The following is a 115,343-nucleotide window of genomic DNA, read 5'->3' on the forward strand; positions in this document are numbered from 1 at the left end:
GAGAATGATAAGTAGAAAAGTTTACATGAATGATAATGACATTTTACAGAGCATTTTGTTTAAAAAGTGCTGCTTGCGGAAATAGATGCAGAGGATAAAGAAAGAAAGGAGACAAAAAATGCAGCAACTGATACAAACATTGCAACGAATTGATAAGAAAGGATACAAAGCATACAATGATATAAAAGGGACGTACACCTTTTCGGATTTTCATCTGCATCTGGATCATATTCAGGCTGATCCGTATGCAAGTCCATCTCGAGCACGAGTGGTGTTGAAACGAAAAGCACTTGGTTTAGGAGCAGAGTGTGATCAAACTGATGCGAGAAGGATAGCGACCATTGATTTTTTTGCCAATCGGCTGCAGCACGAACTGCACAAACGAAATGGAAGGATTGGCATCGTTATAGATGGACCAGGGCAAGAAGTTCTTGATCGGACAGCTGTTGTTTTGCATCAAAATGATATAGATATTCGTTTATCGATACATTTGCCAGCACGAGGCAGGACAATCCTTGGAAAACAAGCCATCGACCGTCTGACACGTGACCTTCCTGACGTCGTCATAAAGGCTGTAAAAGAATTTAATAAAAGTGCCTTAATGAAACAGTTAGAGTTGGCCGACCAGCAAGAAGCCATTCGCCATTTCTTAAAAGAGAACAACTATGTGACTTTTATTGCCAATGGCTCAGTGCTGCCAAGAAAAAGTGGTATTAGTAATAAACCGCTGGAAGGAGATCAAGTTGTTCCTTTTCAATCACCGTCTTCGTTAGAAGTAGAAATTGACATTCCCCATCGCTCTACTGTTAAAGGGATGGCATTAAAACAGGGAGTCAATATTATTGTCGGTGGCGGATACCATGGAAAAAGCACGTTGCTGGAGGCGATTGAGCGAGGCATTTATAATCATCGGGAAAAGGACGGCCGTGAGTTTGTCATTACGAATGATTCAGCAGTCAAAGTACGTGCTGAAGATGGAAGAAGCGTAGAAAGTGTTAATATTTCTCCATTCATTTCCAATTTGCCTGTTCAAAAAGATACGCGCACCTTTTCAACAGAAAATGCAAGCGGCAGTACATCACAAGCTGCAAACATTATCGAAAGTTTGGAAGCAGGTGCTTCGTGTTTGTTAATTGATGAAGACACTAGTGCGACTAATTTTATGATTCGCGATGCCCGCATGCAGGCACTCGTTGCAAAAGAGAAAGAGCCCATTACACCCTTTATTGATAAAGTAAAAACATTGTATGATGAACACCGTGTTTCAACGGTTCTCGTTGTTGGCGGGGCTGGTGATTATTTTGACGTTGCTGATACAGTCGTTATGATGGAAGAATATCGCCCGCATGATGTCACCCAAAAAGCAAAAGAGATTGCTAAAAGATATGGCTCGGAGCGTAACAAAGAAGCGGGGACGACGTTTGGTGAAGTGACACCGCGGACAGTGGTGACAGACAGCTTCCAGGCAAGAAAAGGGAAAAAAGAGAAAGTGAGCGGGAAAGGTCGAACAACGATTATGTACGGCAAAGATATCATCGACCTTTCCGGTGTTGAACAGCTGATTGATCACAGTCAAACCAATGCCATTGCAAACATGATTCGTTATGCTTGTAAAAACATTGGTCAAACCGCTTCTCTTTCTGCTATTCTTGATTTTTTAGAGCGGGAAGTAAGTGAAAAAGGACTTGATGTTTTATCTCCATTTGCAGGAAAGCACCCTGGCGATATGGCAAAGCCGCGGCGTACAGAAATCGCAGCAGCTATTAACCGCCACCGGAAACTAAAGATAAAATAATGACACAGCGCACTGCTTGCAAGCGGTGCGCTATTGTTTTCTTTGTCTATAAAAGGTATAATTTAAAATTGGATCTTCCCTATGCAACGGAAATAAAACGCAATATTTATATAAACAGCAGTGTTTATGAAAAGGTGCTGGGTGTTTTAGTGAGGAATTGATGTGAAAGGAGAGCAGGTTTATGAATGAAGAACAACGCAAGCAGCAGCAAGGTGAAGCGCCTTCTGAAGAAGTACAAGCTAAAAAAACGAATGCATCAACGAAAAAAGATTACAGTAAATATTTTGATTTCTCTCATGCAAAAATGGAACATTCAAAAGACGGTAAGCAATATATGAAAATTGGCGGCCGCAGTATTTTAATTAACGAGCAGCCAGATTATAAAAAAGGCAAGCGCCGTGGAAAAGAAGACGTGGAAGTTCACTATAACTTTTCTATCCCAGACGAAATGAAAGGCATTGGTGCAGGCAAAAAGTATTTAATCCGTACGTATGGCTGTCAGATGAACTATCATGATACAGAAAACATGTCCGGTATTTTAGAAGAAATGGGTTTTTCTGAAACCGATCAAACGGAAGAAGCGGATGTTATTTTCTTAAATACATGTGCAATTCGTGAAAATGCAGAGAATAAAGTATTTGGCGAAATCGGCAACCTTAAAACATTAAAGCGGGAAAAGCCGGAGTTGATTCTGGGTGTCTGCGGCTGTATGTCCCAGGAAGAAACTGTCGTCAATCGCATTATGCAAAAACACCAGCACATTGATTTGATTTTTGGTACCCACAATATTCATCGCGTTCCGCACCTTTTAAAGGACGCCATACAAGGAAAAGAAATGGTTATTGAAGTATGGTCTAAAGAAGGCGATGTTGTAGAAAATATGCCGCGAAAACGCGTGGGAAAAACCCAGGCTTGGGTAAACATTATGTATGGATGCGATAAATTCTGTACGTACTGCATTGTACCGTATACTCGCGGAAAAGAAAGAAGCCGTTTGCCAGAAGATATTATTGCAGAAGTTCGTGACTTAGCTCGTCAAGGGTATAAAGAAATTACTCTCTTAGGACAAAATGTCAATGCTTATGGAAAAGATTTGGACCGGGACTATGGATTAGGTCACTTAATGGACGAGCTGCACAACATTGATATTCCGCGTATTCGTTTTACGACTAGCCATCCGCGTGACTTTGATGATCACTTAATCAATGTTTTAGCACAAGGCGGCAATCTGGTAGAACACATTCACTTGCCGGTTCAATCAGGAAACAACGATGTGTTAAAATTAATGGCAAGAAAGTATACAAGAGAACATTACGTGGAGCTTGCTAGAAAGATTAAAGAAGCAATGCCGCATGCTTCATTTACGACAGATTTGATTGTCGGCTTTCCAAATGAAACGGAAGAGCAGTTCCAAGACACGCTTTCATTAGTGAAAGAAATGGACTACGACAGCGCGTTTACGTATATTTATTCTCCAAGAGATAATACGCCGGCAGCAAAAATGAAAGACAATGTGCCGATGGAAGTGAAAAAAGACCGTTTGGCACGCTTAAATAAAGTTGTCAATGAAATCTCTGCGCGCCGTAATAAAGAGCTAGAAGGAAAGATTGTAGAAGTACTTGTAGAAGGCGAAAGCAAGAAAAATCCAGATATTTTATCCGGGCGTACGCGTACGAATAAGCTTGTTAACTTCCGTGGTCCCAAATCAAGCATCGGTGAAATTGTATACACAAAGATTACAGAAGCAAAAACGTGGACGCTTGACGGTGAAATGGTTGAAATGGCAGAGGTGAATAAATAAATGAGCGAAGCAGCTTACACCAAACAAGATGTACTCAACAAGGCAAAAGAATTAGGCAGACTCATATCAAAAACCGAAGAAGTCGACTTTTTTAAGAAAGCTGAGACAAAGATTAATCAAAACTTGAAAGTACAAGAGCTTATTGGCAAAATCAAGAATAAACAAAAGCAGGCAGTAAACTTGCAGCATTATCAAAAGCACGAAGCATTAAAGCAAGTTGAAAAAGAAATTGAGGAATTAAACCAAGAAATTGATGAGATTCCACTCGTACAAGAATTTAAACAAAGCCAAACAGAGGTCAATCACTTGCTTCAGCTTGTGTCCACGACGATATCTAATACCGTAACTGATGAAATAATTGAGTCGACCGGCGGCGACAAACTGCAAGGCACTACGAATAAAAGTCCATTTATTGATATTAATTAAATAATACTTCCCCTTGCCGTTCCCTTTACACGCGGCAAGGGCTTTTTGGCTTCAAAAACACGTCACTGTTTAACAGTATCATGTAATCAGGCAGCGGATAGCGGGTACTGGTATTTCTCAAATTGTACATATCGTTTTTTTATAAGTTCTCGACTGTTTATTGCGTGAGAGAATGTGTAGGTTATTTTTGATACTTTTAAAATTTCACGTACCGTATTTTTATAGACATAAATAAAAGGCTTTCTAAATACATATAAAGTACAAGGCTAATATTTGTTGTGATTAGCCGGTTCTCAGCCAAAAGACATACCTTGCAAGGCGGCTGAATAAAATTGACAACATAGACGTTTATCATGCATATAGTTTAAACATGGATGAAGCGGAAGACATTTCAGGGTGTCTTTCACGTTTGAAAAGGAGGGTGCACATGTCGTCGGAAAAAGATAACGCGCGTTATCGAGAGATTGTTACTAAAGCCGTGTGCGGAAAAGGGAAAAAACATTGTAAAGATACTCATGTCGTTAAACCGCCCCAAAAACCTACAAGTATTTTAGGGTGCTGGATTATTAATCATGAGTATGAAGCAGATCGAAAGGGAGATTCTGTAGAGATTGTTGGAAGCTATGATATTAATGTGTGGTATTCCTATGATGAAAACACGAAAACCGATGTTACTTCTGAAAACGTCACGTATTCTGAAGTAGTTCCCCTGGCAATGAAACAAAAAGAACTTCTTAGTGATGAGGTAGATGTGATTGCGAGAACATTAAAGCAGCCAAATACAATTGAAGCATCCATTGGCGACAAAGGAAAAGATGTGAAGGTGGAGGTGGAAAAAGAATTCTCGGCAGAGATTGTAGGTGAAACAAAAGTCTGCATTCAAATTCATCCGGATGCAGAAGATGATGATTATAGAAATATCAGCTTTGATGAACAAGTATCGGATGAAGAGTTAAAGAAAATCGACACAGATTTTTTAGATGATAAAAAACATTAATTACAAAAGGAACGGCTGTCTAGAGGATTAAAAAGCCCTTTAGGCAGCTTTTTTCTGTGTTATTACTTACGGGAAGATGACATAGGTGAGAAAGAAAAATCCCTTAAAAGACAGCTCGCTGCCTTCTAACAACGACAGCGGTCCGCTTTGTGATATAATAAAAAATAAATACGTTTTGATTCGATTAGTTGGAGGAATAAGCGTGGCACAAGAAACACCTATGATAAAGCAATATAACAAAATAAAAGCGGAGTACGAAGATGCTTTTTTGTTTTTCCGACTTGGTGATTTTTATGAATTGTTTTTTGATGATGCCATCAAAGCTGCACAAGAGTTGGAAATTACGTTAACAAAACGAGGGAGCAAAAATGAAAAAGATATTCCGATGTGTGGAGTTCCTTATCATTCATCGGAACAATACATATCGACGTTGATTGAAAAGGGATATAAAATTGCGATTTGCGAACAAGTGGAAGATCCAAAAACGGCCAAAGGGGTAGTCAAACGGGAAGTCATTCAATTAATTACTCCTGGAACGGTGATGGAAGGAAAAGCAATTCAAGCAAAAGAAAATAATTTTATTGCTGCACTATATCCTTTTGAAGATCAAACTGCAGCTTTTGTAAAAGCTGATTTGACAACAGGAGAGACAGCTGCAGCGCTGCTAACAGCTTCTCCAAGTAACTGGGAAAGAGAGATAACACGTGCTGATTTAAAAGAACTCATCGTTCCACCTGGATTTAATGAAGAAGCAATTCAATCATCCGTGTTATTTTCGACGGAAGCGGCAGATGAGCTTTCATCCGAATTCGAGCATCTGTGTGATGAATTAAATTCCGATAAGCTAAAAAAAGCAGCAGCGTTATTAACCAATTACTTTAAACGGACACAAAAACGTTCCTTATCGCATTTGCAGCGGATTACACTATACCACCCTCAAGAGTATATGCAGCTTGATTTACATTCACGCCGCAATTTGGAGTTAACCGAGTCGTTACGGGAAAAAAAGAAAAAGGGTTCGCTACTTTGGTTAATGGATCATACCGTAACGGCCATGGGAGGAAGACTTGCTAAAAAGTGGGTAGAAGAACCGTTATTAAATGTAAAACAAATAACCAAACGTCAGTCGCTTGTTGAGACATTTTTAGAACATTACTTCGAACGGGAAGAGTTACGCGAGCGGCTGCGGCATGTGTATGATTTAGAAAGGCTTGCCGGTAAAACATCGTATGGGAATGTAAATGCACGTGAACTGGCGCAATTAAAGCGTTCGTTAAATGAATTACCTGCTCTTTTTTCCCTGCTGCAACGTGTACATAATGATTACGCCAATGAACTAATAAACCAAGCCAGTGACTTTCAAGATTTGCGTGACTTGCTTGAAGCCAGTTTAACAGATGACCCCCCGATTTCTATTACAGAAGGAGGTATCATAAAAGAAGGGTATAATGAAGAGTTGGACCGTTATAAAGAAGCAAGCAGAGACGGAAAAAGCTGGATATCTAACTTGGAGCAGCAAGAACGTGCTGAAACAGGTATTAAATCGTTAAAAGTTGGCTTTAATAAAGTGTTTGGCTACTACATTGAAGTTACAAAGCCCAATATTCCATACTTGCCGGAAGGGCGCTATGAAAGAAAGCAAACACTAACCAACGCAGAACGGTTTATCACTCCGGAATTAAAAGAAAAAGAATCTCTTATCTTAGGAGCAGAGCAAAACAGTACAGAACTGGAGTATGAGCTGTTTATTGATGTTCGGGAGAAAGTGAAGCAATACATTCAAGCCATTCAGCAAACGGCTCAAATAATTAGTGTGATAGATGTCCTGCAAGGTTTTGCTTATATCAGTGAACAAAATCAATATGTCCGTCCGGAATTTTCAAATGACCGGACCCTTTCGATTGAGGAAGGCCGTCACCCAGTCGTTGAGCACATGCTTGAACAAGGGGAGTATGTGGCAAACAATATTAATATGCATAAACACCGGGAAATGCTACTTATTACAGGGCCGAATATGGCTGGGAAAAGCACATATATGCGTCAGGCAGCGTTAATAGCCGTTATGGCACAGACCGGCTGTTTCGTTCCGGCGCAAGCAGCTACTCTTCCGGTGTTTGATCAAATCTTCACACGTATTGGTGCGGCGGATGATTTAGCTTCTGGTCAAAGTACATTCATGGTTGAAATGCTTGAGACAAAGCATGCACTTTCCCATGCGACGCCCGAAAGTCTTATACTGCTTGATGAAATTGGAAGAGGAACCTCGACATACGACGGTATGGCTTTGGCACAAGCAATTGTTGAGTACATTCATCATCACGTTGGAGCAAAAACGTTGTTTTCGACCCATTATCATGAATTGACTGCTCTTAGCGAAACGATGTCATATTTACAAAATGTACATGTGCGTGCAGTGGAAGAAGACGGAGAAATTGTATTTTTGCATAAAGTGGAAGAAGGAAAAGCTGATCGCAGTTACGGTATTTATGTAGCTAAGCTGGCTGATTTGCCAAACGAAGTATTAGCACGAGCACAAACTCTTCTGCAGCAGTATGAAAGTGCCAGCGTCGGCTCATCAACGATTAATGATACAACGTACGTGCAGGAAGACGGTGCTGTTCATACAGAGACTGCAGCGGCAAAGGAAAAAGATGAACCGGCCCATACATCTGAAAGTCCGCAGCAGTTGAGTTTGTTTGAAGCAAATGAAGAGGAAGAGTCCCTTTCTGTGTCCAAAAATGAAGAGGATATTATTAGAGCGTTAAAAGATATCGATGTCTTACATCTGTCGCCAATGGAAGCGATAGAGACGTTATATCATTATCAACGCCGGCTCCGATCATAAGAAAGGAGGTTGCGTATGATGCAAGTAAAAAAATTATCTGATGACCTTTCCAACAAAATTGCTGCCGGAGAAGTGGTAGAAAGGCCGGCATCAGTTGTCAAAGAACTGGTTGAAAATGCCATTGATGCAGGCGGCACACGGATTGACATACAATTGACAGAGGGCGGACTGTCTGAAATTAAAGTAATAGACAATGGCAACGGTATGACAAAAGATGATGCAGAAATCGCGTTTTTACGTCATGCAACGAGTAAAATTCAAACAGAACGTGACTTATTTACAATCGCTACGCTAGGATTTCGAGGAGAGGCGCTGCCAAGTATTGCTGCCGTTTCTAATTTAGATTTGGAAACAGGAACTGGTGAAGGTGCGGGGACATTAATTCGTTATCAAGGCGGAAAACGAATCGCATTCTCGTCAGCAAAGGCAAGGCGCGGTACAGAAGTGACAGTTAGAGAGTTATTTTTTAATATGCCAGCACGGTTGAAGTATATGAAAACTATTCATACCGAAATTGGAAACGTCAGCGATGTTGTTAACCGCCTGGCTCTTGCGCATCCCTCCATTTCGTTTCGTCTTGCTCATAACAAAAAGCAGTTATTGTTTACAAATGGCAATGGAGACGTTCGGACAGTTATCGCTGCTATATATGGCAGACGTACGGCGCAAGAGTTTGTCCCGGTTCAAGCCGAAACGCTAGATTACCATATAGAAGGATTTGTAGCGAAACCAGAAATTAATAGAGCTTCAAGACAATATATTTCTACATTCATTAATGGGCGGTACGTGCGCCATTTTCCGTTAACGAAAGCAATCGAACAAGCTTTTCACACACTGCTTCCAATAGGCCGGCATCCTTTAGCGGTACTTCACATTACGATGGACCCTATTTTAATTGATGTGAATGTTCATCCAGCAAAACTCGAAGTTCGGTTAAGTAAAGAAAATGAACTGACAAAAGCGGTGGAAGAAGCGATCAAGAATCGTTTAACTGATTTACAGCTAATTCCAGAAGTGGAAAAATCACGAGGGAAACGTCAAGATAATACACAGCTTTCCTTCGAATTTCAAGAAAGCAGTCATGACCAGGCTGCTCCTATATCCGATTACAAGCAGCCGGCTCAAATTAATCAATTGCCTTCGCACGTTGAAACAAAGGAAAACTCCGCTGTTTTTTCTTCGTTTCAGGAAAAAACAGCTCAAGTGACGGATGACAAAAAAGAGAAAAGTACGAGCAATCCCTTGCCTACAAGTGAATACCAAGACAATGATGGGACGACGTATCATTCTGTTCGTGAAATCCCTCGAACTGACAAGGACATACGGGGAAGTACCGCAGCGCAGGAAACGGAGTCTAAACGTGTTCCGGCTTTGGAAATCATCGGTCAAATGCATGGTACTTATATTTTGGCACAAAATGAAGACGGCTTATACATTGTTGATCAGCATGCTGCACAGGAAAGAATATTTTACGAACAATTTCGCGAAAAAATAGGTGAGACAAGCCCTCATTTACAGGATCTTATCGTTCCTATCACGCTAGAAGTTTCTCCCCAAGAAGACATGGTGATTTCTGCATACAGAAACGAATTAGAACATGTTGGTGTTTACCTAGAGCCATTTGGAGTTCGGACATACCGAGTCAGCACGCATCCAGAGTGGTTTCCAAAAGGGGAAGAAGAAAACACGATCCGAGAGCTTTTGCAACAGTTGTTTGAAACCAAAACGATTAATGTGCACAAGTTAAGAGAAGAAGCAGCGATTTTAATGTCTTGTAAAGCAGCCATTAAAGCAAATCGCTATTTGAGAAATGATGAAATGAATCAATTAATGAACCGTTTGCGCGCTTGTGAAGTACCATTCACTTGTCCGCATGGGCGCCCGATTATTATCCATTTTTCTGGGTACGATATGGAAAAAATGTTTAAACGTATTATGTAATGGCAGTGCTCCCAAAAAATGTTTACATGTTTGTCACAATTTCATGAAATATTAACATTAATGCCATGTTATAATTGCATGCAAAAGCAGGTTGAAGGGGAGTTTATCATGTCACCATTGGATCTTGTAGTAGTATTGGGAGTTTCTGCTTTTGTTATTATCGTCAGTCTTATCATGGCTATGTATATGCTTAAACAATCCCAATCTGACAATTAATAACGAAGAAAAAGGCGCTTTATAAAGCGCCTTTTTATTTTGTTTTTAGAAGTGCGCGAAACAGAAGCAAAAGAAAATATTATATGGGTTTTTTTTCAAATAGAGTGGTATAATGGAAAGTATGGAGACAGGTAAGAATGATTATTACAACAGGTAAAGCAGTATTAGAAAATGATGTAAAAGAAGCCAAACGTCTAGCAGAAAAATGGGGGACTGTTTTCCGAGAAAGAAAAAAGCGTTCTTTTAAGAGCTGGATGCAGCAAGAAAATGACTGTATTTATGTTGTGAGTGAAAAAGCAGGAGATAAACTTTATCATCCTAAAGCGGAAACTCCCTTTTCTTTTCATCCAAGCATGGCTTGGCTAAGAGTGCAGCGATTAGAACACGGGCAGGCAGATCCAATGGTTGATGCGATGAAACTGCAGCCGGGCATGCGCTTTCTTGATTGTACATTGGGGTTTGCATCAGATAGCATCGTAGCTAGTTTTGTTACCAATGAATATACGACAGGGTTAGAAAAGAGTACGTATGTGGCTGAAATTGTAAGAAAAGGTTTAAAGCATTGGCAGGAAAAGTCACATGCTTTTAATGAAGCGATGCGCCGAATCCAAGTGTGTGCCACAGATTTTTATGACTTTCTAACAATGCAGCCTGATAATGCGTTTGATGTCGTATATCTTGATCCTATGTTTGAACGTGCAGTAGAATCATCGGTTCATTTCACGCCGCTTCGCTATGCTGCTTACTATGACCAAATAGAGCGGCATCATGTAAGTGAAGCATTACGAGTAGCGAAAAGGCGGGTGGTCATCAAAAGTTCTTTTCCGCATCCATACATAGAAGAGCTTGGTTTTACGTTTCGCACCCGCAAGTCAACGGCTTCTTTTGCTTATGCTGTGTTGGAAAAGGAAGGAAACGGATATGAATAAAGAAAAATTACTCGTCGTTGTAGGTCCGACGGCTGTTGGAAAGTCGGAATGCGGCGTATTACTTGCCAAACATTTTCATGGTGAGGTTATTAGCGGAGATTCTATGCAAATTTATAGAGGGCTTGATGTTGGTACAGCCAAAGTGACAAAAGAAGAACAACAAGGCATTACGCATCATTTAATTGATAAAAAAGCCCCTTCCGAGACGTATTCAGCAGCACAGTTTAAAGAAGATGCAGCACAACTCATTACTTCGATTCATAAAAAAAATAAACTGCCAATTGTGGTCGGTGGAACAGGTTTTTATATACGCTCTCTGACAAGAGATCTTGCGTTTCATAAGTCACCGTCAGATCCAGCCTTTCGACAGGAGATGGAGAAGGCTGCAAGTGAAAAAGGAGCACATTTTCTTCATCGTCAATTAGAAGAAGTCGATCCGAAAAGTGCGCAAGTGATTCATCCAAACAATATAAAAAAAATCATTAGAGCATTGGAAATTTATCATGTAACCGGGCAGCAGCGCAAAGAGTTTTCTCAGCAAACGGACGCCCAGTCACCATATCAATTAGTAATGCTTGGTCTAACGATGGATCGTCAGCTATTATATGAACGCATTAATAAGCGTGTCGATGCTATGCTTCAAGATGGTATTCTTGAAGAAGCCAAATGGCTTTACGAACACTATCCAAAAGATTGTCAAGCGGCTCAGGCGATTGGCTATAAAGAGTTTTATCCATATTTCAACGGTGACTATTCATTGGAACAAGCGGTACAAGCCTTGAAGAAGAATACGCGCCGGTATGCAAAGCGTCAGTTAACATGGTTTCGGAACAAAGAAAACGTGGAATGGTTTGATGTAACGTGTGAAAGTGCTGTGGAAAAAATAGAGGAAATGATTTCTTGTGTTGAAGGAAATATGTTTTAAAAGTCGAATACACCTAGTAGAGTATGATGAGGGGGACTGAATTGAGATGAAGCAGCCTATTAATATTCAAGACCAATTTTTGAATAGTTTACGTAAAGAGAAAATACCAGTAACTGTGTTTTTGTTAAATGGTTTCCAATTGCGAGGACAAGTGAAAGCATTTGATAATTTTACGGTTGTTCTAGATAGTGATGGGAAACAACAGCTTATTTATAAGCATGCCATTTCTACCTTTGCACCACAACGTCATGTCTCCGTTCAAGTGGAAGCTGAAACAGAGAACGCTTCTGCTCATACGTAAACAGGAAAAAAGCTTCCAGGATTCTGGAAGCTTTTTTATATTGAGAGGAAAAAAACAGCATCTTCGTACAGACGAATGGTGGATATTGTTTACACGTGGAGGAAGTCAGTCTTTCAGGATGACAGCTGGGTTTTCTTTATTTGTTTTTCTCTACGTAATCAATGTATTTATTAAGCGTTAAAATGGTATTCAGCCCTAGCATTTCCTGCAGTTTCTCTGGTGTTGTTCCAGCTTGAAGGGTGCGCACGATAAATGTATTGCGAAAGTGACGGGCTGATATCGCACGGTCAATACCTGCACGCTTTCTTTCTTCTCGAACCATTTTTTGAATAGCGATTTCTGTTAAGTTTTTCGGTGCGTCTGTTTCATAACTCCAGCGATATGTTTGTCGCTGGAAATCAAACGCTACAAAGAGGGGATCTTCTGGATACACAGGACGAACAGCTTTTGGAATGACTTGTACGTAATGATAAAGCAAGTTCTTATCATCTTTTGTCAGGGTCACTACACGGGGGTTGCCTGTCTGCTCAGGTATAGAGAGTTCTCCTAAACCTTGATTGACATGTTTCATTCTAAGAAGAGAAATCTCTTGCAAGCGAAAGCCATAATGTAAAAATAAAGAAATTAATAACAGATTTCTAGGGGCTAAAAGCGGCCTGGATGCTGCTTGTTTGTGCGACATTCCACTGTCATAAAATAAGGAATCCTTTAGCTGTTTTTCCTCTGAGTGCGTAATAAGTTCTTCTTCAGTTAACGTATTCCAAACCGAATCGTCGACATGGAGTGCGGTCATCGGATTTACGTTTATATAGCCAGTGGACTGCAGATAATGAAAAAAACGCTTTAACACCGTTTGTACACGCTTTAATGTACGGAGCTGGTAATGCCGTTCTTCTTGTAAAAGATAGAAATATTCTTCAATCATCTGTGGAGTTATCGCACCATCCTGCTTTTCACCCAGCTCTTCTTTTACTTCAATAAAACGGTAAAAATCAGCTAAGTCATATCGGTATCGTTTGATGGTGCTTTCTTTTCGCTGCCTGGCGGTTAAATGATTTAAAAAAGCTTCGGCTTCAAAAGGAATATGCCATGATCTCTCTTCCATCCCACATCTTACCTTTACGCATTTTCTTTTTATTATAGCAAATGAATCAATCACCAATAAATGATTTTTGCGTATAGTATAGGTAAACGCCCGCTTTATACTTAGATAGAAGAGAGGGGATTTGTTCGTGATGATGCATACAAAAGGACGAGATAAAATTCAAATCACGATTAATTCAGCACATAAGGAGGTTTCACCGAAACAGATTACTCCTAAACATTCATCAAAACATTCGCTTTCATCCGAACAGCATTACCCGCTTCTAAAAGCGGAAAAAAGTTTGGATTCGATGATTGGTATGAAAAACGTAAAAGAATTTATGAGAGAGATGTATGCTCTCGTTTATGTCAATCAAAAGCGGGAAGAAAGAGCGCTGGCTTGTGCAAAACAAAATCTTCATATGCTTTTTATCGGGAACCCAGGTACAGGAAAAACAACTGTCGCCAGAATCATGGCTGAGATGCTAAAAGATATGAAAGTTATCGAGAAAGGTCATTTTATTGAAGCAGAGCGTGCTGACTTAGTTGGGGAATATATCGGGCAGACGGCTCAAAAAACAAGAAACCTCATAAAAAAAGCAGAAGGGGGGATTCTGTTTATTGATGAAGCATATTCACTCGCTCGTGGCGGGGAAAAAGATTTTGGCCGTGAAGCGGTTGATACGATTGTTAAAGCAATGGAAGATCAGCAGCACAAATTCATTCTCATTCTAGCTGGTTACCCTGAAGAAATGAAACGTTTTTTGAAACTTAATCCAGGGCTGCCTTCGCGTTTTCCAAATAAGTTGCAATTTCAAGATTTTTCCGGTGGGCAGTTGTTCGAATTATTTCAGCGTATGGCGAAAGAAAAAGAATACGTAACAACAAAAGCGCTCAACGAAAAGCTGCGGTCTCATTTTCATTCGCTTTCCTATTATGATAAAAACACACAGAATGGCAGGTATGTACGTAATTTATTGGAGAAAATGATTAGAAAGCATGCGCTTCGAATGTTAGACTACAACGATACGCTTGATAAACAATCACTCATGACATTAGAAGCGCAGGACTTTATAATAGAAGAGTACTGAAAAGGGGTGGGTGTATGAAAGAACAAGTGATTATGGTCGGCTGCCGTTTGAATGATCAATCTGTTTCATCATTTCATATGTCGATGGATGAATTAAAAGCACTCGTTCATACGGCAAACGGAGACATTGTTGACGAACTGGTGCAAGTGAGGGAAAGACCTGATCCAGCCACGTACATCGGGAAAGGGAAGTTGCAAGAATTGTCCGAGGCCGCAGCAGAAAAGCAAGCAGATTTAATCGTCTTTAATGATGAATTATCTGCGGGCCAAGTAAAAAATATCGATGAATATGTGAACGTGCGGGTGATTGACCGTACACAGCTCATCTTAGATATTTTTGCTGCGCGTGCTCATACCAAAGAAGGGAAAATTCAAGTAGAATTAGCGCAATTGATGTACTTATTGCCTCGTTTGTCCGGACAAGGTCAAGTGTTGTCCAGACTTGGCGGGGGAATCGGAACGAGAGGTCCTGGTGAGACAAAGTTGGAAACGGACCGGCGTCATATTCAAAGGCGGATGGATGATTTAAAAAAACAGCTAAAAGATATTCAAGCTCATCGAGAAAGCTACCGTAAAAACCGTCAAAAAAACAAGGTGGTTCAGTTTGCACTTGTTGGCTATACGAACGCCGGGAAATCAACGCTGCTGCATCAATTAACCAATGCTGATACGTTTCAAGAAGATTTATTATTTGCAACGTTGGATCCGCTCACAAGACAGGCAGAACTGCCCTCTGGTTACCCCATTTTGTTAACAGATACAGTAGGGTTTATTCGAGATTTGCCAACAACGTTAATTGCAGCATTTCGTTCAACGCTAGAAGAGGTGAAAGAAGCAGATGTGCTGCTGCATGTCGTCGATGCTTCTCATCCCGAGGCAGAAGAACAGATGGAAACAGTGGACAAGCTGTTAATGGATTTAAACGCACATATGATCCCTTCCATTACTATTTTTAATAAAATAGATCAGGCTGATACGTCTTCTGTTTATATAAAAAATGATGCACCTTCGATAACAATGTCCGCTTTTCGGGAAGAAGATGTCGAGGATTTGCTTCATTTAATGGAAAAAACACTGCAAGACCAAATGAAGTATTTTCAAGTAGAAATCCCAGCTGAAGATGGAAAGAGTATAGCTGATTTGAAACGTTTTGCAATGATAACCGAAGAAAAAGTCAAAGAAAATGACAGTCAATTTTTGTATAAGGGATTTGTCTTAAAAGAACATCCGATTCATCGTGTGTTAAAACAATATCGAGCAATGATGTAGAAAGTTGGAATAGAACATGACAAGTTATTGGCATCATAAACGAACAGATGATTTGATTGATCGTGCGGAAAAAAAGGCAGAGCCAATGTTTAAACAGGCAGAAAAAACAGCTGAATATAATCAAGCCTGCTTGTTGGACATCTTTCGGGAGGAAGGAGTGTCTTCTTTCCATTTTACCCCCTCTACTGGATATGGATATGACGATACAGGCAGAGAGACACTGGATCGTATATATGCGAATGTGTTTGGAACGGAAGGTGCCATGGTAAGGCCGCAATTTATTTCGGGAACGCACGCTATTTATGCTGCATTATTTGGTATTTTACGACCAGGAGATACACTCTTATATGCAGGAGATCCTTATGACACATTGCAAACAGCGATTGGACTTGGCGAAGATTCGGCAGGAACGATGAAAGAATATGATATACATTGTGAAGTAGCGCCATTGAATAAGGATGGGTTTCCTGACGTTCCCACCATTATCGACTATATCACCCCATCAACGAAGGTGCTTGCGCTGCAGCGCTCAAAAGGTTATGCGCTTCGTCCGTCTCTTTCAATAGAAAAAATGGAATCGATTATTAAAGCTGTTAAAGAACGGTATCCAAATATTATCGTTTTTGTGGACAATTGTTATGGCGAGTTTGTGGAGGCAAGGGAGCCTGGTCATATTGGAGCAGATATACTTGCAGGTTCGTTAATTAAAAATCCAGGAGGTGGTTTGTCGCGCACAGGAGGTTATATTGCGGGGAAACAATCATTGATAGAACAAGCTTCGGCACGATTTGCAGCACCAGGTATCGGATTGGAAGGCGGAGCAACATTAAACAGCCTTCTTGAAATGTATCAAGGACTTTTCATGGCTCCTCACATTGTGTCCCAAGCATTAAAAGGGGCTTTTTTTACGGCTTCTTTGCTGGAAGAGGCAGGTCTGACAACCTTTCCGTCTTCTTGTGATGAGCGCACAGACCTTATCCAGGCAGTCTGTTTTGAAGATAAAAAAAGAATGGTTCGCTTCTGCCAAGCAATTCAAGAAGCATCTCCGGTGGATGCAATGGTTAAACCGGAGCCTTCCAGCATGCCGGGATATGAAGATCCAGTCATCATGGCTGCGGGTGCGTTTGTTCAAGGCTCAAGCATTGAACTATCTGCAGATGGTCCGCTGCGGCCCCCATATACAGCCTACGTTCAAGGCGGTTTGACATATGCCCATGTGAAGCATGCTGTTTCTTACGCCTTGCAAACGTTATTTGAAGAACAACTATTGTAAATTCTTCCCTTTTGAGTACTTGAAGCTGATCAATGCTTTATAATCCTTATGTAAAAAAAGTTAACATGAACTTGACTGAAAACTTAACATCATGTAAGATGAAAATAACTTCTTAAGGAAAGGAGGCATTCTCGTGGCTGAGGGAGATCATATTCGGCGCAACATGCCTTTGTTTCCGATTAGTATCGTAAAGAAGCTGACTGAATTATCGGCCAGACAAATCCGATACTACGAAGAACATGGTTTAGTGCATCCTGCACGAACTGAAGGAAACCAGCGGCTATTTTCCTTTAATGATGTCGATAGGCTGCTAGAAATTAAGACGCTTATCGAACGAGGTGTCAATTTATCAGGAATTAAGGAAATTTTTGAACTTCAGAAAGAGAACGAAGAAAATCAACATAAGCCTGCGTTAAAAAATACAGAAACGATGACTGATAAAGAATTACGCCGTCATTTAAAACAAGAAGTCATGGTTGCAGGCAAGCAAGGCAGAACATCGATGATTCAAGGACAATTATCTCGTTTTTTCCACTAATCATTTGAATACCTTTTGTCTATAATAAGGCAGAAGTTTTCATACTAATCATTATTGAAACGAAGAGAGGAGACTCACCAATGGCCAGCAAGTACTCAAGAGAAGATATTACACGAATGGCTGAAGAAGAAAACGTAAAGTTTATTCGATTGCAATTTACAGACCTTCAAGGAATTATTAAAAACGTAGAGATTCCAGTAGATCAGCTTTCTAAAGCGCTTGATAACAAAATGATGTTTGATGGATCTTCCATCGAAGGATTTGTTCGCATCGAGGAATCTGACATGTACTTATATCCAGATTTAGACACATGGGTTGTTTTTCCTTGGACACCAGAAAAAGGAAAAGTTGCCCGACTTATCTGCGACATTTATGAACCAGGTGAAGTAGGCGGATCACCAAAACCATTTGCCGGGGACCCGCGCGGCATCTTGAAGCGCGTTTTAAAAGAAGCGGAGGAAATGGGCTTTACTGCATTTAACATTGGGCCAGAGCCGGAATTTTTCCTGTTTAAAAATGATGAAAAAGGCGAACCAACCATGGAGCTAAACGATAAAGGCGGATATTTTGACCTTGCTCCAACAGACCTGGGGGAAAATTGCCGTCGTGACATCGTGCTTGAGCTGGAAGACATGGGATTTGAAATTGAAGCATCTCACCACGAAGTAGCACCAGGCCAGCACGAAATTGACTTTGAGTATGCAGATGCTATTACGACATGTGATAACATTCAAACCTTTAAACTCGTTGTGAAAACAATTGCCAGAAAGCACGGATTGCACGCAACCTTTATGCCAAAACCGCTGTTTGGGGTAAATGGCTCCGGTATGCACTGCAACATGTCTTTATTTAAAGGCAAAGAAAACGTGTTCTATGACGAAGGTACTGAATCACAGCTAAGTGAGACAGCCATGCAATTTTTAGGCGGCATTTTGGAACACGCGGAAGCATTTACAGCGTTAACAAACCCAATTGTTAACTCTTATAAGCGTCTTGTTCCAGGATTTGAAGCGCCAGTTTATGTTGCTTGGTCGCTTAGAAACAGAAGTCCGCTCGTTCGTATTCCATCTTCTAGAGGATTGAGCACACGTGTAGAAGTAAGAAGCCCAGACCCAGCAGCTAATCCATATTTAGCAATGGCTGCACTGCTGGCATCTGGTCTTGACGGCATTAAGAAAAAGGTCAAAGCACCAGAGCCAACAGACCGCAACATTTACGTGATGAGCAAAGAAGAGCGCGAAGAAGAAGGCATAAAAGACCTTCCGGCAGACTTAAAACAAGCGTTAGACAGCCTGCTTCAAGATGAAGTGCTGGTTAATGCGATTGGTTCACACGCTATCGAGCACTTTGCAGAAGCAAAAGAAATTGAATGGGATATGTTCCGCTCTCAAGTTCACCCTTGGGAAAGAGAACAGTTCTTGTCCACTTATTAAAATGCAGTCCCCCTTGGTGTCAAAGCACCAAGGGGGTTTTTGTATGTGTGATGAATTGTATAGCCGCTGAAACATTTCTTGAGAATGCAGAAAATAAAAGGAAGCTGATAAGAGAGTTTTATTTTGTTGATAAAAAGGAAACAGCAATGAAAAAAGTGGGGTAATGCACAAAAAGCGGAAGCGGGCATATAGTATGATTGGTGATTGAAAGTGAATAAAAGAATATCATTACAAGAACTGCGCAACGGGGGATATATCTTTTATACGCGGCATGCACAGGCAACAGTGGGAAATGATCAATTTATGCTGGACTTTACAGATTGTTCCACTCAACGAAACTTATCGGAAACGGGCAGAGAACAAGCGATTCGTTACGGAGAAGCATTAAGAAGGTTAAACATTCCTATTTTTATTCCTGTCATAGCGAGTCCCTTTTGCAGAGCAAGAGAAACCGCTGCGCTGGCTTTTGGAGAAGGAAATGTTCGTGTCGACTCGTTTTGGGCGGACGTGTACCGCTTAAGCTTGAATATTACAGAAGCAGAAAAGGACAGCACATTACAAAGACTGCAACATTTATTTGAAATGGAAGTGCCAAGCGGGAAGAACGCTGTTGTAGCGGCTCACAGCTTTCCTCCGCACATCGGCTTAGGAGAGCTTGCCGACATGGAAACCGTTATCATTCACCCCTTTGGATCTAATAACGGTTTTAGGATCATCGGCCGGATACAGCTTGAAGACTGGGAAAGAAATATCTAGTTATTATTTGTTTATATTTTTTGGATGTTGTTTTGCAGTTGTCTAAACCATTTAAGGGTAACTTTCATATATTATTAGTGAGGATAGAGACAGGGAGGGATATGAAATGGGATACGGATATAAAGACAATTTTGCGCTGATTGTCGTGCTGTTTATTTTGCTGATCATCGTTGGTTCGGCATATGTAAAATACTAAATAAAGCCAATAAAAAAGCCGGCTCTGAAATTAGAGCCGGCTTTTTTATTGAACAGGTGCATGCATCATGAGCTGTTTACTTCAGCATGCAGCTTGCTGTTTTTCGTCCGCATTGTCACACATATTATGTGCGTTCATATAAAGACAGTTTGCCGGAGCTACTGCAAAGTTCGAAATACACCTGTTACCCTGCCTAAAATAGTGCAATTATCTAAAATAATCGGTTCTAAAGCAGCATTTTCAGGCTGTAAACGAATGAAATTTTCTTCTTTGTAAAAGCGTTTTACTGTTGCTTCGAGTTCATCTGTCATGGCAACAATAATATCGCCATTATCAGCTGTTTGCTGCTGCCGCACAATAACTAGGTCACCGTCGTAAATGCCAGCTTCAATCATACTGTCTCCTTGAATGGTTAATACGAATACTTTTTCATCTGAAACCATACGCTCTGGTAAGGGGATATATTCTTCGATATTTTCGATAGCCGTAATGGGGTTACCAGCTGTAACTTTCCCCAACACCGGAACATAAACAGCCGTACTCTCAGAAATTTCAGGCTCTATATCTTCAAATTCAAGCACTTCAATGGCTCGCGGTTTGGTAGGATCTCGGCGAATCAAGCCTTTGTTTTCTAGTCTCGACAAATGGCCGTGTACAGTGGAACTTGAAGCAAGACCGACAGCTTCGCCAATTTCACGTACAGAAGGAGGATATCCTTTTTCACGAACTTCGTCTTTTATAAAATCTAAAATTTGCTGCTGGCGTTTAGATAATTTAGGCATCGATTGGCACCTCTATTTTCCTCAAATTTTCATGTTTTTAGTATAGCATGGAAAACATATGTACGCAAACACCCGTTCTAATTTTTCGTTGACACGAACAATAGTTCTGTTTAAACTGAACGATAGAAAAGGGAACATACATTCTTGTTTTTTCGGAGGGGTTGTCATGTTCACGAAATTAAAACAGTTAAGTAGTGAAGAATGGCTGATATTGATATTGTTTATTGTATCTATTATATGTCTTGTCTTGACTGTGCAGCTGACATCGACGGAAGAAGGTGAAGGGATGTCAGTTCATATGTTAGATGAAGAGCATCAGGATGTGGTAACCTATGGTTGGCAAAAAGAATAAATGTATATGGGGCGAGTGGAATTGAAAAGGTGTATTATATATTGCCGGGTTAGTACAAGAAAAGATGCGCAACAATCGTCGTTAGAAAGGCAGAAAGCTGAACTGGTTGACCTTTCTGAAAAAAAGGGTTTTCAAATTGTTGATATTATTGTAGAGTCGGCAAGTGGTTATTCCATCGAACGAGAAGGACTGCTTGAGGTGATGGATTACTTTACAGAGGAAAAAGCAGATGTTTTATGTGTGCAAGATGATACAAGGCTTGGGCGTGGAAATGCAAAAGTAGCGCTGCTGCACCAATTGTTCAAGGAAAATATACCAGTTTATACGGTGAAAGATGAGGGAGTGCTTCAGTTATCTGAGACAGATACGATGCTGATGGACATTTTGTCAATGGTAGAAGAGCATCAGCGGAAACTACATAATTTGAAAATTAAACGTGGAATGAAACGCGCTGTTGAAAATGGCTACCGGCCTGAAAATAACTTAAAGCACCAAGGCCTCGGCGGAAGACATAAAAAGGTGGCTCCTATTGAAGAAATTGTCCGCCTGCGCAACCTGGAGTTAACGTTTCATGATATTGCCGCTACATTGAGAGGGTTTGGATATGACGTTTCAAAAGCGACGGTTCATCGAAGATACAGGGAGTACATGAAGAAAGCAGGAGATAATTTAGGGTAGATCTTTCTTTTTTCGGGAAAATTGTTTATCATTATCTGTAAAGGCTTCTCTTTAGAATTTATATTAGTTGCGTATTGAACTTTTATCGTTTACATTATTAGACAAGTTAAAATAGCGAAACCGCTAGGAGGGTTTCTTACATTTATGCTATCCCAAGAGAAGATTGCACGAATTAATGAATTAGCCAATCGTTCTAAAACGACCGGACTAACGGAGGAAGAAGAAAAAGAACAGAAGCAGTTGCGTGAGGAGTATTTGTCTAAGTTTCGTTCTTCTTTTAAAAGTCAGCTGCAGTCGGTGAAAGTTGTTGATCCAAATGGGCAGGATGTTACTCCACAGTCATTGGCTAAGTCTAAACAAAATGGTTCCTATAAACATTAATAAATGATTACAAACAAACGTCTGGTAGAGACAGCTCTATCAGGCGTTTTTGTTTCATTATTCTCCTGAAACCGACTAAAGATGGATTTGGTAAGAGATTAGCTTGTGAAAAAAACAGAGAACGTTTATGATTAAACACGTAGGCTTATAATACATATACAATGTGGGAAAGGTAGGGAACATTTAATGACAGCGAAGAATAATGTAGAAGAATTAGCGATTAATACGATTCGAACACTGTCTATTGACAGCATAGAAAAAGCCAACTCTGGGCATCCAGGTTTACCAATGGGCGCTGCACCAATGGCTTTTGCGTTATGGACAAAGTTCATGAAACACAATCCGGACAACCCAAAATGGTTTGACCGTGATCGTTTTGTATTATCAGCAGGCCATGGTTCAATGTTGCTGTACAGCTTGCTGCACTTAAGTGGTTACGAGCTGTCGATGGATGAGTTGAAGCAATTTAGACAATGGGGAAGTAAAACTCCAGGACACCCTGAATACGGAGAAACACCTGGAGTAGAAGCCACTACCGGACCGCTTGGACAAGGGCTGGCGATGGCAACTGGTATGGCGATGGCAGAAAGCCATTTGGCGGCTGTATATAATAAAGATGACTTGCAAGTGATTGACCATTATACGTACGTGTTGTGCGGCGATGGAGATTTAATGGAGGGTGTATCAGCGGAGTCGGCCTCGTTAGCTGGCCACTTGCAATTAAGTAAACTTATTGTATTATATGATTCGAACGATATTTCCCTCGATGGGGATTTGCATCAATCTTTTTCTGAAGATGTAAGAAAACGGTATGAAGCATATGGATGGGAAACTATCCTTGTCGAAGACGGGAATGATATTGAAGCAATAGAACAGGCAATTAAACAAGCTCGAAACAGCAGCCGTCCATCTCTTATTGAAGTGAAAACAGAAATCGGCTACGGTTCACCAAATAAAGCAGGTACAAATGCCGCACACGGTGCTCCGCTAGGAAAAGATGAAGTAACACTTGCGAAAGAAACGTATAAGTGGGACTTTGAACAAGAATTTCACGTGCCAAGCGAAGTGAGTGAGTTTTTTGCAGAAAGAAAAGCAGAAGGAAAGCATCGAGAAGAACAATGGAACGAACAATTGAAAGCGTATAAAGAAAAATATCCAGAACTGTTTGACCAATTGTCGCGCGCAATGAATGGAGAATTACCAGCGGATTATGATAAAGAACTGCCTGTATACAGTGACGAAAAACTTGCAACAAGAGCAGCTTCTGGTGAAGTTCTGCAGCAACTTTCCAAGGCTGTGCCTTCCTTGTTCGGCGGTTCAGCAGACTTAGCTTCTTCTAATAAAACATTGATTAAAGAAGAGACTGATTTTAGCCGCGATAATTATCAAGGGCGAAATATTTGGTTCGGTGTGAGAGAGTTTGCCATGGCTGCTTGCGGAAATGGCTTGAAACTGCATGGTGGTGTACACCCTTATGTATCAACGTTTCTTGTATTTTCTGATTATTTGCGTCCTGCGCTTCGCTTGAGTGCATTGATGGAACTGCCGGTAACATACGTATTTACTCACGACAGTATAGCTGTTGGGGAAGATGGTCCAACACATGAGCCTATTGAACAAACAACTTCGCTTCGGGCGATTCCAAATGTCAACGTTATACGGCCGGCGGATGGTAATGAAACAACGGAGGCTTGGAAAGCAGCTCTTGAAAGTGAACATGCTCCGACAGCGCTTGTGCTGACACGTCAAGGTTTGCCGACACTTCCTGGTACGAAAGAAAAAGCAAAAGAAGGCATGGAAAAAGGTGCGTATGTTCTCTCTTCTGCTGATAAAACACCAGACCTCTTGCTGTTAGCAACAGGTTCAGAAGTAGCGCTTGCTCTTGACACGAAGGAGGCACTTGAAAAGGAAGGGATCTATGCGAATGTTGTTAGCATGCCTAACTGGAAAGCATTTGACGAGCAAGATGAAGAATATAAAAAACAAGTGCTTCCTGATGGTGTGCCGGCACTAGCAATGGAAATGGGGGCATCCCATGGCTGGTATAAATATGTTGGTGCCCATGGAGCGGTTCTTGGAATTGATCAATTTGGTGCAAGTGCTCCTGGTAATGAAATCATAGAAAAATACGGGTTCACAGTCGAAAACGCTGTTGCTAAAGCAAAAGCATTGCTAAATAGATAACAGCTTCTCTCCGCCAGCGTATACGATGTGTATATGCTGGTGGATTTTTTAGCTAGGACAAAAGTTTTGTGCATCGATATTCCTTATTTATCATTCGACAAAAACAGTTTAAAAACATTTCAGAAATTGACAGCACTTTTATAATATTTCCGCTATGATAGAGATAAATGAGCAGCAAAGGAGGAAAATATTTTGGCTCAATTTCAAATGGTTATTGTCACAAAGGAAGTCGCTTTGCAATATTACCGATCAGAAGATAAATTGTATCGTTTATTTCTAGATTACGAACGCGCATATGAATGGGCACGTCCTGTTCTTGAAAGACAAATTCGATATATTACCGAAGAAATTTCGTCTGTACATTGGAGTCAATCTTTGTCTGGTTATTTGCGTGAAAAAGGATTTCTCGAAAAAAAGGCAAAAGATTATTATTTCTATTATTCGGAAAAATCAGAAAGTGAAATAATGGTCAATGGCCGGTTTATTTATTACTATCACATGGGTCCCCCAAAAGAAGAATGGGATGTTTTTGACGGTTTGAAAAAGCTGTCTCCGTATGTATTTGCGATGAATATGGAGCGTGAAACATTTGGATGGCTGCGTCCGTTGAAAGTGTTTTCCGTATTGTAATAGCCAAGAGAAAGAAATCGTATCTCCCTCTTTTAATAGGGAACAGTATACGTTATAATTATATAGGTTAAACGTGGCAATTATGACAGAATGATACGTTTTAATGGTTGCAGAAGGAGGATACGAACAGAATGGACTGGCTTTGGTTTGTACTCGTCGGTGTTCTATGTTTATTGGCGGGTGCGGCATTAGGTTTTTTTATTGCACGCAAAACAATGATGAACTATCTAAAGAAAAATCCGCCGATTGATGAACAAATGCTTCGTGTAATGATGATGCAAATGGGACAGAACCCATCGCAAAAGAAGATAAATCAGATGATGAAAGCGATGCAGAAACAGCAAAATAAAAAATAACTGCTAGACTGTTTCAAAAGAAGTGTTGCAAGCTGATGAGCGTAACACTATATTTTTGAAACAGTCTTTTCATTGTGGAAAAATTCTGTTTGCAAGAAAAATGGTTATCGTTGTATGATAAAGTTATTGTTTTTGTAGGGATACCTGCGTTTATGAAGCAGTGACTTACAAGCAGGGAGTTGGAAATATATGAACATCATGTTCGTGCTAATGACGATTGGTGCATTTGTGATGGCTGTTATTGCCATGATAGTTCGCATGAAAGCAATCAAAAAACCCGCAACAGAAAAGAAAATTATATTGCCGCCGTTGTTTATGTCTACTGGATTTTTGATGTTTTTGTATGAACCGACACATATCAGCGCGATTCAATTTTTCGAAGCTTTTTCGGTAGGACTGTTGTTTTCGGTTCTTCTCATTAAAACCTCGCAATTTGAAGTAAAAGAAAGTGATATTTATATGAAACGATCCAAGGCATTTGTGTTTTTGCTATTCGGTTTACTGATTGCCCGGGTTGTTTTTAAAATAATTATTGGTGACAGCATAAACATAGAAGAGTTAGCCGCGATGTTTTTCATTCTTGCCTATGGCATGATTATCCCTTGGCGCATCTATATGCTTATCGCCTTTCGGAAAATGAAAAAGCAAATGGACGTGCAGCATAATACAACGGCAGCTGTCCGGTCATAAGACATAAGAAAGAAAAGCGCAAGCGCTCTGAAAAACGCCAAACTTTTATACTTTCCTGTCTGTTAAAAAAGACTGCCCAGTTTCACCATGAAAGGGCAGTCTTTTTAAGAGAAGAGATGTTCGTAAGGGGAAAAATCAATATTTTTTTCATACAGTTTGTTGCGGAGAAATTTATGATCCCGTTTTGGTGTTGCCATGATATAGCCGCGTATTAATAGGTCTTCATCGATAACCGGTGCATTTTCCTCTAAGGCCAATTCCCCGATTTTTCCTGCAATTTTTTCTCTGGCCGTATCTCGAAATAGTTCTGGCACCGGTTCTACTAGTTCCTCTAGCAAGTCTTTTTTATCTTGCGGCCACAGGTGGATTGTTTTTTCTATGTAGTAATCTTGCCAATCTAAAATAGATTTGCCGTCTTCTTTTGGCAGACGTTTTAAAAATTTGCGGAACATAAAATAACCGCCAATAAACATGATGACAGTAAGAAAGACAGACCATAAAACAATAAACCACATGAATAGACCCGAAGGCATTTGCCCCACCCCATTTGCCAAATCTCTTCGTTATTTTAACATAGATAAGCGAAAATTACAGGGAGGAAAGGCTGTTGCTATCATATTTTTATATTGTCATCTTATTGAATTTGATATACTGCAAAAGAAGGGAGGCGTGTGTATGTGGTTTGAAATTATAAACTTTATTATTCATTGGCTCACAGCGTTATCATTTTTTGTATTAATTCCACTGCCGTTTTTCTTAAAAGGCATGACAGGAGACAATGTATATTTCATTAAGAAAGTATACCGGCCGATGATACATATTGCTCATGCTGGTTTGATTGTTTCTGTGATTACTGGACTCTTTCTTGTTCAAGACTGGCTGTCTGCCTGGACGTTTGCAGTTCTTATTCTTTGGCTGCTTATTGGTGCCTTCTTAGGTTTGACGGCTAAATCGCTGCGTCTATCATTAGAAGACGAAACAGCCAAAACTCCTTTATTAAAGCACAGCACCATACTAACCATTGCGATACTCATCATGTTTCTGTTGAAATTTGCCAGCTGGTTTTAAAAGCATTTTTGTTCCATTAATAGAAAAAGACTATGTTACCGGACGGAACATAGTCTTTTTTTCTATGAAATAGGTTAGGGCAAAAATCTTATTTTATAGATTTATAAAACATGTACCCTGACAAGCTGAACAGGCGGGAATATACTAGCACTGATAAGATATACAGCATGGAAGAAGGAGGATTGGTTATCTGTTGAAAATAAATGGGAGAAATAAATGGAAACTTTACCTTGCTATGAATAAAAAGAAAGAGCTGCGTCCTTATTTGGTACTGACCAAAAAATGGGCGAAAAAAAACTTTTTAGCCATGTTGAGAAAGTATAAATCGATTGTAGTAAAACCAAATAAAGGCTTAAAGGCCACGAATGTTTATTTTATCACGAAACGAAAAAAAGACTATGCCGTGCAATTATATGAAAATAAATGTTATTTTCCAACCGCTCAAAAAGCGTATATGTATATGAAACAGAAAATCAAACAAAGCTCATATATCATTCAGCGAAGAATTAGAACCGCAAAGGTGAATGGACGTATTTTTGACATGCGCGTCATTATCCAACGAAAATCTACACGTTCTCCATGGACGGCAACAGCTTATAAGGCAAGAGTTGCAAGAAAGGATAGATTCGTTACAAATGCCAGCAAAGGAGGAAGTACGCTTACGTACCATGAGGCAATGAATCAAAGCAACGTGTCTGCTGTTGATTATGACGAGCTGTTGCAACAAATAAAAGAGGTGTCAGTATTAGCGGCCCAGTCGCTTAATCCGTATTACCCAAACAAGCGTCTTTATGGTATTGATATTGCTGTCAGGAAAGATGGGTCTCTCCATATCTTTGAAATTAATCGTAAACCCGCATTAAAAGGTTTTTCTGCCACACAGCAAGAAACAATAAAAACCTTTAAGCAAGCGGGATAAATCTGGATTCATGCTGTATGTTTTATCTTAAAGGCAAATATGGAGTGATAATATATGGCCGTTAAATTAAAAGGAAGAAATAAATATAAAATGCATCAAGCGTTAAAAAGAGACCGTGTGTTGCGTCCTTATCTTCCGGCTACGGTGATGTTTCGCAAACAGAGTATGTACCAAATGATAAAGAAATACAAAGCGGTGGTTGTAAAACCAACCAATGGCCGGCAAGGTCACAATGTGTATTTTATTGAAAAGCTGAAAAAGAAAAAGTACCGTGTGCAGCTAAACAAAAAGCGCCGCTATTTTAAAAGTATTAAATCAGTGTACAACTATGTGAGAAGAGCCACGAAAAAAAGAAAATATATTATTCAGCAGCAGATTGATCTTGCGACAATAGATGGAAAACGCTTTGATTTTCGTATTATCGTGCAGCGGTTCTCACGGAAGCACCCGTGGGTAGTAAATGGTATCATCGCCAGAAAAGCAGGAAATGGTTATAAAGTGACTAACAAACGGCGCCACGGAATTGTTTTACCGTTAGAAACAGCTTTGACAAAGGTAGAAGGAAAAAAAGGAATAACCAATGGAGTTGTGAACGAACTCAAAAAAATTTCTATCCGGGCTTCAAAAACACTAGGGAAATCTTTTTCAAAACAAAGAATTTTCGGCGTCGATATTGGCATGACAAAACAAGGGTCGCTGTATATTTTCGAATTGAACCGCTGGCCGTTAATTCAAGGCTTTAAAGGCCTTGATGATCAAACACAATACAAGAAAATTATTGCTTATAAAAAGCGGCAGCCCCTTCAAGTGTAATCGTTAAAGGGGAAAGAGACAGGGAAACATCATCGTTTCATTTTTGAAGGTAACACGGTTTTGACATGTATCATATATAGATAGTACTTCTTCTTTTAAGGAGGGTACTTTTTTTATGTATTATTACTGTCCATGCTACTGCTGTTATTCTTCTCACCTGCACCAGCCGTTGATAAGACAAGAGCCGCATCCAGTTTTTCTGCAACGTTCAGCCGAAAACATGCAGCAGTTGCTTAGTGAAGCTGATGTTGTTTCAAAACGGTTATCCGAGTCATATGATGATGCAGCACAATTAATGCAGGCAGCACAAGATTCAAAAAAAGATGAAGTGTTAGAAATCATTCGGTCTTTTGGAGTGACAGAAGAGTGTGACGTGTTTTATACACCGGATGGCATACAGGTTGAATTTATGTCGTATATTGATGACGTTCATTGCTGTAAGCTGACGATGCTGCTGCGCTGGATGTAGAAAAAACGAGAATAAAACACGTACATCTAAAGAAACTAGAGGGAGGAGGTGTTTTACACAAGATGAAAAAAAGGGTGCCAAAGAAAGAAAAAATGATAATATTTTCGCTGTGCTGTTTATTTCTTTACATAGGTGATGATACCGCTGTGGTGAGAAAGGATACGGTTGCACATGGAGAGGGAAGTACAGTAGAAGTGCATACGTTGTCTGGACAAGACATTCCAAATGAGGCAACATTAAAAGTGTAAGGTGAAAGAAAGACAAGAATGGCGGGACCGTCTGGGAATCGAACCCAGCGGAGACGGCACGCGCCTCCCTGAAGGTTTTGAAGACCTCGGCGTGCACCAGCATCACAACCGGCCCCATATAAATTCCACCCCGTATTGTACCGCTAAATTACAGCAATTGCAAGCAGCATGATTGTTTTCATTGCAGCTTACTTATAGTAAGATAGTGATAGCATAGCTGTATGGAACTGATAGGAAAAAGGCGGGAAGCGAAATGACAAGAACCTATACGATTGGGATGGCTGGACATATTGATCACGGAAAAACATCACTAACCAAAGCATTAACGCAAATAGATACAGACCGCTTAAAGGAAGAAAAAGAACGAAATATCTCGATTGAACCCGGCTTTGCACCTCTTTACATAAATGATGATATGCACGTATCAATTATTGATGTTCCGGGTCATGAAAAGTTTATACGGCAAATGATTGCTGGTGTCGCTGGTATTGACGCTGTCGTTTTAACAGTTGCAGCTGATGAAGGCGTTATGCCGCAAACAAAAGAACACCTTGACATTTTATCGCTTCTGGATGTGAACGGTGGATTAATTGCAGTCACAAAAGCAGATAAAGTAGATAACGAATTGCTGCAGCTAGCAGGAGAAGATATTAGAGAAGCAGTGAAGGGAACCCCATTTGAGCACGTGGATATGGTGTATGTCGACAGTCTTTCAGGACAAGGGGTAGAGGATGTTTTACATAAAATCGAGGAAGTGTTAAAAGACATTCCGCAGCGAAATGCAAAGGGGCCGTTCCGGCTTCCAATCGACCAAGTGTTTACAGTGCATGGTCAGGGAACGGTCGTAAGAGGAACGGTATATGAAGGGAGTATTCAAGAAGGAGAAAGTGTACAAATACTGCCTTCTCAACAGAACAGTAAAATTCGACAATTGCAAATACATGGAGAGAAAGTAAAAGAAGGCACAGCAGGGCAGCGGCTTGCTATGAATCTAAGCAGTATCGCAAAAGAGAATGTAAAACGAGGAGATGTCGTTGTTTCCGCAGACCATTATGTGACAACTTCTGTCATCCATGTTGTTCTCTTTACGGCCGATGACTTTCGTTATGCATTAAAACAGCGCGGATTTGTTAAATTGCATTTAGGAACAGCGGAAGTGTACGGGAGAATTGTCTTTTTTGATCGCAATGTATTAGAACCTGGGCAAACCAATGAAGTTGTTTGTCAATTAAGACTTGATGAACCAGTGGTGACCAAGCGTGAAGACCGGTTTATTTTACGGAGGCCTACTCCTGCTGAAACGATTGGAGGCGGCTGGGTTATTAACCCGAATGGCGAACGCCTTCGTTTTGGCAAGGAATCGATAGAGCGTTTGCAAAGAGAGCAGCAAGGAACACCCAAAGACCACATTAGCGACGCCTTGCGAGAAGAAAAGTGGCTGACCCTCGCTGAACTGGCAGCTAGAACTGGACTGATCGAAGAGGAAGTGGATAAAAAGGTCAGGGAGTTAATAGATGAAGCTGTCGTATGGGAATTATCCAATGAAAAGTTTGTGCTGACAGAAACATACAAGCAGTTTATCGAGCATGTGACAGATGAATTAAACGAATTTCATCAGGCACATCCGCTTCGAACGGGGAAAAATAAGGAAGAGCTGAAAGCCGCGCGGATAGGTGAGCTGCCAAAAGAGGTCACCGAGCGTTTTCTGGAAGAAGCTGAAAAGAAAAACCTGATAGAGCGGCAAAAGCAATACGTAGCACTTGCTTCGTTTGAGCCTCATTATCCAGCGGGATGGGAAAAAAGAATGGAGCGGGTGCAGAAACGGTGGACAGAGGATGGTCTTTCCGTTTTACCGTTTGATGATTATGCGAAGGGAGAAAATCTTCCAGCTGATCTTGTGCAGGAATTAAAATGGTACGCAGTGGAAACAGGAATTGCTGTGAAAATGGATGACAAGCATCTTTGGCCGGCCGTATCTGCCGAACGCGCAGCAGATGAACTTTACCGTGCCCATCCAACATCGTTTACGCTGCAACAAGCAAAAGACGTGTTAAACGTATCGAGAAAGTATCTCGTTCCGTTTTTAGAATGGATGGACGAAGCGAAGAAAACAAAAAGATTAGACCAAGAAAGAGTGTGGCAAAAGAAACATGAAAATAGATAAAAAACAGCATGTGTTATATTTAACGCCATATTACGATTCCAAACGAGGCAATGCAACGACTGCCAAGCGGATGAAAGAGCATTTGCAGCAAACGGGGATAACGGTTCGTGTTTTTGCATATGAAGAACAAACCGATTCTATCGAGCCGTATATCGATGAAGCCGATATTGTCCATGCTTTACATGTGAGAAGAACAGCGGAGTGGTTAAACGAAAACGGAATAGAAATCACGAAACCGTTTGTATTAACAACAGGAGGAACGGATATTAACATCGATGTGAATGACTATAATAAAAAGCGGCAAATGGACGTGCTGTTAAAAAAGGCGGACGCGTTAACAGTTTTTACTGAAGATGGCAAGACGCGGGTCCTTCATGACTTTCCTTTTCTTGAAGAAAAAACATACGTTATTCCTCAGGCTGTCAAGCAGCCTGCCTTAACGAAAGGTTCTTCCCCGGTTCCGCTGCCTGAAGGGTATCCCGCTGTGCTGCTGCCAGCGGGGTTGAGGCCAGTAAAAGATGTGTTATTTATACTAGAGCAGCTTAGAGAACTTACATTAATATTTCCGCGGCTGCAGTTTATTCTGATTGGTGAAGCTTTGGATGATGAGGTACACAAAGAGGTCAGGGCCGCTTCAGCACAAATACCATGGTTTACATATCTTCCGCCTGTAGAATCGGAGGAGATGCATCATTTGTATCGCTGGGCGGATGTCGTATTAAATACATCTGTATCAGAAGGGCAGCCAATCAGCTTATTAGAAGGAATGGCAGAGCATGTGCCGGCTCTTGCGAGAAACAACGCTGGAAATCGCAGTGTTGTTCAGCATGGTTATAACGGGTATTTGTTTCACTCAACAAGTGATTTTATCAAACAGTTTCAAAAACTGTTCGCAAGCAAAAATGCGTATAACAAGTTTTGCGAACAGGCGTATATATACGTGAAAACACATCATCATCCCAAAGAAGAAGCTCTTCGTTATAAGCGATTGTATGAGGCAATTCGTTAACGGCCGGTCGTTGATTTCCATACGGTTGCTGCTTGTTTAAAAGCAGCAATTGTTTCTTTGTATTGATTTTTTTTAGAGTAAACAATATAAAAATGGCGGGTTTTTGGCAAAAAGCCTTTAAATGTACAGCCTCTGTTTTCAGCAGAAGGCAGGGCAGATTCAGAAACAAAGCCGTAGCCAATTCCTGCTTCCACAAGGGAGAGTAAACTCTCTGTATTTGGGACCACTGCTGCTGTTTCCAATTCTGCTAAAGATCCTTCCCAGCTTTCTAATGCTTCTTCCACCGCTTGATAAGTGCCTGAGCCTTGTTTTCTTTTGACAAAAGAAACGCTTTGTAAATCGGCAAACTGTTTTACGTGTGTACGAGAAGAATGAGGAGGTCCAATGACAGCAAGCCGGTCCTGCCACAACGGATACGATAAAACAGAAGCAGTGTCCGTGTTGGACCCGACCACGGCAATATCAATTTCTCCTTCTAAAAGTAATTGAAGAATGTCGATGGAATCATCGATATAAAGGTTAAGACGTATATGAGGGAACTGCTCTTTGCATTGTTTGCAGATGGCAGGCAAAAAGTATGTTCCAGGTGTTGTACTCGCACCAATACGAAGGGTTTCGGCATATTTGGCTCCCCGCTGCTGGCAAACATTTCGAAGTTCTTGCCATTCTTTGAGCCATGTTTTTGCTTTTTCAAACACTAGCTTTCCTTCTTCTGTCAAACTTACCGTTTGCCGGTCAATGAGCGGGCTGCCGAGCTCTCTTTCCAGGCTTTTCAATTGCTTGGTTACGGTCGATTGGGAAATGCCAAGCTGATATGCCGTTTTAGAAAAGCTTTTTTGGGCAGCAAGTTCTGTGAAAATGTTTAATTGTCTTTCATTCATTGGTTACTGTTCTCCTTTATTGTTACAAACAAGCTGGCTACCTTTTGTGCAAATCTCTTTACAATGATAATAAACAGTGGTAGCTTGATTACGCAAGGCTTATTCGCAAAACGAATAATATTGATGATGTTTTAGAATCATTAGGGGGAGGAAACAAGTGATGAAAAAATGGCCTTTGATTGCTGCAGCCAGTTCCTTTCTGTTTTTAGGAGCATGCGGCGGTACAGAAGAAGAGAGAAATGAAGGAGAAACAGACCAAAGCAGTAGTGAAGAAGCGCTGGAAATTGCGGTTATTCCTGCTCAATCATCAGGAGAGATGGATAGTGGTTTGAATAAATTAGAAGAAGTTTTAAATGAAGAAATGGAGCAGTCTGTTACTATTGAACATTATCCAAATTATAACGCGGTAGTGGAAGCTCTCAATTACAGCCATATCGATATGGCATACCTTGGCCCGCTGACGTATGTCATTGCTCATGAAGAAAGCGGTGCGGAAGCGATTCTGACACAAGAAGTAGATGGAGAACCTTATTACTATTCTTATATCGTTACGCATGCAGACCAGCCTTGGACGAATTTAGATGAGCTGTTGGCAGATTCGGAAGAAGTGGATTTTGCGTTTGGCAGCATTTCTTCTACATCTGGTTCGCTGATACCAGGACTTGAATTACGCAACCAAGGCGTGTTTGAGTCAGAAGAAGACCATGAATTTGCTTCCGTGCGCTACACCGGATCTCATGATGTAACAGCTAGTGCTGTTGAAAGCCAGGAAGTTGATGCTGGTGCCATTGACAGTGCTATTTTCCATGAGCTGGCAGCAGACGGTGTGATTAATGAAGATAATTTCACGATATTGTGGGAATCTGATCAGCTGTACCAATATCCTTGGGCTGTTCCAAGTGACATGGATGAAGAAACGAAGCAAGCATTGCAAGATGCATTTACAAACATTGATGACAAAGAGATTTTAGAAATATTTGGCGGTGCCTCTGCCTTTGTTGAGACAGAACACAGTAATTACGAAAGCATCCGTCAGGCAGCAGAAGACTTTGGCATGCTAAATATGGAATCCATTGATTAACTAGGTAAAAGGGGAAAAAGGCGATGAGTTGGTTTAGAAAAAGAGTCTGGCTGTATGCTGTTTTGTTAGGGTTGTTCACATGGTGGAGCATGGGAAAAACCGAATTTGAGGTGAGCAGCTTTCAAGAATTCAGCAATGCGTATTCATTTATACACGACCGGTTTCTTCCTGCTAGCTGGGAAATATTACCGACCCTGATTGACCCTATTTTAGTTACATTAGCTGTAGCTTTTTTAGGAACATTTATCGCCCTGCTCATCGCTTTGCCTCTCAGCTTTGCTGCAGCAAAGAACACAGCTGGAAATCGATTGTTTTATTATTTTAATCGGTTTTTCTTGTCTGTGCTGCGCTCTGTTCCAGAAATTGTATTCGGTTTGATATTTGTCGTCGTGTTAGGGCTAGGTCCCTTTCCTGCCGTTATGGCTATTTTGCTACATAATATCGGCGTGCTGGGTAAACTAATTTCAGAGCTCATTGAAGCTGCAGATGCGGGCCCGCAAGAAGCAATGCAATCGGTAGGTGCGGGAAGACGTATCGGGAATTTATTTTCTATCCTTCCACAAATATGGCCAAATGTGCTTTCCCATTACTTTTACCGGTTCGAAGTAGCGATTAGAACATCGCTTATTCTAGGGTTTATTGGCGGCGGTGGTATTGGTCAGAAACTATTTAACGATTTTAACAGCTTTAATTATACAGCCGTAACAGTAGAAGTGCTTCTTATTATGCTTCTAGTGATTATCGTCGATTTATTTGGAGCATTTGTTCGCAAACGCGTCATTTAACCAAGTACACGAGGTGATAGCATGATTGAATTTCAAGACGTAACTGTTTACTATCCGAAGTCCAATGAACCTGCTCTTTCTCATATAAACCTAACATTTCAGCAAGGTGAATTCGTATGTGTACTTGGACCAAGCGGTGCGGGGAAGTCTACCATGATTCGGACGGTTAATGCTTTGCAGCCAGTAACGGCAGGGAACATATTCATTGACGGTCAAGATCTCGATAACTGGACATCTTTAGAAAAGCGTCAATGGAGAAGCCGGACCGGCATGATCTTTCAACATTTTCATCTCATTCCTCGTCTGAGTGTAGAGCAAAATGTGCTAACAGGTTTATTCGGCTATAAACATCCAATGGCTGCATTTGCTGGCGTTTTTTCGCAGTCGGAAAAAAAGAAAGCGCGATCTATTTTGCAGCAAGTAGGATTAGGTGAAATGGCAGAGCGTCGTGTGGAATGGCTGAGCGGTGGACAAAAACAGCGTGTCGGCGTGGCACGTGCCCTCATGCAGGAACCGGATGTATTTCTAGGTGATGAACCAGTAGCCAGTCTTGATCCAGGCACAGCGCAATCCATTTTTGCACTATTAAAAGACGTTCACGTAAGAAATGATTTAACGACTATTATCAACGTTCATGATGTCGCACTAGCCCGCTCGTTTGCAACACGGATTGTCGGTCTGTCGCATGGAAAAGTCATATTCGACGGCAAACCAGATGAATTAACGGAATCAGGGCTTGAACATATTTACGGTACTGTTTTACAAGCATAAAAAAACGGCTGTATTAGCTTTGTGCTAATCAACAGCCGTTTTTTTTTTACTGCAGGCTAATCGCGTGTGAACCTCGTTTCTCTACATATCCAATGATGCTTGTGTCTGCTTCGTTCTGTTTATGCATCGCTTCTACATATTGTTTTGCTTCATCTTCTGGCATAGCAGCTAATAAGCCGCCAGAAGTGATAGCATCACATAAAATAGTTTGTGTTAACGAAGAGACATGGTCAGCACGCCGGATGTGGTCAGACAAATAATTTTCATTTGATTTAGAACCTCCTGGAACAATGCCTTGTTCTGCTAGAGAGCGTGCACCGTCTAATAATGGAATGGAGGCCGTGTCAAATGTAAATGTCACATTACTTGCTTCTGCCATTTCAAAAGAATGGCCAATCAAACCAAAGCCTGTCACATCCGTTACAGCATGTGGTTGATAATCCATTAATGTTTCAGCGGCTGCTTTATTGAGCTTAGCCATCGTTTTGGTCACCGCTTCTTCTTGAGCCGCTGTCGCTTTTTGCCGTTTGATCGCCGTCGTTAAAATGCCTACTCCTAAAGGCTTTGTTAAGACGAGTACGTCACCAGGCTCGGCTCCTTTATTTGCCCAAACTTTTTCAGGGTGTACGATACCGGTAGCAGCTAAACCAAACTTAGGCTCTTGGTCATCAATGGAATGCCCGCCAACGATGGTAGCACCAGACTCTTCCACTTTATCTGCGGCCCCTTTCATCATGCCTGCTAAAAGGTAATCTGGTAATTCTTTAATAGGGAAGCCTACAATATTTAAAACAGTAGTTGGTTTACCACCCATCGCATATATATCACTTAATGCATTTGCTGCTGCAATTTGACCAAACATATAGGGATCATCAACAACAGGAGTAAAATAATCAACCGATTGAACGAGAGCGATATCATCGGTTAACTTATAGACACCGCCATCATCAGATGTGTCCATTCCTACTAAAAGGTTCGGGTTTGTTTCTCGTTCTGGTAAGTGACGCAAAACTTGCGTCAAGTCCTCTGGACCAATTTTGCATCCTCAGCCAGCTTTAGAAGATAAACTTGTTAATCGAATGCTTTCTTCTTTGCTCATGTCAGTGTTCACCTCCAAACATCATTTCTTTTCTATTATAATCTCTTTGTTTGCAAGAAGACAAACCATACACTAAAATGAAGATGGAAAAAATTAACGAAGGGGTGGGGAGCATGAAGGTGACCATTGAATTTTGCATGCAGTGAAACTATGCACCAAAAGCCGTGAGTCTCACGGACAAACTGTATGATACGTATCGGGGAGACATTGAGTCTGTGGAGCTGATTACTGGTTCAGGCGGAGTTTTTGAAGTATCTCTGAACGGGGTAAACGTGTATTCCAAAAAAGAAACAGGTGAATTTCCGGAGGAAAACGAGCTAGTAGACAAGCTTGGACGCTTGTAACCGTTCAGCAACGACATAACAGTTCGTTTGTCCAGTTATGATGGGAAAATATTGACAAAGGGTCTCCTCGGTGAAAAGGAGCTAAATCATGAATGAAAAAGTAAGGCAAATTCCACCAGTACATGAGTTGCAAAAACACGATGTATTTCAAGAAGCTGTTGAACAGACAGGAGACGTATCCATTGTCACAAATTGGCTTCGAGATGAAGTGAATAAGCTTCGAAAGCAATTCTTAAATAATCATGGCCCTGATGTTTCTAACAAACAAGCAATAGCTGATTACTTAGTTGAACAGACTTTGCATAAAAGCCAGCAATTTACGAGCAATCGGCTGACACGTGTTATTAATGGAACAGGCACCATTTTACACACGAATCTGGGGCGGGCTAAGATGAGTGAGAAAGCTGTCCAAAAAGTAGCTTTAGCCGCTCGGCACTATAGTAATTTAGAGTTTGATATTACGAACGGCAAGCGAGGTTCTCGACACGACATTCTTGAAGACCTTATTGTCGAATCTACAGGCTGTGAAGCAGCAATGGTTGTCAATAATAATGCAGCTGCGGTGTATTTGGTGTTAAAAGCACTGGCTCATGACCAAGAGGTTGTTGTATCACGCGGTCAGCTTGTTGAAATCGGCGGATCATTTCGGGTGTCATCTATTATGGAAGAAAGCGGTGCTCAGCTAGTAGAAGTAGGCACGACAAATAAGACACATCCGTATGATTATGAACAGGCCATCACCGAAAAAACAGCAATGTTAATGAAAGTTCATACGAGCAACTTTAAAACAATCGGCTTCACAAGAGAGGTCTCTGTAGAAGAGCTCGCTCATATCCGAAACAAACACGAACAAAAGCTCATTTTGTATGAAGATTTAGGCAGCGGAGCCATTTATGATTTTACACAACATGGCATCGGGGAAGAGCCTACTGTCTCGCATGTTTTAGAGCAAGGTGCAGACCTTGTCACCTTTTCTGGCGACAAGCTGCTTGGCGGCCCGCAAGCAGGTATTATTGCAGGAAAGAAACAGTGGATTGACCGTTTAAAAAAACACCAACTTGCCAGAGTGCTGCGTGTCGATAAGATGACGCTGGCAGCATTAGAGGAGACGTTAAAAGCATATGTAAAAGGAAAAGAAGAGTTGTTGAATATTCCCACAGTCAAACAAGTGCTGGAGTCAAAAGAGTCTATAGAAGCGCGGGCTGCTGCGTTTGTGCAAAAAACATCCTTTAAGCTGTGGAAGCCATATATACAAGAGGATGTATCAAAAATAGGCGGTGGAACGATGCCGGAAGTGACAATTGCAACTGCTGTAGTTTGTATCGAGACAAAGCCAGTACCTGCGCATACGGTGGTGGAAAAGCTCCGAACAGAGGAAGATCCGCCGATTGTTGCTCGAGTAAGTGATGAAAAAGTGGTGTTGGACTTTCGTACATTGACTTCAGAAGAAAGCGATACGGTGTTAGAAGCACTGCAAATGATAGAAAAAGAGCTGTCCCGCAAGTCGGGATAGCTTTATTCTATGGATATTTCCGTTGAAGCGTACTTAAAAACTATGCATACACTGGCTGAGAAGAGGAATGCACACATTCTCTAGCAAATGCAAAGGCTTGCCTTGTCATTAGACAGGGGTAGAAAACCTGATTGGTTAAAGCCGCGGCTGGGATGGTGCGGAGAGCGATGTTTGTTCACGGGAAATAAAGGTCTGTGCCATAAACCGGGTTGATTTTATTTTTGATGAACAGCAGCTGAAATATATGTGGATACCTGTGGGACAAGCAGCAGCAAAAGATTCCGCAGTTAGCGAATTTTGCTCATGAGAACCCGTGTAAGTGGGGAGCTAAAGGTGTACGTCAGCTAGAAATCTCCGTTTAGAATACCTCCTTTAACTTTTTCTTTATCTTTTCTCTAACTTTTGCTATTCTAAAGAAGTGGGTTGAAATCATCGTATTTTTCTGCATATTACGAAGAAAGGCATTATGTTTCGACTTTTTTAGCAATCTGTTATATCATAGGTTTTGAGGAGGGAATACATATGAGTGCAAATCAAGATGTTTTTCAAGCCCGTAAATCATTTACGGCCAATGGAAAGACGTATTACTACTATGACATTCAAGCACTAGAAAAAGCGGGTATCGCTAATGTTTCAAAGCTTCCTTATTCGATTAAAGTGTTATTAGAATCTGTATTAAGACAGCTGGATGGCAAAGTCATCAAGAAAGAACACGTAGAAAGTTTAGCAAACTGGGGAACGGATAAAGGTGGAAAAGAAGATGTTCCTTTTAAACCATCCCGGGTTATTTTGCAAGACTTTACCGGTGTGCCAGCGGTTGTTGACTTAGCCTCTCTTCGTAAAGCAATGGCAGATATCGGTGGAGATGCAGAAAAGATTAACCCAGCTATTCCAGTTGACTTAGTTGTGGATCACTCTGTTCAAGTAGATGAGTTCGGTTCTTCTGATTCACTTCACCGCAACATGGATTTAGAGTTTGAAAGAAACGAAGAGCGCTATAAGCTGTTGAGCTGGGCCACAAAAGCATTTGATAATTACAGTGCTGTACCCCCTGCAACAGGAATTGTACACCAAGTGAACCTAGAGTACCTTGCTTCTGTTGTTCATACGAAAGAGACAGAAAGCGGAGAGGTAGAAACATATCCAGACACACTAGTGGGGACAGACTCACATACGACGATGATTAATGGCCTTGGTGTTCTTGGCTGGGGTGTAGGTGGTATCGAAGCCGAAGCAGGCATGCTGCAGCAACCATCTTATTTCCCTGCTCCAGAAGTTATCGGTGTGCGATTGAAAGGATCACTTCCAAACGGAGCAACAGCGACCGATTTAGCATTGAAAGTAACGCAAGTGCTGCGTGAAACAAATGTAGTTGGTAAGTTTGTAGAATTTTTTGGTCCTGGCCTTGCGGAAATGCCGCTTGCAGATCGTGCAACCATTTCGAACATGGCACCGGAATACGGCGCTACTTGCGGTTTCTTCCCAGTAGACCAAGAAGCATTAAATTACTTGCGTCTGACTGGCCGTTCAGAAGAACACATTAAGATGGTAGAAGAATACTGCAAAGCGAATAATCTTTTCTATGAAGATGGAAAAGAAGAACCAGAATTTACGAAAGTAGTAGAAATCGACCTTGCTGACATTGAGCCAAGCCTTTCTGGTCCAAAACGCCCGCAAGACCTTATTGCGATGTCTGACATGAAAAAGCAGTTTAACGAAGCACTGACAGCTCCTGCAGGAAATCAAGGGTTTGGTGCGGCGCCAGAAGATGTCAATAAAAAAGTAGAAGTGAAGCATCCAAACGGCAAAACGTCCACACTTGAAACAGGTGCGGTAACGATTGCAGCAATTACAAGCTGTACGAACACGTCCAATCCGTACGTTATGATTGGTGCAGGTCTTTTAGCGAAAAAAGCAATTGAAAAAGGGTTAGATGTTCCGGAATACGTGAAAACATCCCTCGCGCCTGGCTCTAAAGTTGTCACAAGTTATCTAGAAGATGCCGGCCTTATGCCTTATTTAGACCAGCTTGGATTTAACCTGGTAGGTTATGGCTGTACCACATGTATTGGTAACAGTGGTCCGCTTCCAGAAGAAATTGAAGAAGCAATTGCAGACAATGATTTGCTCGTTTCTTCTGTATTGAGTGGTAACCGTAACTTCGAAGGACGTATTCATCCGCTTGTGAAAGCAAACTACTTAGCTTCACCGCCGCTTGTTGTAGCTTATGCACTCGCTGGTAACGTGAACTTTGATATGAACAACGACTCTTTCGGTAAAGACAAAGACGGTAATGATGTGTATTTTGAAGACATCTGGCCGGCAGCTGCTGAAATTCAAGAGTACGTTCATAACAATGTATCTCCAGAATTGTTTAAAAAAGAATACGAAAGCGTATTCGATAACAATGAGCGTTGGAATGCATTGCAGTCTGATGAAAATGCAGCATTGTATGACTGGGATGAAGAATCCACATACATTCAAAATCCGCCATTCTTTGAAGAAATGTCTGAAGAACCGGATGACATTAAAGAATTGAACGACTTGCGTGTAATTGGTAAATTTGGTGATTCGGTGACAACCGACCACATTTCTCCGGCAGGTTCGATTGCAAAAGACAGCCCGGCTGGCAAGTATTTGATGGATAAAGGGTTAAAACCTTCTCAGTTTAACTCTTACGGCTCCCGACGTGGTAACCATGAAGTTATGATGAGAGGTACATTTGCCAACATCCGCATTAAAAACCAACTTGCACCTGGAACCGAAGGCGGATACACAACGTATTGGCCAACAGGCGATGTAATGGCCATTTACGATGCGGCAATGAAGTATAAAGAAGATAACACCGGTCTTATGGTGATTGCAGGTAAAGACTACGGGATGGGAAGCTCACGTGACTGGGCTGCAAAAGGTACAAACCTTCTCGGCATCAAGACGGTTATCGCGGAAAGCTTCGAGCGTATTCACCGCAGCAACCTTGTCTTAATGGGTGTTCTTCCGCTTCAATTTAAAGAAGGGGAGAATGCAGAAACATTAGGATTGACTGGTAAAGAGACATTTGATGTAAAAATTGATGATAACGTGCAGCCACGCGATTACGTTCAAGTAGAAGCAACAGATGAAGATGGCAACAAGAAAACATTTGAGGCGCTTGTACGCTTTGACAGTGACGTAGAAGCTGATTACTATCGTCACGGTGGTATTCTGCAAATGGTTCTTCGTAGCAAGCTTGCAGAAGCAAGAAGTGCCCAAAATTAAGAGACAGATATTTAAGAGCCGGACCTTTAACAGGTTCGGCTTTTTGTTATACATCATATACTAGAATAAAAATTTCACGTACCGTATTTTTTAACAAAATAGTATAAAAATTTATTCATTAGAACATAATGATAATAAAAATATATGGAGGTTTTCGTATTGAAGAAGAAAAAACGCATTTCATTAAAAGAACTATTAGAAGAAAATAAACAAGAAATTCTAAATAACCCAAGCATATTAGATAAAATTGAAGAAAGATGGGAAAATAAAAAAGCGATGAAATAAAACACAATACTTCATACAAAAAGCCGCCTTCATGGCGGTTTTTTTAAGTAGAAATTGTCGATAAAAATATCCTTTTTATATCTTGCTAAAAAACATAAAAAAAATCATAATGTAAAAGAAGGAGAAACCTAAATGGCAGGAGTAATAAAAATGGATTATTTAGAACCGCAGCATCGAATGAAACATAAACACCGCTTTATTCCTTGGAAAATGTTATTCATCCTTTTGTTATTGCTTTATTTTAGTGTTCTTTTTTATATCACATTATTTGCTTGGAATTACGGATCTTCCTATGGAGCATTAGGACCAGGAGGGAGAAACTATAACCTTATTCCATTTCGCAGTATTTATCGTATTGCCTACTACAGTCCAACCATTGATAATCCTCTGCGCATTCTTGGAGGAAATATCATGATGTTTATACCTTTTGGTGTTCTTACTGCTCTAATAAGCTATAGAAAACGCAGAGCGTTCTGGCTTATTCCTTTGCTTTCCGTTCTGTTATCTATGTTCATTGAAGTCAACCAATTCATTTTCACCCATCGCGTTGCTAATATTGATGATGTTATTCTTAATACAGCAGGCGGTATAATTGGTGCTTGGTTCACTTTATTCTTTTGCTGGCTATATCAATGGCTAAAACAGCATAAAACGTTTTAAGAGCTGTCTCAATCATTATTTGAGGCAGCTTTTTTGTGCTATATTTTTTATTTACCGGAAAAATAATGTAGAATAGAAGAAGATTACTAAGAAGGAGCGTTCACGATTGGCTATTTCAAATCACAGCAATGTAGAACATCATCTGCAAATATGGGAAGAGCATGTGGGGCACTATAGTCTGCAAGAAGCTCAGCAAATTCTCGATGAAGCAGATATCCAAATAGACAGCGAACGAAAGATAGCGGCGAAAGTGTATGCTCTTTTGGCAAGAGATCGATATGACAAACGCGGGCGATTTGACCCAATTGTTAAATATTGGATGGAATATACAAAAAGCTTGTATAACCAGGAGCCTGCCTATTTATATATGGCTGCTTTGGAACAACTAGAGTACATGAAAGAAAATATTTTTACACAGCCATTACCTTCTATGCGCGAAACCGACCAGAGCAGCGCACGAAAAAAAGCAGCCGGTCAGCTTCAAGATATCGCCGAAAAAGAACGGACTGTATTGCAGCAAACAATAGAAAATATCGAACACAATCATATATTCTGGCACACACTCGCATCTTGGCACGATATAACAAAAACAGATATTATGAACATTCTAGAGGAAGGCAAAGCGTCATTTGAAACGCTGCAGCAAGCTGCCAATGATTACATTCAAACTGCATCTGGTTCCTTTTATTCACCTGAAGCCGTTCAAACCATTAAATCGACCATTTCGCATATTAATCATCTGAAAAAAGAATGGTCTGCTCTTTTGAAACGATCTACGTCGCTGGCTTTAGATAAAGAAAATCCTCTGGTGGAATTGCAGCAAATGATTGGCCTGGAGAATATCAAAAAACGGGTACACCGTCTGTATCATTACCTCCAATACCAAGAACAACGCAAACAACGAGGCTATCATTTACAAGACGAAAGAAGCTTACATATGATCTTAACTGGAAATCCCGGTACTGGCAAAACAATGCTTGCCCGAATGCTTGCCAAAATATATCATCATCTTGGTGTTTTGCAACGTGATGACGTATTAGAAGCAGATCGTTCCCAACTTGTCGGCAGTTATGTTGGCCAAACTGAAGAAAAAACCATGAACCTTGTAAAAGAAGCTGTCGGCGGTGTTCTTTTTGTTGATGAAGCTTATAGCTTAAAAAGAGAAGGAATGTCCGGAAATGATTTTGGTCAAACCGCTATCGATACACTTGTATCTGCTATGACAAGTGGCGAGTATGCTGGAACATTTGTCGTGATTTTGGCTGGTTATCCAGACGAAATGAGACAGTTTCTCCAATCAAATCCCGGACTTCGCAGCCGTTTCCCCGAAAGCAATCACATCCATTTACCGGATTATTCTTTAGACGAATTAGTAGAGATTGCTGATAAAGTGGCGTTAGATAATGACTTTATCATCAACAATGACGGCAAACGAGAATTAACCAAGCGCATCGAAACAGAACAAGTAGATGAAACATTTGGCAATGCACGAACCGTTAAAAATATCGTTATGGATGCTATTTTTCAAAAAGGGGCAAGCATCGGCGGGGATACTGCCGCTGATAGAGATGATTTTGCTTTATTATCAGCCGAAGACATGAAAGACCCTGTGATAGAAGAAAAAGCTTTACACACCGAATCTCCTCTTGAACAACTAGAATCTTTAATTGGACTGGACGAAGTGAAACAAGAAATGAAGAAGTTAACAGCGTTTATTCGTATTCAAAATGAACGTAGAAAGGCAGATATGAAAACAGCACCGGTTCAACTGCATACTGTTTTCACAGGACCGCCCGGCACTGGAAAAACAACCGTTGCTCAGCTGTATGCCAGCATTTTGAAAGACATCGGACTATTGAAGCGCGGTCACACGATTGTATGTGGAAGAAGTGATTTGGTCGCTGAGTATACAGGCCAAACTGCTGCCAAAACAATGCGCAAAGTACGTGAAGCACTAGGTGGTGTCTTATTCATTGATGAAGCCTACTCTTTAGCTTCACCTTCTGGAGCAGACTTTGGAAAAGAAGCATTGGATACGCTTGTCGATGAAATGACAAAACACGGAGAAAACCTCGTAGTGATTCTCTCTGGCTACTCTCGGCCGATGAAACAGCTTTTCCAAGTAAATCCGGGTCTGACATCGCGTTTTAAAAAGACATTTTACTTTCCGCCGTTTACCTCGGAAGAATTAACTTCTGTCACTGTACAGTACGTTCAGAACATGGGATATTATTTTGAACAAGGAGCAGCAGACGAACTGCATCGTGTATATCAAACAATGGATACAAGTGGAAACGCCAGGTTTGCGGTTGATTTTGCTGAAGAAATATTTCAACAACATGCGTTTCGCATCATGAATGATAAAAAAACAAGCACTGATTCACTACAATTAATCCAAACAACCGATATATATGCAGCTAAAGCAGATAAACAAGTAGAAAGCGAGGATAATACGAATGAAAGTCACTCAAACAAACATTGATGTTCGATATGCAGAAACCGATCAAATGGGGGTTGTCCATCATTCTAACTATGTCGTATGGTGTGAATTAGGCCGGACCAAGTTAATTAACGAACTAGGATTTGATTATGCAGAATTGGAATCATCTGGTATATTATCACCAGTTATCAACATAAACCTTGACTACAAACAGCCCGCTCATTTTGGAGAAACGGTCACTATTTCAACATGGATTGAATCTTATGATGGAATCCGTGTGATTTATGGTTATCACACGGAAAACGAAAAAGGAACAACCTGTATGGAAGGGACGAGTACTCATGTCTGTGTGAATAAAGAAACATTTCGTCCGATATCCATCAAAAAACACTTGCCAGACTGGCACAAAACATACGAAAAACATAAAAAATAATAAACCGTTATATGGATTGGAATTGATGTAAATAGAAAGAAGGAAAAACAATGGCATTTGGAATAACAAAAGAAGAGTTAAATGCTTGGAAAGAAAAAGCATCTAACGAAGAAATAGCTTTTATCACCCATTACTGGTACGATGACCGCTTTCCTGACTGCAGTACGGTAACAAAAGCAGGCTGCAAAAACATCTCGAAATTAAAAGCGTGGGGAAGGGAGTACGGATTAAAACCGGAGTGGATTCATTATCGCAATCCTTTCCCTCACTTTGATCTGCTTGGTGAACGGCAGCGCCATATTTTGAAAGCAGAAAAACAATTCCAGCAAATCGAACGGTTTGCTTTAGATGACAGGACACGTTTGAAGGAAAGCGAAACCAGGAAAAGGTAATATAAACAATACATGGAGGGATAAAGATGCGTACCACACAAAACGACATTATTAATGACTTACAAGTACGTTCGACCATTGATTCCAATGAAGAAATAACAAAACGGGTACGTTTTTTAAAAGAGTATGCGAAACAAACTGGCAGCAGCGGTTTTGTCCTTGGTGTTTCCGGCGGTCAAGATTCTTCTCTAGCCGGTAAATTAGCTCAGCTGGCTGTAAACGAATTGAATAAGGAAGAAACAAAAACATATACATTTATAGCGGTCCGCCTTCCTTATGGGAAACAATTTGATGAAGACGATGCTGCTGCAGCCATGGCATTTATTTCACCTGACAAAGACATCACGGTCAATATTCAGCCAGCTGTCGATGCATCCGAACGTGCCTTTGAAGAAGGGGTAGGCCAAAAGATGAGTGACTTTAACAAAGGAAATACAAAAGCCAGAGAGCGCATGAAAGTACAATATGATATTGCTGCAGAATACGGATGTTTAGTGATCGGCACCGATCATGCAGCAGAAGCAGTAACAGGGTTTTTCACTAAACATGGAGATGGGGCATGCGATATTGCACCATTAGCTGGCTTAAATAAACGACAAGGAAAGCAGCTATTAAAAGAGTTGAATGCTCCAGCCTCTCTATATGAAAAAGTGCCAACTGCTGATTTAGAAAGTGATAAACCAGGTCTGCCGGATGAAGAAGCACTTGGTATGACATATGAACAAATCGATGACTTCTTAGAAGGAAAAACTATTGATACAAACACAGCAGAAAAGCTGATTAAAAAGTACAATCAAACGGAGCATAAGCGACAGCTGCCCGTTACCATCCATGACAGCTGGTGGAAATCGTAGCATCATTTATAAACTACCTGATTCCATTCGTTACAGGAACTCATACGATTTATCAGGCTTTTTCAGGGATAGAGGAGAGGGAAAACATGGATAAAAAGTATTGGTTTTTACTAGCACTCACATTAATTCTCGGTGTTTTCAGCGGAATGTTTATTGAATCACAGCGACATACAGGAGAGAACATCGACAGCAGCAGTGATCAATTCACCCAAACAGTTGCAGCCGATTCAGAACATTTACTGGAAATGGGGGAAACAGGGCGTGTCAACCGCTTTGATATTACGGTTCATGATGCGTACATAATGAGCCAGGAAGAAAAACATTATGTCATCGTAGACGTATCTTTTCTAAATACAGCAGAAGAGGTGCGTGAGATTCCTCTATTTAACACGATCGTTGTGGATGAAAGTGGTCATACATCGGAATATGAGACCACACATGATGACCAACGCCTTGTTGGCGGACAAATCCGTCCAGAGGGACTTCGCCGTGGAACCATTGCGTTTCCAGTTAAGTCTTCCTCGCACTATGAATTCTCTTATGTAGACCATACAGGAAGAGGCATGGCAACATGGAAATTAGAATTAAATGAAGAGAAAAACGCATAACAGCGTTGTCTTTATAGATTTTTATTCAGGCGGAGGGATTCGTCTGAATTTATGTTTTTAAGAGCAAAAATAAGAGAGTGTCTTCACTCTAGTTTTCCCATGCGATTATCATTAAACAATACGATGAAATTCTTGAAGAGGTATTGCCTATTTTCACAATTCATGATATTTTGTAGAATTAAAGCAGCTGTTCAAAGGACGAATATAAAATCAATCATATAAAGAAAAGAATAGAAATTCATGAAGGAGTACGAGAGACGTATGCCTATTAAAGTACCAGATCATTTACCGGCAAAAGATATATTAACTAAAGAAAATATTTTCGTTATGAATGAAAGTCGTGCGTACACACAGGACATCCGGCCTCTAAAAATTCTTATACTGAATTTAATGCCTTTAAAAGAAACGACAGAAACACAAATTTTACGTATGCTCGGCAATACTCCTCTGCAAGTGGATGTATCTTTTCTGCATCCTGATACGCATCGTTCTAAAAATACACCTCAAGAACATTTAGCAGCGTTTTATAAAACATTTGATGAAATCAGTTATCGTAAATTTGACGGAATGATTATTACCGGGGCGCCAATAGAAAAACTGGACTTTGAAGAGGTCGACTATTGGGAGGAAATGACAAAAATTTTACAGTGGAGTACAGAAAACGTTACCTCCACGCTCCATATTTGCTGGGGTGCACAAGCTGGATTATACTACCACTACGGAGTTCCAAAACATTCACTTCCAGAAAAGAAATTTGGTATTTTTAAACATAGAATTAATAATCCCCATCATCGTTTATTAAGAGGGTTTGATGATGAATTTTACGTCCCGCATTCACGTTATACAGAGACACGCAGAAGTGATGTGGAAAAAGTTCCAGAATTAGAGATTCTCTCAGAATCTGAAGAAGCTGGCTTGTACCTGGTCGCCTCCAAAGATGGCAAGCAAATTTTTCTGACCGGCCACAGTGAATATGATAAAGAAACACTACAAGATGAATATATAAGAGATAACCGCAGAGGAATAGGAACCGACATCCCTGAAAACTATTTTCCAGAAAACAATCATTTATTAGAACCGCGGCTTAAATGGCGGGCTCATTCCAATCTATTGTATTCCAATTGGCTGAACTACTTTGTTTATCAACAAACGCCTTATGATTTTGCGTGAAAGCAAGGCACACATGAATCTGTATAAGAAAGAAGCTCTTATACAGATTTTTTCGTTAAATTAGCTGATGAATATAGGTGATATAAAATGGATGTACTCGATGTAGTTATGAATAAAGGAAATGCTTTTCCATTCTTTCAACCAATCATAAGTGCAGACAAACAAGAAGTAACCGGGTATGAAGTGCTACCACGCTATCAAAAAGAAAACAACGATATTATCAGCCTTAGTCCGATATTGAATGACACTGCTATTCCCGAAGAATATCGAGTAGAATTGGATGAGCATATCCGCCATCAAGCATTGCAGCACTATATCACAGAAAACCGGGATGACTATTTGTTTCTAAATGTTGATGCTAACGTTATAGCAGCAGACGGCGGAGAAACATTTTTTGAAAAACTTGCCTATTATACAAATCAAGGAATTGCCTTGGAGCACATTATTTTAGAGATAAAAGAGCACCACTTTCAAGGCAGCACTTCCCAATTGAAACACTTCATTCAATATGTTCAAAGCATGAACATGAAAGTGGCACTTGATGATGTTGGCAAAAGTACCAGCAATCTAAACTCTATTACTTATTTAGAACCGGATATTATAAAAGTACACTTAGGATTTATGGAAGATCACTCATTTCCAAGCATTTTCCGCGAGATGCTGCATTCCCTGTCCATGATTTCAAGAAAAATCGGAGCTTCGCTTTTGTTTGACAACATCTCCGAATTTCACCAGTTAAACTATGCTTGGCGTCACGGAGCGCGATATTATCAAGGTCACTATTTAGGAAGACCAAGTAATACAACGGTAGACAAAACAACATTCGCTGCCTCGCTTCGAAAAGACTTCCATCACTTTTTACAGTTTGAAAAAAAGAAAATCCAAGCACAGTACGGTCTCATAGATACCCTTAATGCACGTCTATATGAACATATAAAAGCAACCAAAGAAGTTAGTGACATTGATAAACTAACACAAGACGTTGCCAAATCTTTTGAAGATATTGCTTTTCGCGTTTACATTTGTAATCAGGAAGGTTTTCAACAATCAGGAAACGCCTTGCTGGACCAAGATGGTCAGTGGCAATACCGCAAAGAAGAACGTCATCGCAACTGGAGCTGGCGTCCATACTTTTTAGAAAATATTATTAAAATGAATTATGAAAAACGCGGTATTCTATCAGATTTGTATACCGATATCCATAAAGGGGAGCGCATACGCACATATTCCTATCCGGTCAACGAAGAGTTATATGTGTTTTTGGACATCCCTTATTCTTACTTATATGAACAAGATTTTTTATTATAGAGAAAGGAACAACGCAGGCTGAGCACGTACCGCTCGGCCTGTATTTTATGAAAAACAGGAGGATATGATTATGGTGCGCGAAAAAGGCATACTTCCTTTAATGACCTATCTGTTTTTTGCTTATTCTGCTTTAACGATTATTATTAGTTACGCTCCTGTTTATTTTCAGCACAAAGGTATTTCCCAGACACACATTGGCTGGCTCATGGCCATTGGTCCGCTTGCTTCTGTATTTGCGCAGCCTTTTTGGGGATATCGAAGCGATAAATGGAAATCCGTTAAAAAAGTTCTGATGGTCTGCATGGGGAGTGCCATCATAATCAGTATCTTCTTTTTTCAAATGAACTCGCTTCTGATGCTGATGTTGTTAATGTTTTGTATGTTTCTCTTCTTAGCCCCCTGCACGGCTTTAGGTGACAGCTTAGCTCAAAAAACAGCTGTCGAGCGGAAGCTGAATTTCGGCTCTATCCGTATGTGGGGGTCATTGGGGTTTGCTACCACATCTCTTATGACAGGGTTTATTCTAGAAGCATACAGCCCAGCGCTCATTCCGCTTCCCTTTTTAGCTTGTGCTCTCACAGCTTTCATTTTCATTTTTCTTTTGCGTGATGTGACACCATCTAAAAAGCCAGTTACCTTATTAAATGCCGTGAAGTTTGGCAGAAAACCACAAGTGTTTATATTTCTTATTCTGATATTTTTTATTTCCGTTGGCCACCGTGCCAATGATAGTTTCTTAGGGCTGTACATTTTAGAACTGGGAGGAAAGGAATCGTACATAGGCAGAGCGTGGTTTGCAGGAGTTGTTTCAGAAGCTGTTGTTTTTTTCTTAACGGCGTTATGGTTTCGGCGGTTTCATCCACTTGTCTTCATTATCACAGCCGGTGTCATCTATGCCGGCCGCTGGCTGATGATGGGGATAATCAATGATCCTGTACATGTCATATGGTTGCAAATGTTTCACGGACTCTCATTTGGCTTTATGTATTTTTCTTCCTTAACTTACATGACCCGGCTCGTACCAGAAGAACTGCAAGCTACCGGACACTTGCTGTTTATTACGACATTTTTTGGTATTTCAGGTATCGTTGGTTCATTGGGAGGCGGCATCGTGATGGATACATGGGGCGGTGCCGGGCTGTATCAATGGCTTGGTATTTTCGGAATCATTGGGACGCTGTCATTAATCGTGTACACGTTCGTACTCCACAACACAGCACACACTGGCAAGGAGGAAGATAAATGAACAACACAGATATTTCTCCATATTTATTATCACCATCAGACCGCTGTCATTTATTTAACGAATCGAGTTTTGCAGACGAACATATCAATAAACTGCACCATTTCATAGAAAAGATTGCTCTTGATTATCGTCATGATGACGCATTGAAACATATCTATGCGTTAAAAGAAAAGTCGCAAACTAAACGGTACACAGCCGCATTCTGCGGGCACTTTTCAGCTGGAAAATCGACGCTTATTAACCTTCTTATCGGAGATCAAGTGCTGCCGGCACACCCAATCCCTACCAGTGCCAACATCGTACATTTTCAGCGAGGTAAGGAGGCCACCTTTTCTTATCAAAACGAAAGCACTGGCAAGAAAACGTATATCCCAATGTCTCAATGGAACAAAGGATGGTTTACGGATGCTTCAGACATGAAAGAAGTATACTTAACCCTTCCTGTCGAGCATTTGCCAAACTACTTTGAAATATTAGATACACCCGGTATTGACTCTACTGATGCCAATCATAAACATTTAGCAGAATCACGGTTATTTGAAGCAGATACCGTGTTTTACGTAGTTGATTACCAAAAAGTGCAGTCAGAAGAAAACTTCGCTTTTTTAAAACAATTAAACGATTCTTACATAAAACCGGTATTGATTGTGAATCAAATGGATAAACACGACGAAGATGAAATGCCTTTTAATGATTTTAAAGAACACATTACAAAAAGCTTAAAGCAATATCGTATTCATCTGCAAAACATATTTTTCTTATCAGCAAAACAACCAGCACTTTACAAATCTGATTGGAATGCTTTTTTAAAGAATTTATATCCTGACTCCAGGCAAAGCGTTCACGATACGGTAAATCAGACATGTGCCCTTCGTTTATATCAGCAATTGGAGAAGACGGCGCTTATGGTTTATGAAAATATACAACCGGGCCCAACGACGCTGGAATATATGCATCGTTATCGTTTTTTGCCGCTGTTAAAACAAACATTACAAGAAAAACAAGCAAGTTTAGAGAATATTTTTGAATGGGAACATGTTATTGAAAAAGATATTTTTGCTTCTAGTGATACCATTTTTAAAAATGCAAAACTTACCCCGTATCACACAAGAAACCTTGTACGGGATTACTTGGAATCAAGACAGGCGTCGTTTCGTTTAAAAGGATTGTTTGCAAAAAAGAAGACAACCCGTGAAAAAGAAAGGCGAAAGCAGCACCTGCTTGACAGCCTTAATCAAAATGTCAGCAATTATATTGATGTCCACTTGCGGCAGCGTTTGCAGGATATCTTGGCTTCTTACGGCGTTCATCCAAAGTCCTTTCAAAAGACATTGTTATCCATTCATTATCATATCGATGAATCCCTGCTGCGTCGAGCAGAAAGGCGTGGGGCACTGTTCACACAAGAATACGTCTTAACATACAGCCGATTCATCATTGATGAAATTAGAAAGCAGTATAAGCAGCTGTTCATCAATATACTTCCAGATATCAAACATGCAGTAAAAAATGAGCAGCACCGTGAAGCAGCTAAACGCACAGAAGAAATTGAAACCATCAAACAGGCCATAACGGACTGGGAACATTTTAACGAAGAAAAGCATCAATTCGTTCATCGTATCAACGATGTCATCGCCACGTTGAAGCAATACGCAAAACCGCTTGCACTGCCGGCAAGTTTTGATACACACACGCATTCCATAACAAAAATATGGCAGAACTTCATCAATGAGGAACAAGAGGTGGATTTAAGCACGTTTTATCACAACAAACAAAACATGCAAAACAATGGATTACACGTTTTAAAACAAACATCTATCCATCAGCTGCAAACAGCAGCAAGCATGCTTCCAGACAGCTTGTCAGATATCCAAAGTTCGCTGGCCGACAAAGCAGTGCGCCTTCAGCAAAAAAACTATCGCATCACATTATTTGGCGGCTTTAGCGCTGGGAAATCTTCATTGGCGAATGCACTGTTAGGAGAACATTTCCTTCCTGTCGCAGCCAATCCAACAACCGCTGCCATTCATTACATTCAAGCACCAGATGATACACACAGCCATCGTGAAGTGAACGTCACATACAAAAGCAAAACGGACATTTTAGAAGATATGAATGATGTGCTGCAGCAGGCCGAAATCATACTTGATGATATTGAAGACTGGCATACGCTTGTGACAGAAGAGACAGAAAAGAAAACAGCTGGCACAAATGAAACAGAAAAAGAACAAGGAAATACAAAAGATAATCATCCATTGTATGTATTAACAGATGATGAACGACAAACCGCTGAACAGTATTATCAATCCTATCATCAATATGCTGATAGAATAAACACGACGGAACACCTTCGCGTAAAGGAGTACCAACGCATGACCTCACGTGAGGACTTGGCCGTGCTAATAAAAGAAGTAAACGTGTATTTTGATTGTCCCTTTACAAAAGAAGGTTATTGTCTCGTGGACACACCTGGAATCGGCTCTATTTACCGGCGGCACAGCCAAATCGCTTTTGAAGAAATGAAGCGTGCTGATGCCATCTTTTTTGTTTGCTACTATAATCACGCCTTTTCCAAAGCAGACCGTGAGTTCTTGCTGCAGCTTGGACGGACAAAAGATTACTTTACATACGATAAATTTTTCTTCTTAGTAAATGCTTCCGATCTTGCAAAAGACGACCATGAATTACGTTCCGTATTGGACTATGTAAGTGATCAGCTGCGCCGCCTGCACATTACATCGCCCCGTGTTCTGCCTGTTTCGGGAAAAAAAGGGCTGCAAGCACACGAAAACAATCATCAACAATTATGGCAGCTATCCGGAATCGAAGGATTTTTGAAACATTTTCAGCAATTTGCTGTCGACTCCTTAGAACAAACCATCGTGAAAGAAGGAACAACAGAAATTAAGCAAGCTATTTCATATTTACAGCAGCAAGTCGCTCACACCAAAGCAGAAGAATCCGAGCGGCAGGCACAATACGATAGATGGAAACAAGAACTTCTAGAACTTGTCGACCGGCTTTTTCACTATGATCCGCACACCGAATGGCAGTGGATTGAACAAGAATTAGAAGAACTGCTGTTTTACGTAAAACAACGTGTGTTTTACCGTTACTATGACGAATTTAAAGACTTGTTTCATGCTGCACGCTTTGATGACAATGCCGACTTTCCTTTGCAGCTGCAGAGAGCTGTCAATCACCTCATTTACTTTATTTTTCATGAAATTGCACAAGAAATACGCGCCACTATTATACGTATGGAATATTTTATCAAAAAGCAATGGGGGGAGCTTCAAGAAGATATCCTTGCAGAAGTCAGCACGGAGATACGAGGCATTTTCGTCAAACAGCAGCTTCCGGATTTTCCAGAAATAACGATTCATGAAGAAATCCCTGTCCAAAGCAGCACCTTTCCTTTTATAAAAGAATACAGCTCATATTATGCTTTCTTTGTTGAGCAAAAAAGCAAAGAAATGAAAGAACGGTTCGAAGAGCATTTGCGGCCCTATGGAGAAAAGGTCGTTGACAAACATCATCAGTTTTTACAAGACACATACTATGTCTTTTTTAAAGAAGCATGGGATCACTACCGGCAACATTTAACGGACTCTCTAATGAAAACGGTCACCGAGTGGGAACATGCAGCAGATACGGCCACAACTGCTCAGCTGCAGCAAACGATTCATAAACTGCAACAGCTTGTTTAAAGGAAATTTTTGTTTGTGTATCATCTGTGATATAATGAATAGAAAAGGCGCAAACATCGCAAAGTTCCGACAGAGTTTGTAAAAAAGGATGGATAACCATACATGGAACAACGTAACATTTTCCTTGACGATGTTCGCCCTAGTCCGGATGATCACATTCTCGTAACAACTGCTGAAGATTGCATGTTACTTTTAAAAGAAAACTTACCGGTATATCACCTATCTCTTGATCATGATTTAGGAAGTAAGCATACCAATGGATTTGAAGTCGTCTTGTTCTTATTAAAAAACAAAACCTTTCCAAAACGAATTACTATACATTCAGCAAACGCACCTGCCGGGAAAAAGATGTACAACCATCTCATTGATGCAAAACGAGCCGGTGTACTACCAGCACATGTCAAAGTTTTTCATCGCCCATTACCGATCAGGTTTCCGTAAGGAAAGGAATGTTTCCAAACCAAGGGAACATTCCTTTTTTTATGATAGATGGAAAGGAGGCAGAGACCCATATGCAGCGAATCACCTTGACAAATAGAGGGGTATCTTATCTCACCAACCATCCCCATCTAAAACAACACATCCTCATCCTGACACACACGTTAGAAGGCAACTGAGGGGGAGATGTCACCTTTTCTTTGATTCAGGTAGAATCAAAAGCGAAAGAACCTGCCGTTCTTGCAGAAGATAACACATATGCACATATAGGCGAAAATCCTGTGCTTGATTATCATCCAGCCATGGGGCTGATAGTAAAAAACAAAAATGAAATGGTTGCTGCAGGCATCCGTATCATAAGAAAAAAAGCTTAAGAATGCATCCACACACAACGAACCCACTTATGCATATCGTAGTATACAAAAGAGGAGAAAAAAGGAGATAAACACCATGATCATTGCCGACACGCACTGTGATGCATTGTGGAAAATGCTGCATGCGCCAGCCCCTTCTTTTCAGGATGCAAACTTGGCTGTAAATGCAAACACCTTAAAGCAGGGAAACGTCTCGATTCAACATTTTGCGCTGTACACTTCTGTTGATGAACCGAAAGCTGTCCAGAGACAGAACATTATGAAACAGCTGGATTACTTTCATCAACACATTACAACCAACCCTCAAATCAAATGGCAGCCAGCACAACCACTTACCGTATCGAATATGTACACCAATGCCATTTTATCCTTAGAAGGAGCAGGAATGTTTGCCGACCAGCTTTCCGAGTGGGAAAATTTAAAAAAACAAGGCGTTCAAATCGCCAGCCTTACCTGGAATGAAAAAAATGACCTTGCCGCCGGCAGCGGCGCATCAAACAGTTATGGACTTACGAAAGCGGGAGAAACCGTCATTGATTGGCAAAATAACAATGGGATGATCACAGACCTCTCTCATTTAAATGAACAAAGCTTTTGGGACGTCATCGAACGTGCTGACCGTGTTATCGTAAGTCATGCGAATGTGAAAGCATTATATCATCATCCTAGAAATATAAGTGATGAACAAATAAACAGCTTAAAACAAAAAAACAGTTTTATTGGATTAACATTCTATCCCCCATTTATCAATGGTACAAAATCAGCTGCATACACAGACTTAGCCAAACAAATTGACTACTTGTGCAGCCTCGGAGCGGAACACATGATTGGATTTGGTTCTGACTTTGACGGCATCGACTATTCGCTTAGCGGATTAAACACCCCGGCAGATTATCCGCGACTGCTTGAGTGGCTGCTTCGTCACTTTCCAGAACATGTAGTAAAAGGTGTAGCTGGACAAAATTTTCAACGCTACTGGAAAGAGAACAGCCAAGCTTAATTTTTTAGGCATATTCCTTTGCAAATATATTATTTTCGGCTAAAATAAAACAATAGAAAGAGGTGATATTTCGTGGATATTACAAACCAAGCAAGAGATTTTATTCAAGATGTGATGAACGAACATGATTTATCAACCGTTCGCGTTGTTTTTTCAGGCATGGGCTGAGGAGGCCCTAAGTTAGGACTGGCTCTGGATGAGCCAGCAGAAAGTGATGTAAAACAAGAAGTGAACGGTATTCACGTTGCTATCGAAGAACAAGTTGTTTCTCACGTTCAAGACATCACATTAGATGTCGAACGTTCTGATGATGGGCAAGTAGGTCTTGTTATGAAAGGCGGCTCCTCAGACAGCGATTGTTGTTAAAGATAGCGAAGACACCCCGCTTGTTTTATAAGAGGGTGTCTTTTTCATTAGGGGAGCGTCCTTACAAAAAATGCCATGTGTTTAGAAGGAGGAATCTATGACTACAACAGATGCCTTACTGCGCTTTGATGAAGTGAACGTTACAACCGGGGGTACGAAGCGGCTGCAAAATCTATCGTTTGCCATCAATCGAGGAGAGCATTGGGGGGTGTTAGGTCTCAATGGCTCGGGAAAAACAACATTGTTAAAAGTCATTGCCGGATACGTCTGGGCAAGCAAAGGACAGGTCACCAGCTGGCAAGGTACATATGGAAAAATTGATATACAGCAGCTCCGTCAAAAAATTGGCTGGGTTAGCGATTCTCTGGATGACCGGTACCGGACAAAAATGAGCCATACTGCTCTAGAGGTAGTATTAAGCGGATTATATGCATCTATTGGGTTATATGAATCAACCAGTCAAAGAGACATCTCTCACGCCGAACATTGGCTGGACTTTTTTGGAATTTCTCACGTGAAACATCAGCCATATGGACAGTTGTCACAAGGTGAAAAAAAACGAGCCCTTCTAGCAAGGGCATGGATAGCCAAACCAACGTTGCTGCTTTTGGATGAGCCATGTACAGGTCTGGATGTGAAAGGACGAGAAGAATTTCTTTCGACTTTGGAAGGTTTGCTGCAGCTTGACGATGCACCAACACTGTTATATGTCACTCATCATCTAGAAGAATTACCATCTTCTATTGAAAACGTATTGTTATTAAAAAATGGGGAAATCCTGCAACAAGGAAAGAAATTTAACACGTTAACCGCGGATAACATACAAGAAGCTTTTCAAGTCAATGCTGATATTATTTGGGAGAACGAGCGCCCTTGGCTCGTTGTATCAAATTCTTAGCACAATAACCACCGTTTTCCCATTCACATGCCTGTATCCTTGTCATGTGATACAATCAAAACAAATGTTTTCATAGAAGAAAGGAGCAGTCGTTTGAGTACAAAACCGCTTTTGTCACTGGTCCTGTCCATGATTTTGCTTGTTGCTGCCGCTTGTGGAGAAAAGGACGAAGAAACAGAAAAAGGACAAGTAGGTCAGGAGGCCGAGCCGACAAATGAAGCAGAAGAAACAGCAACTGATACACCAGACCAATCAGATTTACCTGACCCTGATTTAGAAGATATTCCAAGCATTGTTGCAGAAGTGAACGGAGATGCCATTGCAAAAGAAGAATTTGCCGAGCTCTACGTGTCTACTTTGCATACCTATGCCTTACAGGGATTAAACGTAGAAAAACAAGATGATGGCGAACTCGAACAACAAATCAAAGAACAAACCATTGAAACATTAATCGGGCAAACATTATTGATACAAGAAGCAAACAATCGCAGCCTTACCGCTTCACAAGATGAAATAGAAAAAAGATGGACTTCGTTTAAAGAACAATTCGCGTCAGAAGAAGAGTTTCACCAAGCACTCCAGAAAGAAAACTATACCGAAAAAAACTTAAAGGAAGATATTAAAAATCAAATTAAAGTGGAAAAATTAGTAGAAGACGAAGCCAGTGATATTAACGTCTCCGAAGAGGAACTAAGGGAAATGTATGAAGAGCTGAACCATGGACAATCCAGCGAAGAATCATCATCTCCTTCTTTTGAAGAATCCAAAGACCAGCTTAAACAGCAAATATTAGAACAAAAAGAAGGCCGCCACATCCAAAAATTAGTAGAGGACTTACGTCAAAGTGGAAGCGTGTCTGTATATTTAGATCATTCGTAGGACCGACAGAAAAATCTGTCGGTTTTTTATTGCAGTCGCAACATAATCAGGTAAAATAGAGACAAAAGTACTATTCAGCTCATGAAGGAGAGAAATAACGATGTCTATGCACAGCCATGCCTCCAATATTTTACTTGAAACCGGGACGAATGAGTTAGAAATTGTCATGTTTACTGTCGGTGCCAGTACATTTGGGATAAATGTTTTAAAGGTACGCGAAATCATACCAGCCATGAAAGTGACAGAAACACCGAATCGCCATGAACATTTAGAAGGAATTATTCGATTGCGCGAAGAGGTTATACCCGTTATTGATCTAGCGAAAGTATTAGAATACCCAGCATCACAGCAACCAGAATACGACAAATTTATTATTGCAGAGCTTAACCAAACGAAAGTCGCATTCCACGTCCATTCTGTGTCCAGAATTCACCGTATATCCTGGGAACAAATTGAAAAACCAAATAACTTATCCAAAGGTCATGATGCTAATACAAACGGAATTGTGAAAATGGAAAAAGAGATGGCGCTGCTTTTGGACTATGAGAAAATTGTCATGGATATTTCTCCCCCAACGGAAATGGCGCCTCCAAAAGCTGACCAAGCAAGAGAAAAAGAACGTGAGGAAAAATTGTTAATGATTGTGGAAGATTCCGCGGTGCTCCGGCAGTTATTAGAGGACACCCTGCAGGAATCCGGTTATACTAACTGTATCGTATATCCAGATGGCAAAGAAGCACTTGATGCACTTTTATCCGCCATATCTTCAGAACCAGCAGCTGCCAATAAGCTTCCTGATGCAATTATTACAGATATTGAAATGCCGAGAATGGATGGACACCATCTTACGATGAAAGTAACAAACCATCAAGATCTGCAGCATATTCCCGTCATCATTTTTTCTTCGTTAATCACGGAAGACTTATTTCATAAAGGTGAAAAAGTGGGAGCAAGCGCTCAAGTCAGCAAGCCGGAAATTGTACAATTAGTAGACTGTATTGATCAAGCCATTTTGGATTAGCTTCAAAAGCTTTAGAAGGGAAATCCTTTTAAAGCTTTTTATTTTTTGTTATAAAACAGTTGACTGTTTTATAACACGTGTGTATAATAGCTATTAACATATAACAAAATGGGAGTGGTTATAATGAAACAAACGCACAAAAAGACAAATGAACGCCGATTTACCCCTGCGAAGGAAGAAAAATCTGTACTACAAATGATTAATGACTATTACACAACGAGATAAAAATACTAGCAAACTATTATTATATTTATCATTTCTTGAGAGCTGCAATTCTCTGTGATAATACACAATATTTGCCTTACATGCTGAATATTTTCTGCTCTTTGCGTGTACGATAAATAACAAACGGTGCTTTTTAGAGGGGGAACGGTCTATGAGGGAAACGGATCGCACCAGCCTCATTCAAGAATTAGAAGAGCTTTGCGGCATACCGGAATCTCTTTTGACTCGTTTAAATAATCAAGAAATTGAAAAATTGCATAATGAAAGAGTAGCTGAACGTACACCACCTGCCAATTAGCTGCTTACTACCTCATTTGCAACTGCCGCTAAATAAAGGCAGTTCTTTTTTTATGTTTTTATTGGCGCGCCTGCTGTCATTTGCCTGTATGTCTTTTACAATTGGAAAACAAACACCTATTCGCTAGAATGGAAGTACAGAGGTGACGAATATGCAAAAAAAATCACTTGAACAAATACTTGACTGGATACATCAAGAACCAGCGTTAAATGATCATGTTGAATATTGGCATACAATCGAGGAAAAGCCGGCAAAAACGATGCCATTTCCTTCATCCTTGGATCCGTCTATTACACAAGCCCTAACAAGACGCGGCATACCTTCCCTTTATACACATCAGCACGAAGCATTTATAAAAAGCGGCATGGAAAAGCAACACACAGTCTCTGTCACACCAACTGCTTCTGGAAAGACGTTGTCTTATAATTTACCAGTTCTTCAATCTATCATGGAAAATGATCAGACGAGGGCACTGTATTTATTTCCGACAAAAGCACTCGCACAAGACCAAAAAAGTGAAATAAATGAGCTTATTGAGGAAATGGGGGTCAATATTAAAAGTTATACATATGACGGTGATACGGCTCCAAATATCCGCCAGGTTATTCGCAAAGCCGGGCACGTTGTCATGACTAACCCTGATATGCTTCATGCAGCAATACTTCCTCATCACACGAAATGGATATCGTTGTTTGAAAATCTACAGTATATTATTATTGACGAACTTCACACGTATCGGGGAGTATTTGGCAGCCATGTCGCAAATGTCCTCAGGCGGCTGAAACGAATTGCACATTATTATGGCAGTTCACCGGTTTTCATTTGTACGTCCGCAACAATTGCCAATCCGAAAGAGCTGGCAGAAACACTCACTGGGGAACCGTTTCATCTTATTGATAATAATGGAGCGCCACAAGGGAAAAAGCATTTTGTCTTTTACAATCCACCTATCGTCAATGAAGCGTTAAATATCCGCAAAAGTGCTACCGCGGAAGTAAATAAGGTAGCGTCTCTATTTTTAAAAGAAAACATACAGACCATCGTATTTGCGAAAAGCCGTGTTCGTGTAGAAATCATTTTAAGTCATTTACAAGAGCTCGTAAAAAAACAGCTTGGACCCAAATCTATCCGAGGTTACCGTGGTGGATATCTGCCAAAACAACGGAGGGAAATTGAACGCGGACTGCGCGATGGGGAGGTTATGGGAGTTGTGAGTACTAATGCTCTCGAGCTGGGTGTGGATATCGGCCAGTTGCAAGTATGTGTGATGACAGGGTATCCAGGGTCAGTGGCCAGCACATGGCAGCAAGCTGGCCGTGCCGGCCGCAGACAGGATGAGTCGTTAACCCTTCTTGTCGCAAGCTCCGCACCTGTTGATCAATACATGATACAGCATCCGGAATTTTTTCTCGAACAAAGCCCAGAAACGGCTCGCATTCATCCCGATAATTTAATTATTTTAGTCGACCATATAAAATGTGCTGCTTTTGAACTGCCTTTTCGAGTCGGGGAAACGTTTGATGGGGTGGAAACAGCAGATATTCTCGACTACCTGGCAGAAGAACAAGTACTGCACCGGCATGGCCGGAAATGGTACTGGATGAATGACGGTTTTCCAGCTCACGGCATCAGCCTGCGGTCTGCTTCCCAAGAGAACGTCATCATTGTTGATCAAACGGATGTGGCTAATGTTAAAGTTATTGGGGAAATGGACCGTTTTAGTGCGATGACACTGCTGCATGAAAAAGCGATATACTTGCATCAAGGTATTCAATACCAAGTTGAAGAGCTTGATTGGGACGAACGAAAAGCATACGTACAAGAAGTACAAGTTGAATATTACACAGATGCCAATCTGGCTGTTGAATTAAAAGTGCTAGAAGAAGATAACACGTCTTACTACCCTTCATTTGAAACAGGGTTTGGCGATGTGATGGTCAATGCCAAAGCGACTATTTTTAAAAAAATTAAACTGACAACCTTTGAAAATATCGGTTCCGGCCCGATTCACCTGCCGGAAGAGGAGCTGCACACAAATGCGTGTTGGGCAAGCTTTCCGGAAGAAACGGTGCACTCATTCGGCAAAGACCAATTAGAACAAGCATTAATCGGTGCTGCTAACGTCCTTCGCCATGTGGCACCTGTTCTCGTTTTATGTGACCAAAGCGATTTGCATGTCGTTCCGCAAATGAAAGCGGCTCATTCAGAGCAGCCGACGATTTTCTTATATGATCGTTATCCCGGCGGGGTAGGCTTGTCGTCTGCCGTATATAAACGTTTTCTCACCCTGCTTCAAAATGCAAAGAACCTTGTACAAACGTGTCCATGTACACATGGCTGCCCGTCATGTGTCGGTTCCGATGTAAATGGCAGCGAAGAAGCGAAAAGCGCAACACTTCAATTATTGAACATATTAGAGGAGGAGCATTCGATTGAGCGTTAAAAATAAATTGCATCGCATGAAACATCATATGCGCCACCCCTCTTCCGGTTCTGATGATTCCAAACAGAAACAGCAGACCGAAGAAATTCCGGCATCACATGCAGACATTCCTTATGAAGAGGAATGGAAGAACATCGATGCGTCTGCCTGCTTTTTTGATGACCAATTTATTATAAAAAGAGAAATAAATTATCCGCTTGATTACTCTCATGGCCGCTATCGCTTGGGTGAGCTGCATGATGTGTTTCAGGAGTGGGGAAATATGGATGTATATCATCCGCTTCACCCTGAAAAACGAAAACCAGATGATCTGCTGTTTTTTGATACAGAGACGACTGGACTCAACAGCGGCGCTGGTAATATGATTTTTTTGTTGGGCGGTGCGCAATGTGTCGGCGGTTCCCACGTGAAAGTACAGCAGTTTTTCTTACCAGGCCCGGATGCAGAGGTTGCGCTGTATCATCACTTTTTAAAAGATACTGCCTCTGCCAAATACTTGGTGACTTATAACGGAAAGGCGTTCGACTGGCCGCAGTTAAAAACACGCCATACATTTGTTCGAAATGAAGTGCCGAAACTTCCTGCATTCGGTCATTTTGATTTGCTTCATGCTTCAAGACGCCTATTCAAACATCGGCTGTCTTCATGTAAGCTTACGAATGTAGAGCAGCATATGCTGCATATGGTACGAAAAGATGATACGCCTGGTTATTTAGCACCCATGCTTTACTTTGATTTTTTACACGAAAAACATCCTGACCTTATCAAAGGTGTGCTGCAGCATAATGAATGGGATGTTCTTTCGCTGATTACGCTCTATATTAATTTATCAAAACGGATTTTAAACCATGGAACAAATTCCAGGGAAACATATGAAATTGCTCGCTGGTTTGCACAATTAAAAGAGTGGGAAAAAGTTGTTTTTTGCTGTAAGCGGGCACTAGAAGATGATACCGAAACAGAAGAGTGGCACAGCAGCTGTCTGTTCTTACTTGGACAGACGTATAAAAAACTAAAACAACACCACAACGCCTTGGATTGTTTCAAGCATGTGCTATCCCAAAACAGAACAGAAGAAGCAAAAGCTGCTGCTGTGGAAATTGCTAAATATTATGAGCACCAGGAAAAAGACGTAGAACAGGCGCTGTATTATGCATTAAAAGCTAATACACTGGCAGACAGAGAAAATCCTGAATTAAACAAACGAATAAAGCGCTTACAAAATAAACAGGAAATACAGAAATAATGCCCGCATGTATTTCCCGGGCAAGCGCATATTATAACGAAAATAGGTAAAACATCCTGTTTTACGACAGAATATGTAAAAGAAACAAACGGAACGAAAATGAACAGTGTCGAAAAGAAAAGAATTTCTGTATGGAAATATAAAAAGGATGATTCGTTGAAAGTACTAGCTGTTACTGGTTATAAACCACAGGAAATGGGAATTTTCAAACCACATGCTGACGAAATCATGTATATTAAAGAAACGTTAAAAAAACGGCTGATTGCTTTTTTAGAAGAAGGATTGGAGTGGGTTGTCATTTCCGGCCAGCCTGGTGTAGAACAATGGGCTGCCGAAACCGTGCTTTCGTTAAAAGAATCATGGGATACACTGAAACTAGCTGTTCTGCCTCCTTTTCTTGAACAAGACAATATTTGGCCGGAGCATTTACAAGAAGCATATCAGCGTATTATAAATAAGGCCGACTTTACAGAAGCCATTTCTAAAAAGCCCTATGATAATCCAGGTCAGCTTCGGGCCAAAAATGATTTTATTATTTCCAAAACGGATGCACTGCTTATCCTTTACTCTGAAGAGCAGGAGGGAACACCTCGTTATTATTTACAAGCAGCTGAACGAAAAGCTAAATATCATCATTATCCTATTTACCGGATTACACCAGATGAGCTGCAAGAAACTGTTGAAGACATGTCTCAAGCACTAGACCCCTTCATGGAATAAACAGGGATTCAAATTGACTTTTCCGCAAACTTTTGAAAAAATAAGTGACAAACATGCGTTATCCTTTATCCTTATCGTATTTTAATAGATTGTTACAGGGGTGAGCCTTATCATGCAAAATATTCAATTGTCTGCCAAAGAGATTTTAGATAAAGATTTTAAAAGCAGCATGAAAGGATACAACAAAGATGAAGTCGATCAATTTTTAGATATTGTCATTCAAGATTATGAAGCGTTTGAAGAAAGAATTAACGAGTTAGAGAAAGCGTTAGAACAATCACAACAATCAACGAAAGCGGCAGGAGGGGCATCACGGTCTCAACGCGCTAACCCAACACCCGTTTCACAAGACCAAACCGCTCCAGCAGGCGGAACGAATTACGATATTTTAAAACGGCTGTCAAACTTAGAAAAGGAAGTGTTCGGAAAGAAGTTATATGACTAATTCAGCCTGCCATGTTGCGTTAGCTCAAATGTATTCGGAACACGGAAATGTAGAGAAAAATCTCAATCGCTGCAAGCAGATGATGAATGAAGCATCGTCTAAAAACGCAGGTCTCATTATATTCCCTGAATTAGCCGTGAGCGGATACTGCTTGGATAAAGAAACATTTTATGGTGTGAGTGAACAAGCAAGTGATACTTCCCATACGATACAATATTTTAGACAACTCAGCTATGACACTAATATGGCTGTTGTTATTTCTTTTCCAGAAAGAAACGGGAAACATCTGCATATTACGTGTGCCTTCATTGACGAAAACCATCAGCAGCTTGTTTTTTACCGTAAATCAACATTGTGGGGAAGAGAGCAGCATATTTTCACACCTGGAGCTCCAAACTACCAGCCCTTTGCAACAAGGTTTGGGAAACTGGGCATGCTGATTTGCTATGACATGGAGTTTCCAGAGCCTTCCCGTAAGCTGGCACAAAAAGGAGTTGATTTGATTATTTCCCCGTCTGTGTGGAGCCTAGAAGCCAAAAGACGCTGGGAGATACAGCTTCCTTGCCGGGCATTAGACAATCAATGTTTTGTTGCAGGCGTAAACACAGTACGTGATGGAGCATGCGGGGGCAGTCAATGGATTACACCATATGGAGAAGTCGAGCAGCAAGCTTCTTTGAATCAAGACATGTTATTGATTAGTACGTATGATGACACCATCATCCATCAATGCCGGGAACAAATTCCTTATTTAAAAGAATTGCACCAGAAAGGCGTTATTTCTTTCCACGATTAATAAGAGTGTAGTCATATGCAGGAGGGTTACATCAAGGTGCTGAAAATATTCATCGATGGAGCAAGTGCCGGAAATCCTGGTCCAGCAGGTGCTGGCATATTTGTTAACAAAGGCAGTCATAACAATGAACATCACGCAGTTCCGCTTGGTCATATGACGAATCACGAAGCAGAATTTGCCGCTCTTCGCATGGCTTTACAAATGTGCAAAGATAACCAATGGAGCATGGTTTCTATATGTACCGATTCCAAACTCGTCGATGAAGCGGTAGAAAAACGATATACAAAAAAAGCTTTATTCCGTCCATATCTCCAAGATATACTCACATTGCTCGATGCGTGTGATCTCTGTTTTATCAAGTGGATACCATCAAGTACCAACCGGGCAGCCGATCAATTATCAAAAAAGGCTATCCAAAAGAACTAATCTTACTATTATTTTTCTCGTATATTGGGTTGCTAAGCAAACGTATTCGCGATATAATAGCATTTGTCACAAAATGAAGCATAAAACATCCTGGCAGTCGCTGCATGTTCAGTGCAGAGGAAAGTCCATGCTCGCACAGCCTGAGACGGCTGTAGTGTTCGTGCCTGACGAAACCATAAGTCAGGGCAGTCTGGTATGTAGATACTAGATTGACGGCGGGGAACAGACCTGTGTTGCTTCCATGCAATATGGTCTTATTACCCTGAAAGTGCCACAGTGACGTAGTTCGTTTGGAAACAAACGAAGTGGAACGCGGTAAACCCCTCGAGCGAGAAACCCAAATGTTGGTAGGGGCGCCTTTCTGAAGGAACCAAACGGAAGGAAAGGGCAAGAGTACATTACTCTTGCAGATAGATGACTGCCTCCAGCGTGCAAGGCGAACAGCCGCAGCAGCACAATGGAACAGAACATGGCTTACTAGAATGTTTTATGCCTCTGTAACCGAAAAACCCCTCATGAGGGGTTTTTTTTATTTCAAACGTACATAATGAAAAAAGAGATGAGGAAGCAGTATGCTTATGATACACTAGCAGAGACATGCAGCTGTGTAAAAATTTGTTACAATCAAAAACCTGATTACATGCTCTCGTGCAATATGATTGATTTCGTATACAAAGGAGTTTCCAAAATGAACGATCACTTAACATTCATCGCCACAGCTACTATGGGTTTAGAAGCGCTGGTTGGCAAAGAAGTAAAAGCACTCGGTTATGAAGGTATTTCTGTGTACAACGGAAAAGTAGAATTCAGTGCACCGGTATCGGCGATTGCCCGCACTAATTTATGGCTTCGTACCGCTGACCGTGTAAAGCTAAAAATTGGTGAATTTAAAGCTACCTCGTTTGAAGAGTTGTTTGAACAAACGAAAACGCTCCCATGGGAAAGCTTTCTGCCTAAAAATGCAGCATTTCCCGTTAGCGGCCGTTCCGTAAAATCAAAGCTGTACAGCGTCCCTGACTGTCAAGCCATTGTAAAAAAAGCGATTGTAGAGCGCTTAAAACAAACGTATCATGTTGACTGGTTTGAAGAAACAGGACCGCTGTTTAAAACGGAAGTAGCTATACATAAAGATACTGCTGTATTGTCTATCGACACATCTGGGGAAGGACTGCACAAGCGTGGATACCGTCCGCTGCATAACAAAGCTCCGTTAAAGGAAACGCTGGCTGCAGCTATGGTAGAGCTGACCAATTGGCACCCAGACCGTCCGTTCCGCGATCCCTTTTGCGGCTCCGGCACTATTCCGATTGAAGCCGCACTGATCGGCCAAAACATTGCACCAGGCTTTAACCGTGAATTTGTCTCAGAAATGTGGTCTTGGCTGTCTGATTCGATTTGGGAACAAGCTAGAGAAGAAGCAGAAGATAAAGCCAATTATGACCAGCCACTCGATATTCAAGGTTCTGATATTGATCATCGGATGATTGATTTAGCAAACGACAATGCGATGGAGGCAGGTTTGTATGGAGCTGTTTCTTTTAAGCAGATGCAAATGACAGATTTCACTGCCGACAAAAGCTACGGCTGTCTCGTCTCCAACCCGCCATATGGGGAGCGCCTTGGCGACAAAGAGGAAGTGGAAGAACTCTACAAGCAGCTCGGCAATGTTCTGAGCCCGTTTGATACATGGTCAATTTATATATTAACGTCCAACGAAAAATTTGAGTCTCTATTTGGCAAAAAAGCCACCAAAAAGCGCAAATTATATAACGGTAATATTAAAACGGATTATTATCAGTATTGGGGAAAACGTCCGCCTCGTCAAAACTGATGCGACAGGGGATGAAAGAACATAAAATGTTGTGATTAGAGGTTTCCGAGAGTATTTTTGTATCAGCCGGATTATTATCTTTTCCAATGAGGACAGTATTAAATGTTTAATACAATATATTGAGGGAGGTTATTGATATGGAATTCAATAATATTGTGATTCCTATCGTTCTAACCACGTCACTAAATACTATCCTGTAGAGAGTTCGTTTTATTTCTCCTTGAGGCTCTCTGCGGGATAGTAATTATCTCAAGGAGAGGACGTGGTTTTAATGGAACGAAATCGTGCTTATTATCGACATCAAAGAAAAAAAGCGATTAACAAAAAGAGTCGTATCATAAAGAATACGCAATTATTTGATGATAAAGATGAAATGATGGATATTCGTTTAAGGCAACCCGGAAGACTACATAAAATGAAAGTGCATTGTTCTTGCAAGATGTGTAAATATGAGAAACACTTTGCTATTCCTAAAGCCCGTTTAAAGGCAGAATGGCGTGCGATGGAAAAAGAAATTGAGGATTATTTAAATGATAGTTATTGATTGAGTGAAAGGTAAAGCCGTTTCATGCTCTTAGACTGCTGAAGCGGATTTATCTTCTCTTTTCATGACCGATTCGATTCAACGAAGGGTGGATATCCCCCCTTAGCATTAGGGAAAAAGCAAGAGAGACAAAATGCCCCTCTTGCCTTTTTTATTATGATCGGTTTCGGCGGTGTCTTTCTTTGCCGCCTTTCATGGCATTTAACTCTTCTTTGCTTTTGTTCTTTTTCTTTTTTCCTTTATTTGTACTCATGCACAGCCCTCCCTTATCGATTAGTTTGAACCATAATTAAAAAAGCATGTAACAAATTCGTCATATAAAACATGGGGCAGGAAAAGACCAATGCTGATCCTGCTCTTTTTAACGGTATGTTTTACATATGGACCTCTCGGGAAAATAAGGAATATAGAAAGTTATATGTGGAAAACTGTAATATGTATTCTTATCTCCAAAAATTGTTTTTCATCAGAGGAAGGATTATCCTGCTCTACAAAGAATTGATTTATAATTCATAAAATTCCAAATAAAAAGGGGAGATATTTTATGATGAAAACGCTTTCTTTTCTAAAACCAAAGAGGTCTTGGCATGACTATAATACTTTCGAACGTAAAATATGGGTGCAGCTTTTGAATGAAAAAACGTCAGAATTACGAAGACGATTTGGTCATTCCATTGAATGTTATCGAATAGCCAAACGTTATGCAGATCAACAAATGAAGTATTTAGGATAAGGGGAAGGAAATATTGACTGCAGACAACAGCCCAAACCAGAAGTGTTTTTCTGCAAGAAACCTTGACCCTCTTCACTTAAAAAAGTGAACCAAATCAGCCGCTGATGATTTTATATTCTGTATATGGACGAGACAGAGGAGATACAAATGCATAACGGTATAGGAAAGGACTTCAAGCATAAAAGGGGCTGTATCAAAAGGTCATGAAAAATGACCTTTTGACAACCCTTTTTTCGATTCTATAAGGTTTGTGGTTTGGATGAACGTATACCCTCTCATATGAATGGCTCTTCAGGTTCGCTTGCCGCGGGCAAGGCCTCAGCTAACCGACGGAAGACCGCCGTCGGTGGATCTTCAGCTCTTGCTTTTCCCGCAGGCGTCTCACCTGATCGCCTTTCAATGATGGGAAAAAATACCATGGACATCACCTGGAGGGATGGTGTCCATGGTATTTTACGTTACGGGCTTTTGATACAGCCCCTTTGTGATGATATCAAACAAAGCGTAAAGCAAATTAGCAAGGAAAAAAGGAGGACAGTCACCCCTTTTCCTTTTTTCCTTACGTTCAACTGCATTGTATAACAGAAAAAAGCACTATTACTAAAGATACATACATAGGCATTTTCGCGTGTTCGCATCATTTTTTGAAAACATGGAATTTGTATCATATAAATGCGAAGGCGAATACGTACTATATACTGAACAAAGCCTGCCACGCAAAAGAGAATACCTGTAATCTCAGCGATGGCTTACACATTTCTTAAGAAATAGTCATATTTTCCACTCAAACTGGATATTATTTTAGAGTAATACCTTCAAGGGGGGAATAAGGTTTGCAGTCATTTCCGAAGTATCAACGACTCTCTTCATTAAAACAAATAGAAAAAGCAATTGGGAATGCCGAAAAAGCGTTTCACATGCACGACAAACCCGACCATCCACCTTCTGGTATGTCCGCTATAGAAGAAGCGAAACAGCAGCTGCAGCAAGCGTGGGATTACCACTTAAAGAATCAGCCATATTAACGATTAACGCGGATTCGTGACATCATAGATTTTTGGGTTGTCAAATGACAGATAGTCAATTTTCTTATCATAAGAAATCGTCATCCCATCCAGATACCACTGGTCCTGAGGGTTAACAAAAAACAACACGCCTTCTGCCTGAAGCACATAAGCATCTGCTTCGGGCTTTTCTTGTGCAACACCGACCGAAAAACCACCGGATCCCACTCCGCCAATTCGTACGAATAACCGTATATAGTCACCGTTGCGCAAGTCCATTTCTTCTTTATACAATTGAGCTGCCTCACTTGTAATGGTTAAATCCACTTGTATCTCTCCTCTCTGTTTGTTAGTTATAACATGAGAGGCATCTGTCATTCAAAAATAACAGCAGAAAAGCAGGAATTTCCGTGTTTTTTCCAGAAACTAGTGGCATTTACACTCTACATACTAAAGGAGCGATCATCGTGAGTATACAAGAAACAGAAAACGCATTTTTCGAACATATGAAAAAGTTATCTTCTTTTGAACAGGCCATGGGTCTTTTGCATTGGGATGCTCGTACGCACGCTCCGAAAAAGGGCAGCAAAGCGCGCTCTGAGGCACTTGGCTACTTAGCGACGGAACATTTTAAGTTAAAAACATCATCTGAAACAAAGGCATACACTGATGCACTGCTCGCTGACCATCAGCAAGAAACGCTTTCTCCTGTTACTGTCGCAGCCGCTAAAACATTGCAAAAAGAATATGAACGTGCGGTCAACATTCCAGAAGATGAATTTAAAGAATACAGTGTATTAACCGCTGAATCAGAAAGTATATGGGAAGAAGCAAAGGATAATAATGATTTTGAGATGTTTCAGCCGTATCTTGAAAAAATTGTCTCTTTCAACCGCCGTTTTGCCGATTACTGGGGATATGAGAACCACCCGTATAATGCTTTGTTAGAAGACTATGAACCAGGCATGACAGTAGATAAGCTCGATCACTTATTTGGGCAGTTAAGAGAAGGCCTCGTTCCGTTAGTTGAATCAGTTACGTCATCGTCTAACCAGCCAGACACGAGTTTTTTATTTCATTCATTCCCAAAAGAGAAACAGCGTGCCTTCAGCTTAGATATCTTACAACAAATGACTTATGATTTTGAAGCCGGCCGCTTGGATGAAACGGTTCATCCATTTGCGCTTGGTTTAAACCCAAATGATGTGCGTGTCACAACAAGGTATGATGAAAACGACTTTCGCACCGCCATCTTCGGTACGATTCATGAAGGCGGACATGCCTTATACGAGCAAAACATATCGAGCCATTTGCACGGTACTGTTTTATCCGATGGTGCATCCATGGGCATTCACGAATCTCAATCCCTCTTTTACGAAAATTTTGTTGGGCGCAGTCTTCCTTTTTGGGAAAAAAATTATGACCTGTTGAAATCATATGCGAAGGGACAGTTTGATGATGTATCGTTAGAAACATTTTATCACGCCATCAACGAAGCAAAACCATCGCTGATACGAATTGAAGCCGACGAATTGACGTATTCGCTGCATATTATTTTGCGCTATGAATTAGAAAAATCACTCATTACCGGTGACCTTGCTGTCAAAGATTTACCGTATGCATGGAAGGAAAAAGTGGAAGCATATCTTGGGATTACACCACCTGACAACAGCCAAGGTGTACTCCAAGACGTGCACTGGCCCTCTGGTGCATTCGGCTATTTCCCTTCTTATGCACTCGGTTATATTTATGCTGCCCAATTAAAACAGGCTATGCTTCGTGATGTCCCTGCCTTTGATAAACTTTGTCAAAACGGAGACTTAGCACCTATTCGTACATGGCTGCGTGATAACGTCCATCAATACGGACGTATGAAAAACCCAGAAGACATTTTAAAAGACGCAACCGGTGAATCAATTAATCCAACTTATTTGCTCACATATTTACAAACAAAGTACACCAACTTATACAAAGCTTAATTTTCTAAAGACCGTCTCTCTCTGTCACGTTTCAGCTGCTGCTTTAAAAAACAATGACTGTAAGCAGGAACAAGAGGACAAGAGCCAGAAAAACTAGTAGATAGTATGTTTAACATCCCGAGATAAGAGGAAGTTTTTGAAATACAGACACAATATCGATACTTAATGACATGCCAGACTCGTGTAAAACATTATCTACAAAAGGAGGACTATGCATGAGCACATTAGAATACCCAACAGCGAAAGAAATTGAACACATATTAAAAGAAAGCCAGACCATTGCGGTCGTCGGATTGTCAGAGAACCCTTCCCGCACATCTTATCAAGTGAGTAAAGTCATGCAGAATTTCGGCTATAAAATCATTCCAGTTAACCCGAAAGCAGATGAAGTATTAGGGGAAAAGGCAGTTTCTTCATTGCTCGACATCGATGAAGAGGTGGATATCATTAATGTTTTCCGCCGCCAAGAGCATTTGCCTGCTATTGCTGAAGAAGCAGCAAAAACGGACGCTGATGTTTTTTGGACACAGCTCGACTTAGAAAATGAAGAAGCCTATCATATCGCCAAAGAAGCTGGCTTAACAGTAGTCATGGATAAATGTATTAAAGTCGAACGTGAAAAATTACAGTAACCTGATTATTGACGCCTGTTTGTATCAAATAGGCGTCTTTTTCAGCCCTTACGACTGTATACGTCAGGGAAGTCTTGCTGACTTTCCAAGTAGTTGTGTTTGCTCTTGTACTAACCAAAGCACTGGCCAAGTTTTCTTTATTCAAATACATGTCATATGTTGCTTTTGTATATGCTTACAATAAAATACATAATAAATAACAAAACACATGGTGAAACATACGTTCTATTTATGGTATGTTATAGTGTAGATTACAGGTTTTGCTTTTTTTAGAAAGGAGAACTAACCATTGAAACAAGCTTTTGAATATAACGATGATGCTATTCAGGTGTTAGAAGGGCTCGACGCCGTTCGTAAAAGACCTGGTATGTATATAGGGAGTACCGATGCCCGCGGTCTTCATCACTTAGTGTTTGAAATACTGGATAATTCGGTGGATGAAGCGCTCGCAGGTTTTGGAAATACCATTGATGTGACCCTGCATAAAGATAACAGTGTAACGGTTTCGGACGAGGGCAGGGGAATTCCAACTGGCACCCATCGCACCGGCCGATCTACACCAGAAGTCATATTTACGGTTTTGCATGCCGGCGGCAAATTCGGCCAAGGAGGGTATGCTACAAGCGGCGGCTTGCACGGTGTCGGCGCGTCTGTCGTGAATGCTCTTTCCGAATGGCTGACTGTCACCATCCATCGAGACGGACATACTTATCAGCAAAAATTTGCTAATGGCGGCGAACCAGTGACACCGTTGAAGAAACAAGGCAAAACAAAAAAGACAGGAACTGCGATTCGGTTCAAGCCAGATCCTGCTATCTTCAGCACTATAACGTATCAATATGAAACACTTTCGGAACGACTGCGTGAAGCTGCCTTTCTTCTAAAAGGAGTACAAATCCGTCTTACTGATGAGCGGCAGGCTGAAAAAGTGACGGAAACTTTTGCATATGAAACCGGCATCCAAGCATTTGTTGAATATTTAAATGAAGACAAAGAAGTTCTTCATCCTGTCGTTTACTTTGAAGGGAGCAATCAAGACATTGATGTTGAGTTGGCCTTTCAATTTAACGATGCCTACACCGAAAATGTCCTTTCGTTTGTTAATAACGTTCGTACAAGAGATGGCGGCACCCATGAATCAGGTGCAAAAACAGCCATGACAAGAGCGGTAAACGAGTATGCAAGAAAAATGAACTTTTTAAAAGAAAAAGACAAGAATCTCGATGGTTCTGACATACGTGAAGGTTTTACCGCTGTTATTTCTATCAAGGTGCCGGAGAATATGCTGCAATTTGAAGGACAAACCAAAGGAAAACTTGGTACAACGGAAGCACGCTCAGCAGTCGACCAGGTTGTATCAGAAAAATTAACGTATTTCTTTGAAGAAAATGCTGCTGTCAGCTCCATGCTCATAAAAAAAGCAATTAAAGCACAGCAAGCAAGAGAAGCAGCCAGAAAAGCACGCGAAGAAGCACGAAGCGGAAAGAAAAGCCGTAAAAAAGATGTCTTGCTGAGTGGAAAATTAACACCAGCTCAATCGAAAAATCCAGAACGAAATGAATTGTATCTCGTGGAGGGAGATTCCGCTGGAGGTTCTGCCAAACAAGGCCGGGATCGTAAATTTCAAGCTGTGCTTCCGCTGCGTGGAAAAGTCATCAACACAGAAAAAGCAAAGCTTGATGATATTATGAAAAACGAAGAAATCCGAACCATTATTTATTCACTTGGCGCAGGCGTTGGAACAGACTTTGACATAGAGGACAGAAACTATGACAAAGTGGTTATTATGACGGATGCTGATACAGATGGCGCTCATATTCAAGTGCTGCTGTTGACGTTTTTTTACCGGTATATGCGCGGCCTTGTCGAAGCAGGCAAAGTATATATTGCGCTTCCGCCTCTTTATAAAGTCGAAAAAGGCAGCGGAACAAAACAAAAGATTGAATATGCATGGGACGAAGAAGGACTGCAAGAAGCCATCAAAAAAGTAGGAAAAGGATATACGATTCAACGCTATAAAGGTCTTGGCGAAATGGATGCGACTCAGTTATGGGAAACGACGATGAACCCAGAAACGCGCACATTGGTCCGTGTGACCATCGATGATATTACCCGGGCAGATAAGCGGGTAACAACGTTAATGGGCGATAAGGTGGAGCCGCGCAGAAAATGGATTGAATCACACGTAGCATTTGGTTTAGAAGAAGAAACCAATATACTAGAAAATGAAAACCTTCATATTGCCGAGGAGGAGTAAACGTGGCAGAAGCTGAAAAATATTTAGATTTACCACTAGAAGACGTACTTGGCGACCGATTTGGCCGTTATAGTAAATACATCATCCAAGAACGGGCGCTTCCAGATGCAAGGGACGGTCTGAAGCCCGTGCAGCGCCGCATCCTGTATGCCATGTTTCAAGATGGCAATACAGCAGATAAACCATTTCGAAAAGCGGCAAAAACTGTCGGTAACGTTATTGGTAACTACCATCCACACGGTGACTCATCCGTCTATGAGGCCATGGTGCGGATGAGCCAGGATTGGAAAGGAAGAAACGTCCTTGTGGAGATGCACGGCAATAACGGGTCCATTGACGGTGATCCGCCGGCTGCCATGCGTTACACCGAAGCAAGACTTTCTCCCATTTCTAGAGAATTATTACGAGACATTGATAAAAATACGGTAGAACATATTCCAAACTTTGATGACTCCATCGAAGAGCCAGTCGTTTTGCCTGCGATGTTTCCAAATTTATTAGTAAATGGCTCTACCGGGATTTCATCTGGATATGCAACAGATATTCCGCCGCACCAGCTTGGCGAAGTCATTGATGCTGTGTTGATGGAAATGGATAACCCTCACTGTACCGTTGACGATTTAATGACGGTGCTCAAAGGGCCTGATTTTCCAACAGGAGGCATTATTCAAGGAAAAGACGGTATCAAAACAGCCTATGAAACCGGGAAAGGAAAAGTTGTCGTTCGGGCCAAAGCAGACATTGAAGAGGTAAGAGGCGGGCGAAAACAGATTGTGATCACAGAAATTCCATATGACGTTGTGAAAGCGAACCTTGTGAAAAAAATGGACGAGATTCGTTTTGATAAAAAAATTGATGGCATTGCTGAAGTTCGTGATGATACCGACCGAACCGGCCTGCGCATTGTCGTCGAATTAAAAAAAGATGCTGACCCAGACGGAATCCTGCGTTACTTGTATAAAACCACTGATTTACAAGTATCCTATAATTTTAATATGGTAGCGATATTCCATAAAACCCCGAAATTATTGGGGCTGAAACAGCTTTTACAAGCATACATTGAACACCAAAAAGAAGTGATTACCAACCGGTCACAGTACGAATTAGCAAAAGCCAAAGACAGACAGCATATTGTCGAGGGGCTTATCAAAGCGATATCGATTTTAGATGAGGTAATTGCAACCATTCGTGCGTCTAAAGATAAAAAAGATGCCAAGCACCGTCTCATGGAGCAGTTTCGATTTACCGAAGCACAAGCAGAAGCCATTGTAACGTTACAGCTCTACCGTTTAACCAATACCGACGTTACAACGCTTGAAAAAGAAGCGGAGGAGCTGCAAGCGGAGATTAAACGGCTTGAAGGTATTTTATCAAGTGAAAAAAAATTACTTTCAGTCATAAAAAAGCAGCTGAAAAATGTAAAAAAGACATACAACGATGAGCGTCGAACAGTTATCGAAGAAGAAATTGAAGAGTTAAAAATTGACCTTGAAGTCATGGTTCCTTCAGAAGATGTTATCGTTACAGTGACAAAAGAGGGATACGTCAAGAGAACGAGCCCGCGCTCGTATTCTGCCTCCAATGAAGATCCGCCAGGTATGAAAGAAACGGACCATTTGCTTTTTTCACAGGAGTTAAACACAACTAACACACTCTTATTATTTACGAAAAAGGGATATTATATGTTTATACCTGTTCATGAACTGCCGGATATTCGCTGGAAAGATAACGGACAGCATATTAGTAATATCGTTCAGCTCGATATGGATGATGCGCTTGTTCAAGCCATTCCTGTGACGGCATTCTCCGATGATTACTATGTTATATTCTTTACGAAAAATGGCATGATTAAAAAGACGCTGTTATCAGCATATCAAGCACAGCGTTATTCGCGTGCACTTGTTGCTGTTAAAGTAAAAGAGCAGGATGAAGTCGTTAACGTTGACGTGACAAACGGAGAAAATGAAATATTTATTGGTACCAATAAAGGATATGGGTTACGCTTTCACGAAGCAGAAGTATCACCTGTCGGACAACGAGCGGCCGGCGTGAAAGGGATTAATTTGAAAGAAGAAGACACGGTCGTCAATGGAGTAACGTTTGCTGAAACCAACAGCAAAAACACTGATATTATCATTGTCACTCAGCGCGGAGCCATGAAAAAAATGCCTGTAACAGAGTTTGAGCCATCCACTCGGGCAAAGCGTGGTTTGGTCATGATAAGAGAAGTAAAATCAAACCCGCATCACATTCACGGGCTGACATTACTGCAAAATAATGCAGCAGATACGTTAATCATGCAAACGGAACAAGGCAGCATGTTTCCGGAAAAACCTGCAGATTTAAAACGAAGTGACCGTTACAGCAACGGATCATTTGTTGTTGACACCAAAACCAATGGGGCCGTTACTGACATATGGAAAGAGATTGACTATCAGAATCTGACAGGGAATAACACATCAACATCTTCTTAATTGCACATAAATGTATTATGTAAACTAAAATTAATTATTACATCCATCGATAAGATAAAGATAAAAGGAACAAACCAGGATATAGAATAGAAAGGGATTACGTTATGAAAGCAGGAACACATGTCATTGGAGGGGTAGCAGCTGGGGCAGCGGGTTACAGTTTTATCTCCATGCCTTTTTCACCGGACAGTTTATATGGCATCACTTTTATAGCAAGTGGTGTCATAGGCGGGCTGCTCCCGGATATATGTCATCCTTTTTCTTGGATTGGCAGGAGGCTGAGACTTCTGTCTAGAATTATTCATTCCATTTTTGGACATCGCACTGTTACACACAGTTTTTTATTTATAGCAGTACTTTTTCTTTCCCTTGGAATGATTGAACAAAGCTGGGGAACACCTATACAGTACGGCATAACCATCGGAGCCGCCAGTCATTTGCTGCTTGATATGCTGACTCCGCGGGGAGTGGCGCTATTTTATCCAATTACGGTAAACATCAAGGCACCATTAACAGCCAAAACAGGATCCATTATGGGCGAAGGAGTTATTAATTTGCTCATGATTTTGTGGATTGTTTATTATGGTACACATTTGACGTGAATCATTCGCACAAAACAACAGCAGCTATTAGCTGCTGTCAAATTTTCATTCATTATTAAGGCCATTATTAAAGGCTATAGCTCAAAAATTTTATTCCGTCTCATTACATTGAGTTTACTCCAGTTTTGATACAACAAAATTCTCCTTTCCTATAACTTCCGATAATATATATTATGTAAACTAAAAAAACAAAAACATTCATTCCCTGTTATTCTTCGCTCCCCTGCATTGCTGACTTCTTCGTTCATATACACATCTCCCATTTTGGTTTCATCACATATTTCGTTTTTTTATTGATAACAGTTTTTTTGCAGAAACATTAGTCATTAAAAAATAGCCCTGAGTTTCCTCAGGACTACTATCATTAAATGAATAGTTATTGAGAAGCAAAATCTTTCACAGCTGCTTCAGGTACAGCGCCATTGAGACGATCGACTTCTTCGCCTTTTTTAATTAATACCATCGTTGGTATGCTCATTACACCAAACTTCTGTGCTAAATCAGGCGAATTGTCGACATCTACACTGTAAAAGCTGGCTTGTCCAGACAATTGTTCGGACACTTCACTTACAACTGGATCCAGTTGTTTGCACCCTGGTCACCAGTCCGCGGTAAATTTCAAGATAATAGGTTCTTCAGCATTTTCAACAACACTGTTGTAATCTTGTTCATTTAATTCTTTAAGCATCAATACCCCTCCTATTTTGCGATCTTATTTAACATTTACCCGTTGTGAACAATGTTATTCATCTTTTTTTACATGTTTTTTAAAAGCTTGTACAGGAAATACAAGGACTAAACGAGAAAACTTACAAAAATCTGTTACTTAGAAAGGCGGATGTGTTGATTTGAATAATAAAGTGTTTGTTTTCGATGTGTACGGAACATTATTTGACGTCCATTCCACCGCTTCTGACTGCAATCGTTTATTTCCTGGTTACGGAGAGCAGCTTGCTGCTGTGTGGCGTGACAAACAAATACAATATACGTTTTTGCGCCAAGCAATGGGAAAATACCAGCCATTTTCTAAAGTGACTCGGGATGCTTTACGGTATGCTGCAGCGTTCTTTGACCAAACATTGCAGCAAGCTGATGAAGAGGCGCTTATGAAGGCATATCAGTCTCTTCAGCTGTTTTCAGAAACCCGCGACGTGTTAAAGGAATTGTATGACCAACAACATTCATTGCTTGTTTTCAGCAATGGAACAAAAAACATGTTACATGCTCTTTTACACAACGGCGACATTGCTTCTTATATGAGCCACATCTTAAGTGTGGATGACGTGAAGCAGTATAAGCCGTCCCCCGCTTCGTATCAACTCATTTTAGACTACACGAAGACAAGGCGCGACCAAATTTATTTTGTTTCCAGTAATGGCTGGGACGTTAGCGGAGCAAAAGCATTCGGTTTTACAACGATTTGGATTAACCGAAATTCCCAGCCTGTAGAAGGCTTGCAGCTACCTCCAGATGCCACATATAAAAGTTTAACTCCACTGGCAGACAACTAAAAAGAAACAGGGGGCGCGTCTTCCCTGCTTCTTTTTATAGTACATCAAACGAATAGCCTTGATGTCGAATCTCATCGATCAACGATGGCAAAATGGCAGCTGTTTGTTCTAATTCATGCAAAAGAATAATCGAACCATCTTGAATATGATTGGTGACGTTTGGAATTATCTGTTTTGGTACTGATTTATATTCCCAATCATAAGATGTCACTTCCCACATTACCGGTTTTATGTTCAACTCCCGCAATACCTCCATTGTCTTTTCATTGTATTGGCCAAATGGCGGCCGAAAAAAAGAGACCGGTGTCCCTGTCACCTCTTCTATCAACTTTACACTCGTTTTAATTTGTTTGTATTGTTCTTTTTTTGTAAGAGCCGCTAAATTTTTGTGGCGGTGCGCGTGAGAGCCAATGATATGTCCTTCTTCGAGCACCCTCTTCCACGGCCTGTGCTTATGCAAAAGACGCGTATTCCAGAAAAAAACAGCTCGTACTTGCTTTTCATATAAAACATCTAACAGCTTTTCAAGATGACGGCTTGGGCCATCATCAAATGTCAAGACAACGGTGTGATGAGAATTGTTTTTTTTACGTATATTTTGTAACCAGCGCTTGTCCCTTAGGTCGTACACGACCTGTTTGGATATTACTCATGGATGCGGCATAACATATACACTCACTTTTCATTAATATCTTTTTCCTTCGTATTATATCAAATACATTCTTACCGACAAAATAAATGGCACGCAGCTTTGCTTTTCAGTTTGCATAAAGCTTATTTGTTTCCGGCAAACTAAAACCGACGTGCTTTAGCAGATGAGGAGGAAAATGGTAAATGAGACCAATCACACCGCTTATACAAACAGGCTATTCCTTACGGGCTTACTTTGACAATCGCTGGCCAACACCGCTTGCTTTTCTATCTGTAAACAACATCCAGGTAACAGGCGGGAATAACAGCCAGATTAAACCACTAATAGCAGCAAATCATCCTGTTATCCTTGCTGATTGGTAACGGCTTTTATAATGAGTAAAGCCAACTACCACACACGTAGTAAGAAGCTAGAAATGCTGCTATGGAGTATTGCCCTGCCTGGATTTGGTCATTTGCTAAACGGCAAATATATTAAAGGTATTGTATTAATTTTTTTAGAGTTTCTAGTAAATGTTATGGGTAATTTTAATCAGGTCATTGTTTTAAGCTTTCACGGGCAGATTCAAGAAGCAATCCAGCACACGAATTATCAATGGCTGATGTTTTATCCTTGTTTGTATTTTTTTGCTATTTGGGATGCATATAAAGATGCTGGAGGCGGAGAAAAGCCATTTGCATACTTGCCTCTCGCCTTTACTGCCTATTTTGTAACAGTAGGCTTAATTTTCTCCCCTGTATTTACAATATTTGGAATCAAATTCGGACCTATATGGCTCCCTATGTTATCGGTCCCCGTTGGTTTAGGCGTCGGCGCGTTGATCAGAAAAATCTTGTTACGAGGATATACTTAGTCAAATCGGTTTTATGACTCCTTGCTATTTTATTGCAGCGATGTACATCTCATTATCATAGGAGGCTTTGTTTATGTATGATAATAAAAATTGTTTAACATCAGCTGAAATTGGCTGTTTGTGGACGATGTATATGAATGACAGCATGTCGAAATGCATATTGGCATTTATGTTAGAACACCTCGAAGACGAAGATGTTGTTGAAGCGGTAAAACATGCTTATGACATATCACAGCATCACCTGGATGTTTTGGCAGATATTTTTGAAACAGCAAACTGGGCAAAACCGGTCGGCTTTCAAGCGGAAGATGTAAATTTGCATGCGCCATGGCTGTTTTCCGATGCTTTTTGTTTAACATACATTAACCATATGGCCAAAGTCGGTATGATTACCTACAGCGGTTTTGTTGCGATGAGTAAACGAAATAATATTCGGGGATTATTTAGTGAGGCATTAGTAAAAACGAACAATTTATTTAATGAAACCACTGAAATAGCGGAAAATAAAGAACTGCACGCAACACATCCATTTATTGAAATACCGCAAGAAACAGACTATATTGAAAGCAAAGATTATTACAGCGGACTAAACCCTTTGAAGCAGAAACGACCGCTCAATGCGATAGAAATATCCCATTTATATACGAATATTATTACCAATACTGTCGGTTTAAAGCTTAGCATGGCTTTTGCACAAACATCACAGTCTAAAGAAATTCAAGATTTTCTCTTACGCGGAAAAGGTATTTCCAACAAACATATCAAAATTTTCACCGACATTCTGCTTGAAAATGATATTGCCGCCCCCCGTCTGCCCGATTTAAGCGTCAGTGATTCAACAACACATACATTTTCAGACAAATTAATTATGTTTCATATGTCGCTTCTTAACTCAGCCGGCACCGGAAACTATGCGACAGCCGCTGCTGCCAGTCAACGCACTGACTTAGCTGTTAACTACGAGCGTTTGTCTCTAGAAATTGGCCAGTACGCCAAAAGCGGAGTTGATATTATGATCAAACACCATTGGCTCGAACAGCCTCCCGGAACAAAAGACAGAGAAATGCTTGCGAGAAAAAAAGAATAAAGCCACACCGAAGAGCAGTCTATTTTATAAGGACTGCTCTTTTTTATGGCGGTTTTTTATAAAAGCAACGATTAATAGAAAAACAGGAACGATGACTTGAAGAGGCAGATGCATATACAGCGGCACTATCGTAATCCCTTCATACATATGTTCAGCATAACTGCTCGCTTGTGTTAACGAGATAAATAACACAACGATTCCGATTGGATACACAAGTTTGGATTTGTTTTTCACGTTGCATATAACCGATACACTAATCACACCGGCATAAAAGAAAAGGCTGATTTTAATAAAACCACCAATAATTAAAGCAATCATAAAAAACACATCTAAACGCTCTAAAAACTCAGCAATTTGAATCGAGTGAATGGTATTTAAAAGCGGAAATTGTGTGCGTGCTGTTAACTCCACGCCTAAGACAGCAATGTTAATGCTCATCGTTACTATTAAATTAACGCCGCTCAATAGGATAGCTATAATACCAGCTTTTTTCATCGCTTTTTTGTTTTTGACATAGGGATAAATCATCGTAAAGACGATAATCTCTCCAAATGGTACGTACCACGTCTCTGTAAAAACCGTCTGCAGGACGGGCTTGAATCCATCTTCAAGCACCGGCTGTAAATAGGAAAAGTCAATTAACCCCGACACCACGACCAACACAAATCCGGCAATAGCTAAAGCATACAATATGACAAATAACAGTTCACCGGTACGAGCAATCACTTCAATGCCTTTATATACACCATAAACGACCGTTAACAAAAATAATGCATTGACGATAAACAGCGGTGTTTCATTATAAGCAAATGTAACAAGCATTTCCCCAAAATCACGCAGCACCCTTGCAGCAATATACAAAAAATACACCGTATATATACAGGCCACTACAGTTCCAAAAAACTTTCCCAACAACTCTTTAACAAATTCTGGCGGTGTTTTGTCAGGATAATAAAGATGCAGCCGCAGATGAACAAAAAACAACAATAAACCTCCGAGCATGCCAAAAAATATCGCCAGCCAAACATCTTGCTTTGCCTCAATACCTAGAGGGATTAATAGTGCACTGCCCAACTCAAAAATAAACATCAGTACGAATAATTGACCGGCATATATGTTGGCTTTTTCCACTATTTATCCCCCCTCAATCCATTCATTCCACGTCTTCTGAAAATGTCGGTTCATTCCTTAGTCCAGAACGGCGAATATATGCATCCGCATTTACGTTCACCTCAACAGTTGGAAAATGGTCTTCATTCCACGTTTTTTCCAGTTTCCTCCACAGTTTGGGATCTTTTCGATGCAGCAGTTCGCCAAAACCAAGATAATCTGTTTGTAATTCTTGTGCTTTTGCCACAGCCTGTTCAATTATTTTTTTGATTTCTTCACCAGATTTTTTTTCTACGGTGCCAGAAAGAAACGGATTGCTAACATTAATGGGCACATGTGCTTCCCCCACCTCTCCTTCTGTGGAAACTTGGATATCAAACACCGGGAGGTTATCTTGTATACGAACGGACACATCTGTTTTATTGCGTACAATTTGGAAAACGAGCGCATCTTTTTGTCCTTTCCAATCCAATGAAACGGCTGTCTTCTGAATATCATCCAGCACCCACAAGGCCCCTCTGGACGCTTCGTTAGAAATACGGTCAATCATTTTTCCGTCTTGCATCACTGCCATCCCTGTTGCTTCAAGACGGGCTTCCGGAGAAGTCGTCTGGATATTATCGATTTTTTTCCCTTTCTCTTCATCACCATGTAACGTGAATATGGAAACGAGCGGCTCATGGCCCGACTGACCAACATGCTTTAACACCTCACGCATGTTGGTATCTTTATGTTCTCCCCAAAATGACTCAGTCGTTTCTAACGTTTTAATGACTTTATTGGCTGGTATTTTATCCAAACTTGTTAATGCGGTCACAAATTCCCCGGCGGTCGTTCCTTCGGCAATGATGACACGCGTCGTTGTACGAAATTCAGGGTCCCGTTCAAAGGCATCAAAAACCTTTTCTAAACCTTCTTCCCTCGCCAACTGTTCTCCGACTACAAGTAAGTTTGTATGTGCGTAATAAGGACGGCGGGATACTTTTTCAGAAACACGCCGGTTCACTTCTGTCATCGTCGGACCCGTGCTGCTGTACGTTGTCACCGGAGGACTTTCCGATCCCCCGCGAGAAAGCGTTCCTTCTCCTGCCACATTGCCAGGATTAATTACTTGAAAAGTCGCAGCATATTGACCGTCACCTGTTGCATCCATCCCAACCGCTGAAATAAGCGCCAAATCTGGAAGCTCTTGGCTGCTCCAGCAGCCGGCAAGAAACAAAAGCAGTAATCCACTTATCCATGTCGTTACTCTTTTCATATAGTCGACACCTTTTCTTTCAACATAAAAAGGATTATTATTTCATCGTCCGGTCCGTTGGCGGAGATGGTTTCTGGTTGTCTCCTTGTCGCATCACATTCCCATCCACTGTCAATGCCGGCCTTTTTTTCACTTTCCACCACGGCATTCGAATGATTGTGTCTCCAGCTCCGGACGCATCGAATGGAGCAAGTGGTGCCATGTATGGCACACCAAATGAACGAAGGCTGCAAAGATGGATCAGCAGCACAATAAAAGTCAGGATAATACCGTAAAAACCAAACGTTGCCGCTGCAATCATATTTACGAAACGGATTAGCCGGGCAGCAATAGCGATGTTATAAGAAGGAGTAGCGAAACTGGCAATCGCCGTAACCGCTACCACAATAACCATCGCTGGTGAAACAATCCCTGCTTGGACAGCTGCCTGCCCAATAACCAACGCCCCAACAATGGATATCGTCTGGCCGACAGCTTTTGGCATTCGAACCCCTGCTTCTCGTAATACCTCAAAAATGATTTCCATCAAAATCGCTTCTACTACAGCAGGAAGTGGTGCTGCTTCACGCTGAGCAGCTAGCACGATTAGCAGCTGCGTTGGTATCATTTCTTGATGAAACGTTGTTGCTGCAACGTATACAGCTGGCGCAAACAAAGATGTAATAAAAATAATAATGCGTAACAGCCGGATACTGGTTGCAATATCAAACCGGCTGTAGTAATCATCAACAGATTGGAAAAATTGCACAAATACAGCTGGCACCATTAAAACAAATGGGGTGCCATCAATGAAGATGGCAATTTTTCCTTCTAGCAGGTTGCCCGTGACAACATCAGGCCTTTCTGAATGGGCAATCGTCGGAAATGTCGTCGCTGTTTGATCTTCGATGAGCTCTTCAATATAGCCAGACTCTAAGATGCTGTCGGTATTTATCCGGTTTAGACGGTTTTCTACTTCCTGGACAATGTCACTTTCCGCCAAGCCGTCAATGTACATAATCTCAACATCCGTATTCGTTACTTTGCCAAGTGTTATGGATTTCACCCATAATTTCTCGTTTTTAATGCGCCGGCGCACGAGGGATGTATTCGTGCGAATCGACTCGGTAAACCCTTCACGTGGTCCTCTAAGAGAAATTTCTGTCGGCGGTTCATCCACAGAACGGCTTTCGCCGCCCTTTGTATCCGTACTTACTCCTTCAGAAAAGCCTTCAATCAAAACAACTGTTTCACCATTAAATAACGCTTGAAACAGTTCGCTGTGATTATGAACGCGAGTTAATTCTCCTAATGCCACCACTTTTTCTGCAATCGTTTCTAATATATTGTCTGCTGGATTTTTTTTTAAGTCGTCATCGTTAATCAGCGAATGAATTAAAAAGTCATCAATGGCCTGCTGGTCTACAATGCCCTCCACAAACACAACAGCAGCTTTTGTATGCGCCTGATCGTTCAACGTAATTTCACGAATTGAAATATCTGCACTGTTTCCAGTTTTTTGTTTCACTGCTTCTACATTTTGCGCTAACGAATCGCTTAACGGTTCATTTTTTTCAGTTTTTGCTCCTTCGTCTTCGTTTGATTTGGATGAAGTTGTACGTGCCTTGGAAAGCTTTCTCAGCTTAAATGTCATAACGCATAGTATCCTTTGCATGTTTTTGTTAGTTTTTTGCAGGAAAGCCAAGTATTATACTAGTCTTTTTAGAGTAAAACAGCTCCACATGAAAGAAACTACTCGTAAGAGCGGGGTTGATAACGTGAAAATTTTAATGGTGACAATCGTATTGATGGTATTATTATCGGGTTTATCGCTAAGTTTAGATGTCATCATAGGGCTGGACAAACTAGAGGCTGTGAAAAACGCGCTAAATCCGTTTCGTGTGATGGAGACAGTCGAGATGTTCATCCTGGCCTTTCTCGTACTGCTTATATTTGTTGATGCATTAGTGTTTTGGTACAACAAACATAAAAAAGGCACAAGCAAATGACAGAATGCGGAAGCTGAAGGTGGGTTTTATTGTGGAAGAACAAATTTTATACCGGCACATTTTCAATTTAAAAGAAACGCTTTCTGCCTATACACAAACGTATTGGATGCAATACTCAAGTATTGACACGTGGTTTTTTTGGATGAATGTAGCCACCATTGTGATTCCGCTTATTGTTTTATATTTCTATATTGATAAAAAACGGTTATTTGAAGTTTGTTTTTTTGGTTACACAGCCCATGTCGTATGGTCCAATATTGACCGCATGCTGTCATCCTATAATTTGCTTGTACACCCGCACAGCCTGACACATGTACTTTTAATCCCTGGAGGTATCACCGTTACCACTGCCCTGTTTCCGGTTACGTTTATGCTTTTGTATCAGCATTGCACCGCACATAACAAACATTTTTGGCTGTACGCAATTGCTGCATCCATTGTTTTTTCCTACGGCTTTGGTGGCCTCTCTCTGTTAACAGATCTTCTTCGCATGCATAAATGGATGAATCTGACATACCTGCTTTTTATTGATGTATTCGTTGTGTTTATCAGCTACTGGGCAACAAAAGGCTTTTTATTCTTTAAGTACAAAACGTGATCCATCAATAACTTCCACGTCTGCCCGCTGTTGGATATCTTCCATGAGGTGAAATAATGCGGCGTCTTTTTTCTTTGCTTCTATCATGCAGTCAATTTGTTTCACACTTCCTTTGATTGTGTGTAAAAAATCAAAAAACATGTTAGTGTCCACATAATCAGCGTGATGTCGAAATTTCTGGGTGCTCTTCGGGCTGGAAATGTGCATTTTCACTGGATGCGGTGAATCTTTCCACGTTTGTACCACGCGGTTCCACTCCCTTTCCCACTCCCTTTTATTATGGTTAGCCAGATGATGATGGTAATCAAATACAAGCGGGACTCCTAACTTTTCACATAAGTATAATGTGTCTGCAAGCGTAAACGAGACATCATCATTTTCAAGCATGATCATTCGCTGCAAATGGGATGGGATCACCATCCAATTCGTAATAAAACGCTCAAGCGACTGTTCTTTTTCTTTGTATTCTCCTCCCACGTGTATGACACAACGATGCGTCGTATCAGTGTGCATGCCTTCTAACAGCCGGAAATGAAGCTGCAATGTTTTGATAGTATTTTTAACTACATCTTTGTCTTTAGCGTTAATCAGCACAAAATGATCAGGATGAAAATCAATCCGCATGTTATGCTTATTAGCAAATTCCCCCACTTCACTTAATACATCAGCAATGGGAGTCAGATAGTCCCAATCGTGAAGTTCTTCATGGTTGGCAAGCGGAATCAAGCGGGAAGTCAGCCGGTAAAAATGGATAGCCGAAGCAGCATTATGTTTTAAATGGCGCAAGGTATTTTCTAGATTTGACCGCGCGATTTTTTCCAGTTTTCGAATGGCCGCTTCTCTGTTATCAATTTTTTGAAACTGTGCAAATGTCATCGTCTGGGACGGCGAAGCATTCTCAAGTTCTGTGCTCATGGCTACATAACCAAGTCGAACCATTGTCATTTTTTATCACCTCTTCTGCTTAGTATGATAGATTGCAAAGGGGTTGATACATGTTGACCAATGAATCAGAGTCAACAAAAAAACAGGGCCCCATTGCGCAATGGAACCCTGTTTTACTCCCCTTGTTATGAGTAGATGCAGCTGCTTTTAATCATGAAAATTCAATCCAGATGTCACTTCTTGGACGTATCCTGCCCGAATGACATAATCCCCGAAACGCTCGCCGTCATTGCGTCCTTTCGCATAATCAAATAAAAGAGAGCGCAGTGTTTCTAAAATTTCCTTTTCTCCAATGTTTTCTTTATACAGCTTATTTAAACGCTTCCCCGTAAAGCTTCCCCCTAAGTATAAGTTATATTTACCTGGCGCTTTTCCAATAAACCCAATTTCAGCAAGTGTTGATCTTGCACAGCCGTTCGGGCAGCCGGTCATACGGATGGTGATTTCCTCTTCTTTCAAACCTGCTTCTTCTACAATATCTTCGAGCTTATCAATTAATGATGGCAAATAACGCTCAGACTCAGCCATTGCTAACCCGCACGTTGGAAAAGCGACACAAGCCATAGCATTGCGCCGAAGCGCTGAATCCCGCTTTCCGTCAGATAACCCATATTTCTCAATCAATTCATTAATTTGGCGCTTCTTTTGCGGTGTTACGTTACTAATCATAACGTTCTGGTTTGGCGTAATACGAAAATCTCCTGTATGAACACGAGCAATTTCCCGCAAACCAGTCATCAGCTTATAATCTTCCGTATCTTTTACACGGCCATTTTCAATAAACAACGTTACGTGCCAGCGATTGTTGATTCCCTTTACCCAACCATAGCTGTCTGTATTACTTTCAAAGTGGTACGGACGCGCTTCTTCTAATGAAAAATCAAGCCGCGCATCCAATTCTTCTTTTAACCACTCCAACCCGTAACGATCAATGGTGTATTTAAAACGTGCATTTTTTCGATTGGAGCGGTTGCCGTAATCACGTTGGATTGTTAATAATTTTTCGGCGACATCAATCACTTGTGCCGGTTTGCAAAAGCCTATCACGCGTCCTACCTGTGGGTATGTGTCTTCTTCACCGTGCGTCATGCCTAAACCGCCGCCGACACTCACATTAAATCCTTGTAATTCTCCGCTTTCGACAATTGCAATAAATCCAATATCTTGAGAAAAGACGTCAATGTCATTCGACGGCGGAACAGCAAGACCGATTTTAAACTTCCGCGGCAAATACACATCTCCATATATCGGCTCTTCTTCTGTCGAACTATCGATGACTTTTTCTTCGTTCAGCCAAATTTCATGATAGGCTTTCGTTTTCGGCAGCAAGTGCTCACTAATTTGCCCTGCCAAATTATACACATCTTGATGAACCTCGGATTGATGCGGGTTGGCATTGCACATCACGTTGCGGTTTACATCGCCGCAAGCAGCAATGGTATCCAGCATTACTTCATCCAGAGCCTGCATGTTCTTTTTCATGTTCCATTTGAGAATGCCGTGCAATTGAAAGGTTTGTCTGGTCGTTAGACGCAGCGAATCATTACCGTATGTTTGAGCAACTTCATCCATTTTCAGCCACTGTTGCGGCGTAGCGACCCCGCCCGGAAGACGGACGCGGACCATAAATGAATAAGCCGGTTCAAGTTTTTGCTGTCTTCTCTCATTCCGAATATCACGATCATCTTGCAGATAACTGCCATGAAACTTTGTCAGCTGCGCATCATCACTTGACACCGCTGCAGTGATCGAATCTTGCAGCGATTCTTCCAATGTCCCTCTTAAAAAGTTGCTTTCTCGTTTGATGCGTTCGTTATCACTTGGCGGTCCATCTTGAGTTGGTACAACTTTATTTTGTGCCATCATGAATCTCCTTTCCCCGTTCTATTAATACACGTCACGCTGATAACGTTTTTGTTGCTGCATATCTTCCACATAGGCAATGGCGTCTTGTTCACTCATACCGCCTTCATTTTGTAAAATCGTTAAAATCGCGTCGTGCACGTCACTCGCCATGTACTGCTCATCTCCGCAGACATAGACAACGGCCCCTTCTAGCAGCCAGTTATAGAATTCTTTGCTTTTTTCAAGCATACGGTGCTGGACATAGACTTTCTCTTTCCCATCTCGGGAGAAAGCGACATCCATGTTCGTTAAGGTACCTTCTTTGAGCCACCGCTGCCACTCTGTTTGATAAATGAAGTCGGTCTGGAAATGCTGATCTCCAAAAAACATCCACGTTTTGCCTGCTGCTTCGATTTCTTCTCTTTCTTCAAGAAACGCTCGAAACGGTGCTGCACCGGTTCCCGGACCAATCATAATGATTGGTGTGTCCGGATCTTCAGGCAGCTTAAAGTTTGGATTGCGCTGAATATATACCGGCAGTGTATCACCTGATTCTGTCCGCTCTGCACATTGCCCGGAGCATACCCCTGTGCGCTTACGGCCATGCGACTCATACCTGACCGTTCCAATTGTTAAGTGTACTTCATCAGGATTAGCACTGGGACTGCTTGCAATCGAATATAAACGTGGCGGAATTTTCCGCAAGATATTTACAAATTCACTTGCCGGTACATTCCAAGGAGCAAAATCCCGGCCTAAATCGAGCAAGTCTCTTCCGTCTATATACTCTCGTAACTTCTTTTCATTTCCTTCTTTCGTTAATTCATGCAGCGCTTTATTTTCTGAAAGTGGAGCAGCTTTTGCCAAGAGCGGTTTGGTTAATACCGTAATTTCATAAGTGGAAAGAAGAGCTTCCCGCAGCGTTTTCTGCTCCCCTTTTTTATTAACCGTTATCTTCTCGTCCGGGTCCCAGCTCATCTCATCTAACAGCTTATCTACCAGCTGCGGATCATTTTCCGGATAAATACCTAAACTGTCACCCGGCTCATATTCCAAGCCTGATCCCTCAAGAGATAATTCAAGATGGCGTGTTTCTTTATTGGACCCGCGTCCATTGAGATTCATATTTTCTAATACTTCGGCTCGAAATGGATTACTTCGTGAATATGATGGCTTAGCCGCAGCCTCTGGCGCCGCCGCACCCATCGGAGCGGTTGCTGCCGCAGCTGCACTGGCGTCTTGTGTTTCATTTAATGCAGCAATAACGCCTTCGATCCACTCTTGCGCTGACTCTTCAAAGTCTACATCGCAGTCAACCCGGTCATGTACCCTCACTGCCCCTAATTCTTCGAGGCGCTTGTCAAAGTCTTTGCCTGTTTGACAGAAAAATTCGTACGATGTATCACCTAAAGCTAAGACGGAATAACGAAGGTTTTCCAATTTTGGAGCGCGCCTGCCTTGTAAAAATTCATAAAAAGACAAAGCATTGTCTGGAGGGTCGCCTTCTCCATGTGTACTGACAATCACAAGCAATTGATCTACTTTTTTCAACGCTTTCGGCTTAAACTCATCCATAGAAGACAACGTTATATCATAACCTTGCCCTTTTAACTTCTCTCCTGCTTCTTCTGCTATCGACTGGCTGTTGCCTGTTTGAGAACCATAAAGAATCGTAATTTCCTTCGATGCAGGTGCTGCAGGCTGCACAGCACTTTCTGGCTGCTGAAACGTCTGTGCTTCTGTGCTTAATGGAGCTTGTGCTGGTACAGCGGCACTTGCTGCTTGATTCGCAGCTAAATAACCGCTTAACCAAATTTTTTGTTCCTCTGATAAAGTTGGCAGTAAACGATTTAAAAGTTCCGTTTGTTCTTGACTAAAAGGACTGTTGTTAATCAAAAGCTGCAACAAAATTCACCTCACAAAACGAATATTCCCACCTTTCTAAAAAAGATGGTCATAATGCTAGATAAAACACCATCATTATGTATACGAAAAATGCCGATCCATCCCTCAAAACAGGCATTATTCTTTCTTTTCTTATTGTGGCATCTAGCTTGAACAATGATTATGTTTTATCGTATCTTTATTATTCCTATGTGTCAAGTTGGTTTTTGATACTAAAAAAGAAAAATATCCACTTGTATAAAAAGAGAAGCATCCTGCGATAATATCTATACCGCGATATCACAGGGATTTTTTAGAAAAATCGCCCTTTTATTGGTACAAAACTGCGGACAAAGGAAGATGGACATGCAAGAATCTCTTGTCGTTGTCGTACGTGCTTTCATTACATTTTTTACGATATTAATCTATGCCCGAATGATTGGAAAACAACAAATCGGCAACTTCACAATGTTTGACTACATCAACGGCATTACGATTGGTTCCATTGCCGCTACTTTAGCCACAGATCTTTCCTCCAAAGCATTCGTCCATTGGATGGCACTCACTGTCTTCATTGTATTAACCATCTTTCTTCAATATATTGGGGTAAAAAACCGTTTTCTGTCTAAAGTCCAAGACTCTGAACCAGTGGTATTAATGCAAGACGGCAAAATTTTGGAAAAAAATTTAGCTGCCGCCAGGATCACAAAAGATGAGTTGATGGCACAATTGCGTGTTAAAAATGTGTTTTCCCCAGTGGAAGTGGAAGTTGCTTTATTAGAACCAGATGGGTCTGTATCAGTGCGCTCATTTTCTGGGTATCAGCCTGTTCAAAAACGAGACCTTCATCTTCCGGAACAAAAAAACTTTTTAACAACGGAGTTGATTATCGACGGCACTATTATTCATCAAAATCTCGCTCAACGAAACGTGAATGAATCATGGCTGATGACGCAGCTGGAAAAGCGGGGCGTGACATCGTTAAAAGATGTGTCGTTTGCAGCGATTTTACCGAACGACGTTTTTTATTTAGACACATTCGAAGACCGTATCTCCGATAAAATGAACGTCAGTGACTATCCAGGCCCTTATTAAGCGTGAAAGGAGAGTAACGGATAATGAAAAAATTTTTACTTTATGCTATTCCAACGCTGTTTATAGCTGTCTCTTGCCTCGTCATGACTGGAGGCAGCTGGTTAAAAGAGCCCCTGCATGGTAATCAAGACGACGTGATGAAACACCTTCAAACGATTGAATATGCGATTCAAAAAGAAGACTGGCAGCAAGCGTCAAAATCGTTAGACCAAGCAAATCGTGCATTGGATACAGTCACCAAGCGGATCCAGTTCAGCGTGGAACGCGATGATTTAATCTCCATGCATCACGCTTTAGCTAAAATTCATGGCAGCATCAAAACGAAAGACTCCCAAGCCGTTTCCTCTGAACTGTACTATTTGTACGACGTCTGGGAATCTTTAGGATAATCAGGATGCGCACATGATAAATGAGCAGCGCAGCAATTTTTGTTTGTGCACTTATTCTTTTACTTTCACAATGATTTTTCCATTGGCGTGGTTCGTTTCGCTTAAAGCGTGTGCTTCTTTGAGCGACGCTTCATCAAATGCGAACTCTTCGTAAATAATAGGTGTCAGCTCGCCTTTTTCATACATATCTGCCAGACGCTGCAGTTGTTCTCCTTTTGGCTGAAGCCAAACAAAGCCACTGTCGACACCATGCTCATCTGCCTCTTCTTTTTCTGGCGGCTTGGCAATCGAAACAAGCTTGCCTTGTTTTTTTAACACATGATAACTCTTGGATTGCACTCCCCCGCCAATGGAATCAAGCACAATGTCGTAATCATGCAATATTTGGCTGAAATCTTCTTCTTTATAATTAATAACTTCGTCCGCTCCGAGTGATTTCAGCAATGCGTGATTTTGACTCGCGGTTGTTGCAACATAGGCTCCAAAATGTTTTGCTATTTGAATTGCAAATGTACCCACTCCCCCAGATCCTGCATGGATGAGCACATTGTCACCTGATTGTATGTTGGCAAAATCAACTAAACACTGCCATGCCGTCATCCCGGCGAGCGGAATCGCTGCTGCCTCTGAAAACGTCATGCTCTCCGGCATAGGAGCAAGCAATTCTTCATCAACAGCTGTATATTCTGCATATGTGCCTTTATTGGTCGTTGCCGGTCGAGTAAACACGCGGTCTCCAACATGAAAATTTTTCACGTCTTTCCCTTTTTCTTTTATCACGCCGCTAGCATCCCATCCTAAGATAATGGGAAACGAAAATGGCAGCATATCTGTTAAATATCCTTCACGTACCTTCCAGTCAATTGGATTAATCGATGTCGCGTATATTTCAAGCAACACTTGATTATCTTTTAATCCAGGCATAGGCACATCCCGTTCTTGCAGCACATCCTTATCTCCATATTCTTCGATCACAATTGCTTTCATCTTAGCTTTCCCTCCTTATGCAGCATTGTTTATATGCTTCCCCTATAAACGTTGAACATAATCTTAATGTTGTAATTTACGATATGGAAGCTGCCATTGAAAAGTCACTGAAAGCATCCGCAACGTAACAATCGCTACAAGCAGCAGAATATAGCCTGGCATGGTTTGTATCCAGCCCAAACCAATAACAAGACCAGCAAGCATCGCCCAAGCGATATAGATGTCTTTGCGCAAAAACATGGGCTTTCGATCTGCCAATATATCACGTACCATTCCGCCGCCCGTTCCGGTTAATGCAGCAGCTGCAATAGCTGCGCTCAACGGATGCCCCATTTCCGTGGCATAAATCGCACCTTGAATGGCAAAGGAAGCCAATCCAATAGCGTCAAATAAAACGCCCCATCGTTTCCAACGATCAAGCCACAAAGACGGCAGCAAAAATGCAACCGTCATCACAATAAATGCAATCACAAACAAATTTCCTTGATCCCAAAGCGCCGATACAGGAACACCAATCAGCAAGTTACGAATGGCACCACCGCCAAAAGCGGTGACAAACCCCAATATATACACACCCATTAAATCATATTCTTCTTCCATGGCTACAACGACACCACTTAGCGCAAACGCAATCGTCCCGATAATGTTGAATAAATCCCATGTCATCATACCCATTCCTTTATACATATAAGATTATGAATGATGTTTCATTACTCACACAGTATATCACGTTCTTATACAGGAAAAAGCGTTTTTATAAGCTGACAACCATTCATATAAAAATAACTGTCGAAATTTTCCTGCGACTCTTCTACAATAAAAAGAAAAGGAGGTGTTTTTCGCTTGTTCGACTTGAGTATCGCTCACATCGTGCTTGTCGTGTTATGTGCTGTCTTTATCGGCGTTTCTAAGACAGGAATCCCTACGCTGAACATATTGGTTGTTGCCGTTATGGCTTCTATTTTTCCGGCCCGGGAGTCCATTGGCATCGTTTTGCCCATGCTGATTATTGGTGACATCGTTGCTGTTACATATTACAGGCGCAGTGTCGACTGGAAAACGCTTTTGTCTTTGCTTCCATGGGTGCTTGGCGGCTTATTGGCAGGTTTTGTGCTGCTTTATTTCATTGTAACGAGCAGGCCTATTGAAATTCTGCTTGGAGTCATTATTTTATTTATGGTTAGTATTCAAATCTCACGTGAGCGGTGGGGGATAAATAAATTGCAAGCTGTGCCAAAGACACGTTGGTTTGTCGCATTGATGGGAACACTGGCAGGTTTTACAACAATGATTGGAAATGCAGCCGGCCCGATTATGGCTCTGTTTTTATTAGCTATTTCTCTGTCGAAAAAAGAGTTTATTGGAACCGGAGCATGGTTTTATTTAGCTGTAAATCTCATCAAAGTACCTATGTATGCTGGTTTAGGTTTAATTACATGGGAGACTCTCTCGTTTAATGCATGGCTCATTCCTGCTATATTAGGAGGAACTGCCTTAGGAATCAAAGTCCTTCCGTTCATTCCGCAAAAAATATTTAATATCGTGGTGTTACTGTTATCTTTAGTTGGCGGAATGCAGTTGGTGATTCCTTAGTGCAAAAATGATGCTGTATAGTTATGACGGCGCTATTAACGTGCACTTGCTTGCACTAGAAACAAAGAAGCTGTCCTTTACGGGGTTCTCCCTTAAGACAGCTCTTTTTTGCAGTTTGTCTGTCGGTTCATTTTTGTATGTTCCAAACGAGCGGTTACTGAGCAGCGAAAACTAAATAGAAGCGCATACTACTAGATCATTCCGTATTAATATGGCTGTTTTTTCCGTTGTTTTTGTTTCTGCATAATCTCATGTGACTTTTCGATAATATCGGTTAACACTTCACCTTTATACACTTTTCCATATTTCGTGTGCTCTTGATAATAATCGACCACTTCATCGAGTAATTTTGCTGTGTCTCTATGTATGCGTACGTTGAGCTGCACTTTTTCCGATGCCATCACATTTCCCTCCCTGCCCTATCAGTTGATATACATGAGATAGCGCTTGCTATCATCTTTATATCAACTACTATCTTATACCTCATTCTCCGTCTATGTCAATATTTGTAAAAGTGTTTACAAACCTGAATCATGCTCGCGAAAAATGTGTAAATACCCATTTTATTGCTTCGTCCGCTAATTGATAGCATCTGCTATCAATTAGCGGACGCATCTTTTATTATACATAATGACAACTCTTCTTCAATATACTGGTAACGATACGATAGAAGCGAAAAGGGGTAACCTATGATTCAGATAGCCGGCATGGTTTTTCAGCCATCCCAGTACAGCCCAACTAATCCTACAGAACAAATCATCCTCGAGCGGCTGCAAGCTGATCGTTCATGGCATACGTATCCGTCTATAGGAGCATTGACCTTTGAAATTCGTTTGCGGACAAATATTATTGCCAGTGCAAAAGCTCTCTACGAAAGTGATGCCGCGTTTGAAGTGTTTGCTTCTACAAGGGCAAATCCGATGTATTGGTTTGTCACCTCGACCGGAGCGATTCAATTGAAGGAAGGAGTCCATCCATCGTCTGCTATACGTGATATCTTTTTAAACGGTTCGCAATATGGATTTGAGTGTGCAACGGCCATGATTATTATTTTTTATGACGGCGTGTTACGAACGATTGGAGACAACCTGTTTAATACGCATTTTCAGCACCTCGTGTTATACAGCTGGAACTTTGATCCTGACTTAGGGTTAACCACTGCCTACACGAACTATTTTATTCCAGGTGACGTTGTTTACTTTGAAAACCCGGACTTTCACCCACAAATGTCTCAATGGCGTGGTGAAAACGCTGTTGTATTAGAGAATGACAAGTACTTTGGCCATGGTGTGGGCATGCAGTCTGCACAAAACATGATTGCAACATTAAACGAATTGAGAAAGCCTAATGCGACGCATTCTGCCTATCTATCCGATATTGTGGCAAGGCCGAACTTTGTACAGCTTGCCCTTCTTTCAGGACAACGACAACAGCACAACCGGACCAAGCTTATTTACATCATTATTACCCACAATGAAAGTTCTATTTCTTTAGAACAATATATTTACTATTTACACAACGAGTACCACCGTTGGAGAGATCCTATGTAACCGTTTATAGTAACCGAAAAAGAGCGGAGCCATCCAGACCCGCTCTTTTTCGGTTTACATATCATGAGAAGCGTGTTTCTTCTGTCTTGTGTGATTTCTGTTTTTTACTTTATGTGAACCAGACAGCGGCTCACCATAAGGTTGCTTTGGACTTTGTGGAAGCTGCACTTTCTCTTGCTGCTTTGGCCCTTTTGGATTTTGTTTGGCCATTGTCATCCACTCCTTTATCCATGACCTCACTTATAGCATGTATCCGTTCACTGTTTTCATACCAACGTTTTCATCAAAAGCGCACGTTCTTGTATACAGTCATGTTCCAATCGGCATCACATATTCCTGATAAGAAAATGCTGGAGAAAATCCTAACTGCTCTGCCACTTTTTGCGATGCTTTATTCTCTTTTGCTGCATCCCAACATGGCATTTTATGATGCCGCAGACAATCATCAATGAAAGCTTGTGCAAGGACTTTCGCAATTCCTTGGTTTTGATGGGCTTCGGATGTTTCAATAGCCACCATTTCCTTATTTTCTGCTGCAAATGCTGTATGGCAAAGTCCTACAATTTCATTGGCAAACGTCACACAGTACCCACGCCCGCCAGTAAAAAACTCCTCTGCTGTCATCCATGATTCATCCAGTTTTCTGTGAAGGTAGGAAAGATTAATACACGTGCTGTTTTCATAAAAATCATGGGTGATTTTCTCTATGCGATATCCCGACGATAACGGCAGGGATACAGCTGCCTTTCCTTTATGGAGCAGATACATGATCTGCTCTTGCCGATAAAACGTGCGATGATGAAACCCCTTTTCTAACAGCGGATACCATGCTGGATGACGAGCGACGAGATTTATCTCTTTCAATCCTCTCTCCACCAGCTGAGGCTCTAATGATTGTTCGACAAACGATAACAATGACATACAGAATGCCTCATCATCCGCTTTGCCCGCAACATGCAGTCCATCATTATTGCCAAGCCAAACCATTGCCACTGTTGGAAACATTACACTATCTGCAAAAACACGGCCGGCATTCATCCGTTTACAGACCGCTGTTGCTTCCACATCTCGATTATTTAATAATGGCAGGACATGTTTAAAATCTTTTTCTTGCAATTCCATCATTTTTATCACTTCTTATTATGTTGTTATCTCCTATTATTTTCATATATATCCATTACTGCAATGCACAAAGAGTTACTTGTTTCTTTTTTACGTACATGTCGTGTCTTATTTCGGCAAAGCTAAAACAAAAATAAAGCAAAGAAGGTGGTTATGATATTCGATACACTAAAGGATATCGTACTTGTGTACGGACGGATACTGACCATACTGCCTGTCGTATTAGCGGTGGCGATTTTTATGGGAAGGCGCGCGATTGGAGAACTTCCTATTTTTGACTTCCTTATTATTATCACACTAGGAGCGGTGGTTGGAGCCGATATTGCTGACCCTAGTATCCATCATATCCCCACTGCAGCAGCTGTTGTCGCCATCGGCGTATTGCAGCGTCTCGTCGCTCACTGGAAAATAACCAGCCGCACGGTAGAACGCTTGATTACATTTGAACCAACTATCGTCGTATATGACGGTGTACTGTTAAAACACAATCTCCAACACATTGATTATTCCATTGATAACATTTTACAAATGCTCCGTGAAAAAGATGTATTTGACATTCGCGATGTTCGCCTGGCCATTGTTGAAGCCAATGGAGCATTAAGCGTTTTAAAAAAAACAGAAAAAAATCCTGTTACGACTGGTGATATGGGAATACAAAAACAAAGTGCTGTCGCATATCCTGTTATTATAGATGGAGAGGTACACGAACCTGTCTTAAAACACCTTCATGTCGATTACCTTTGGCTCCGGCAGCAGCTTATACAACACGGCATTGAGGATGTATCTCAAGTGTTTTTTGCATCCATCAATCCGTCACTAAAACTGCACATTTCCTTAAAAAATAACTCCACCACTCCCGTCCCCCCTCTTGTACACTAAGTGCTTACGAAAAATGTCTGCCAAACAGCGTCCAAGGAGTGTCCACTTTTACATATGAGACATCAGGGAGGCTCCGGGCGCTGCTTGGCGTCAAATCAAGCCAAATGCGTCGGTGCGATAATGCCGCTTGATTTGTTACAATACTCCATAAGCCGTGCTGTTCAAATACATCGTTCCAAAAGTATTTCACGTGATAGTAGCTGCCGATTCTATCGTCTTTCATTAAGAGAAACAAACGGGATCCTGATTGATAACATTGGCATTGATCTAAATACCTGTCACTCCATAACGACTCCTCAAAGGGCAGCGGACAATAAATATTGTATGGAAAGACTCGAGTGCGGTCATAATCGTTTGCTGTACGCTGCAGCAGCTGCCTTTTCTTATTGTTGTCCATTACTTTTTCCCACTCATGGCGGGAGCTTGTTCTTTGCGACAGTGCTTTTTCTCCAGCTGCTGTCAAATAACCGTAATACTGTGTTTGAACTGGTTCTAACATTAACGTTTGGGCGATTTTTATGGTTTGCTTGTTCGTCACTTGGGTGATAAACCCTGTCCATTGGACAGCTGGCTGTTCCAATGCTTTCGTCTGTACATATTCCATCATGATTGTGCCAATTCCACGTCCGCGATACGCCGCCGCTGTCCGCAGCCGGCCTAACATGGCATATTGTTCTGCAAATACTGTATATCCCGCTATGCTGATTAATTCATCTCCGCTAAATGCACCGAATAAGTGATCGTGACAAAGAAGGTACAAAAACTTTTCTTTTACATAATCGTGAGGAATTCCCGTATCCATCTTTTCCACCGCTTTTTGGTCGTGAAAAGCGAGCGTACGAATATACATACTCTTACCCCTTTTATGTCTTTCTATTCTCTTATGAGAACAGTGCTTATGATGAAGAGGACTGATCTTTTTTAGCTTCTCTAATCCGTGCGATCGTCGATGATACAGAAATCTGTTCTGGCTCACACATCACTTCCAACACAACGGGAACCCGGTGTTGTTTTGTATACTGCAATGCTTCTTCTAACCTTTGTGCAAATGCTTGATCATTATCCACGCGCCAGCCAACGGCTCCAACCGCGTTTGCGATGGTATGATAGTGCGTATCGGTTAACGTCGTGCCAAGCACATGGTGAGGAAATACTTTTTCTTGGTGCATGCGAATCGTGCCGTACATGCAGTTATTAAACACAATCGCAATCACTGCTGTGTTATACCGGACAGCGGTTTCTAACTCTTGCATCGTCATCATAAAGCCGCCGTCACCAGATAAGGAAATAACCGTTCGATCGGGATAAATCATTTTTGCTGCAACCGCTGCGGGAAAACCGTACCCCATCGCTCCTGATGTCGGCCCAATATAGGTTTTCGGCTTCTGGAACTGATAGAAATGATGCAGCCATCCCGCAAAGTTGCCAGCATCGTTAGTAACGACCGTATCCTCTGGCAGTACTTGTTGCATTCCTTGTATAATTTGGGGCATGTGCACCGCGTGTTTACTTGGATTTTTCACAATGGCCGCCGCATGTTCAAACACTCGTCGGCGCTGTTTTGCCCACTCTATCCATGCATGATTTTTTTCCCACGGACAAGCCGAGAGTGCTTTTAACGCTTCTGATGCATCTGCAACAATAGCGAGTTCAGGCACGTACCCTCTTGCGAATACATTCGCTTCGATATCAATGTGAATAAGTGCTGTCCTCTCCGATATGACCGAGTAATGTTGTGTGGTAATGTCAGATAAACGCGTTCCCACCGCAAGAATTGTGTCTGCTTGTTTGATGGTGTCTAAAATATTTGGAAATGTACCAAGACCAGAGTGGCCGACATATAACGGGTGATGATTGGGCATCACATCGTGACGTCTGAATGAAGCTATAACGGGAATGTGCGCACGCTGTGCAAATGTAAGCAGATCCTTTTCTGCTTGCGAGCGGCAAATTCCACCCCCTGCTATAATAAGAGGCCGCTTTGCATCACGCAGGCATGCCGCAGCTTTCTTCAAATCATCAGCATTCGGACAGGGACGTAAACGCTGGAATGTTCGATACGGCGTTTCATCGATTTCTTCTTTTAATACATCCTGCGGCACGGATATGACAACCGGACCAGGGCGCCCTGATTGTGCGAGGTGAAAAGCCCGGTGAACCATTTCACTCGTTCGATTGGCATCCTGTAACTCATATGTCCACTTTGCCACAGGTGAAAACATACGATCAAGATCGATTTCTTGGAATCCTTCCCTGCCTCGGCATGACCGCTCGACTTGTCCTAAAAAAACGACAAGGGGGGTGGAATCTTGATAAGCGGTATGAATACCAATCGCTGCATTAGATGCCCCTACGCCCCGTGTGGCCATGACAACACCAGGTTTATTCGTTACTTTCCCATATGCTTCAGCCATAAACGCTGCCCCGCTTTCATGGCGACACGAAATAAATCTCATGCTTTCATGAAGGTATATTTCATTGATGATATCTAAAAAGCTTTCTCCGGGCACCGAAAAAACCCGGTCTGCCCCCTCTTGATAACAGATATCCACTATTTGAGCAGCAACCGTTGTTTTGCTGGCCATTCTTTTTATCATCCCTTCTTTTCATATAAAGGCATAGTATGAAAGATCCTTGCAAACACTTCTTACTAGTATTGATGTTTTTCCTATTGGAGTGATAAACATGACAGACAAATTACCTCAAACCCCTCAATCCTACTGGCGGCAGACAACGGACCTTCCGGAATTTGACACGCTGCACGAAAATATTCAAACAGATGCAGTCATTGTCGGTGGTGGAATAACAGGTATTACAGCAGCTTATCTTTTGCAGCAGCAAGGTATGAATGTTGTACTGCTGGATGCCGGCCGCCTGTTAAATGGTACCACTGGTCACACAACCGCCAAAATAACTGCTCAACACGGATTGATTTATGATGAAATCATCCAGCATATGGGGAAAAGTAAAGCAAGGTTATACTATGAAGCAAACAGCCATGCCATGCAGTTTATCGAACAAACGGTACGCGATTTAAATATTTCTTGTGGTTTTATGAAACAAGATGCGTATTTGTATGCCACTACTGAAGATTATGCAAAAAAACTGGAAAAAGAATGGGAAGCATATCAAACACTCTCCATTGATGGCCAATTAGACGATACAATTCCTTTTTCCGTCAGTACGCACAAAGTATTGTCCATGCCGAATCAAGCGCAATTTCACCCGCTGCAATATTTAGCTGATATCGTTCAGGCATTTCAGGAAAAAGGCGGAAAGATTTTTGAACATACCGTTGCCGTAAATGTGGAAAGCAGCGGCCAGCAAGCTGCGGTTTTGACCAAAAATGGCCGACGCGTTACAGGCAAGTATGTTCTGGCCTGCACCCATTTTCCTTTTTATGAAGGCCGCGGCCTGTATTCGGCGAAAATGTATGCAGACCGTTCCTATATTTTAGCTGTAAAAACAAAAGAAGCCTATCCAGGAGGCATGTATCTCAGCGTAGATGAACCGGCTCGTTCGCTTCGTTCCCTGTCGCTGCCAAATGAAAATATTGTTCTTATTGGCGGAGAGAGTCATAAAACAGGACAAGGAAAAGATACACAGACGCATTATGAGGCTCTGCATACTTTTGCAAACAAGCTGTTCCAAGTGGAAGATATTGTGTACCGCTGGTCTGCTCAGGACTTAATTACACTCGATAAACTGCCGTATGTCGGTCCTGTTTCAACGAAAAACCCGAGAGTATTGATTGCTACTGGATACCGCAAGTGGGGCATGACAAACGGAACGGCAGCAGCCCAGCTGTTAACAGACATCGTCTTGCACAAGGAAAATCCTTATCAAGAATTATTCTCCCCTGCTCGGTTTTATGCGGATCCAAGTTTAAAAAAGTTTTTTATCGAAAACGCGGATGTCGCAAAGCATTTAATCAAAGGCAAAGTACAGCTTCCAAACACATCGTATGAAGATTTAAAACGAGACCAAGGAGCTGTCGTCTTAATAGATGGTAAACGAAAAGGGGCGTACAAAGATCAAGATGGGCAGATGCATATTGTCGATACTACGTGTACGCATGTCGGCTGTGAAGTAGAATGGAACCATGGCGATCGAACGTGGGACTGTCCGTGCCATGGTTCAAGATTTTCCTATACAGGTGAAGTCATTGAAGGACCGGCTGAAAAACCGCTCCAAAAAGAGGATTTTACAATGCTCGATAATGCGACAGATGAAAACTCTGGATATTAGTGATGCAGCACTGCATCAAGCGCTTCCTCTGTTACATCACCGTGGGAAGCATCCCATGTGACACGTCTGTCCTTCATAAGCAAAGCCTGGGGTGATTCATGCTTGACCCCTGTATCTTTTGCTATTTGTTGTGAAACAGGCCTGGATTCAATCACTTTCACGTAGGCAAACACTGTGTTTTCTCCTGTATTTTTTTCTATGACTTTTTGTACTTCATCCCAAGCAGCAGCACTGATGGGGCACGTTGTACTATGTTTGACAAGAAGCACCTCCTTCTCTTGAGACACCTTAAGCGTTTCTTTCCATTCTTCAGATGTTGTTATCTCTTGTAAATATGCCATGTCGTCCTCCTTTTCCTCTTATTTTCCTGTAAATTGCTACGCATAACATCATTTCCTTCCGAAACACGGTTAGCCGGGAGGAGATGATGTGTTTTCTCATACACCATTCTGGATCCATTAATCAAATGCCTGCTTTCTTTTTCCTGTCATTTAAACGTATGGGCCTAAACAGCAATATGCCCTTTCTCATCATGACTATTTCTGTTACAAATAGATCCATTGAAGAACGGTGTAGAGAAGCGGTATCGTTACAAAAGCCGCCAGTGTCGTGATGCATACAACAAAAGAAGAAAATTCTTCATCGCCTCCATATTTTTTCGCATACAGAGAAATCGTAGAAGCAGAAGGCATTCCTGTTGTTAATACAGCCACACATATAAGCGGAAATGAAAAAGATACCGGCAGGAAAAAAACAGGAATAACTAAAAGCGGCAGTAAAATTAATTTTAAAAACGTAATTTTCCAGACCATTTTCGTTTTTAAAAGTGTTATTACTTTATCATATCGCACAGAAACAAGTAAGCTGCCAAGCAGAATCATCGAGAGCGGAATCGTCATTTTACCGACATCTTCTAATAATCGTGACGCAGCCAGCGGCCAGTGAAATGGCGCGAAAAAAATGATCAGCCCGATAATGACGGCAGCAATGCCGGGATTAACAAATACCTGTCTCCATGCAATCCGCTCCGCAGAACGCACAAAAAGATACACTCCATATGTCCATATTAATATTAAGTACACAATATTAAACATGGTAGCGTACATAATGCCTGTATCTGCAAACAAAATAAATGCTACCGCATACCCGAGAAAACCTTGATTGCCAAAAATAATCAAACCTTCGACAACGTTTTCCTGCTGTTTTGGGATATAGAAGCGTTTCCTCACCCACCGTGCTATCACACATGCTAACAGTAAAATATATACAGACAAGACGATTAAAATCACCATATCAACGACAAGGTCCACAGAAAACGCTGTGTCCATGGCAAACAAAATAAGTGCAGGCAGTGTAATATATAAGACAAGCTGAGTAATCACCTGGTTAGCTGCCGAACTTAAAACACCTAGTTTTCGCGCCGCGTAGCCAACAATAAGCATGCCATAAAGTGCCAGCATTTCTTGAGCAAATAATCCGAGTGCATGCATCTATTTAACCTCCTGTCACTACGATATGTGTCAGACGTGCAGGAGGTTAGTTATACTTTTTTTGCATTCGTGCTAACATCACAAAAAGTTCTTGACGCGCAGTCAAGAACTTTTTTCTTGAACCAGCTCCATAATATGTTTATACACTTCTTCTTCACAAATAATAAAGAGGTTGGCATGAACAGGCAATTTTTCATCTAACTTTTTCATGATGTTAAAGTTCTCATCATCAGCAATTAAATGAGCCCCTTCGAATTTCAAATCGTCAAAAGCATCGCGATATGTCTCCCACTTGTCTCGTTTTGGAATGTTCCACAGGCTGACATCATATTTTCTGCTCAACAGCTTCATAAACAACGTGCTAGATCCTTGGAACATCGCCGACCGTGCCATTAAATCAGAAAGCGCTTCTCCAGCTAAGACAAACTCATCGACTTCTAAATGTTTAAAGTTAGCGATGTGGTTTTCTTTTTTTATCTCGACAAGCGTATACACATTCTTTTCTTTTTCCTGGCTCATAAAACTTTTTATGGAACTGGCTACCAGCAGCGTCATCCCATCTGCAGCGGTATCATCCATTGTCCCATCCGGTGAGAAAATTAAAATCGCTTTCGCTTCAGATAAGTTTGCTTTTTCATAGGTGTCTATGTTTGTCACATCTCCTTGAATATAAAACAAACGTGATGACGGGGTGAAAGGAGCCTTTGTGGTAGAATCAATGACAACGACATTCACATCGGGGTTAGACAGCTGCAATTCTTGAATCGTATTTTTACTTTTTTGGGACCAGCCAACCACAACATAATGGTCTTTCCCTTTGTAACTCAATTGCCCCTCCTCCTTTAACTTTCTGTAAATCCCAAAACCTTCAACAATTTTACCGATGACGACCCCGATTAATCCGACACCAAACGTATACAAGAATATAGCGAAGAGACGTCCCGCTGTTGTTTCCGGCACTAAATCTCCATACCCGGTCGTTGTAATAGTCGTCATCACCCACCAAAAACCGAGAAAAGGAGAAGTGAATACATCTGGTTCAATATACGTGATGAAGACGGAACTGCATACAATAAACAAAATAGCGACAAAAAAGATTGTCAGCTTTCTTGCTTTGATAACAGATTTCATTAATTCAAAAATGAACAGCATCATGTTCCTCCCTTTCCTATACTATTTTTCCCGCATATAGAAAAGGTATCCATCATGCCTTTGTTTTCGCAAAAAACGTGTAATAACAGTGCAAGAGCCATAACGAACACATATAAACGAAAAAGGTTCTGATGATGGTCCAGCCATTTCTGTATTTCACTTTGCCAAACAAAATCGCGCTAAATTCGACGGCAGAGGATACAACAGCAAACACGATGGTCCAAAATAACGTATGCGTCTGCTTTTTATACAATGTATAAATAAACAAACAGCCAATCATTGGAAAATAACCAAAGTTTTGCGGAAACGTCGTTAAATATTGTTGTTTTTTCAGCTTTGGCGTAACCAGCCAGTACTTATTGCCCGTTGTGTTAATAATAAGCGAAAGGATACTGACAAATGGAACAACTTTTCGAACCATCCGTTTGTCTTTTTTCCAAAAAAACATGCCGAACAGCCACGGAAACAAAAAACCAAAAATAATGTTAACAGCCATGTGATCACCTCTATCTGAGATAATCACCATTTTTCTCATCCCTTATTCATATTCGCTGATGCGGTGCAGCATATGCATATTGTACTTCTACTTCTGCTGTTATTGTTAGTTGTCCGGGTGCGATTGGTGTAGCCGCTTGCAAAGCATAGACGGATAGGTCTGAGGAAAGCGGCGGCTTTTCGGCAATGGTAACTGGAACAGCAGCCAGCTGCAGCTCGAGCGTGCGTGCTATTGTCTCAGCATGCACTCGAGCATTTCTTACAGCGAGGTGTAATGCTTCTTGATAAAAGCGGTTTGATGAAGCGAGAGAAAAAGACACTTCCGCCACTTGATTGACACCATGTGATACCGCTGTATCAATAATAACTCCAATATCATCCATCTGATTGGTCGTGACGGAAATGACATGGACCACCTCATATTCTCGAAACACTTGCTGTCCATCTACATAATCATATTGTGGTGTAATGGAATAGTTTATCGTTTGGATTTGTTCATCGGTTACGCCTAACTCCTGCAACGCTGCTGTGACTTCATTCATTGTTTCTGCGTTGATTGCCTGTGCTGTTTCCAGCTTTATATCCCCTGTTCTTACACCAAGGGTCATATAAGCAGTGTCCGGCTGCGCATTGACACTTCCTTTTCCATTCACCGTCATTAGTTTCGTTGCGTTTCTGGCATTAACCGGCAGATGATACATGAAACCGCCTCCTTCCCTTTTATTTCATGTTGCAAAAGGTATACATATGTATGCTTTTTTATTGTTGCTGCTTTTACCTCTAGAAGAAAAAGAAAAAACACTGTTTTCTCCTAAAGAGGAGAAAACAGTGTTTTTTCATGTCTGCCTAATATTCTTTAATGATACCTGCAAAACGTTTTTTGGTTCGTGGGTGAATACCCTGGTACTCATTTAACAATGTATCAAGCTGCTGGCTTGATTGTACCGTTCTCGTATCTGTGAGTCCATAAAGATCTGCTTTTTTATGCATGTCTCTTTTTTTCCACGTAATCTGACTTAACAACACCATTTTCCTAAAAATTGTTTCCATCTCCTCTAGTTTTTAATCTCTATATTATTTATATGTAGAGGGTCTTGGCTGTTACTTGCTACATATCTTATCATACAGGAAAATGTCTCAAAATATTGTAGAAAATTGTTCGTAAGCAGCATTATTTTTTCGACGAATATAGCCACATTACATGGAGATCTGAAAACCAACTTTTCCAAACTGCTGTGCTTCTTCTAACCTCTTAAAACCTTTGTGAAACTGTTCCAATGTATAGGTGCGGTCCATGACCGGCCTAATTTGCTGCGATTCGATCAATTGAAGCATGTCTCTATACTCTTCTGCACTTCCCATTGTCGAACCCAATAGGTTGTATTGTCCATAGAAAAACGAACGCAAATCAAGTTGAATTGTGTCACCGGCCGAAGCACCGAATGTCACCAGTGTTCCTCCACGGCGCAGCTGATGAAGCGATTGGTCAAATGTTGCAGCACCAACACTTTCAATTACAAGATCCGCTTGTGTCCCATGTAATTGTTTATCCCAGTCATCATTGCTGTCAATAGCAAGGTCCGCACCAAGCTCGAGTGCTTTTTCCCGCTTGGCTTCCGAACGGGACGTTACGTAAACGGTTGCACCTGCTGCTTTGGCAAACTGCAGTAAAAAGGTCGCCACACCGCTTCCGATACCAGGAATAAGCACTGTCATATCTGAGTGGATCTTTCCTCTTGTAAATAATGCCCGGTAAGCTGTTAAGGCAGCTAACGAAAATACACCTGCTTCCTCCCAATTCAAATGTTCGGGTTTTTTCTCTACGCTATCTGCTGAAACTGTAAGGTATTCCGCAAATGTTCCATTATCAGGAAATCCTAGTATTTGAAAACCTTCCGGCGGTGCATCACTATTCATTTCCCAGCCCAGTCCTGGATTAATGACAACTTCGTCACCAACATTTACCCTTTGAACGCCTGTCCCTACTGATTCAATGACACCTGCTCCATCAGAACCCAAGATGACAGGTGGATCTTCAGGTTTGTGCCGATCCAGCACAAAAATATCACGATGGTTTAAGCCAGCTGATTTCAGCTTCACTGTTACTTCACCTTGTGCCGGGTCTTTCTTTTCTATTTGACGCAGCGATAATCCCGCTTTTCCCATTTGTTTTTCGTGTACTACTGCTTTCACAAAAAATCCTCCTTTTTCTGCAAAAAATATAGTCATGTTTCATGAAACACAGCGATAAAATGAATGGATGATACTTTAGAAAGCCAGGTGATAACCAATGACTGCGCGTTTCATGAAAATTGCTGTCGTATACCTGTTTATCGGAGTATGCATGGGGTTGTACATGGGGATCAGCCAGCAATTTACATTCACCACCGTACATGCTCACCTTCACTTATTAGGATGGGTATCCATGGCTTTGTTTGGAGTTATTTACTATATTTATCCTACTGCAAGTAGAACGCGGTTAGCAACCATTCACTTTTGGCTTCATAATATCGGAGTGCCGCTTATGCAAGGAACACTTTTCATTATGCTGTGGAGCGAAAGTTATGCCCTCGTTTCTTTCACCATTACTGGTTCCGTTTTAATTGTGCTTGGCGCTTTGCTATTTATGATTAATGTGTTTCGACATGCCAATCGCGAACGCTCTGCCGCTTCATAAGAGAGCAGGGTAGAAAAAAGCCATGAGAAACAAGTTTCTCATGGCTTTTTCGCCTGATCCCATTCGTCAAAAAAGATTCGCTGCTGCAGCGATTGTCTTTGTTCCCAGTTCATTGTTTCTAAAATCGGTTTTTCTGGATAGTTATCGGTGTAGCCCAGTGACAACAAAGCCGTAGGATCAATGTGCGGGGGGATATTTAAGATATCACGCACATCGTTCTTTTTATAGAAGCTGACCCACCCCATGGCAAGACCTTCCGCGTAAGCAGCAAGCCACATATTTTGTATAGCACAAGCAGTTGATAACATATCTGTTTCCGGAATCGAATTACGTCCTAATACATGTGAACCGCCTTTGGTAGGGTCACATGTGACACAAATGGTAAGAGGGGCTTCTTTCAACCCTTCTACTTTGAGCTGTAAAAACTGTGTTTCTCTTTCTCCTTCATAATGTATTGCGAGCGCTTTGCGTTCTTTTTCCGCAGCCCACGCCAGCTGCTCTTTTTTCTCTTCGGCTGAGATTATAATAAAATTCCATGGCTGCATAAAACCAACGGAAGGAGCATGATGGGCGGCCTGTAAAATACGCTTTACCGCCTCTTCAGAAACAGGATCATGACGAAAGCTTCGTACATCGCGCCGGTTAAAGATTGCTTTATAAACAGCTTGTCTTTCTGCTTCTGAACATTTATTTTTCATTGCCTCACCCCTCATTTCAGCTACATGCTACGTTCATTCGTACAAACCAGTTATTAACCTATCCAATGTCATGGGAGCACGGATCCCCTCCGAAGCTGCTGATAATGGGATAACTGTAAATCTCTTTTCTTGAACAGCATCCAGATTTTTCATCACAGGATGGTCTACTAAAAATTGTATTTTGTCTTCTGCGCTGGTATCACCATAATCAATGATAATGATATCATCCGGGTTTTTTTCTGCAACTTTTTCCCAGCTCACTGTCGTCCAGCCTGTTTCTATCATATGAAAAATATTCTCTGCCTCTGCTAATTCAATTAATGTATTTAAAAAATTTTGACCAGCTGTAAGCGGTGCGTCCTCCCCGCTGTCATACACAAACACTTTTTTCTTGTCTTGGTTTACGGGGATATCTTCTGTTATCTTCTCGATGTCATGACGCATTTCCTCTATTAATGCTGCAGCTTCTTCTTCTTTTTGAAAAACCTTTCCGATATTTCGAATATCTTGAAAGACATCATCTATATTCGGCTGAACTGTTTGGGAAGATTCGTGTAAGTACGTTGTGATGCCGTATTCTTTTAAATCATCCCGACTCCCTGCCGCGCCAGTTTGAAAAGCACTTTCCCAGCCAGCATATAAAAAATCAGGATTAGCTTCTAAAATTGTTTCTTGTGAGGGGTATCGCTCAGCGAGAACAGGAATATCTTCATAAGCATCTTTCAAATCTGGGTGTATGTTATCATCCAAATAAGCAGTGCCAATCATTCTATCTTCGAGTCCAAGTGCAAGCATCACTTCCGTTACATGTTGGTTAAGTGTAATGGCGCGCTCCGGGGGATGTTCAAGCTTAATTTCTACATCACCGTTCTGTACGCTCAGACGTTCACTGCTTTGTGCTTGTTCTGCTTCTGGCGTATGACAGGCTGTTAACAAAATCACAAAAAAGAACAACCAAAATGCCTTCATATCGGTTTTCTCCTCCTAAACTGTATAGTGGCTTTTTCGCAGCAGCCAAATAAAAAAAGGACCTCCACAGACAGCTGTTATAATACCGATAGGAAGCTCTTCCGGACTAGCAATGGTTCTAGCTGCAATATCAGCCCAGATTAAAAACAGGCTTCCTATGAAAGCACTAACCGGCAGCAGAATTCTGTGGTCAGCCCCGACAATCATCCGAGCCACATGCGGTATCATCAACCCTACAAAGCCAATCGCACCACTGTATGCCACGAGTACACTCGTTAAGAGGGCGGTTAACATAATAAGAGCGATTTTAAATGTTTCAATGCGAAGTCCTACTGATTGGGCTGTTTGGTCATCGGTTACAAGAACATTCAAAGAACGGTAAGACAAGAAAAGATACATGTAGCCAAAACTAATCACCATCAGCGGCAGCCAAAGTTCAGACATTTCCGCCCCTGCCAAACTTCCTAACATCCAATATAATGCTGTCTGAATTCCTTCATCACGTGGATTTAAAATGACAACCAGGCTGGTCAACGCACTACAGATCATCGAAATTGCAACACCCGACAATAAAAGTTTGGTAATGGATAGGTGAAATCGCTCTTTTGCAAGCATGTACACGACCGCAACAGCTGACAATGCACCAACAAATGCAGAAACTGGTATGGCGAAACTTCCAATAAAAGAAAATGTACCAACAATAATTGCAAGTACTGCTCCAAGTGATGCTCCAGAAGACACACCTAATATGTAAGGATCTGCAAGAGGGTTTTTGATTAATGCTTGAATGGCGACACCGCATACCGCAAGTCCTGCTCCCACCGTTAACGCTAGAACTGTCCGCGGCAGGCGCAGGCTCCATATAATGTGTTCTGAGGTGGTCAATTCACCCCCGGCATTTCCAAACACTTTTAGAAACACATGGATGACAACGCGTGGTGAAAGCGAGGCAGCACCTATAAAAAGTGATATAAAACATGTGAATAACAGTGCGGCCGTGAGCCCGATGTATAAAAAGGGCATGGAACGTTCTTTACGTTTCATGGTTTACCCTTGCAGGCGCCTGTTCTTTGTTAAACCAATCGATCGCCTCATGCAGATGCACAACATCACCAACAATAATAATGGCCGGATGGCTGAGACCAGCTCGGTGAACAGTTTCCGCAAGCGTGATAAGAGAAGCGGTTACCGTTTGCTGCCAGTCTGTCGTTCCCCATTCAATAACGGCAGCGGGAGTGTCAGGAGATTGACCAGCATCAATCAGACATCGGGCAATCATATCTATCTGCTGCATGCCCATATAAAAAATAATCGTGTCTATCCCTTCCGCTAAAGCCTTCCATTTTTTATCATCTTGTTCATCGGGCAAGTGGCCAGTCAGCATCGCAACAGAACTGCTGTATGCACGGTGAGTGACCGGAATACCAGCATAAGCGGGCGCTGCCAAACCAGAACTGATTCCCGGAATAACGTCAAAAGGAATTCCCACGTCCGCTAAATGCTGAGCTTCTTCTCCGCCTCGGCCAAACACAAACGGGTCCCCGCCTTTTAAACGCGTAACGGTTTTTCCTTGGCTCGCATAATCACTTAACAATTGATTAATTTCTTCTTGGCGCAAACGGTGATTTTTTGGCAGTTTTCCGCAATAAATAAACTCTGCCTGTGCAGGAACGTGTTCTAATATATCGTTGTTTACTAATCGATCGTAAATCACAACGTCTGATTGCTGCAGTGCTTCAATCGCTTTGACTGTTAACAGCTTTACATCTCCCGGTCCCGCTCCGGTTATATAAACATACCCTGATTTCATAGACTTTCCTCCCTGTTTTTTTTCCACAGCGCCGCCTGCTCGACAAAGCGTTTGGCAATGCCAGGGTTTGTTCCAAAGTGAATATGGCTGTATCCTGCCGTCACATTATGACGGACATATCCTTCTTTTTCGGTTTTGCGCAATGTTTGTACCTGGTACGCTTGTTTCCATTCGTATGCCGGCCTCGTCATGGAATAATGAAACTCATGGCCTTTTGCTGTGTCACCAGCTTTTAAAATCGTTGTATCTTCTAATGCCGTAATGGTGCGATATCCCAACGCCGCCAGAGATGACTGCATCGCTGCTTCAGCTGGAATAATTCCTATCATTTCGTGTCTTGTGTTTTTCGTTGTAACAAGCGTCTCCATTAAATACATATAACCGCCGCACTCTGCATAGATGGGAAGACCTGCTTCTTTGGCTTGTTTGATGGAAGCTTTGACAGCTGCTTGCTGCTCTAACTGCTCGGCAAATTCTTCTGGAAACCCGCCGCCAATATACAAGGCGTGGCTGTTTTCCGGCAGAACGTCTCCTGCAAGCGGGCTGAAATACAATAAACGGGCGCCGTTTTCTTCTAGCATTTCGAGATTTTCTCGATAATAAAAATTAAAAGCCGCATCATAAGCAACCGCAATATTGACTATTTTTTCTGTTCGTTTTGGTGTGATTGATGGCATCGCCAGCTCTGGTGCGCTTTTTGCGATTTCTTGTATTTTTTCTATATCCACTTGCGTTTCAACAGCGGTTGTCAAGGAGCCAAAAAAAGAATCCAATTCCCCGCGCTCTATAGCAGGAATTAAACCGAGATGACGCTCAGGAATCGCTTCTACATCGCCTTTCTTTAAATAACCGACAACAGGCACTCCGCATTCTTTTTCAATAGCGGTTTGACATAGCTTGGCATGTCCTTCACTCCCGGCTTGATTGACAATGACACCGCCCACCGTTGTATCTTGTGATAACAGTTGAAATCCTTTTACTATTGCAGCAGCACTGCGAGCCATTGCGCCAATGTTTACAACAAGTATGACAGGTGCTTGCAGCAGCTTACTGATTTCTGCTGTGCTGCCGCGGTCTGATTCAGGACTTTTTCCATCATACATCCCCATGACACCTTCAATCACAGAAATGTCCGCATCATTTGCACCTTGTTGAAACACACGCTGCACCATCGGTTCATCTAACATCCAGCTGTCCAAATTCCGCGATGTCCGGTCTGTTACTGCTGTGTGATAACTTGGATCGATATAGTCAGGGCCGCACTTAAACCCTTGTACCGTCAGCCCCTTTCTCTTTAATGCTGCCATTAAACCAATTGATACTGTCGTTTTCCCTGTGCCACTTCCCGTTCCTGCAATTACTACTCTTGGGTGCACATTACTTCCCCCTCACTATTCCCATTCTTCAACGGCAATGGAAATTGTTACATTGC

At 41.3% G+C, this 115,343-nt stretch carries 115 protein-coding genes, 1 tRNA gene, 1 other RNA gene and 2 pseudogenes (1 of these 119 cut by a window edge); 84 read left to right on the forward strand and 35 right to left on the reverse strand.

Annotation, left to right across the window (positions count from 1 at the left end):
• Positions 1-118 precede the first annotated feature (118 nt).
• The 9 genes from BLT18_RS01410 to hfq all read left to right on the forward strand — a co-directional run bounded on the left by BLT18_RS01410 (position 119) and on the right by hfq (position 12,176).
• Positions 119-1,795 (forward strand): ABC-ATPase domain-containing protein, encoded by a 1,677-nt coding sequence (locus BLT18_RS01410; RefSeq protein WP_091270505.1) that lies wholly within the window; start codon positions 119-121, stop codon positions 1,793-1,795.
• 181 nt (positions 1,796-1,976) lie between these two features.
• Entirely contained in the window at positions 1,977-3,596 is a 1,620-nt protein-coding gene (gene miaB / locus BLT18_RS01415; RefSeq protein ID WP_091270506.1) for a tRNA (N6-isopentenyl adenosine(37)-C2)-methylthiotransferase MiaB, read from the forward strand.
• The gene (locus BLT18_RS01420) at positions 3,597-4,022 is read left to right on the forward strand and encodes a RicAFT regulatory complex protein RicA family protein (RefSeq protein WP_091270508.1); all 426 of its coding nucleotides are present in this window, start codon (positions 3,597-3,599) and stop codon (positions 4,020-4,022) included.
• Positions 4,023-4,449: 427 nt separating this feature from the next.
• Positions 4,450-5,019, forward strand: a complete 570-nt coding sequence (gene cotE / locus BLT18_RS01425) for an outer spore coat protein CotE (protein WP_091270510.1) — start codon at positions 4,450-4,452, stop codon at positions 5,017-5,019.
• A gap of 202 nt (positions 5,020-5,221) precedes the next feature.
• A complete protein-coding gene (mutS, locus tag BLT18_RS01430) occupies positions 5,222-7,864 on the forward strand; it encodes a DNA mismatch repair protein MutS (RefSeq protein ID WP_175487353.1) in 2,643 nt (880 codons plus the stop codon).
• A gap of 15 nt (positions 7,865-7,879) precedes the next feature.
• A complete protein-coding gene (gene mutL / locus BLT18_RS01435) occupies positions 7,880-9,805 on the forward strand; it encodes a DNA mismatch repair endonuclease MutL (RefSeq protein WP_091270512.1) in 1,926 nt (641 codons plus the stop codon).
• A gap of 353 nt (positions 9,806-10,158) precedes the next feature.
• The gene (locus BLT18_RS01440) at positions 10,159-10,950 is read left to right on the forward strand and encodes a class I SAM-dependent methyltransferase (RefSeq protein ID WP_091270513.1); all 792 of its coding nucleotides are present in this window, start codon (positions 10,159-10,161) and stop codon (positions 10,948-10,950) included.
• Positions 10,943-11,875 (forward strand): tRNA (adenosine(37)-N6)-dimethylallyltransferase MiaA, encoded by a 933-nt coding sequence (gene miaA, locus BLT18_RS01445; RefSeq protein WP_139184693.1) that lies wholly within the window; start codon positions 10,943-10,945, stop codon positions 11,873-11,875. Before BLT18_RS01440 ends, miaA begins: the two co-directional genes overlap by 8 nt.
• A gap of 46 nt (positions 11,876-11,921) precedes the next feature.
• Positions 11,922-12,176: an RNA chaperone Hfq gene (gene hfq, locus BLT18_RS01450; RefSeq protein WP_091270517.1), complete on the forward strand. Its 255-nt coding sequence runs from the start codon at positions 11,922-11,924 to the stop codon at positions 12,174-12,176.
• Positions 12,177-12,312: 136 nt separating this feature from the next.
• Here the strand turns inward: hfq and BLT18_RS01455 are convergent, their stop codons facing one another.
• A complete protein-coding gene (locus tag BLT18_RS01455; RefSeq protein ID WP_091270518.1) occupies positions 12,313-13,281 on the reverse strand; it encodes a tyrosine-type recombinase/integrase in 969 nt (322 codons plus the stop codon).
• Positions 13,282-13,411: 130 nt separating this feature from the next.
• Here BLT18_RS01455 and BLT18_RS01460 point away from each other — a divergent pair, with 130 nt between their 5' ends.
• The 7 genes from BLT18_RS01460 (at position 13,412) to BLT18_RS01490 (ending at position 19,814) form a co-directional block, all read left to right on the forward strand.
• Positions 13,412-14,350 carry an AAA family ATPase gene (locus BLT18_RS01460; protein ID WP_091271128.1) on the forward strand — a complete coding sequence of 313 codons (939 nt, stop codon included), beginning with the start codon at positions 13,412-13,414 and terminating at the stop codon, positions 14,348-14,350.
• A 14-nt stretch (positions 14,351-14,364) separates the two neighbouring features.
• A complete protein-coding gene (gene hflX / locus BLT18_RS01465; RefSeq protein ID WP_091270520.1) occupies positions 14,365-15,618 on the forward strand; it encodes a GTPase HflX in 1,254 nt (417 codons plus the stop codon).
• 16 nt (positions 15,619-15,634) lie between these two features.
• Positions 15,635-16,891, forward strand: coding sequence for a methionine gamma-lyase family protein (locus tag BLT18_RS01470; protein WP_091270521.1), 1,257 nt, complete (start codon positions 15,635-15,637; stop codon positions 16,889-16,891).
• A gap of 163 nt (positions 16,892-17,054) precedes the next feature.
• Entirely contained in the window at positions 17,055-17,429 is a 375-nt protein-coding gene (locus BLT18_RS01475; RefSeq protein WP_091271130.1) for a MerR family transcriptional regulator, read from the forward strand.
• A gap of 80 nt (positions 17,430-17,509) precedes the next feature.
• Positions 17,510-18,862, forward strand: a complete 1,353-nt coding sequence (gene glnA / locus BLT18_RS01480; RefSeq protein ID WP_091270523.1) for a type I glutamate--ammonia ligase — start codon at positions 17,510-17,512, stop codon at positions 18,860-18,862.
• Positions 18,863-19,072: 210 nt separating this feature from the next.
• On the forward strand, positions 19,073-19,618 hold the full coding sequence (locus BLT18_RS01485) for a histidine phosphatase family protein (RefSeq protein WP_091270525.1): 546 nt from the start codon (positions 19,073-19,075) through the stop codon (positions 19,616-19,618).
• Between the two features lie 106 nt (positions 19,619-19,724).
• Positions 19,725-19,814 carry a YjcZ family sporulation protein gene (locus BLT18_RS01490; RefSeq protein WP_091270527.1) on the forward strand — a complete coding sequence of 30 codons (90 nt, stop codon included), beginning with the start codon at positions 19,725-19,727 and terminating at the stop codon, positions 19,812-19,814.
• A 158-nt stretch (positions 19,815-19,972) separates the two neighbouring features.
• On the opposite strand, the gene lexA is transcribed toward BLT18_RS01490, so the two are convergent.
• The gene (lexA, locus tag BLT18_RS01495; RefSeq protein ID WP_091270529.1) at positions 19,973-20,596 is read right to left on the reverse strand and encodes a transcriptional repressor LexA; all 624 of its coding nucleotides are present in this window, start codon (positions 20,594-20,596) and stop codon (positions 19,973-19,975) included.
• 166 nt (positions 20,597-20,762) lie between these two features.
• On the opposite strand from lexA, the gene BLT18_RS01500 reads away from it, so the two are divergent.
• The 7 genes from BLT18_RS01500 to BLT18_RS01530 all read left to right on the forward strand — a co-directional run bounded on the left by BLT18_RS01500 (position 20,763) and on the right by BLT18_RS01530 (position 25,867).
• Complete coding sequence (locus tag BLT18_RS01500; protein WP_091270531.1) at positions 20,763-20,948, forward strand: hypothetical protein; 186 nt, start codon at positions 20,763-20,765, stop codon at positions 20,946-20,948.
• Between the two features lie 21 nt (positions 20,949-20,969).
• On the forward strand, positions 20,970-21,626 hold the full coding sequence (locus BLT18_RS01505) for a YneB family resolvase-like protein (protein ID WP_407639911.1): 657 nt from the start codon (positions 20,970-20,972) through the stop codon (positions 21,624-21,626).
• 144 nt (positions 21,627-21,770) lie between these two features.
• Positions 21,771-22,007, forward strand: a complete 237-nt coding sequence (locus BLT18_RS01510) for a DUF896 domain-containing protein (RefSeq protein ID WP_091270532.1) — start codon at positions 21,771-21,773, stop codon at positions 22,005-22,007.
• A gap of 186 nt (positions 22,008-22,193) precedes the next feature.
• The gene (gene tkt / locus BLT18_RS01515) at positions 22,194-24,191 is read left to right on the forward strand and encodes a transketolase (RefSeq protein ID WP_091270534.1); all 1,998 of its coding nucleotides are present in this window, start codon (positions 22,194-22,196) and stop codon (positions 24,189-24,191) included.
• A gap of 192 nt (positions 24,192-24,383) precedes the next feature.
• Positions 24,384-24,821 carry a sporulation inhibitor of replication protein SirA gene (sirA, locus tag BLT18_RS01520; protein WP_091270535.1) on the forward strand — a complete coding sequence of 146 codons (438 nt, stop codon included), beginning with the start codon at positions 24,384-24,386 and terminating at the stop codon, positions 24,819-24,821.
• Between the two features lie 131 nt (positions 24,822-24,952).
• Positions 24,953-25,177 carry a YneF family protein gene (locus BLT18_RS01525; RefSeq protein WP_091270537.1) on the forward strand — a complete coding sequence of 75 codons (225 nt, stop codon included), beginning with the start codon at positions 24,953-24,955 and terminating at the stop codon, positions 25,175-25,177.
• Between the two features lie 189 nt (positions 25,178-25,366).
• Positions 25,367-25,867 carry a CcdC family protein gene (locus tag BLT18_RS01530; RefSeq protein WP_175487327.1) on the forward strand — a complete coding sequence of 167 codons (501 nt, stop codon included), beginning with the start codon at positions 25,367-25,369 and terminating at the stop codon, positions 25,865-25,867.
• 104 nt (positions 25,868-25,971) lie between these two features.
• Here BLT18_RS01530 and BLT18_RS01535 read toward each other — a convergent pair whose 3' ends face one another.
• Complete coding sequence (locus BLT18_RS01535; RefSeq protein WP_091270539.1) at positions 25,972-26,400, reverse strand: DUF2621 domain-containing protein; 429 nt, start codon at positions 26,398-26,400, stop codon at positions 25,972-25,974.
• Between the two features lie 142 nt (positions 26,401-26,542).
• On the opposite strand from BLT18_RS01535, the gene BLT18_RS01540 reads away from it, so the two are divergent.
• The 5 genes from BLT18_RS01540 to BLT18_RS01560 all read left to right on the forward strand — a co-directional run bounded on the left by BLT18_RS01540 (position 26,543) and on the right by BLT18_RS01560 (position 29,384).
• Positions 26,543-26,935 (forward strand): hypothetical protein, encoded by a 393-nt coding sequence (locus BLT18_RS01540; protein WP_091270541.1) that lies wholly within the window; start codon positions 26,543-26,545, stop codon positions 26,933-26,935.
• Between the two features lie 193 nt (positions 26,936-27,128).
• Entirely contained in the window at positions 27,129-27,854 is a 726-nt protein-coding gene (locus tag BLT18_RS01545) for a YheC/YheD family protein (protein WP_091270542.1), read from the forward strand.
• Positions 27,855-27,908: 54 nt separating this feature from the next.
• Complete coding sequence (locus tag BLT18_RS01550; RefSeq protein ID WP_091270543.1) at positions 27,909-28,667, forward strand: YheC/YheD family protein; 759 nt, start codon at positions 27,909-27,911, stop codon at positions 28,665-28,667.
• A gap of 115 nt (positions 28,668-28,782) precedes the next feature.
• Positions 28,783-29,136 (forward strand): hypothetical protein, encoded by a 354-nt coding sequence (locus BLT18_RS01555; protein WP_091270545.1) that lies wholly within the window; start codon positions 28,783-28,785, stop codon positions 29,134-29,136.
• Positions 29,137-29,198: 62 nt separating this feature from the next.
• The gene (locus BLT18_RS01560) at positions 29,199-29,384 is read left to right on the forward strand and encodes a hypothetical protein (RefSeq protein ID WP_091270547.1); all 186 of its coding nucleotides are present in this window, start codon (positions 29,199-29,201) and stop codon (positions 29,382-29,384) included.
• A gap of 19 nt (positions 29,385-29,403) precedes the next feature.
• On the opposite strand, the gene BLT18_RS18065 is transcribed toward BLT18_RS01560, so the two are convergent.
• Positions 29,404-29,500: transfer RNA gene (locus BLT18_RS18065), tRNA-Sec, on the reverse strand.
• A 137-nt stretch (positions 29,501-29,637) separates the two neighbouring features.
• Between BLT18_RS18065 and selB the strand changes: the two genes are divergently transcribed.
• Together selB and BLT18_RS01570 are read left to right on the forward strand one after the other, a co-directional pair.
• Complete coding sequence (selB, locus tag BLT18_RS01565; RefSeq protein ID WP_091270549.1) at positions 29,638-31,548, forward strand: selenocysteine-specific translation elongation factor; 1,911 nt, start codon at positions 29,638-29,640, stop codon at positions 31,546-31,548.
• Positions 31,535-32,557 (forward strand): glycosyltransferase, encoded by a 1,023-nt coding sequence (locus BLT18_RS01570; protein ID WP_091270552.1) that lies wholly within the window; start codon positions 31,535-31,537, stop codon positions 32,555-32,557. Before selB ends, BLT18_RS01570 begins: the two co-directional genes overlap by 14 nt.
• Here BLT18_RS01570 and BLT18_RS01575 read toward each other — a convergent pair.
• Complete coding sequence (locus BLT18_RS01575; RefSeq protein WP_091270554.1) at positions 32,554-33,438, reverse strand: selenium metabolism-associated LysR family transcriptional regulator; 885 nt, start codon at positions 33,436-33,438, stop codon at positions 32,554-32,556. The genes BLT18_RS01570 and BLT18_RS01575 overlap by 4 nt on opposite strands.
• Before the next feature lie 160 nt (positions 33,439-33,598).
• Between BLT18_RS01575 and phnD the strand changes: the two genes are divergently transcribed.
• Genes phnD through phnC form a run of 3 tightly spaced genes read left to right on the forward strand, consistent with a single transcriptional unit; the run spans position 33,599 to position 36,075 of the window.
• The gene (phnD, locus tag BLT18_RS01580) at positions 33,599-34,519 is read left to right on the forward strand and encodes a phosphate/phosphite/phosphonate ABC transporter substrate-binding protein (protein WP_091270556.1); all 921 of its coding nucleotides are present in this window, start codon (positions 33,599-33,601) and stop codon (positions 34,517-34,519) included.
• Positions 34,520-34,542: 23 nt separating this feature from the next.
• On the forward strand, positions 34,543-35,304 hold the full coding sequence (gene phnE, locus BLT18_RS01585; RefSeq protein ID WP_091270558.1) for a phosphonate ABC transporter, permease protein PhnE: 762 nt from the start codon (positions 34,543-34,545) through the stop codon (positions 35,302-35,304).
• Between the two features lie 21 nt (positions 35,305-35,325).
• Positions 35,326-36,075, forward strand: coding sequence for a phosphonate ABC transporter ATP-binding protein (phnC, locus tag BLT18_RS01590; protein WP_091270560.1), 750 nt, complete (start codon positions 35,326-35,328; stop codon positions 36,073-36,075).
• Between the two features lie 46 nt (positions 36,076-36,121).
• Here phnC and selD read toward each other — a convergent pair whose 3' ends face one another.
• Positions 36,122-37,174 (reverse strand): selenide, water dikinase SelD, encoded by a 1,053-nt coding sequence (gene selD, locus BLT18_RS01595; protein ID WP_091270561.1) that lies wholly within the window; start codon positions 37,172-37,174, stop codon positions 36,122-36,124.
• A 158-nt stretch (positions 37,175-37,332) separates the two neighbouring features.
• Here selD and BLT18_RS01600 point away from each other — a divergent pair.
• The 33 genes and pseudogenes from BLT18_RS01600 to BLT18_RS01745 form a co-directional block, all read left to right on the forward strand.
• Positions 37,333-37,518 (forward strand): annotated as a pseudogene (locus tag BLT18_RS01600) (Rdx family protein); the annotation flags it as partial.
• Between the two features lie 88 nt (positions 37,519-37,606).
• Complete coding sequence (gene selA / locus BLT18_RS01605) at positions 37,607-39,031, forward strand: L-seryl-tRNA(Sec) selenium transferase (RefSeq protein ID WP_091270565.1); 1,425 nt, start codon at positions 37,607-37,609, stop codon at positions 39,029-39,031.
• 522 nt (positions 39,032-39,553) lie between these two features.
• Positions 39,554-42,289, forward strand: coding sequence for an aconitate hydratase AcnA (gene acnA, locus BLT18_RS01610; RefSeq protein ID WP_091270567.1), 2,736 nt, complete (start codon positions 39,554-39,556; stop codon positions 42,287-42,289).
• Positions 42,290-42,448: 159 nt separating this feature from the next.
• Entirely contained in the window at positions 42,449-42,574 is a 126-nt protein-coding gene (locus BLT18_RS01615) for an FbpB family small basic protein (protein WP_139184694.1), read from the forward strand.
• Between the two features lie 210 nt (positions 42,575-42,784).
• Positions 42,785-43,234 carry a VanZ family protein gene (locus tag BLT18_RS01620; RefSeq protein WP_091271135.1) on the forward strand — a complete coding sequence of 150 codons (450 nt, stop codon included), beginning with the start codon at positions 42,785-42,787 and terminating at the stop codon, positions 43,232-43,234.
• Between the two features lie 106 nt (positions 43,235-43,340).
• Entirely contained in the window at positions 43,341-45,716 is a 2,376-nt protein-coding gene (locus BLT18_RS01625; RefSeq protein WP_091270571.1) for an AAA family ATPase, read from the forward strand.
• Positions 45,691-46,107, forward strand: a complete 417-nt coding sequence (locus tag BLT18_RS01630) for an acyl-CoA thioesterase (RefSeq protein WP_091270573.1) — start codon at positions 45,691-45,693, stop codon at positions 46,105-46,107. The genes BLT18_RS01625 and BLT18_RS01630 overlap by 26 nt, the downstream gene beginning before the upstream one ends.
• A 50-nt stretch (positions 46,108-46,157) precedes the next feature.
• Positions 46,158-46,499, forward strand: a complete 342-nt coding sequence (locus BLT18_RS01635; protein ID WP_091270575.1) for a hypothetical protein — start codon at positions 46,158-46,160, stop codon at positions 46,497-46,499.
• Positions 46,500-46,525: 26 nt separating this feature from the next.
• Positions 46,526-47,353: an ammonia-dependent NAD(+) synthetase gene (nadE, locus tag BLT18_RS01640; RefSeq protein ID WP_091270577.1), complete on the forward strand. Its 828-nt coding sequence runs from the start codon at positions 46,526-46,528 to the stop codon at positions 47,351-47,353.
• Positions 47,354-47,439: 86 nt separating this feature from the next.
• Complete coding sequence (locus BLT18_RS01645; RefSeq protein WP_091270580.1) at positions 47,440-47,961, forward strand: DUF4352 domain-containing protein; 522 nt, start codon at positions 47,440-47,442, stop codon at positions 47,959-47,961.
• Positions 47,962-48,222: 261 nt separating this feature from the next.
• Entirely contained in the window at positions 48,223-49,131 is a 909-nt protein-coding gene (gene metA / locus BLT18_RS01650) for a homoserine O-acetyltransferase MetA (RefSeq protein ID WP_091270582.1), read from the forward strand.
• Between the two features lie 87 nt (positions 49,132-49,218).
• Positions 49,219-50,439 carry an EAL domain-containing protein gene (locus tag BLT18_RS01655; RefSeq protein WP_091270584.1) on the forward strand — a complete coding sequence of 407 codons (1,221 nt, stop codon included), beginning with the start codon at positions 49,219-49,221 and terminating at the stop codon, positions 50,437-50,439.
• Between the two features lie 70 nt (positions 50,440-50,509).
• Positions 50,510-51,685, forward strand: a complete 1,176-nt coding sequence (locus BLT18_RS01660) for an MFS transporter (RefSeq protein ID WP_091270586.1) — start codon at positions 50,510-50,512, stop codon at positions 51,683-51,685.
• The gene (locus BLT18_RS01665) at positions 51,682-55,395 is read left to right on the forward strand and encodes a dynamin family protein (protein ID WP_091270588.1); all 3,714 of its coding nucleotides are present in this window, start codon (positions 51,682-51,684) and stop codon (positions 55,393-55,395) included. Before BLT18_RS01660 ends, BLT18_RS01665 begins: the two co-directional genes overlap by 4 nt.
• A gap of 102 nt (positions 55,396-55,497) precedes the next feature.
• Positions 55,498-55,836 carry a cyclic-phosphate processing receiver domain-containing protein gene (locus BLT18_RS01670; protein ID WP_091270590.1) on the forward strand — a complete coding sequence of 113 codons (339 nt, stop codon included), beginning with the start codon at positions 55,498-55,500 and terminating at the stop codon, positions 55,834-55,836.
• 197 nt (positions 55,837-56,033) lie between these two features.
• Positions 56,034-56,207 (forward strand): hypothetical protein, encoded by a 174-nt coding sequence (locus tag BLT18_RS18070; protein WP_175487328.1) that lies wholly within the window; start codon positions 56,034-56,036, stop codon positions 56,205-56,207.
• A gap of 76 nt (positions 56,208-56,283) precedes the next feature.
• Entirely contained in the window at positions 56,284-57,207 is a 924-nt protein-coding gene (locus BLT18_RS01675; protein ID WP_091270592.1) for a dipeptidase, read from the forward strand.
• A gap of 72 nt (positions 57,208-57,279) precedes the next feature.
• Positions 57,280-57,573, forward strand: coding sequence for a HesB-like (seleno)protein (locus tag BLT18_RS18865; protein ID WP_456061147.1), 294 nt, complete (start codon positions 57,280-57,282; stop codon positions 57,571-57,573).
• Between the two features lie 97 nt (positions 57,574-57,670).
• Positions 57,671-58,471 carry an ABC transporter ATP-binding protein gene (locus tag BLT18_RS01680; RefSeq protein WP_091270593.1) on the forward strand — a complete coding sequence of 267 codons (801 nt, stop codon included), beginning with the start codon at positions 57,671-57,673 and terminating at the stop codon, positions 58,469-58,471.
• A gap of 93 nt (positions 58,472-58,564) precedes the next feature.
• Positions 58,565-59,350, forward strand: coding sequence for a SurA N-terminal domain-containing protein (locus tag BLT18_RS01685; RefSeq protein ID WP_175487330.1), 786 nt, complete (start codon positions 58,565-58,567; stop codon positions 59,348-59,350).
• A 100-nt stretch (positions 59,351-59,450) separates the two neighbouring features.
• Positions 59,451-60,371, forward strand: a complete 921-nt coding sequence (locus BLT18_RS01690; RefSeq protein WP_407639912.1) for a chemotaxis protein — start codon at positions 59,451-59,453, stop codon at positions 60,369-60,371.
• A 376-nt stretch (positions 60,372-60,747) separates the two neighbouring features.
• Positions 60,748-60,894, forward strand: a complete 147-nt coding sequence (locus BLT18_RS18080; RefSeq protein WP_175487331.1) for a hypothetical protein — start codon at positions 60,748-60,750, stop codon at positions 60,892-60,894.
• 151 nt (positions 60,895-61,045) lie between these two features.
• Positions 61,046-63,337: a DEAD/DEAH box helicase gene (locus tag BLT18_RS01695; RefSeq protein WP_091270597.1), complete on the forward strand. Its 2,292-nt coding sequence runs from the start codon at positions 61,046-61,048 to the stop codon at positions 63,335-63,337.
• The gene (locus BLT18_RS01700; RefSeq protein WP_091270598.1) at positions 63,327-64,583 is read left to right on the forward strand and encodes a ribonuclease H-like domain-containing protein; all 1,257 of its coding nucleotides are present in this window, start codon (positions 63,327-63,329) and stop codon (positions 64,581-64,583) included. Before BLT18_RS01695 ends, BLT18_RS01700 begins: the two co-directional genes overlap by 11 nt.
• 156 nt (positions 64,584-64,739) lie before the next feature.
• Positions 64,740-65,303, forward strand: a complete 564-nt coding sequence (locus BLT18_RS01705; RefSeq protein ID WP_091271139.1) for a DUF1273 domain-containing protein — start codon at positions 64,740-64,742, stop codon at positions 65,301-65,303.
• A gap of 112 nt (positions 65,304-65,415) precedes the next feature.
• On the forward strand, positions 65,416-65,748 hold the full coding sequence (gene gpsB / locus BLT18_RS01710) for a cell division regulator GpsB (RefSeq protein ID WP_091270600.1): 333 nt from the start codon (positions 65,416-65,418) through the stop codon (positions 65,746-65,748).
• Positions 65,741-66,544: a nitrilase-related carbon-nitrogen hydrolase gene (locus BLT18_RS01715; protein ID WP_091270601.1), complete on the forward strand. Its 804-nt coding sequence runs from the start codon at positions 65,741-65,743 to the stop codon at positions 66,542-66,544. The genes gpsB and BLT18_RS01715 overlap by 8 nt, the downstream gene beginning before the upstream one ends.
• A 36-nt stretch (positions 66,545-66,580) precedes the next feature.
• Positions 66,581-66,970, forward strand: coding sequence for an RNase H family protein (locus tag BLT18_RS01720; RefSeq protein ID WP_091270603.1), 390 nt, complete (start codon positions 66,581-66,583; stop codon positions 66,968-66,970).
• 85 nt (positions 66,971-67,055) lie between these two features.
• Positions 67,056-67,452: RNase P RNA component class B (gene rnpB / locus BLT18_RS01725), an RNA gene on the forward strand.
• 206 nt (positions 67,453-67,658) lie between these two features.
• Positions 67,659-68,801, forward strand: a complete 1,143-nt coding sequence (locus BLT18_RS01730) for a THUMP domain-containing class I SAM-dependent RNA methyltransferase (protein ID WP_091270605.1) — start codon at positions 67,659-67,661, stop codon at positions 68,799-68,801.
• A gap of 271 nt (positions 68,802-69,072) precedes the next feature.
• Complete coding sequence (locus tag BLT18_RS01735; RefSeq protein ID WP_091270606.1) at positions 69,073-69,345, forward strand: hypothetical protein; 273 nt, start codon at positions 69,073-69,075, stop codon at positions 69,343-69,345.
• 544 nt (positions 69,346-69,889) lie between these two features.
• Positions 69,890-70,078: a hypothetical protein gene (locus BLT18_RS01740; RefSeq protein WP_091270609.1), complete on the forward strand. Its 189-nt coding sequence runs from the start codon at positions 69,890-69,892 to the stop codon at positions 70,076-70,078.
• An 833-nt stretch (positions 70,079-70,911) separates the two neighbouring features.
• Positions 70,912-71,103 carry a hypothetical protein gene (locus BLT18_RS01745; RefSeq protein WP_091270611.1) on the forward strand — a complete coding sequence of 64 codons (192 nt, stop codon included), beginning with the start codon at positions 70,912-70,914 and terminating at the stop codon, positions 71,101-71,103.
• Positions 71,104-71,106: 3 nt separating this feature from the next.
• On the opposite strand, the gene BLT18_RS01750 is transcribed toward BLT18_RS01745, so the two are convergent.
• Positions 71,107-71,409 (reverse strand): HesB/YadR/YfhF family protein, encoded by a 303-nt coding sequence (locus tag BLT18_RS01750; protein ID WP_091270612.1) that lies wholly within the window; start codon positions 71,407-71,409, stop codon positions 71,107-71,109.
• Between the two features lie 179 nt (positions 71,410-71,588).
• Here BLT18_RS01750 and BLT18_RS01755 point away from each other — a divergent pair, with 179 nt between their 5' ends.
• The 5 genes from BLT18_RS01755 (at position 71,589) to BLT18_RS01775 (ending at position 79,026) form a co-directional block, all read left to right on the forward strand.
• Positions 71,589-73,061 carry a carboxypeptidase M32 gene (locus BLT18_RS01755; RefSeq protein ID WP_175487354.1) on the forward strand — a complete coding sequence of 491 codons (1,473 nt, stop codon included), beginning with the start codon at positions 71,589-71,591 and terminating at the stop codon, positions 73,059-73,061.
• A gap of 215 nt (positions 73,062-73,276) precedes the next feature.
• The gene (locus tag BLT18_RS01760; RefSeq protein WP_091270614.1) at positions 73,277-73,693 is read left to right on the forward strand and encodes a CoA-binding protein; all 417 of its coding nucleotides are present in this window, start codon (positions 73,277-73,279) and stop codon (positions 73,691-73,693) included.
• A 289-nt stretch (positions 73,694-73,982) separates the two neighbouring features.
• Complete coding sequence (parE, locus tag BLT18_RS01765; RefSeq protein ID WP_091270616.1) at positions 73,983-75,950, forward strand: DNA topoisomerase IV subunit B; 1,968 nt, start codon at positions 73,983-73,985, stop codon at positions 75,948-75,950.
• Positions 75,951-75,952: 2 nt separating this feature from the next.
• Positions 75,953-78,424, forward strand: a complete 2,472-nt coding sequence (gene parC, locus BLT18_RS01770) for a DNA topoisomerase IV subunit A (RefSeq protein WP_091270618.1) — start codon at positions 75,953-75,955, stop codon at positions 78,422-78,424.
• Between the two features lie 104 nt (positions 78,425-78,528).
• Positions 78,529-79,026 carry a metal-dependent hydrolase gene (locus BLT18_RS01775; RefSeq protein ID WP_091270619.1) on the forward strand — a complete coding sequence of 166 codons (498 nt, stop codon included), beginning with the start codon at positions 78,529-78,531 and terminating at the stop codon, positions 79,024-79,026.
• A 376-nt stretch (positions 79,027-79,402) separates the two neighbouring features.
• Here BLT18_RS01775 and BLT18_RS01780 read toward each other — a convergent pair.
• Positions 79,403-79,612 (reverse strand): annotated as a pseudogene (locus BLT18_RS01780) (thioredoxin family protein); the annotation flags it as partial.
• A gap of 262 nt (positions 79,613-79,874) precedes the next feature.
• Between BLT18_RS01780 and BLT18_RS01785 the strand changes: the two are divergent.
• Positions 79,875-80,537: a haloacid dehalogenase type II gene (locus BLT18_RS01785; protein WP_091270622.1), complete on the forward strand. Its 663-nt coding sequence runs from the start codon at positions 79,875-79,877 to the stop codon at positions 80,535-80,537.
• Positions 80,538-80,571: 34 nt separating this feature from the next.
• On the opposite strand, the gene BLT18_RS01790 is transcribed toward BLT18_RS01785, so the two are convergent.
• Positions 80,572-81,168, reverse strand: coding sequence for a polysaccharide deacetylase family protein (locus tag BLT18_RS01790; protein ID WP_091270624.1), 597 nt, complete (start codon positions 81,166-81,168; stop codon positions 80,572-80,574).
• Positions 81,169-81,371: 203 nt separating this feature from the next.
• Here BLT18_RS01790 and BLT18_RS01795 point away from each other — a divergent pair, with 203 nt between their 5' ends.
• The 3 genes from BLT18_RS01795 (at position 81,372) to BLT18_RS01805 (ending at position 83,129) form a co-directional block, all read left to right on the forward strand.
• Positions 81,372-81,551 carry a hypothetical protein gene (locus BLT18_RS01795; protein ID WP_091270625.1) on the forward strand — a complete coding sequence of 60 codons (180 nt, stop codon included), beginning with the start codon at positions 81,372-81,374 and terminating at the stop codon, positions 81,549-81,551.
• Positions 81,552-81,604: 53 nt separating this feature from the next.
• Positions 81,605-82,042, forward strand: coding sequence for a hypothetical protein (locus BLT18_RS01800; RefSeq protein ID WP_245705142.1), 438 nt, complete (start codon positions 81,605-81,607; stop codon positions 82,040-82,042).
• A gap of 73 nt (positions 82,043-82,115) precedes the next feature.
• Positions 82,116-83,129: a DUF3231 family protein gene (locus BLT18_RS01805; protein WP_091270629.1), complete on the forward strand. Its 1,014-nt coding sequence runs from the start codon at positions 82,116-82,118 to the stop codon at positions 83,127-83,129.
• A 24-nt stretch (positions 83,130-83,153) separates the two neighbouring features.
• On the opposite strand, the gene BLT18_RS01810 is transcribed toward BLT18_RS01805, so the two are convergent.
• From BLT18_RS01810 to BLT18_RS01820, 3 genes are read right to left on the reverse strand one after another with little or no spacing between them, the layout of a single operon-like run.
• Positions 83,154-84,260, reverse strand: a complete 1,107-nt coding sequence (locus BLT18_RS01810) for a GerAB/ArcD/ProY family transporter (RefSeq protein ID WP_091270632.1) — start codon at positions 84,258-84,260, stop codon at positions 83,154-83,156.
• A gap of 22 nt (positions 84,261-84,282) precedes the next feature.
• Positions 84,283-85,497 carry a Ger(x)C family spore germination protein gene (locus BLT18_RS01815; protein WP_091270634.1) on the reverse strand — a complete coding sequence of 405 codons (1,215 nt, stop codon included), beginning with the start codon at positions 85,495-85,497 and terminating at the stop codon, positions 84,283-84,285.
• A gap of 37 nt (positions 85,498-85,534) precedes the next feature.
• On the reverse strand, positions 85,535-87,130 hold the full coding sequence (locus tag BLT18_RS01820) for a spore germination protein (protein WP_091270635.1): 1,596 nt from the start codon (positions 87,128-87,130) through the stop codon (positions 85,535-85,537).
• A 124-nt stretch (positions 87,131-87,254) separates the two neighbouring features.
• On the opposite strand from BLT18_RS01820, the gene BLT18_RS01825 reads away from it, so the two are divergent.
• Positions 87,255-87,485 carry a hypothetical protein gene (locus tag BLT18_RS01825; protein ID WP_091270638.1) on the forward strand — a complete coding sequence of 77 codons (231 nt, stop codon included), beginning with the start codon at positions 87,255-87,257 and terminating at the stop codon, positions 87,483-87,485.
• A gap of 31 nt (positions 87,486-87,516) precedes the next feature.
• Positions 87,517-88,083, forward strand: coding sequence for a hypothetical protein (locus BLT18_RS01830; RefSeq protein ID WP_091270640.1), 567 nt, complete (start codon positions 87,517-87,519; stop codon positions 88,081-88,083).
• Here the strand turns inward: BLT18_RS01830 and uvsE are convergent.
• The 3 genes from uvsE to BLT18_RS01845 form a co-directional block, all read right to left on the reverse strand.
• Positions 88,060-89,028 (reverse strand): UV DNA damage repair endonuclease UvsE, encoded by a 969-nt coding sequence (gene uvsE, locus BLT18_RS01835; RefSeq protein WP_091270642.1) that lies wholly within the window; start codon positions 89,026-89,028, stop codon positions 88,060-88,062. The genes BLT18_RS01830 and uvsE overlap by 24 nt on opposite strands.
• Before the next feature lie 147 nt (positions 89,029-89,175).
• Positions 89,176-90,891, reverse strand: a complete 1,716-nt coding sequence (cysI, locus tag BLT18_RS01840; RefSeq protein WP_091270645.1) for an assimilatory sulfite reductase (NADPH) hemoprotein subunit — start codon at positions 90,889-90,891, stop codon at positions 89,176-89,178.
• A 24-nt stretch (positions 90,892-90,915) separates the two neighbouring features.
• Complete coding sequence (locus BLT18_RS01845; RefSeq protein WP_091270647.1) at positions 90,916-92,778, reverse strand: assimilatory sulfite reductase (NADPH) flavoprotein subunit; 1,863 nt, start codon at positions 92,776-92,778, stop codon at positions 90,916-90,918.
• A gap of 345 nt (positions 92,779-93,123) precedes the next feature.
• Here BLT18_RS01845 and BLT18_RS01850 point away from each other — a divergent pair, with 345 nt between their 5' ends.
• Positions 93,124-93,852 (forward strand): YetF domain-containing protein, encoded by a 729-nt coding sequence (locus BLT18_RS01850; RefSeq protein ID WP_091270649.1) that lies wholly within the window; start codon positions 93,124-93,126, stop codon positions 93,850-93,852.
• 23 nt (positions 93,853-93,875) lie between these two features.
• A complete protein-coding gene (locus BLT18_RS01855; RefSeq protein WP_091270651.1) occupies positions 93,876-94,241 on the forward strand; it encodes a DUF4363 family protein in 366 nt (121 codons plus the stop codon).
• Between the two features lie 51 nt (positions 94,242-94,292).
• Here the strand turns inward: BLT18_RS01855 and BLT18_RS01860 are convergent, their stop codons facing one another.
• Together BLT18_RS01860 and BLT18_RS01865 are read right to left on the reverse strand one after the other, a co-directional pair.
• A complete protein-coding gene (locus BLT18_RS01860; protein ID WP_091270653.1) occupies positions 94,293-95,228 on the reverse strand; it encodes an NADP-dependent oxidoreductase in 936 nt (311 codons plus the stop codon).
• A gap of 63 nt (positions 95,229-95,291) precedes the next feature.
• Positions 95,292-95,894 carry a trimeric intracellular cation channel family protein gene (locus tag BLT18_RS01865; protein ID WP_091270656.1) on the reverse strand — a complete coding sequence of 201 codons (603 nt, stop codon included), beginning with the start codon at positions 95,892-95,894 and terminating at the stop codon, positions 95,292-95,294.
• Positions 95,895-96,071: 177 nt separating this feature from the next.
• Between BLT18_RS01865 and BLT18_RS01870 the strand changes: the two genes are divergently transcribed.
• Entirely contained in the window at positions 96,072-96,821 is a 750-nt protein-coding gene (locus tag BLT18_RS01870) for a sulfite exporter TauE/SafE family protein (RefSeq protein ID WP_091270658.1), read from the forward strand.
• Positions 96,822-97,027: 206 nt separating this feature from the next.
• Here the strand turns inward: BLT18_RS01870 and BLT18_RS01875 are convergent, their stop codons facing one another.
• Entirely contained in the window at positions 97,028-97,222 is a 195-nt protein-coding gene (locus tag BLT18_RS01875; RefSeq protein WP_091270660.1) for a hypothetical protein, read from the reverse strand.
• A gap of 288 nt (positions 97,223-97,510) precedes the next feature.
• Here BLT18_RS01875 and BLT18_RS01880 point away from each other — a divergent pair, with 288 nt between their 5' ends.
• Positions 97,511-98,371 (forward strand): protein-glutamine gamma-glutamyltransferase, encoded by an 861-nt coding sequence (locus tag BLT18_RS01880; protein WP_091270662.1) that lies wholly within the window; start codon positions 97,511-97,513, stop codon positions 98,369-98,371.
• A 54-nt stretch (positions 98,372-98,425) separates the two neighbouring features.
• Here BLT18_RS01880 and BLT18_RS01885 read toward each other — a convergent pair whose 3' ends face one another.
• Both BLT18_RS01885 and BLT18_RS01890 read right to left on the reverse strand, forming a co-directional pair.
• On the reverse strand, positions 98,426-98,581 hold the full coding sequence (locus BLT18_RS01885; RefSeq protein WP_091270665.1) for a small acid-soluble spore protein P: 156 nt from the start codon (positions 98,579-98,581) through the stop codon (positions 98,426-98,428).
• Positions 98,582-98,680: 99 nt separating this feature from the next.
• Positions 98,681-99,496 carry a GNAT family N-acetyltransferase gene (locus BLT18_RS01890; protein ID WP_091270667.1) on the reverse strand — a complete coding sequence of 272 codons (816 nt, stop codon included), beginning with the start codon at positions 99,494-99,496 and terminating at the stop codon, positions 98,681-98,683.
• A 150-nt stretch (positions 99,497-99,646) separates the two neighbouring features.
• Here BLT18_RS01890 and BLT18_RS01895 point away from each other — a divergent pair, with 150 nt between their 5' ends.
• Positions 99,647-100,372, forward strand: a complete 726-nt coding sequence (locus tag BLT18_RS01895; RefSeq protein ID WP_139184695.1) for a DUF421 domain-containing protein — start codon at positions 99,647-99,649, stop codon at positions 100,370-100,372.
• Between the two features lie 4 nt (positions 100,373-100,376).
• Here BLT18_RS01895 and BLT18_RS01900 read toward each other — a convergent pair whose 3' ends face one another.
• Together BLT18_RS01900 and BLT18_RS01905 are read right to left on the reverse strand one after the other, a co-directional pair.
• Complete coding sequence (locus BLT18_RS01900; RefSeq protein WP_091270669.1) at positions 100,377-101,222, reverse strand: GNAT family N-acetyltransferase; 846 nt, start codon at positions 101,220-101,222, stop codon at positions 100,377-100,379.
• 46 nt (positions 101,223-101,268) lie between these two features.
• Positions 101,269-102,957: a thiamine pyrophosphate-dependent enzyme gene (locus tag BLT18_RS01905; protein ID WP_091270671.1), complete on the reverse strand. Its 1,689-nt coding sequence runs from the start codon at positions 102,955-102,957 to the stop codon at positions 101,269-101,271.
• A gap of 100 nt (positions 102,958-103,057) precedes the next feature.
• On the opposite strand from BLT18_RS01905, the gene BLT18_RS01910 reads away from it, so the two are divergent.
• Positions 103,058-104,620 carry an FAD-dependent oxidoreductase gene (locus BLT18_RS01910; RefSeq protein WP_091270673.1) on the forward strand — a complete coding sequence of 521 codons (1,563 nt, stop codon included), beginning with the start codon at positions 103,058-103,060 and terminating at the stop codon, positions 104,618-104,620.
• On the opposite strand, the gene ytxJ is transcribed toward BLT18_RS01910, so the two are convergent.
• From ytxJ to BLT18_RS01945, 7 genes are all read right to left on the reverse strand, one after another.
• Positions 104,617-104,961, reverse strand: a complete 345-nt coding sequence (gene ytxJ, locus BLT18_RS01915; protein ID WP_091270675.1) for a bacillithiol system redox-active protein YtxJ — start codon at positions 104,959-104,961, stop codon at positions 104,617-104,619. The genes BLT18_RS01910 and ytxJ overlap by 4 nt on opposite strands.
• A gap of 204 nt (positions 104,962-105,165) precedes the next feature.
• Positions 105,166-106,110, reverse strand: coding sequence for an AEC family transporter (locus BLT18_RS01920; RefSeq protein ID WP_091270677.1), 945 nt, complete (start codon positions 106,108-106,110; stop codon positions 105,166-105,168).
• 102 nt (positions 106,111-106,212) lie between these two features.
• Complete coding sequence (locus BLT18_RS01925) at positions 106,213-107,262, reverse strand: potassium channel family protein (protein ID WP_217635726.1); 1,050 nt, start codon at positions 107,260-107,262, stop codon at positions 106,213-106,215.
• Between the two features lie 52 nt (positions 107,263-107,314).
• Positions 107,315-107,788, reverse strand: coding sequence for a hypothetical protein (locus BLT18_RS01930; RefSeq protein ID WP_091270681.1), 474 nt, complete (start codon positions 107,786-107,788; stop codon positions 107,315-107,317).
• Between the two features lie 16 nt (positions 107,789-107,804).
• Positions 107,805-108,458, reverse strand: a complete 654-nt coding sequence (locus BLT18_RS01935) for an SIMPL domain-containing protein (RefSeq protein ID WP_091270682.1) — start codon at positions 108,456-108,458, stop codon at positions 107,805-107,807.
• A gap of 145 nt (positions 108,459-108,603) precedes the next feature.
• Positions 108,604-108,807, reverse strand: coding sequence for an aspartyl-phosphate phosphatase Spo0E family protein (locus tag BLT18_RS01940; RefSeq protein ID WP_091270684.1), 204 nt, complete (start codon positions 108,805-108,807; stop codon positions 108,604-108,606).
• A 147-nt stretch (positions 108,808-108,954) separates the two neighbouring features.
• Positions 108,955-109,950: a zinc-binding dehydrogenase gene (locus tag BLT18_RS01945; RefSeq protein ID WP_091270686.1), complete on the reverse strand. Its 996-nt coding sequence runs from the start codon at positions 109,948-109,950 to the stop codon at positions 108,955-108,957.
• Positions 109,951-110,047: 97 nt separating this feature from the next.
• Here BLT18_RS01945 and BLT18_RS01950 point away from each other — a divergent pair, with 97 nt between their 5' ends.
• A complete protein-coding gene (locus BLT18_RS01950; protein WP_091270688.1) occupies positions 110,048-110,434 on the forward strand; it encodes a cbb3-type cytochrome c oxidase subunit I in 387 nt (128 codons plus the stop codon).
• 38 nt (positions 110,435-110,472) lie between these two features.
• On the opposite strand, the gene bluB is transcribed toward BLT18_RS01950, so the two are convergent.
• The 6 genes in view from bluB to BLT18_RS01980 are tightly spaced (at most 33 nt apart) and all read right to left on the reverse strand, a layout consistent with a single transcriptional unit that may run on beyond the window.
• Entirely contained in the window at positions 110,473-111,132 is a 660-nt protein-coding gene (gene bluB / locus BLT18_RS01955) for a 5,6-dimethylbenzimidazole synthase (protein WP_091270689.1), read from the reverse strand.
• A gap of 33 nt (positions 111,133-111,165) precedes the next feature.
• Positions 111,166-112,101: an ABC transporter substrate-binding protein gene (locus tag BLT18_RS01960; RefSeq protein WP_245705144.1), complete on the reverse strand. Its 936-nt coding sequence runs from the start codon at positions 112,099-112,101 to the stop codon at positions 111,166-111,168.
• A 15-nt stretch (positions 112,102-112,116) separates the two neighbouring features.
• On the reverse strand, positions 112,117-113,145 hold the full coding sequence (locus BLT18_RS01965) for a FecCD family ABC transporter permease (protein WP_091270691.1): 1,029 nt from the start codon (positions 113,143-113,145) through the stop codon (positions 112,117-112,119).
• Entirely contained in the window at positions 113,135-113,911 is a 777-nt protein-coding gene (gene cobA / locus BLT18_RS01970; protein ID WP_091270693.1) for a uroporphyrinogen-III C-methyltransferase, read from the reverse strand. Before cobA ends, BLT18_RS01965 begins: the two co-directional genes overlap by 11 nt.
• Positions 113,908-115,287 (reverse strand): cobyrinate a,c-diamide synthase, encoded by a 1,380-nt coding sequence (locus BLT18_RS01975; protein WP_091270694.1) that lies wholly within the window; start codon positions 115,285-115,287, stop codon positions 113,908-113,910. Before BLT18_RS01975 ends, cobA begins: the two co-directional genes overlap by 4 nt.
• Before the next feature lie 15 nt (positions 115,288-115,302).
• Positions 115,303-115,343 carry the 3' portion of a cobalt-precorrin 5A hydrolase gene (locus BLT18_RS01980; protein ID WP_091270696.1) on the reverse strand. 1,045 nt of this gene lie beyond the right edge of the window, so 41 of the gene's 1,086 nt are visible here — the last part of the coding sequence; its start codon lies beyond the right edge, outside the window; the stop codon is at positions 115,303-115,305.

Origin of the sequence: Alteribacillus persepolensis (assembly GCF_900099605.1) — a bacterium.
In the GTDB taxonomy this organism is placed as follows: domain Bacteria; phylum Bacillota; class Bacilli; order Bacillales; family Marinococcaceae; genus Alteribacillus; species Alteribacillus persepolensis.

Coding starts and splice junctions, on each gene's coding strand:
- BLT18_RS01410 (WP_091270505.1), top strand. CDS start 119: ATGCAGCAACTGATACAAACATTGCAACGAATTGATAAGAAAGGATAC.
- miaB (WP_091270506.1), top strand. CDS start 1,977: ATGAATGAAGAACAACGCAAGCAGCAGCAAGGTGAAGCGCCTTCTGAA.
- BLT18_RS01420 (WP_091270508.1), top strand. CDS start 3,597: ATGAGCGAAGCAGCTTACACCAAACAAGATGTACTCAACAAGGCAAAA.
- cotE (WP_091270510.1), top strand. CDS start 4,450: ATGTCGTCGGAAAAAGATAACGCGCGTTATCGAGAGATTGTTACTAAA.
- mutL (WP_091270512.1), top strand. CDS start 7,880: ATGATGCAAGTAAAAAAATTATCTGATGACCTTTCCAACAAAATTGCT.
- BLT18_RS01440 (WP_091270513.1), top strand. CDS start 10,159: ATGATTATTACAACAGGTAAAGCAGTATTAGAAAATGATGTAAAAGAA.
- miaA (WP_139184693.1), top strand. CDS start 10,943: ATGAATAAAGAAAAATTACTCGTCGTTGTAGGTCCGACGGCTGTTGGA.
- hfq (WP_091270517.1), top strand. CDS start 11,922: ATGAAGCAGCCTATTAATATTCAAGACCAATTTTTGAATAGTTTACGT.
- BLT18_RS01455 (WP_091270518.1), bottom strand. CDS start 13,281: ATGGAAGAGAGATCATGGCATATTCCTTTTGAAGCCGAAGCTTTTTTA.
- BLT18_RS01460 (WP_091271128.1), top strand. CDS start 13,412: ATGATGCATACAAAAGGACGAGATAAAATTCAAATCACGATTAATTCA.
- hflX (WP_091270520.1), top strand. CDS start 14,365: ATGAAAGAACAAGTGATTATGGTCGGCTGCCGTTTGAATGATCAATCT.
- BLT18_RS01470 (WP_091270521.1), top strand. CDS start 15,635: ATGACAAGTTATTGGCATCATAAACGAACAGATGATTTGATTGATCGT.
- BLT18_RS01475 (WP_091271130.1), top strand. CDS start 17,055: ATGCCTTTGTTTCCGATTAGTATCGTAAAGAAGCTGACTGAATTATCG.
- glnA (WP_091270523.1), top strand. CDS start 17,510: ATGGCCAGCAAGTACTCAAGAGAAGATATTACACGAATGGCTGAAGAA.
- BLT18_RS01490 (WP_091270527.1), top strand. CDS start 19,725: ATGGGATACGGATATAAAGACAATTTTGCGCTGATTGTCGTGCTGTTT.
- lexA (WP_091270529.1), bottom strand. CDS start 20,596: ATGCCTAAATTATCTAAACGCCAGCAGCAAATTTTAGATTTTATAAAA.
- BLT18_RS01500 (WP_091270531.1), top strand. CDS start 20,763: ATGTTCACGAAATTAAAACAGTTAAGTAGTGAAGAATGGCTGATATTG.
- BLT18_RS01510 (WP_091270532.1), top strand. CDS start 21,771: ATGCTATCCCAAGAGAAGATTGCACGAATTAATGAATTAGCCAATCGT.
- tkt (WP_091270534.1), top strand. CDS start 22,194: ATGACAGCGAAGAATAATGTAGAAGAATTAGCGATTAATACGATTCGA.
- BLT18_RS01525 (WP_091270537.1), top strand. CDS start 24,953: ATGGACTGGCTTTGGTTTGTACTCGTCGGTGTTCTATGTTTATTGGCG.
- BLT18_RS01530 (WP_175487327.1), top strand. CDS start 25,367: ATGAACATCATGTTCGTGCTAATGACGATTGGTGCATTTGTGATGGCT.
- BLT18_RS01535 (WP_091270539.1), bottom strand. CDS start 26,400: ATGCCTTCGGGTCTATTCATGTGGTTTATTGTTTTATGGTCTGTCTTT.
- BLT18_RS01540 (WP_091270541.1), top strand. CDS start 26,543: ATGTGGTTTGAAATTATAAACTTTATTATTCATTGGCTCACAGCGTTA.
- BLT18_RS01550 (WP_091270543.1), top strand. CDS start 27,909: ATGGCCGTTAAATTAAAAGGAAGAAATAAATATAAAATGCATCAAGCG.
- BLT18_RS01555 (WP_091270545.1), top strand. CDS start 28,783: ATGTATTATTACTGTCCATGCTACTGCTGTTATTCTTCTCACCTGCAC.
- BLT18_RS01560 (WP_091270547.1), top strand. CDS start 29,199: ATGAAAAAAAGGGTGCCAAAGAAAGAAAAAATGATAATATTTTCGCTG.
- selB (WP_091270549.1), top strand. CDS start 29,638: ATGACAAGAACCTATACGATTGGGATGGCTGGACATATTGATCACGGA.
- BLT18_RS01570 (WP_091270552.1), top strand. CDS start 31,535: ATGAAAATAGATAAAAAACAGCATGTGTTATATTTAACGCCATATTAC.
- BLT18_RS01575 (WP_091270554.1), bottom strand. CDS start 33,438: ATGAATGAAAGACAATTAAACATTTTCACAGAACTTGCTGCCCAAAAA.
- phnD (WP_091270556.1), top strand. CDS start 33,599: ATGAAAAAATGGCCTTTGATTGCTGCAGCCAGTTCCTTTCTGTTTTTA.
- phnE (WP_091270558.1), top strand. CDS start 34,543: ATGAGTTGGTTTAGAAAAAGAGTCTGGCTGTATGCTGTTTTGTTAGGG.
- phnC (WP_091270560.1), top strand. CDS start 35,326: ATGATTGAATTTCAAGACGTAACTGTTTACTATCCGAAGTCCAATGAA.
- selA (WP_091270565.1), top strand. CDS start 37,607: ATGAATGAAAAAGTAAGGCAAATTCCACCAGTACATGAGTTGCAAAAA.
- acnA (WP_091270567.1), top strand. CDS start 39,554: ATGAGTGCAAATCAAGATGTTTTTCAAGCCCGTAAATCATTTACGGCC.
- BLT18_RS01620 (WP_091271135.1), top strand. CDS start 42,785: ATGTTATTCATCCTTTTGTTATTGCTTTATTTTAGTGTTCTTTTTTAT.
- BLT18_RS01630 (WP_091270573.1), top strand. CDS start 45,691: ATGAAAGTCACTCAAACAAACATTGATGTTCGATATGCAGAAACCGAT.
- BLT18_RS01635 (WP_091270575.1), top strand. CDS start 46,158: ATGGCATTTGGAATAACAAAAGAAGAGTTAAATGCTTGGAAAGAAAAA.
- nadE (WP_091270577.1), top strand. CDS start 46,526: ATGCGTACCACACAAAACGACATTATTAATGACTTACAAGTACGTTCG.
- BLT18_RS01645 (WP_091270580.1), top strand. CDS start 47,440: ATGGATAAAAAGTATTGGTTTTTACTAGCACTCACATTAATTCTCGGT.
- metA (WP_091270582.1), top strand. CDS start 48,223: ATGCCTATTAAAGTACCAGATCATTTACCGGCAAAAGATATATTAACT.
- BLT18_RS01655 (WP_091270584.1), top strand. CDS start 49,219: ATGGATGTACTCGATGTAGTTATGAATAAAGGAAATGCTTTTCCATTC.
- BLT18_RS01660 (WP_091270586.1), top strand. CDS start 50,510: ATGGTGCGCGAAAAAGGCATACTTCCTTTAATGACCTATCTGTTTTTT.
- BLT18_RS01665 (WP_091270588.1), top strand. CDS start 51,682: ATGAACAACACAGATATTTCTCCATATTTATTATCACCATCAGACCGC.
- BLT18_RS01670 (WP_091270590.1), top strand. CDS start 55,498: ATGGAACAACGTAACATTTTCCTTGACGATGTTCGCCCTAGTCCGGAT.
- BLT18_RS01675 (WP_091270592.1), top strand. CDS start 56,284: ATGATCATTGCCGACACGCACTGTGATGCATTGTGGAAAATGCTGCAT.
- BLT18_RS01680 (WP_091270593.1), top strand. CDS start 57,671: ATGACTACAACAGATGCCTTACTGCGCTTTGATGAAGTGAACGTTACA.
- BLT18_RS01690 (WP_407639912.1), top strand. CDS start 59,451: ATGTCTATGCACAGCCATGCCTCCAATATTTTACTTGAAACCGGGACG.
- BLT18_RS18080 (WP_175487331.1), top strand. CDS start 60,748: ATGAGGGAAACGGATCGCACCAGCCTCATTCAAGAATTAGAAGAGCTT.
- BLT18_RS01695 (WP_091270597.1), top strand. CDS start 61,046: ATGCAAAAAAAATCACTTGAACAAATACTTGACTGGATACATCAAGAA.
- gpsB (WP_091270600.1), top strand. CDS start 65,416: ATGCAAAATATTCAATTGTCTGCCAAAGAGATTTTAGATAAAGATTTT.
- BLT18_RS01715 (WP_091270601.1), top strand. CDS start 65,741: ATGACTAATTCAGCCTGCCATGTTGCGTTAGCTCAAATGTATTCGGAA.
- BLT18_RS01730 (WP_091270605.1), top strand. CDS start 67,659: ATGAACGATCACTTAACATTCATCGCCACAGCTACTATGGGTTTAGAA.
- BLT18_RS01735 (WP_091270606.1), top strand. CDS start 69,073: ATGGAACGAAATCGTGCTTATTATCGACATCAAAGAAAAAAAGCGATT.
- BLT18_RS01740 (WP_091270609.1), top strand. CDS start 69,890: ATGATGAAAACGCTTTCTTTTCTAAAACCAAAGAGGTCTTGGCATGAC.
- BLT18_RS01755 (WP_175487354.1), top strand. CDS start 71,589: ATGAAAAAGTTATCTTCTTTTGAACAGGCCATGGGTCTTTTGCATTGG.
- BLT18_RS01760 (WP_091270614.1), top strand. CDS start 73,277: ATGAGCACATTAGAATACCCAACAGCGAAAGAAATTGAACACATATTA.
- BLT18_RS01775 (WP_091270619.1), top strand. CDS start 78,529: ATGAAAGCAGGAACACATGTCATTGGAGGGGTAGCAGCTGGGGCAGCG.
- BLT18_RS01795 (WP_091270625.1), top strand. CDS start 81,372: ATGAGACCAATCACACCGCTTATACAAACAGGCTATTCCTTACGGGCT.
- BLT18_RS01800 (WP_245705142.1), top strand. CDS start 81,605: ATGCTGCTATGGAGTATTGCCCTGCCTGGATTTGGTCATTTGCTAAAC.
- BLT18_RS01805 (WP_091270629.1), top strand. CDS start 82,116: ATGTATGATAATAAAAATTGTTTAACATCAGCTGAAATTGGCTGTTTG.
- BLT18_RS01815 (WP_091270634.1), bottom strand. CDS start 85,497: ATGAAAAGAGTAACGACATGGATAAGTGGATTACTGCTTTTGTTTCTT.
- BLT18_RS01820 (WP_091270635.1), bottom strand. CDS start 87,130: ATGACATTTAAGCTGAGAAAGCTTTCCAAGGCACGTACAACTTCATCC.
- uvsE (WP_091270642.1), bottom strand. CDS start 89,028: ATGACAATGGTTCGACTTGGTTATGTAGCCATGAGCACAGAACTTGAG.
- cysI (WP_091270645.1), bottom strand. CDS start 90,891: ATGGCACAAAATAAAGTTGTACCAACTCAAGATGGACCGCCAAGTGAT.
- BLT18_RS01850 (WP_091270649.1), top strand. CDS start 93,124: ATGCAAGAATCTCTTGTCGTTGTCGTACGTGCTTTCATTACATTTTTT.
- BLT18_RS01855 (WP_091270651.1), top strand. CDS start 93,876: ATGAAAAAATTTTTACTTTATGCTATTCCAACGCTGTTTATAGCTGTC.
- BLT18_RS01860 (WP_091270653.1), bottom strand. CDS start 95,228: ATGAAAGCAATTGTGATCGAAGAATATGGAGATAAGGATGTGCTGCAA.
- BLT18_RS01865 (WP_091270656.1), bottom strand. CDS start 95,894: ATGACATGGGATTTATTCAACATTATCGGGACGATTGCGTTTGCGCTA.
- BLT18_RS01875 (WP_091270660.1), bottom strand. CDS start 97,222: ATGGCATCGGAAAAAGTGCAGCTCAACGTACGCATACATAGAGACACA.
- BLT18_RS01880 (WP_091270662.1), top strand. CDS start 97,511: ATGATTCAGATAGCCGGCATGGTTTTTCAGCCATCCCAGTACAGCCCA.
- BLT18_RS01885 (WP_091270665.1), bottom strand. CDS start 98,581: ATGGCCAAACAAAATCCAAAAGGGCCAAAGCAGCAAGAGAAAGTGCAG.
- BLT18_RS01890 (WP_091270667.1), bottom strand. CDS start 99,496: ATGATGGAATTGCAAGAAAAAGATTTTAAACATGTCCTGCCATTATTA.
- BLT18_RS01895 (WP_139184695.1), top strand. CDS start 99,647: ATGATATTCGATACACTAAAGGATATCGTACTTGTGTACGGACGGATA.
- BLT18_RS01900 (WP_091270669.1), bottom strand. CDS start 101,222: ATGTATATTCGTACGCTCGCTTTTCACGACCAAAAAGCGGTGGAAAAG.
- BLT18_RS01905 (WP_091270671.1), bottom strand. CDS start 102,957: ATGGCCAGCAAAACAACGGTTGCTGCTCAAATAGTGGATATCTGTTAT.
- BLT18_RS01910 (WP_091270673.1), top strand. CDS start 103,058: ATGACAGACAAATTACCTCAAACCCCTCAATCCTACTGGCGGCAGACA.
- ytxJ (WP_091270675.1), bottom strand. CDS start 104,961: ATGGCATATTTACAAGAGATAACAACATCTGAAGAATGGAAAGAAACG.
- BLT18_RS01920 (WP_091270677.1), bottom strand. CDS start 106,110: ATGCATGCACTCGGATTATTTGCTCAAGAAATGCTGGCACTTTATGGC.
- BLT18_RS01925 (WP_217635726.1), bottom strand. CDS start 107,262: ATGCTGTTCATTTTTGAATTAATGAAATCTGTTATCAAAGCAAGAAAG.
- BLT18_RS01930 (WP_091270681.1), bottom strand. CDS start 107,788: ATGGTGATTATCTCAGATAGAGGTGATCACATGGCTGTTAACATTATT.
- BLT18_RS01935 (WP_091270682.1), bottom strand. CDS start 108,458: ATGTATCATCTGCCGGTTAATGCCAGAAACGCAACGAAACTAATGACG.
- BLT18_RS01940 (WP_091270684.1), bottom strand. CDS start 108,807: ATGGAAACAATTTTTAGGAAAATGGTGTTGTTAAGTCAGATTACGTGG.
- BLT18_RS01950 (WP_091270688.1), top strand. CDS start 110,048: ATGACTGCGCGTTTCATGAAAATTGCTGTCGTATACCTGTTTATCGGA.
- bluB (WP_091270689.1), bottom strand. CDS start 111,132: ATGAAAAATAAATGTTCAGAAGCAGAAAGACAAGCTGTTTATAAAGCA.
- BLT18_RS01960 (WP_245705144.1), bottom strand. CDS start 112,101: ATGAAGGCATTTTGGTTGTTCTTTTTTGTGATTTTGTTAACAGCCTGT.
- BLT18_RS01965 (WP_091270691.1), bottom strand. CDS start 113,145: ATGAAACGTAAAGAACGTTCCATGCCCTTTTTATACATCGGGCTCACG.
- cobA (WP_091270693.1), bottom strand. CDS start 113,911: ATGAAATCAGGGTATGTTTATATAACCGGAGCGGGACCGGGAGATGTA.